This is a genomic window from Pontivivens insulae (assembly GCF_900302495.1).
Classification (GTDB): domain Bacteria; phylum Pseudomonadota; class Alphaproteobacteria; order Rhodobacterales; family Rhodobacteraceae; genus Pontivivens; species Pontivivens insulae.
On the sequence record NZ_OMKW01000005.1, the window covers coordinates 1 to 83,756 of the forward strand.

Annotated in this window: 79 protein-coding genes and 5 pseudogenes; 42 read left to right on the forward strand and 42 right to left on the reverse strand. The window is 57.0% G+C overall.

Going from position 1 to position 83,756, the window contains the following annotated elements; genetic code table 11:
- Positions 1-427: 427 nt before the first annotated feature.
- From POI8812_RS16875 to POI8812_RS16895, 4 genes are all read left to right on the forward strand, one after another.
- On the forward strand, positions 428-1,492 hold the full coding sequence (locus POI8812_RS16875; RefSeq protein ID WP_108783806.1) for an IS110 family RNA-guided transposase: 1,065 nt from the start codon (positions 428-430) through the stop codon (positions 1,490-1,492).
- A gap of 1,266 nt (positions 1,493-2,758) precedes the next feature.
- Positions 2,759-3,997 (forward strand): beta-barrel domain-containing protein, encoded by a 1,239-nt coding sequence (locus tag POI8812_RS16885; protein ID WP_108783808.1) that lies wholly within the window; start codon positions 2,759-2,761, stop codon positions 3,995-3,997.
- The gene (locus tag POI8812_RS16890; RefSeq protein WP_108783809.1) at positions 3,997-6,123 is read left to right on the forward strand and encodes a peptidase domain-containing ABC transporter; all 2,127 of its coding nucleotides are present in this window, start codon (positions 3,997-3,999) and stop codon (positions 6,121-6,123) included. The genes POI8812_RS16885 and POI8812_RS16890 overlap by 1 nt, the downstream gene beginning before the upstream one ends.
- Before the next feature lie 4 nt (positions 6,124-6,127).
- Positions 6,128-7,042 carry a LysR family transcriptional regulator gene (locus tag POI8812_RS16895; protein ID WP_108783810.1) on the forward strand — a complete coding sequence of 305 codons (915 nt, stop codon included), beginning with the start codon at positions 6,128-6,130 and terminating at the stop codon, positions 7,040-7,042.
- On the opposite strand, the gene POI8812_RS17940 is transcribed toward POI8812_RS16895, so the two are convergent.
- On the reverse strand, positions 6,923-7,414 hold the full coding sequence (locus tag POI8812_RS17940) for an integrase core domain-containing protein (protein ID WP_108783811.1): 492 nt from the start codon (positions 7,412-7,414) through the stop codon (positions 6,923-6,925). The two genes, POI8812_RS16895 and POI8812_RS17940, sit on opposite strands and share 120 nt — an antisense overlap.
- Positions 7,386-8,628 (reverse strand): annotated as a pseudogene (locus POI8812_RS17850) (IS3 family transposase). The gene POI8812_RS17940 and the pseudogene POI8812_RS17850 overlap by 29 nt, the downstream one beginning before the upstream one ends.
- Before the next feature lie 108 nt (positions 8,629-8,736).
- Here POI8812_RS17850 and POI8812_RS16915 point away from each other — a divergent pair.
- Together POI8812_RS16915 and POI8812_RS16920 are read left to right on the forward strand one after the other, a co-directional pair.
- Positions 8,737-9,174: a transposase gene (locus POI8812_RS16915; protein ID WP_370739591.1), complete on the forward strand. Its 438-nt coding sequence runs from the start codon at positions 8,737-8,739 to the stop codon at positions 9,172-9,174.
- Positions 9,171-9,992 carry an IS3 family transposase gene (locus tag POI8812_RS16920; RefSeq protein ID WP_108783814.1) on the forward strand — a complete coding sequence of 274 codons (822 nt, stop codon included), beginning with the start codon at positions 9,171-9,173 and terminating at the stop codon, positions 9,990-9,992. Before POI8812_RS16915 ends, POI8812_RS16920 begins: the two co-directional genes overlap by 4 nt.
- A gap of 8 nt (positions 9,993-10,000) precedes the next feature.
- Here the strand turns inward: POI8812_RS16920 and POI8812_RS16925 are convergent.
- The 8 genes and pseudogenes from POI8812_RS16925 to POI8812_RS17745 form a co-directional block, all read right to left on the reverse strand.
- Positions 10,001-10,498, reverse strand: a pseudogene (locus tag POI8812_RS16925) (transposase); the annotation flags it as partial.
- A gap of 389 nt (positions 10,499-10,887) precedes the next feature.
- Positions 10,888-11,088: a hypothetical protein gene (locus POI8812_RS17570; protein WP_146186190.1), complete on the reverse strand. Its 201-nt coding sequence runs from the start codon at positions 11,086-11,088 to the stop codon at positions 10,888-10,890.
- 296 nt (positions 11,089-11,384) lie between these two features.
- A pseudogene (locus POI8812_RS16935) lies at positions 11,385-12,484 on the reverse strand (IS3 family transposase).
- Between the two features lie 63 nt (positions 12,485-12,547).
- Positions 12,548-13,291: a hypothetical protein gene (locus tag POI8812_RS16940; protein WP_108783816.1), complete on the reverse strand. Its 744-nt coding sequence runs from the start codon at positions 13,289-13,291 to the stop codon at positions 12,548-12,550.
- Positions 13,292-13,296: 5 nt separating this feature from the next.
- Positions 13,297-14,031, reverse strand: a complete 735-nt coding sequence (locus tag POI8812_RS16945; protein WP_108783817.1) for a hypothetical protein — start codon at positions 14,029-14,031, stop codon at positions 13,297-13,299.
- A gap of 473 nt (positions 14,032-14,504) precedes the next feature.
- Positions 14,505-15,020, reverse strand: coding sequence for a hypothetical protein (locus POI8812_RS16950; protein WP_108783818.1), 516 nt, complete (start codon positions 15,018-15,020; stop codon positions 14,505-14,507).
- 184 nt (positions 15,021-15,204) lie between these two features.
- Positions 15,205-15,477, reverse strand: a complete 273-nt coding sequence (locus POI8812_RS16955) for a hypothetical protein (protein WP_108783819.1) — start codon at positions 15,475-15,477, stop codon at positions 15,205-15,207.
- A gap of 647 nt (positions 15,478-16,124) precedes the next feature.
- Positions 16,125-16,283, reverse strand: coding sequence for a hypothetical protein (locus tag POI8812_RS17745; protein WP_162845017.1), 159 nt, complete (start codon positions 16,281-16,283; stop codon positions 16,125-16,127).
- A 435-nt stretch (positions 16,284-16,718) separates the two neighbouring features.
- On the opposite strand from POI8812_RS17745, the gene POI8812_RS16960 reads away from it, so the two are divergent.
- A complete protein-coding gene (locus tag POI8812_RS16960) occupies positions 16,719-17,582 on the forward strand; it encodes a hypothetical protein (protein ID WP_146186191.1) in 864 nt (287 codons plus the stop codon).
- A 104-nt stretch (positions 17,583-17,686) separates the two neighbouring features.
- On the opposite strand, the gene POI8812_RS17750 is transcribed toward POI8812_RS16960, so the two are convergent.
- Positions 17,687-17,851 (reverse strand): hypothetical protein, encoded by a 165-nt coding sequence (locus POI8812_RS17750; RefSeq protein WP_162845016.1) that lies wholly within the window; start codon positions 17,849-17,851, stop codon positions 17,687-17,689.
- Positions 17,852-18,362: 511 nt separating this feature from the next.
- A pseudogene (locus POI8812_RS16970) lies at positions 18,363-19,412 on the reverse strand (IS3 family transposase).
- Between POI8812_RS16970 and POI8812_RS16975 the strand changes: the two are divergent.
- Positions 19,403-20,269, forward strand: a complete 867-nt coding sequence (locus POI8812_RS16975) for an AraC family transcriptional regulator (protein WP_281258583.1) — start codon at positions 19,403-19,405, stop codon at positions 20,267-20,269. The pseudogene POI8812_RS16970 and the gene POI8812_RS16975 sit on opposite strands and share 10 nt — an antisense overlap.
- Positions 20,270-20,393: 124 nt before the next feature.
- Here POI8812_RS16975 and POI8812_RS16980 read toward each other — a convergent pair whose 3' ends face one another.
- The 7 genes from POI8812_RS16980 to POI8812_RS17010 all read right to left on the reverse strand — a co-directional run bounded on the left by POI8812_RS16980 (position 20,394) and on the right by POI8812_RS17010 (position 27,741).
- The gene (locus POI8812_RS16980) at positions 20,394-21,383 is read right to left on the reverse strand and encodes an alpha/beta fold hydrolase (protein WP_108783823.1); all 990 of its coding nucleotides are present in this window, start codon (positions 21,381-21,383) and stop codon (positions 20,394-20,396) included.
- Positions 21,380-22,420 (reverse strand): serine hydrolase domain-containing protein, encoded by a 1,041-nt coding sequence (locus POI8812_RS16985; RefSeq protein ID WP_108783824.1) that lies wholly within the window; start codon positions 22,418-22,420, stop codon positions 21,380-21,382. Before POI8812_RS16985 ends, POI8812_RS16980 begins: the two co-directional genes overlap by 4 nt.
- A complete protein-coding gene (locus POI8812_RS16990) occupies positions 22,417-23,085 on the reverse strand; it encodes a hypothetical protein (protein WP_108783825.1) in 669 nt (222 codons plus the stop codon). The genes POI8812_RS16985 and POI8812_RS16990 overlap by 4 nt, the downstream gene beginning before the upstream one ends.
- The gene (locus tag POI8812_RS16995; RefSeq protein WP_108783826.1) at positions 23,082-23,975 is read right to left on the reverse strand and encodes an SDR family oxidoreductase; all 894 of its coding nucleotides are present in this window, start codon (positions 23,973-23,975) and stop codon (positions 23,082-23,084) included. The genes POI8812_RS16990 and POI8812_RS16995 overlap by 4 nt, the downstream gene beginning before the upstream one ends.
- Before the next feature lie 110 nt (positions 23,976-24,085).
- Positions 24,086-25,129 carry a GlxA family transcriptional regulator gene (locus POI8812_RS17000; RefSeq protein WP_245895454.1) on the reverse strand — a complete coding sequence of 348 codons (1,044 nt, stop codon included), beginning with the start codon at positions 25,127-25,129 and terminating at the stop codon, positions 24,086-24,088.
- Positions 25,130-25,633: 504 nt separating this feature from the next.
- A complete protein-coding gene (locus tag POI8812_RS17005; RefSeq protein WP_108783828.1) occupies positions 25,634-26,701 on the reverse strand; it encodes an ABC transporter ATP-binding protein in 1,068 nt (355 codons plus the stop codon).
- Entirely contained in the window at positions 26,692-27,741 is a 1,050-nt protein-coding gene (locus POI8812_RS17010) for a LacI family DNA-binding transcriptional regulator (RefSeq protein WP_108783829.1), read from the reverse strand. The genes POI8812_RS17005 and POI8812_RS17010 overlap by 10 nt, the downstream gene beginning before the upstream one ends.
- 152 nt (positions 27,742-27,893) lie before the next feature.
- Between POI8812_RS17010 and POI8812_RS17015 the strand changes: the two genes are divergently transcribed.
- The 9 genes from POI8812_RS17015 to repC all read left to right on the forward strand — a co-directional run bounded on the left by POI8812_RS17015 (position 27,894) and on the right by repC (position 38,582).
- Positions 27,894-29,534, forward strand: coding sequence for an alpha-amylase family glycosyl hydrolase (locus POI8812_RS17015; RefSeq protein WP_108783830.1), 1,641 nt, complete (start codon positions 27,894-27,896; stop codon positions 29,532-29,534).
- 19 nt (positions 29,535-29,553) lie between these two features.
- Positions 29,554-30,711 carry a maltose/maltodextrin ABC transporter substrate-binding protein MalE gene (malE, locus tag POI8812_RS17020; RefSeq protein WP_108783831.1) on the forward strand — a complete coding sequence of 386 codons (1,158 nt, stop codon included), beginning with the start codon at positions 29,554-29,556 and terminating at the stop codon, positions 30,709-30,711.
- 72 nt (positions 30,712-30,783) lie between these two features.
- The gene (malF, locus tag POI8812_RS17025) at positions 30,784-32,310 is read left to right on the forward strand and encodes a maltose ABC transporter permease MalF (RefSeq protein ID WP_108783832.1); all 1,527 of its coding nucleotides are present in this window, start codon (positions 30,784-30,786) and stop codon (positions 32,308-32,310) included.
- Entirely contained in the window at positions 32,310-33,200 is an 891-nt protein-coding gene (gene malG, locus POI8812_RS17030) for a maltose ABC transporter permease MalG (RefSeq protein WP_108783833.1), read from the forward strand. The genes malF and malG overlap by 1 nt, the downstream gene beginning before the upstream one ends.
- Positions 33,201-33,390: 190 nt before the next feature.
- A complete protein-coding gene (locus tag POI8812_RS17035) occupies positions 33,391-33,612 on the forward strand; it encodes a helix-turn-helix transcriptional regulator (RefSeq protein WP_108783834.1) in 222 nt (73 codons plus the stop codon).
- Complete coding sequence (locus POI8812_RS17040; protein ID WP_108783835.1) at positions 33,609-34,955, forward strand: HipA domain-containing protein; 1,347 nt, start codon at positions 33,609-33,611, stop codon at positions 34,953-34,955. The genes POI8812_RS17035 and POI8812_RS17040 overlap by 4 nt, the downstream gene beginning before the upstream one ends.
- A gap of 286 nt (positions 34,956-35,241) precedes the next feature.
- Complete coding sequence (gene repA / locus POI8812_RS17045) at positions 35,242-36,420, forward strand: plasmid partitioning protein RepA (RefSeq protein ID WP_108783836.1); 1,179 nt, start codon at positions 35,242-35,244, stop codon at positions 36,418-36,420.
- Positions 36,420-37,367, forward strand: a complete 948-nt coding sequence (gene repB / locus POI8812_RS17050; protein ID WP_108783881.1) for a plasmid partitioning protein RepB — start codon at positions 36,420-36,422, stop codon at positions 37,365-37,367. Before repA ends, repB begins: the two co-directional genes overlap by 1 nt.
- Before the next feature lie 183 nt (positions 37,368-37,550).
- Complete coding sequence (repC, locus tag POI8812_RS17055; RefSeq protein WP_108783837.1) at positions 37,551-38,582, forward strand: plasmid replication protein RepC; 1,032 nt, start codon at positions 37,551-37,553, stop codon at positions 38,580-38,582.
- 1,244 nt (positions 38,583-39,826) lie between these two features.
- On the opposite strand, the gene POI8812_RS17065 is transcribed toward repC, so the two are convergent.
- The gene (locus POI8812_RS17065) at positions 39,827-41,050 is read right to left on the reverse strand and encodes a helix-turn-helix domain-containing protein (RefSeq protein ID WP_108783839.1); all 1,224 of its coding nucleotides are present in this window, start codon (positions 41,048-41,050) and stop codon (positions 39,827-39,829) included.
- Positions 41,051-41,199: 149 nt separating this feature from the next.
- Positions 41,200-42,156: an alpha/beta fold hydrolase gene (locus POI8812_RS17070; protein WP_162845015.1), complete on the reverse strand. Its 957-nt coding sequence runs from the start codon at positions 42,154-42,156 to the stop codon at positions 41,200-41,202.
- Positions 42,157-42,343: 187 nt separating this feature from the next.
- Between POI8812_RS17070 and POI8812_RS17075 the strand changes: the two genes are divergently transcribed.
- Positions 42,344-43,036, forward strand: a complete 693-nt coding sequence (locus POI8812_RS17075; protein ID WP_108783841.1) for a helix-turn-helix domain-containing protein — start codon at positions 42,344-42,346, stop codon at positions 43,034-43,036.
- Between the two features lie 70 nt (positions 43,037-43,106).
- On the opposite strand, the gene POI8812_RS17080 is transcribed toward POI8812_RS17075, so the two are convergent.
- Entirely contained in the window at positions 43,107-43,427 is a 321-nt protein-coding gene (locus tag POI8812_RS17080) for a hypothetical protein (protein ID WP_146186192.1), read from the reverse strand.
- A gap of 271 nt (positions 43,428-43,698) precedes the next feature.
- Here POI8812_RS17080 and POI8812_RS17085 point away from each other — a divergent pair, with 271 nt between their 5' ends.
- From POI8812_RS17085 to POI8812_RS17100, 4 genes and pseudogenes are all read left to right on the forward strand, one after another.
- Positions 43,699-44,373: an NUDIX hydrolase gene (locus tag POI8812_RS17085; protein WP_108783843.1), complete on the forward strand. Its 675-nt coding sequence runs from the start codon at positions 43,699-43,701 to the stop codon at positions 44,371-44,373.
- A 5-nt stretch (positions 44,374-44,378) separates the two neighbouring features.
- Positions 44,379-45,398 carry an SPFH domain-containing protein gene (locus POI8812_RS17090; RefSeq protein ID WP_108783844.1) on the forward strand — a complete coding sequence of 340 codons (1,020 nt, stop codon included), beginning with the start codon at positions 44,379-44,381 and terminating at the stop codon, positions 45,396-45,398.
- 1 nt (position 45,399) lies between these two features.
- Positions 45,400-46,293: an NAD(+)/NADH kinase gene (locus POI8812_RS17095; RefSeq protein ID WP_108783845.1), complete on the forward strand. Its 894-nt coding sequence runs from the start codon at positions 45,400-45,402 to the stop codon at positions 46,291-46,293.
- 73 nt (positions 46,294-46,366) lie between these two features.
- Positions 46,367-46,606, forward strand: a pseudogene (locus tag POI8812_RS17100) (site-specific integrase); the annotation flags it as partial.
- A 146-nt stretch (positions 46,607-46,752) separates the two neighbouring features.
- Here the strand turns inward: POI8812_RS17100 and POI8812_RS17105 are convergent.
- The 3 genes from POI8812_RS17105 to POI8812_RS17115 are packed head-to-tail and all read right to left on the reverse strand — an operon-like array spanning position 46,753 to position 48,886.
- Positions 46,753-47,298: an amino acid synthesis family protein gene (locus POI8812_RS17105; RefSeq protein ID WP_108783846.1), complete on the reverse strand. Its 546-nt coding sequence runs from the start codon at positions 47,296-47,298 to the stop codon at positions 46,753-46,755.
- Positions 47,295-48,473, reverse strand: coding sequence for an MFS transporter (locus POI8812_RS17110; RefSeq protein ID WP_108783847.1), 1,179 nt, complete (start codon positions 48,471-48,473; stop codon positions 47,295-47,297). The genes POI8812_RS17105 and POI8812_RS17110 overlap by 4 nt, the downstream gene beginning before the upstream one ends.
- Entirely contained in the window at positions 48,473-48,886 is a 414-nt protein-coding gene (locus POI8812_RS17115) for a nuclear transport factor 2 family protein (protein ID WP_181377214.1), read from the reverse strand. Before POI8812_RS17115 ends, POI8812_RS17110 begins: the two co-directional genes overlap by 1 nt.
- Positions 48,887-49,068: 182 nt before the next feature.
- Here POI8812_RS17115 and POI8812_RS17120 point away from each other — a divergent pair, with 182 nt between their 5' ends.
- From POI8812_RS17120 to POI8812_RS17130, 3 genes are read left to right on the forward strand one after another with little or no spacing between them, the layout of a single operon-like run.
- Entirely contained in the window at positions 49,069-49,866 is a 798-nt protein-coding gene (locus tag POI8812_RS17120) for a LuxR C-terminal-related transcriptional regulator (protein WP_108783849.1), read from the forward strand.
- Positions 49,863-50,216, forward strand: a complete 354-nt coding sequence (locus tag POI8812_RS17125; RefSeq protein WP_108783850.1) for a helix-turn-helix domain-containing protein — start codon at positions 49,863-49,865, stop codon at positions 50,214-50,216. Before POI8812_RS17120 ends, POI8812_RS17125 begins: the two co-directional genes overlap by 4 nt.
- A 38-nt stretch (positions 50,217-50,254) precedes the next feature.
- Positions 50,255-51,292, forward strand: a complete 1,038-nt coding sequence (locus tag POI8812_RS17130) for a tetratricopeptide repeat protein (RefSeq protein ID WP_146186193.1) — start codon at positions 50,255-50,257, stop codon at positions 51,290-51,292.
- 146 nt (positions 51,293-51,438) lie between these two features.
- On the opposite strand, the gene POI8812_RS17135 is transcribed toward POI8812_RS17130, so the two are convergent.
- The 4 genes from POI8812_RS17135 to POI8812_RS17150 all read right to left on the reverse strand — a co-directional run bounded on the left by POI8812_RS17135 (position 51,439) and on the right by POI8812_RS17150 (position 54,151).
- Positions 51,439-51,933: a DoxX family protein gene (locus POI8812_RS17135; protein ID WP_108783852.1), complete on the reverse strand. Its 495-nt coding sequence runs from the start codon at positions 51,931-51,933 to the stop codon at positions 51,439-51,441.
- 56 nt (positions 51,934-51,989) lie between these two features.
- The gene (locus POI8812_RS17140; protein ID WP_108783853.1) at positions 51,990-52,379 is read right to left on the reverse strand and encodes a YybH family protein; all 390 of its coding nucleotides are present in this window, start codon (positions 52,377-52,379) and stop codon (positions 51,990-51,992) included.
- Positions 52,380-52,477: 98 nt separating this feature from the next.
- The gene (locus tag POI8812_RS17145) at positions 52,478-53,158 is read right to left on the reverse strand and encodes a DUF4386 domain-containing protein (RefSeq protein WP_108783854.1); all 681 of its coding nucleotides are present in this window, start codon (positions 53,156-53,158) and stop codon (positions 52,478-52,480) included.
- Between the two features lie 12 nt (positions 53,159-53,170).
- On the reverse strand, positions 53,171-54,151 hold the full coding sequence (locus POI8812_RS17150; protein WP_108783855.1) for an NAD(P)-dependent alcohol dehydrogenase: 981 nt from the start codon (positions 54,149-54,151) through the stop codon (positions 53,171-53,173).
- Positions 54,152-54,251: 100 nt separating this feature from the next.
- Between POI8812_RS17150 and POI8812_RS17155 the strand changes: the two genes are divergently transcribed.
- From POI8812_RS17155 to POI8812_RS17180, 6 genes are all read left to right on the forward strand, one after another.
- Entirely contained in the window at positions 54,252-55,133 is an 882-nt protein-coding gene (locus POI8812_RS17155) for a LysR family transcriptional regulator (RefSeq protein ID WP_108783856.1), read from the forward strand.
- A gap of 386 nt (positions 55,134-55,519) precedes the next feature.
- Positions 55,520-56,083 carry a hypothetical protein gene (locus POI8812_RS17160; RefSeq protein ID WP_146186194.1) on the forward strand — a complete coding sequence of 188 codons (564 nt, stop codon included), beginning with the start codon at positions 55,520-55,522 and terminating at the stop codon, positions 56,081-56,083.
- Positions 56,084-56,130: 47 nt separating this feature from the next.
- Positions 56,131-57,540 (forward strand): class III lanthionine synthetase LanKC N-terminal domain-containing protein, encoded by a 1,410-nt coding sequence (locus POI8812_RS17165; protein ID WP_108783858.1) that lies wholly within the window; start codon positions 56,131-56,133, stop codon positions 57,538-57,540.
- Entirely contained in the window at positions 57,537-58,712 is a 1,176-nt protein-coding gene (locus POI8812_RS17170) for a lanthionine synthetase LanC family protein (RefSeq protein ID WP_108783859.1), read from the forward strand. The genes POI8812_RS17165 and POI8812_RS17170 overlap by 4 nt, the downstream gene beginning before the upstream one ends.
- Before the next feature lie 718 nt (positions 58,713-59,430).
- Complete coding sequence (locus POI8812_RS17175) at positions 59,431-60,756, forward strand: bifunctional helix-turn-helix transcriptional regulator/alpha/beta hydrolase (RefSeq protein WP_162845014.1); 1,326 nt, start codon at positions 59,431-59,433, stop codon at positions 60,754-60,756.
- Positions 60,757-60,779: 23 nt separating this feature from the next.
- On the forward strand, positions 60,780-62,537 hold the full coding sequence (locus POI8812_RS17180; protein ID WP_108783861.1) for a bifunctional helix-turn-helix transcriptional regulator/alpha/beta hydrolase: 1,758 nt from the start codon (positions 60,780-60,782) through the stop codon (positions 62,535-62,537).
- Between the two features lie 156 nt (positions 62,538-62,693).
- Here the strand turns inward: POI8812_RS17180 and POI8812_RS17185 are convergent, their stop codons facing one another.
- Entirely contained in the window at positions 62,694-63,656 is a 963-nt protein-coding gene (locus POI8812_RS17185; protein WP_108783862.1) for a DUF2608 domain-containing protein, read from the reverse strand.
- 193 nt (positions 63,657-63,849) lie between these two features.
- Between POI8812_RS17185 and POI8812_RS17190 the strand changes: the two genes are divergently transcribed.
- Positions 63,850-68,457: a molybdopterin cofactor-binding domain-containing protein gene (locus tag POI8812_RS17190; RefSeq protein WP_108783863.1), complete on the forward strand. Its 4,608-nt coding sequence runs from the start codon at positions 63,850-63,852 to the stop codon at positions 68,455-68,457.
- 365 nt (positions 68,458-68,822) lie between these two features.
- Here the strand turns inward: POI8812_RS17190 and POI8812_RS17195 are convergent, their stop codons facing one another.
- Positions 68,823-69,677 carry an NmrA/HSCARG family protein gene (locus tag POI8812_RS17195; protein ID WP_108783864.1) on the reverse strand — a complete coding sequence of 285 codons (855 nt, stop codon included), beginning with the start codon at positions 69,675-69,677 and terminating at the stop codon, positions 68,823-68,825.
- Positions 69,674-70,519: an alpha/beta fold hydrolase gene (locus tag POI8812_RS17200; protein ID WP_108783865.1), complete on the reverse strand. Its 846-nt coding sequence runs from the start codon at positions 70,517-70,519 to the stop codon at positions 69,674-69,676. The genes POI8812_RS17195 and POI8812_RS17200 overlap by 4 nt, the downstream gene beginning before the upstream one ends.
- Before the next feature lie 75 nt (positions 70,520-70,594).
- On the opposite strand from POI8812_RS17200, the gene POI8812_RS17205 reads away from it, so the two are divergent.
- Entirely contained in the window at positions 70,595-71,206 is a 612-nt protein-coding gene (locus tag POI8812_RS17205) for a TetR/AcrR family transcriptional regulator (RefSeq protein WP_162845013.1), read from the forward strand.
- A 91-nt stretch (positions 71,207-71,297) separates the two neighbouring features.
- Here POI8812_RS17205 and POI8812_RS17900 read toward each other — a convergent pair whose 3' ends face one another.
- From POI8812_RS17900 to POI8812_RS17235, 7 genes are all read right to left on the reverse strand, one after another.
- Complete coding sequence (locus POI8812_RS17900; RefSeq protein WP_306438851.1) at positions 71,298-71,798, reverse strand: hypothetical protein; 501 nt, start codon at positions 71,796-71,798, stop codon at positions 71,298-71,300.
- Positions 71,799-72,026 (reverse strand): hypothetical protein, encoded by a 228-nt coding sequence (locus POI8812_RS17790; protein ID WP_245895455.1) that lies wholly within the window; start codon positions 72,024-72,026, stop codon positions 71,799-71,801.
- Positions 72,027-72,365: 339 nt separating this feature from the next.
- A complete protein-coding gene (locus POI8812_RS17855) occupies positions 72,366-72,590 on the reverse strand; it encodes a GDCCVxC domain-containing (seleno)protein (RefSeq protein WP_108783867.1) in 225 nt (74 codons plus the stop codon).
- Positions 72,566-72,775, reverse strand: coding sequence for a mercury resistance system transport protein MerF (gene merF, locus POI8812_RS17220; RefSeq protein WP_108783868.1), 210 nt, complete (start codon positions 72,773-72,775; stop codon positions 72,566-72,568). The genes POI8812_RS17855 and merF overlap by 25 nt, the downstream gene beginning before the upstream one ends.
- A gap of 129 nt (positions 72,776-72,904) precedes the next feature.
- Complete coding sequence (locus tag POI8812_RS17225) at positions 72,905-73,453, reverse strand: methyltransferase family protein (RefSeq protein WP_108783869.1); 549 nt, start codon at positions 73,451-73,453, stop codon at positions 72,905-72,907.
- Positions 73,453-74,088 (reverse strand): cation efflux transmembrane domain-containing protein, encoded by a 636-nt coding sequence (locus POI8812_RS17230; protein WP_108783870.1) that lies wholly within the window; start codon positions 74,086-74,088, stop codon positions 73,453-73,455. The genes POI8812_RS17225 and POI8812_RS17230 overlap by 1 nt, the downstream gene beginning before the upstream one ends.
- A complete protein-coding gene (locus tag POI8812_RS17235; protein WP_108783871.1) occupies positions 74,088-74,858 on the reverse strand; it encodes a transglutaminase-like domain-containing protein in 771 nt (256 codons plus the stop codon). Before POI8812_RS17235 ends, POI8812_RS17230 begins: the two co-directional genes overlap by 1 nt.
- Positions 74,859-74,929: 71 nt before the next feature.
- Here POI8812_RS17235 and POI8812_RS17240 point away from each other — a divergent pair, with 71 nt between their 5' ends.
- From POI8812_RS17240 to POI8812_RS17275, 8 genes are all read left to right on the forward strand, one after another.
- Positions 74,930-75,346: a MerR family transcriptional regulator gene (locus tag POI8812_RS17240; protein ID WP_108783872.1), complete on the forward strand. Its 417-nt coding sequence runs from the start codon at positions 74,930-74,932 to the stop codon at positions 75,344-75,346.
- Between the two features lie 110 nt (positions 75,347-75,456).
- On the forward strand, positions 75,457-75,771 hold the full coding sequence (locus tag POI8812_RS17245; protein ID WP_108783873.1) for a hypothetical protein: 315 nt from the start codon (positions 75,457-75,459) through the stop codon (positions 75,769-75,771).
- Positions 75,772-75,859: 88 nt separating this feature from the next.
- A complete protein-coding gene (locus POI8812_RS17250; protein WP_108783874.1) occupies positions 75,860-76,354 on the forward strand; it encodes a DUF411 domain-containing protein in 495 nt (164 codons plus the stop codon).
- Complete coding sequence (locus POI8812_RS17255; protein WP_245895456.1) at positions 76,351-76,815, forward strand: c-type cytochrome; 465 nt, start codon at positions 76,351-76,353, stop codon at positions 76,813-76,815. Before POI8812_RS17250 ends, POI8812_RS17255 begins: the two co-directional genes overlap by 4 nt.
- Positions 76,812-77,162, forward strand: a complete 351-nt coding sequence (locus POI8812_RS17260) for a copper resistance CopC family protein (protein WP_108783875.1) — start codon at positions 76,812-76,814, stop codon at positions 77,160-77,162. The genes POI8812_RS17255 and POI8812_RS17260 overlap by 4 nt, the downstream gene beginning before the upstream one ends.
- Positions 77,163-77,165: 3 nt before the next feature.
- Positions 77,166-78,044, forward strand: a complete 879-nt coding sequence (locus POI8812_RS17265; protein ID WP_108783876.1) for a CopD family protein — start codon at positions 77,166-77,168, stop codon at positions 78,042-78,044.
- A 12-nt stretch (positions 78,045-78,056) separates the two neighbouring features.
- Positions 78,057-79,478, forward strand: a complete 1,422-nt coding sequence (locus tag POI8812_RS17270) for a multicopper oxidase family protein (RefSeq protein WP_108783877.1) — start codon at positions 78,057-78,059, stop codon at positions 79,476-79,478.
- A 36-nt stretch (positions 79,479-79,514) separates the two neighbouring features.
- Positions 79,515-80,243, forward strand: coding sequence for a DsbA family protein (locus POI8812_RS17275; RefSeq protein ID WP_108783878.1), 729 nt, complete (start codon positions 79,515-79,517; stop codon positions 80,241-80,243).
- Between the two features lie 15 nt (positions 80,244-80,258).
- On the opposite strand, the gene POI8812_RS17280 is transcribed toward POI8812_RS17275, so the two are convergent.
- Positions 80,259-80,531 (reverse strand): metal-sensitive transcriptional regulator, encoded by a 273-nt coding sequence (locus tag POI8812_RS17280; protein WP_108783879.1) that lies wholly within the window; start codon positions 80,529-80,531, stop codon positions 80,259-80,261.
- Positions 80,532-80,651: 120 nt separating this feature from the next.
- Between POI8812_RS17280 and POI8812_RS17285 the strand changes: the two genes are divergently transcribed.
- Positions 80,652-81,437, forward strand: a complete 786-nt coding sequence (locus POI8812_RS17285) for a glutaredoxin family protein (protein WP_108783883.1) — start codon at positions 80,652-80,654, stop codon at positions 81,435-81,437.
- Positions 81,438-81,490: 53 nt separating this feature from the next.
- Here the strand turns inward: POI8812_RS17285 and POI8812_RS17290 are convergent, their stop codons facing one another.
- Both POI8812_RS17290 and POI8812_RS17945 read right to left on the reverse strand, forming a co-directional pair.
- Positions 81,491-82,873, reverse strand: coding sequence for an ISNCY family transposase (locus POI8812_RS17290; RefSeq protein WP_108783880.1), 1,383 nt, complete (start codon positions 82,871-82,873; stop codon positions 81,491-81,493).
- 746 nt (positions 82,874-83,619) lie between these two features.
- A partial coding sequence (locus tag POI8812_RS17945; protein WP_181377187.1) for a pyruvate kinase alpha/beta domain-containing protein occupies positions 83,620-83,756 on the reverse strand: 137 nt, incomplete at its 5' end.

An 83,756-nucleotide genomic window follows, 5' to 3' on the forward strand; every position in this document is an offset into this window, starting at 1 on the left:
GCCCAAAGGGCTGGCGCCTCCCTCGCGCCCTGTTTCGAAGGCTGGTGCCAGAATTTGCTGAGCAACTGGCCTGGCACAACAGGGTGAATTTCGCATTCGGGAGTGAAGAGCTGCGAAAGATCAAACCAGACGCGCTCGGCTTAGCGGAGTTTCTACGAAAGCACCCAGTTGCATCAATGTAGGTGTCGCCAACTGGACAAGCGGTATCGCGAAGCGGACGTTCCACGGAAGAAATCAAACGGCAGCTCCGTCCCGCTTTGTGTAACTTCGATTGATCAAATGCGCGGCACCGCAGCGTATGGCGGGTACAGGGAACCGCGGCGCAACATGAAGCCCCCTCCCCCAATGTCCGCTAATGAGATGTGCCGGCTGCTTCCCCACCATGGGTTAGCCTCTGTAGGCGAAACCCAATTTAGGAGAAGCTACCATGCCCAAGAAACGACCCTCAGAGCTCACCGATCTGTCTGTGATCGGCGTCGATATCGGCAAAGACACGTTCCATTTGATCGGTTTCAATCCATCAGGTGAACGCGTTCTTCGCCTGAAGATTAAGCGGTTGGCTCTCCCTCAAGTCTTTGAGGACCTCCCTCGCTGCGTTGTCGGAATGGAAGCCTGCCTGAGCGCCCACTTTGTCAGTCGGACGCTGCGCCGGATGGGCTTCGAGCCACGGACAGTCCCGGCCATCTATGTGAAGCCGTTTAACAAAGGCCAGAAGAACGACTACAACGATGCGGAGGCGATCGCCGAGGCAGCGCTGCGCCCCGATCTAAAAACGGTCGCGGAGAAAAGCCAGGATCAGCTAGACCTGCAGGCACTTCACCGGGTGCGATCGCGGTTGGTCTCTTGGCGAACAGCCACGATCAACCAGATCCGTGCCTTCCTGATAGAGCAAGGCATAGCCGTCCGATCAGGCCTTCGGGCATTGAAGACCTCGTTCCTGACGATCCTGGATGAACGCGAGGGCGAAATCTCACCGAGGATGCAGACGATCCTGATGGGCCTCTACGAAGACTGGCTCTGGCTGGATGAGCGGATCGAAACGGTCTCAAAGAAGATCTCAGAGATCGCCGTGGGCGAACCGAACTGCAGGAACATTATGTCCATCCCCGGGATCGGCCCGATGATTTCGACGGCGATGGTCGCTGCAATTGGCATAGGGAACGGCTTCGATCGCGGGCGCGACTTTGCGGCGTGGGTCGGCCTCGTACCCCGACAATACAGCACTGGCGGCCGCACCGTTCTTGGACGGATCTCTAAACGTGGAAGTCGATATCTGCGCATGCTCTTCGTTCAGGCCGCGAAGGTGATCATGATGCGACCGCACCGATGGCCCGACTTCAGCTTCGGCCAATGGTTGGCGAATGCGGCAGAACGAATGCACAGAAACAAGCTCGGGGTGGCGCTGGCCAACAAGCTCGCGCGGATGCCCTGGAGCGTCCTGCGGCACGAGACGCGGTTCGATGAAAGAGGAGATGCGGCGATAGCGATCTGACCGTCGCGCCCAAAGGAGTTCGCTGAGACGATGACGTTTGGAACGGAGAGAAACGCCCCCAGAGTCTGACGGCCCTTTCGGCCAGAAAATGGCCTTTCCGGTAATGAGACCACGGAGCGAGCGTAACCCCAAAATGGCCACGGCCCGCGAGCCGATAGACAGGCCGGATACATATGCGCGACTTCCAAAATCCAGAAGACAACTGTCTTGCGAACAGCAGCCGGCACATACATAGGGCCGAAAGCGGACGGCCGTGATCTTGTGTTGATGCTCTGCCAACATTGGTGCTTATCACCGCTCGATGCATCCAATGTTAACTCTGTGCAGTCTTCCGTACATGTCGCGATCCGAAGAACGAGAATTTGGTGAACAGGCCCCTCGCTTGCAATAAAAATGCACTGCCGGGCGGTGGGTCGATCTCATTAATCACTCCAAGCGTGTCTGTGCCGATCCCGATCGGCGTGAGGTGGAGTCCGACCGCAAGAACTGCACCAGTTTGCGATGCAGCTTGATACTTAGTTCTAGGTCATCCTATTTTAACATGGCGGGTTTCTTTGTCGGGTTCATCGCTTCAACCTTCGCACAAAATAACATTTTCGGCAGCCAACCCACCGACCTTGGCATACAACTCTTTCACGTCGGCTTCGGTCGGGTCACTCTGTCTGCCACCGGAACACATATCGGTCATGTCTTCGATGGCTTGACGCTCAGAAGTGCTCCCCCAGTTCGCCGCTCGGTGTTTGAGTGCAAATATCTGTCGGTCATCGATGCAGCAGATGCTTCTCGGCGATTGCCTACACGGTCTTATCACCGCGTTGCGCTTCCAGCGTGGCCTCCGCCCTAAACTGGTTAGTGCAGTTCCGGCGCATCGCCATTCTCGAATTCATTCAAAGGTCTCGGATCTTCCAGAGACGACTGTCCAGTTTTTCATGACCACTTCACGGTACAGATCCTTCGCACCCCCTACCGCTTGATATTGCTGCAGAATGTCAAGGACCTGCCCCCAACCCCACCGGCGCATCTTCAACTGTCCTTCTCAAGCAGTTGAGCACCGCTATCCGCATGTCACGGACGTTGACAAAAAATATAAAATGAGACTATTATTCTCATAAATTGCATATAATTTGATGCTATGCAGCTACAGCAGAATCATGCCGCTCGGAAAAATTTTGGGAAATCAGTCTTTGCTCCATTCAGACATCAATCAAAGACTCCTGCACTTCTTAAGGTTGAGAGCCTTCGAAACTGCTAACAAGATTTCTTAACATGCTGTTTCGTAGACAAGTTGTAGAAGGTCAGCGTCAGAGGCTTCTAGGGCAGATACTCATCGCGACCCCGATCCGTTTTTGGATTGTAACTGGGTTTCTTGCCGCCTTCATCGCAGGCCTAATTTTCTTTATCGCGGTTGCCTCGTTTGCTCGAATCGAGACTGTACGCGGTGTGGTCGTTCCATCATCCGGCATAGTTCACGTTCGGGCTGCCGGAAGCGGCGTCGTGAGTGACTTTGCTGTAGAAGAAGGCGACTCTTTGCAACAAGGACAAGTTGTAGGTCGTGTAACAGCATCAAACACCTCAGACGCTGACGGCACTCGGACAAATGCGGAAATCCTCAGTATCGCCCGCAATATTGCTCAGCTGGATCTCCGCAGGGAGCAGCTTGCTACAATTGTTGAGTTAGACTTAACTGCTAAGGCACAAGAACGAAGAGATTTGGCTAGGCGAATTGACTTCGCTGAGCAAAGGCTGGACTTGCAAGTCGAGATGCTGCGTGTCCTCGAGCGGAATACCGCTCGGATCAGTGAACTCGCTGAACAGAACCTTATCAATGCTCAAAGCCAGTCTGCCCAGTTGGTTGAGCTGATACGTGCGCGCCAAGCAGAACAACAGCTAAGAACAGAGATCCTTGAACTCAACCTTCGTCAACGGGGGATCGCGCACCTAGAGCATCAGTTGATTGCACAGGCGCGTTTCGACGAATTAGAACTCGAAGCAGAGCGGGCTCGACTCGAAAACGAACTGAACATTATAAGCGGTGCAACGGCCTTCGATATCATCGCTCCTGCAGATGGCACGGTCACAGCCATTCTTGCCTCCGATGGTTTTACGTTAAGCGGCGGCACGCAAATTTTCTCTATATTGCCCAAAAACAGCACCCTTGAGGTCGAGCTTTATGTCCCTAGCCGTGCGATCGGCTTTATCGAAACCGGGCAAGATGTCCGACTATTGTTCGATGCCTTTCCTTTCCAACGCTACGGTGCGCAGCACGGGCGCATCTTGCAGGTGACGAGCACCGTCATCACACCAACTGACACTAATCTCCTTGTCGATATCAGTGAGCCAGTCTACCGCGTTACTGTAAGTCTGGCGTCGGATACTATCGCAGCGGAAGGAAGAAATCTTCCGGTCCAGCCTGGAATGCTACTAAATGCCAATATCGTTCTTGAAGAGCGTACTATTCTGGCGTGGTTACTGGAACCATTATTCTCCATCGCACGGAGGACATGATGACCAAAGCCTCACTGGAACAACTGTATTTTGTTGGTCGCCGAACCCTACCTCTGATTCGCCAAGCTGAAACTACAGAATGCGGCAATGCCTGCCTTGCGATGATCGCGAGCTTCCACGGCCATCGAACTGACATAGCAAGCCTTCGTCGCCGCTTTCCGACTAGCGCGCGCGGTGTCACATTGCGTCTCTTGGCAGAAAATGCGGGTCGGATTGGCTTCGCAAGCCGCGCCTTGAGGTTAGAGTTAAAGCAGCTCAACCGCGTGCAGTTGCCCGCCATCCTTCACTGGGACCTGAATCATTTTGTTGTCCTAAAGTCGATTGGGCGTGGCAAAGCCGTAATCCACGATCCGGCAAAAGGCGCATTGACGATGAGCCTGGAAGAGCTGTCAGAGCACTTCACAGGTATTGTTCTTGAACTGACGCCAACCTCACAATTTGAGCAACAAGACGAGCGTATTCGCCTCAAAATGTCGAGCCTCTGGTCGCGCCTTCGCGGTCTTGGCGGTGCAATTGCGCAAACGCTTCTATTGTCGGTCGTCATCCAAGTCTACGTGATTGGCGCCCCACAGTACCTGCAGATTGTCGTGGACACGGTTCTTCCGAGTTTCGATCTTAACCTTTTGCTAACGCTAGCAATTGGCTTCGCGCTTTTCCTTCTCGTCAACGTTGTGGCGGTTGTGATCCGTCATCTCGTTATTCTATTCGCTGGTAGTGCGATGTCTTATCAGATCTCAATCAATCTTTTCAGCCAACTAATTCGTCTTCCCTTACCTTTCTTTGAGCGAAGACAGGTCGGCGATCTAGTTTCACGCTTTGAGTCCATTGAGCCTATCAAGCAGTTTCTTACCGGCGGGCTTGTACTCGGAATCGTTGATGGTCTTATGGCCATTGTGACACTGGCATTGATGTTCGCCTACAGCCCAACGCTTGCTGTAATCTCTCTCTCGGCCCTTATATTATATTTGATCCTGCGTCTCATGATGTTCCGCAGTCTTCGGCGTGCTTCAGAAGAATTGATCATTACTGGTGCAATTGAAAACACCAACTTCATAGAGACTGTGCGCGGCATCTTGGCTATCAAATCCTTCTCACAGGAGGAAAGTCGCAAGCAGCGCTGGCAAAATTACTTAGCTGACTCTGTGAACCAATCCGTCCGTGTGAAGCGCTTAGACATAGTTTTTGATGCTGCGAGTCAGCTGATTAGCGGGATCGAGAATGTCATTGTCATCTATCTTGCGGCCATGATGGTCATGGATGCCGAGTTCACCATCGGAATGATCTTCGCGTTCATGGCTTATCGCGGACAATTCGTGAATAAAGCCGTAGGCCTAGTCGAATTGCTCATCCAGTTCAGAATGCTCGAACTTCATCTTGATCGTATTTCTGACATCGCCATGGCAACACCGGAACCAGCCGATGGCGAACTTCTAACAATCTATCAGGGCCGGATCGAAGTGCGCAACTTGCGTTTTGCTTATGAGCCAGAACTGCCCTCCGTTTTCAAAGATGCAAACTTTATAATTGAACCTGGTGAAAGCGTCGCACTCGTAGGCCCATCAGGGGGGGGCAAAACAACCCTACTCAAACTGATGATGGGGCTCATGCAACCAAACAAGGGTGAGATTTTGATCGATGGCGCCCCTCTTGCTCGGGCCAATCCTGCTTACTATCGCTCACAGATCGCATCTGTGATGCAGGACGACTTGCTCTTCGCTGGCAGTCTCACCGAGAATATAACGTTCTTTGATCTCGACCCTGATCTCGAATGGGCACGCCGCTGCGCAGAGATGGCGGACATCCATGAAGAAATTACTCAGATGGCTATGGGCTATGAAACGCCAGTTGGCGATATGGGCTCCACGCTATCCGGCGGGCAAGTGCAGCGGGTGCTGCTGGCCCGTGCGCTTTACCGCAGACCGCGAATACTTTTCGTTGATGAGGCGACTTCAAACCTCGATGTGAAAACAGAACGTAAAGTCAATGAAGCAATCAGTGCCTTAGGTATCACGCGAGTCATGTCAGCTCATAGGCCCGAGACCATCAGAAGTGCTGATCGCATAATCGTTGTGGCCAGCGGTTCTGTCACCGAAGCACCTTCCGACGACAATCTGACATCGGATTAACCCCATGCTGAATCTCAAATTCGAACAAGTACGCGCGTTCTTACATGTTGCGCGTGGCGATGGTAACCGGCGCGCAGCTAACGCACTGCATCTTACCCAACCTGCAATCACGGCACGCCTACGGAATCTCGAAGAGTTGCTCGGAACAAAACTCTTCGAACGTACAGAGAGTGGGCGAAAGCTCTCGGAGCAAGGCATAGTTCTGTTTCGATATGCTGAACAACTTGAACATATCGTCTTTCAGATTGAGAGGGATGTTGTAGGCCCTTTAGGTATCAATGGTATTGTGCGTCTAGGCGTAGCAGAAACCATTGCGCAAAGCTGGATGCCGAAGGTTCTGCGCGAGCTTCAAGCAGACTATCCTAACCTTCAGATTGAGATACAAGTCGATACGTCGGCTCGCCTGCTGAATATTCTAAACATGCGTGAGATTGATATGGCTTTTGCGAACGGCATTCCAGCTAATCAAAGATACAAGCGTTTCGAATTGCCGTCCATCAGACTCGATTGGTACACATCAGCTAGTGATCCGATCGATGACAACTTTGCCATGTCCCAACTATTTGGAAAACCAGTTATCACCTATCCGAAAGATACATTGCCCTATCGAAACATGCGGGACTCTGTCTGGCAGAGGATTGGCCACGATGTTCCGATCATCCCATCCTCTTCCCTAAGTTCGACCGTACGGTTGGTGATCGAGGGTGTCGGCGTAGCGGCTATTCCCCACTTTCTAGCAGAGAACCCGGTGCGGGAGGGACTTATTCGTCGCTTTTTCCCTGGGTGGCGTCCACCACCGCTAGATTTTGCAATTCATTGCCTCGGTGATCCACTTGATCCTATCTGCGAACGAATTGTCGTTAGTTCGCTCCGTATTGCACGTCATCAGCAAAACATGGGAATGAGAGGTGGCCAGTGACCTGTGACCTGACTTCCCTCCAGCCTTTGGGAGAATCCGTCGGTGGTTTGCGCTGCTCCCTAACTTTGGACCGCCGAAAGCTGGTGCTTCCCGGCTCTTTCCCGATGACGGTGTGTTGACGCCATCGGGATAATGCATGGCGATCGGGACATTACATCCGATCGCGCTGCGGGATCGGTCCTCGTTGTAGAGCTTACGCAAACCCTCCAGCTTTTCGCGGACATCCGCAAGGCTCATGAACAAGTGCGCGTTCAGACTTTCCACCCTGAGCTTGCTGTTGAACGCTTCGATGAACCCGTTGCCGGTGGGTTTCCCCAGCCGTGTGAATGACCTTCCCTCGTCACTAAGGCCGGTTTGATCTGGAATCTTCAGGTTGGGTTACAGTGTTGAGCGGCAGCGTGGAGACCGCAAGAGCCTCAAGCGCTGGCGCGGTGGTTTTCATCAGGAACTCCGTTGGGGACAGGTATACGAGCGCCGAATGAGGGCGCTCGGTGTTGTAGTGATTTCGCCATCGGCTGATCTCCTCGCGAGCGTGGCGAAGTGATCTGAACCAGTGGAGGTTGAGGCATTCGTCCCGGAACTTGCCGTTGAAACTCTCCACGAAGGCGTTCTGCACGGGCTTGCCCGGCTCGATGAACGACAGGCGCACACCGGTTCGCTCGGACCAATCGAATATGGCTTTGCCGGTGCCTTCGGGCCCGTTGTCGAGGATGATCTCCTCCGGGAGTCCCATGCGAAGGGCCAGATCATCCAGGAACCGCGCCACGCGAGCGCCCGAGATCGACACATCGACGATTTGGCCGGGACAGAACCGGCTTTGATCGTCCACGATGTTCAACACGCGGAACCTGCGACAATCAGCAAGTTGGTCGCTGACGAAGTCCAAAGACCATCTTTGCATTGGCCTTTCTGGCACCTGCGGTGCGACGCGATCCCGCCTGGGCAGCTTGCGGCGCTTCTTGGTCCGAACCTGCAGCCATGCTCGATGTAGAGCCGATATGTGCGCTTGTGGTTCACAACGAGACCTTCTCGACGCAGCATCGCGTGTAGGCGCACCCTCTCGGGCCATTGCTGCGCAATGCCCTGCCGGGCAGTGGATAGCCATAGCGTCGGTTCTCCGACGCCAGCTCCTTCATGCGTTTGATTGCGGCCGTCGCCTTTCGACAGCGGTCGGTATTGCTGGACCGACCGCGCCAGGCCAACGATCCGGCAGGCGCGGCGCTCGCTGAACCCACGTTCGGTCATCAGAAAGCCCACAGCTCGTCGCTCGCCATGGGCTTACCAATGTTTTTGCAACAGATCCTACATCGCAGACATATCCAGCATTTGGTCTGCAACGATCCGCTTCAGCTTGGCGTTCTCGGCTTCCAACGCCCTCAGACGGTTGGCATCGCCAGCCTCCACTCTCGGGACATCGCTGCGCGATACCGTGCCGTGCAATGCATACCGCCGTACTTCTTACGCCAGCTGTAAAACGTGGCTGAGCTGATGCCGTGACGCCGACAGATGTCGTCCGTCTTGGCGCCAGCCTCGCTCTCCTTCAGCACACCGATGATCTGCTCTTCTGTGAAAAGCTTCCGCTTCATGGGTCTTTCTCCTTCATCCATTCAAAGGGGGAAAATTCCAGTTCGCAATGGCCCGGGAATCGGGGGGAAAATTAAGAAATCTAGCATAACGTCGTTGGCATAAGCCCAGTGATCGAGTTCGCGAGAGACGAACTTGCTGCCGTTGACGACCCTGATCGTTCCCGGATAGCCCATCTGTGTATCGACCCAGTGAAATCCTGCTCATGCTACAAGGAGGAAAACGTAGCGATGAGTGGACCATTGGAAGACGGCATTAAACGATGGACAGCAAAGCGCAAATCGGCCCTCGTTATTGAGATCATTCAGGGCAGAACGACCGTGGCCGAGGCAAGCCGGTCGTATGATTTATCGCCATCTGAGATTGAGAACTGGGTGGATGATGCGCGCAAGGGCATGGAGAACGCGCTGAAGGCTAATCCGCTTGATGTGCGCCAGCAATATGAGAAGCAGCTCCGCGATCTGCAAGAAGCTTATCGCGAAGCGATGCTGGAGCTGCGCGCTAGAAAAAAGCTCCAGGCCTTGCTGGACGCGGAGGACGACAAATGATCCGCAGCGTTCAGCAAGGCCTTCTCGACGATGGGATTGTCGTGCCGGTGACGAAGCTCTGTGCCTGGTTCGATGTCCCGCGCCGCACGGTCTACTACAAGCCCACAAAAGCGGCGCCCAAACTGGATCACAAGTTCGTCGCGCCGATCAAAGCGCTGATCGAAGAAGAACCCTCCTTTGGCTATCGCACCGTCGCTTGGCTTTTAGGGTTCAACAAGAACACCGTGCAGCGCATCTTCCAAATCAAGGGATGGCAGGTCCGAAAGCGATCCATTGGTGCTCGGCCTCGCATTGAGGCTCTGCCATCCGTCGCCCAAAAGCCAAATGAGAGATGGTCAACTGACCTGTGCCGCATCTGGGCAGGAAAGGACGGCTGGGCCACGCTGGCGCTTGTCATGGATTGCCACACGCGAGAGCTCCTGGGTTGGCACCTATCGAGATCCAGCCAAGCAACAACGGCAGTGTCAGCGCTTGAACATGCCCTGATCGCCCGCTTCGGCACCCTGGGTAAAGTCGATGATCCATTCCTTCTCCGCAGTGATAACGGATTGGTCTTCACGTCTCGGGCTTACACCAAGCTTGTCCGTAGCTATGGCCTGAAGCAGGAGTTCATCACTCCCCATTGCCCGCAGCAGAACGGCATGATGGAACGCCTGATCCGTTCCGTGAAAGAGCAGTGCGTCCATCGTCATCGCTTCGAAAGCCTCGCGCACGCTAGCCGCACGATCGGCGATTGGATCCAGTTCTACAACAACAGGCGTCCGCATCAGCCGCTTGCCATGCGCACGCCAAACGAGACATTTAAATTAGCAGCTTAACGTGAGCAGATTCCGCTGGGTCGATACATCTGCCCGCAGACCCGTTCGAGCGTCTGCACGACATCTTCGCCCCGACAATGGAACCGAGGATCAGCTGTCGAATAAAGGCGGGAATGCGTGTCAACAATGGTCAGGATACGCAGCTTCTTGCCTAGGGCGAGCTGGTCGTGCACGACGTCCATTGCCCAGACATCGTTCGGTTCGACTGCTTCCTGGCGATCTTGCCGCAGCTTTGTCTTCACCCGTCGTTTCGGATGCTTGTTCCTCAGCTGCAGCCCCAACTCATTGTAAATCCTGCGGATCTTCTTCAACCGGGTGTTCTCATCCTCAAGCGCCCTCAGCCGACGCATCTCATCTGGCAACAAGCCGCCATACTTCTTCTTATAATTGAAGTAGGTGGCCTGACTGATCCATGCCTAGCGGCAGATCTCAGCGACAGGCGTGTCTTGCTCGGCCTGCTTCAAGATGAACGCATTCTGCGCTTTCGTGAACTTCGATGCCTTCATGCAATTCCGCTCCTTCCCCGGCGAGGAAAACTTAGCGGAACACTCCAGCTTCAAACGATGCAGCTTCCAGGGGGCAGAGCAAATGCACAGTTTGTTCGTGGCATGTTTCAAAGGCCATTCAATGGATGAGTGCCTAAAAATTAGCCTGTTCAACATACTGCGCAATGCTCGCCAATTGATTACGCCACGGTGCGATGACTACAATCGCCACCGCGCAAAACCGGACAACGACGAGCTCAGACCGATTGAATATCATAAATATTTAATAAATAAATAGACTGCAAAAACTCTTACTCTGCACTAAATAATATTGACATCAAAAATATAAATAACAAATAAATGAACCTCGGAATCTAATATATAAATTCCGAGATCCAAAATAGATAATATTAGAATGAAATATAGTTGCCTGTATTGCTTCTAGCCAGCCAAACTGCTATTTTAACGGGGGCAGGCAGAACAGGCTTCACTACATGATTGTAAAGATCCGCAGGGTCATCACTCGAACTTGCGTTTGGCACAACATAAGGCCAAATCCCCCCCGATACCATGTCCATTTCTTCGATGCTTAATTCGTTTATATTTTCCATAATATTCTCCATATACTAGCGCAGCGACGGTTCGCTACTGGTATTGAGAATAGGCGTCTCATTGGGGGTGTGTCCAGTCGGGCATTCGGAAAAAAGGTAGATTTTCGCTTGAAATGGCCACAAATGATTTGACTCCTTAAAGTCAAAAATTTTTATCCGAAATTGCTCTATGCTGAATCACGCGGTCGAAAATTTGCTACGATAACCGGAGCGACATGCAATTGCTTGGACACATCTTGACCTAAGACCCGACTTCCGTCCGGTTTTTGGGAGAATCCGTCGATTGTTTTCTGACCTCATGCGGCCTTGGTTTCCAGTCTCGATTTCATTGCAAATTCCTGCGGCGTGAGATTGCCCAGGGATGAGTGGGGTCTGTTGCGGTTGTTGTCGTCCTGCGATGCTGTGATCTTTTCGCGAGCCTCGCTCAGCGAAGAGAACAGGGTTTCGCTCAAAAGCTCGTACCGGAAGCTGCCGTTGAATGCCTCGACGAATGCGTTCTGCATCGGCCTGCCGGGCGCGATGTAATGCCAGTAGATCCGCGTCTCTTGGTACCATCTTAGCACCGCCATACTGGTCAGTTCCGTCCCGTTGTCGCTGACAATGGTTCTAGGCCGTCCACGCCTGGCCATAACCGCCGTCAGTTCCCGCGTGACGCGCAGCCCGGAAAGCGAGGTGTCCGCGACTAGTGCAAGACATTCCCGGCTGAAGTCATCGACGATGGCCAGAACACGGAACCTGCGCCCGTCCGTGAAGGCGTTTGAGACAAAATCCAGGCTCCAGCGTTCATTGGGGCGTTCCGGCATCAGCAGTGGGCTTCGCGTTCAGAGAGCACGCTTTCGACCACAACGCTTGCGGACTTGCAGCTTCTCTTCACGATATAGCCGCCTCAGCTTCTTTTGGTTCACCTGCCACCCTTGACGCTTGAGCATCACATGCACGCGGCGATATCCAAACCGACGACGCTCAGCCGCAGCAGCCTTCTTCCCCGTGCGCAGATCAGCGTCGCCTGGACGCACGCTGCGATACCGAACGCTCGACCGATCAACGCCAAGAACAGAACACGCCCGCCGCTGGCTCACCTCGTGCTCATTGCACAGATGCGCCACTGCTTGTCGCCTGGCCGCGGGCGTCACCACTTTCGCAAGGCGACATCCTTCAACATCGCATAGTCTAGCATCTGCTCAGCCAGCAGCTTCTTCAGATTCGCATTCTCGTCCTCTAGGGCCTTCAGCTTCCCGGCGTCCAACACTTCAAGCCCGCCGAACTTTGCCTTCCACTTGTAGAATGTCGCCGAGCTGATCCCATGTTCGCGGCACACATCCGCTGTCGCAACACCGCTCTCCTGCTGCTTCAAGATCGCTATGATCTGCTCTTCGCTGAACCGTGATCTCTTCATTCTGTTCGTCTCCTCCGTTGGGACGAACTCTACCTCAATTTGGAGGAGGAAACGGGTCTCAGGTCACGCCATTGCGAGTGGCCTCAGCCAGATATTTGTAATATTGGCGCGGTCTTCCGTAATCTTCGGACTTTTTGGATCAAGACCAACCTCAGCAAGCTTATCATATGCTTCGGCGAGCCATGCCTTTCGCCCAGGATCTCCCTCTGCGACATAGCGCTGATCAACTGGTTTATCCGCAAGCTGGGAGCGTACCGCATCGGCCTGATCCAGCATCGCCCGCGAAGGAGCTCGACTGGTGCTTGAAACGCCGTGATTGCTGAGGTGTGCGTCATATACCCTTTGGAATGTCTCTCTATCGGCCTCCATGCTGGGTGGGTTACCATCCAAAGCAGCATGTTTTGCGAACTCGAACAGATCAATCACGCGGGCCCGCTTTTTGACATCTGTTAGCTTTGTGCGACCAGTCTCTCCTGGCTTTGGGTCCCTTAGGATGTCCCTAGCATTTGATAGAATAAAATCCCCGTACCCTACGTGGCTTCCACCAATGTGACTTGCCTGACCTATGCCAAGCGCATTTAGGGTTTTAGCTGCATCGCCCAGTGACTGCAGCGCCGTCCAAAATTCGTTAGAGGACGGCAGCATAACTTTCATCATTAGAAGGTCACGATGCAGCGGATTTCTATCCGAGTCTCCAAACAAGAGGTCCAAATCATCAACTAGATTGTTGAATTCATCATTTCTCATCATGTGATGGAATTGGATTGTAAGTTTTGTATCCGGCTTGCTCGTATTTGTTTCGGTCATCGAAGTCAGCCCTCGCCCGCGTTGGGTTCATGCAACGGAGCTTCCTTCAGCCACTTCATCATCGGCACCCGCAGCCCCGCATCTAGGATCGCTCGGCGCAGGCGTTCTGAGATGAAATGAACGTCGTCAAGGCGCGTATCTAGCCAAATATCGGGACCAGAAAGTGAAACTTTCGAATTCAGACCAATAACAGTTTCTGGACTTCTTGATGGTACATACAGCGGTTGATAATCGAGCGACGGTGCATCGAGACCTTTCCCTACTCCGACAGAACACTCTTCGAGGATTGCGTCCTTCCGTTCCAGTACATGCAACAGCCCCCAACGTCCGGGCACAGGGTGCGACAGGTCTGGCTCCTTTAGACTGCCTGAAGGTCCAAGCTGTTTTCCGAGGCCTTCATACATCGGGAGCTCTAAGACCTGACTGTCACCAAGATCGAAATCCCTAAGCAGATCAATCATACTGCCTGACACCAAAATACCGGTCATCGACATAGGACCCAGGTCATCAAAATCTCGATCAGCCCGGGTTGAGGGGCGCGAGACGAATAAGCAATAGAGTCCGTGTTCCTTGGTAAACTTGATCTCGCGCTCGCGGAGCTCCTGGCTCAAAGTGCCTTGATTGTAGACCGGTTTGCCGCCGTAATCTGCCCCAGCAGAGATCGGCGCTTGACACTTTGCCTCGTTCCAGAACCCCTCGAACCACCACACACGATTTTCTGCTTGTTGTTCGCTGCTCATTGCAAACACCCCTGAGTACTTACTTGTGCTGATTGACAGGCATATGATGCGGCCATGCACCCTCCATTGCCTGCATTCATATTTGCGGAATTGTTGAAGATCAGTTCCGTGAGACCTGCCCGTATACCGACTACTTCGCGCATTTTACCCTTGCATCACACCTAACGATTGTCTGGGCCTCACCCGTTGGCAGAAAGGCCTATCGCCTTCTCTAAGAACATATCCGGATCAAACTGTGGCAAGCGATAGCAAAGATATGCTGAATCCTATGTATCAAATCGCACATTTTCGCAGTTACACACAAAAAGTTAACGGTTCGAATAGGACCCAATTGCGTCACGCTAAGCGGTAAAACTGGGATCCCTTCAGCGTCTCATTACAGCCATTGTGCTGCTCCGATATTCGGCTGGTCAGACTGACTGCATGAATTGATTGACCGCCCGCCCCATCCAGCAGCTCCGCAAAGATAGGCTTCACCTGGTGTCCTCCCCTGCCCCGATGTCCAGGACCAGCCGCTCGACGCCGTAGATCACGTCCAGCTCTGCCATGAGAGCTTCTGCGTTATCCCAGTGGGATGGATCCTCAGGCAGGTGCCAGACGGCCGCGACAGGATCATATAGCCATCCCGCCTGCTTGATGCGCTGACGGACCGCTCCGGGGGGCTTCAACTGGAACCGGACGCCATCCGGGGGTCTGTTGCTGCCTGCTTGCTGACGACGGACCTGCGCGCGCTTCTGGACGAGCATAGCGCGCCGGGTGCGCACTTCCATCTGCCGGGCAATCTTCTTCTCCAGAACAGGCCGGAGTTCAGCCTCAATCTCACCTGCCACCTTGTCCCGCATCGCGGCAATGGCGTGAGGTTGGCGAGCAATATCCTTGAGCATCGGAATATCTTCGGGCCGCGCCCAGAGGATGACGCGCTTGAGGCCCTGTTGCTTCTTTGCTTCAACAAATCGGCGGTGGTTTTCGGCTTGGTTTGGGGAGGTCATGGGCTCCTATCCGCAGCCAGGAATTGTCTCAATTTCTGGAAAGGCACGTTTACACACTTCTCTCACGAGTAGTGTTCTTGGACGCGCTGTCCCGCAATCGGAAAGCCATTCAAATTGGAGAGGTTTCCGATTGCAGTTTTGTCAGCGGCAACACAGGCTGGCGCCATAGTGCAACAGTGCCGGATCAATCATCGCCACCGGTCTGGGTCAGTTCGAACAAGCCTTGCTCCAGGAGCTCTCCAAGCCATTCGGGCAGTTCATCCGTCGATAAGGCCTGCTGGTGCGGGTGAATCCGGCTGAACAACTGATGTTCGATCACCACGAATGCGATCCGGCCATTCTGGCGCAAGTAAGTCGGACCTTGCCAGACCTGGTAGGCGAGAGCCGGCCAATCCACGCAGAGATCCTCGATCTCAAAGCGTCGCGCGCGGGTCGGTGGTACAGTTGGTCTTGTCATGGGATGTCCTTTCATCAGGCACGGCTCAGCAAACGCGGAGACGAGCTCCACGGGCGGCGGCACAATGAAAGAAGCGGTCAGATCATGGTTCTTAAGGTGGCACAGTCGAGTGTGAGATGCACCCCACTCTTCTGGAAGACACCAGTCCGTCGGGGGCGCATCACTGCCAAGAACAAAACATGCGAATGTTTTGTATAGTCGTGCCTTCCTGAAAATTGAGACAATTTGCAGCTGCGGATGGGATGCACATGAATGCGGAAGGTCCGCTATCTGCTCCCCCGCAAGGCCCTTTCTGAACCCGTGTGAGGTGCCATTCACGCGGTTCACAAGAACCGCGTATAAGCGTGCCTTTCCCGTTCTTGGCTTTGCAGCCCCAAACAGGACGGATGAAGCGCTCCGGTAAGGTGAGCCGAGACGTGCGAGAGAAGCCTTGAAGGCAACTGATCGCGGGTCAGGGGGTTAGTGGACCCTCCCGCCCCGCCCAAAGACGCTCACATCGCCTCACAGGCGCTCTGGAAGCCCAAGGCAGGTCAAGCCCCCTCCCCGCCGCCTGCCTCAAACAACGTGAAGGCGCTCTACGGCCAAAAAACGGGACCCCCTGCTGCGCGCGTCTCACAACAAACCGCTTCGTGCCTGCGTCAGCCGGATCAGATCAGTAGCAGCGCGCTTATCGCTCCGCCCAGGATCATTCCGAAAAGCGCCATGACCCCGCCGATCGGCCAGACTGGTCGTGCGGCCTGATCCAGTGCACGTGCCGTCTCCCGTTGCAGATCGGCAAGTGTATCCTGTGCTGAAGGTTTCGACATGATCGTACTCCTCGCAAATATCTTTGATCTAACCCGGCAACCGGCAATCACCTAGGCGATTGGTCAATCAGCACCCTGTAAGTTCAATTGCCTGTATTAGGCAAAAGGCTGACAGCACACAAAGACGCGGCTACCGTGCCACTCATGGTCAACGCATCTCTTCGCATTCGGAAGATCTCCAACCGTGCCGAACTCCGGCAGGCGTCCTGGCACTCACCCCTGCAGAATGAGAGAACCACCCGGAAAAGCACTGCCTCCATCGAAGATCCCGCATGGTCCAAGGGCGGAAGCGCCGGCGATTTGCAGGCCGCCCTGGACGCTCATAAAGCGGAGTTCGGAGCATATGAACGCCGCAACGCGCCGCTGGCCCTTCGGATCTTCTGCAGGGTTTCCCCCGAATGGGTGGAAGACGCTACCACTCCACAAGACACCGCCTTGCCACGCGCACTCATCGAGCGCGCAACCGCCTGGGCCGAAAGCTGGGGCGGTACAAGCTCGGTGATCGCTGCACGGCTACACCCCGGCAAAGCGTCCATGGTCGAGCTCGTCGTTTCTCCGGTTCGGGAAAGCCGCGGCAAGCCCGTCATCTCCACCCATAAGGCTCTGCGCGATCTGAAGGAAAGAATGGGCAACCGGAACGAATACGCGGCTCTGCAGGCCTCCTGGGCGGACTGGTGCGCCGCGCACCTCGCTCCCGCCCTCACACGGGGTATCCGCAGCAGCCCAGCACCGGCGAGCGACAGGTTATCGGGGCAGACCGCCCCAGCTGCCCTTGGTCAACCTGTGGAAGCGTTATGGACCGCCTTAACCACATCATACCTGTCCCCGGAGAGCGTCGAAACCCTCAACGGCTTTCTCATGCTCAAAGCTGAAATCCTCCGGCACAAGGCCGAGGGCGCAGACTACATACCGCCGAAAGGCGTGCTGTCGCTTGAAAACCTCGCTGCATTTGGTCGCGCAACAGGCCCCGATCCCTGGCCCTATATCGAAGCTATCCGATCAGCTGCCTATCAAGTGACTGAAGTCGCCTGTGGGTTCGGGATGGGCCTCGATGACAGCGCCAACGACCGCTACGAGGCCGGCCACGCATGGTTCCCTGATCGCGCAGATCGGATACACCTCGCAGCCGTTGTCGCGAAGTGCGGTGCATACTGCGCGCAGGTCGAAGCGGAGGTGAAGAACGTCGTCTTCGCCAGTGATCGAAAAATCGACCCATGCACTCGCTGGCCACAGGGAGCCACGCAGGAGATCCTCCGCCACGAGACAAATCTTGGGCTACTTGCTCAGGAAGCGGGTTAGGCTTGTGATCTGGGAGCAACCCCAAGGATCGGTTGTGCCTGAAAGGCATCCTACACATGGGCTGAAACAGCACTCGCAAACGGCTGCGCGTTTCCATTCAGAGCTTAGGAATAATAGAGCACCAGCGTGGCAAGCGCAGCGGTGTACGTGATCCCACAGACCAACTCGGGCATGTTGCTTCGTTCAGATATCCGCACAGTCTCATCTCTCAGGCGCGCGATCTCGTCCCGCATCTTTTGGTCTGCTGCCGTTTGTTCCTCAGGGGTCATGCGCATCCTCCTGAGGCAATGGTAGCGCACCCCACCATTGAGAGCGAATTGATACGCAGTTGGCGTCAACCAGATCTCACCAGACTTGAGCAAACGCATAGACCTCTATGGCGCTGACATCTTCATTGAAAATGCCGGGTGCAACATGTCTTCAGAATAAATGATTTTGAGCGATAAGAACCCGCTCAGCTGCTTTCGTCGCTCAAAAGCAGACGGATCCGGAACACTCCGGTGAGATTGTCGGCGCGATCATCGATGGCAAGATAGCGATAGCTTCGACCACGTCGGTGAAACGGCTGGTTATTTGCTCTGAGCGTGCAGCTAGACTCAGCAAAGCGTAAGATGCCAAGGCAGAAATCATGCGCCAGCTTTGGGAACCAAAACTGAAGCTGGATTGCTTCCAAGGGGATTGTTGCATCTACCAAGGATGTCAGTGAGATCTTTTCTTAAGGTGCGTCATGCCACGAAATTCCCCGTTCAAACATCATCACTTTGAGGTGCCCCTGGTTTCCTAGACACCTGCCTGGTTCAGTTTCTGCTGTCTGCTCTCGAAGTAGCCGAGCGACAGCATGCCGTTGTTCGTGTGCTTGCGTTTCGAGTTGTAGAACAACTCGATGTGTTCGAACACGTCTCGCCGCGCGTCTTCGCGGGACGGATATGTCCGCCGTCTGATCCGCTCCCGCTTCAGAAGCTGGAAGTAGCTCTCCGCGACAGGATTGTCACGGCAGTTGCCGCGGCGGCTAATGCTGGATTGAAGGTTGTGCTGAGGTAGAAACGTCTGCCACTCCCGGCTGGTGAATTGCGAGCCCTAGCCCGAATGCACCGTGACTTTGCCGTTTGGCTTTCGTGGCCAGACGGTCATTAGAAGAGCCTGGCGCGCCAATTCCGTGGTCATGCCGGACTGGGCGGACCAGCCGACCACGCGACGGGAGAACAGGTCGATTATGACGCAGAGGTACAGCCAGCCTTCGTGGGTCTTGATGTAGGTGATGTCGGTCAGGACGGCGCCTGTAGCCGATCTGCGCAGCGATCCCAGCCGCGCAACCCGGTTCTCTGAGATGCGCTCGCCCTGATCGCGCAAATCTTCCGTCATCTTGCGATACCCATAGACCTTGCCGCTGTCGGCCCAAGCCGGCCGGATTAGCTCGGTCTAGCGCGCAGCCTCCTGCGAACGGTGGCTTAACGGTTCCTTAAACCATACATAGAACCCGGAGAAATGGACCCGCAGCACCCAGCACATCGCCCGGACGCCGAACTCTTCGCGATGCGCCCGGATGAAGGCGTACTTCATCGGGACCCGCGCGCGAAATACACCGTTGCCTCTTTTTTTAAATGTCGCGCTCCTCTGTCACCCCGGCCAGCTCACGCTTCAACCGCCGGTTCTCGGCTTCATGGTCAACGCCCGGCTTAGGAACCGGCTCCCCGAACAGCTTCAACCATTTGTAGAGAGGATACTTGCTGGCCCCCAGCGCCGCGACACCTCCCGAACCGGGTACCCGCGTACCATGATCTGATGCACCGCGTCCCGCTTGCACTCGTCGATGTAGTTGCTTGTCCCCATGTCGGCCTACTCGCCTCACATTTAGGCGGCGAAGCGTCTATAAATCTAGGGGCACCTCACCCGTCATTTGTCTGATGCTACAGGGACGGAAAGAAATGCGCGTTGGACAGCAGTTCGTTGAGTTGCACGAGGGCGACATGCTGCTGGTTAGTCATGATTTGCCAGTTGCCTCAAAGATCACACAAGCCAGCTCGGAGCGCCCCTATCAGGCGCTCATCTTCTCACTGGATTTAAGCATCCTACGCCGGTTGTACGAACAGGTGGGTGAGGCCGCGACAAACAGAGATCGCGCGACATCCGTGTCTTCCAGAAAGGCCGATCCAGCGTGGACTGCGCCCATGGTACGCTATCTCGAGCTGATGAAAGCGCCCATGGACGCGGAAGTCCTCGGTCCGATGATCCTGAAGGAAATCCATTATCGCCTTCTGTTGTCACCTATCGGTGGCATGCTGCGGAACCTGTTGTCCGTGGACAGCCATGCCAGCCGCGTCGCCAAGTCGATCCAATGGATCAGATCGAAGTTTCGGGAACCGCTCGTCGTTGACGAATTGGCGCAAATTGCCGGAATGAGCCAGTCATCATTTCACGAGCACTTCAAATCGGTGACGGGCACGACACCACTTCAGTACCAAAAGGATCTGCGGATGATTGAAGCGCGCACTTTGTTGGAGCGCGGCGTTCCTTCCGTATCCTTCGCAGGGTTCGAAGTAGGCTACGAAAGCCCGACCCAGTTTAGCCGGGACTACTCCCGTAAATTCGGATGTTCTCCTAAGCATCATTTGGCGCGGGCATCTTGGGCGAAGAATCCAACCGGACTATTGCTACCGTGCTGTCAGAGGCTCAGCCGAGCCAAATGAAGTCATTGCGGTGCAATCTCTTATTGACAGTAGATGGCCCAAAACTGCAGTGGGATCTTACAGACCCTGTGCGCGCTGCTGGTCAATTGCCTTACACAGACATTGCCTGAATGCCGTGCCGGGTTTACCGGGCTGCGAGGAATTGCCGAATGGCTTCAAGCGTCGCATCGGCATTATCCCAGATGACATCGTGTCCGGCATTCGGGATGATCACCAACTGGGCATCGGAGAAGCGCGCTGCGTGTTCGGCCTGCAGCTCTGGCCCGATCCAAGTGTTACAGGCGCCGGCCAGGAACAGAACCGGGCCCTGAAAGCTTGTAATGCGCGCGATCTGATTCACTTCCGAAGCGGGTGCGTTCGCCCAGCGATTGCTGGCTGCGGCCCCGAAACGCCACGATGGCGCAGTGTAACCCTCGCCACAATGGTAAGGGTTTTCTGGGTGATTGACGAATTGACCGACCATGTGTCCGATCAGGAAATCGTCGGCAGCATCGTCATCAGTAGCAATCACGTGCTGCGCACGAAAGCCGATGAGCAATGCTTCGCGCCAATAGTTAAAGCCCGACATGTAGTTCTCGGACACCGCAGCCCACGCATCCTTTCCCGCTAAATCAAGATAACCCGGTTCAATGAGGACAACGCGCTCCACACGCCTCGGGTGAACGTCCAGATAGGCGGCCGCGAGCATCGCGCCCCAGGAATGACCGATCAGGATTATCGGGCGGTCGGACGAAAAGTGATCAGCAATGGCACTGAGTTCTGTTAGGTGGTGATCGAGCGTCAGTTGGCTAACCGGCACTCGTTCCGACAGTCCTGCGCCACGTTGATCGTAGAAGATGATGGTGTGGCTGGCGGAGAGCGGTTCCAATCCAAGCAGCGATCGAAAATCGGCGCCCGGTCCGCCATGAAGCACGACGATTGTTGGCGCATCTGTCGGGCCTTCGACCACCTTCAAGTGCAGGCTCACGTCATTGATCTCAACGGATGGCAGTGCGGCATTCTCCGTCACCAGTGAATGTACGGTATAGTCGCCGCGCGTCCCCGCAAAGAGTACCACGACGAGAACAAGAAGGCCGAGGAATGAGATACCCAGCCATTTAAGCAGGGTTCTCATGCTCGACGCTCCAACATCTTGAGCACTTGCATCATAAAGCCGAACGGGCGTTTGGGCAGATCGGTCTGGTTGTAGGTGCCCACGAGAAAGATGTCCCGTTGCGGTGCGTGATAGGCAAAGGACGCACTCGCACCCGAGTGGCCGATCAGTTCCGGTGAGCCTTGCCACAGTGTCATCCAGCTCGGCAATTGGAAGCGCATCAACCCACCGCCATACTGCAACGGGAAAGTCATCTTGCGCCAGTCATGCAAGTGTTTGGTTCGATCCGGCGAGAAGAGTCGACCTTCAAGATGCGCACGCAGGAATACCATCAAGTCGTTGAGATTGGACACGATCCCGCCATCGGGTCCCATGCTTGCGAGGGTTTGCGGAACGTCCAGCCGCTGCGCCTTATGGTAGAGGGGAAGGATCGCGTCACCCGCATCGCGCTTCGGTTCGAATGCGAACGTGTTTGCGAGGCCCAGAGGCGTGCAGATACGGTCCCGAACGGCATTGGCAAATGTGTCCCCCGTGACCTCCTCAATTATCCCTCCGAGCAATTGGAAGTTGGTGTCCGAGTAATGGGCGCGTCCGTTGTCGGGCGCAGCCATCGGGCGTCGGGCCCTGGCCCAGTGCAACACAGCTGCAAGGTCATAAGCCTGATCGCGGTTCGCTTTGATATCGTCCGCAACGCCACCTTCGTAGTAGTCGGCGAGGCCCGACGTCTGGAACAAAAGGTGCCGGATTGTCAGCTTCGGCCCATATGCCAAGCCTTTGACAAAATGGAGGTCCGACAAATCGACGTCCGTCAGAACGCCTTGCGCTGTCTGGTCGAGCGTGATCCTGCCCTCATCGGCCAACTGAAGAATCAGCGCACCCGTGAACATTTTCGAGATGCTGGCGATGGGGAACCGGAGTTCAGGGGTGGAAACACCTGCGCCGCCCCTGAAATCTACGCCTCCGTCGCCGGATTGAACACACAGCAGCAGAGCCTGCCCGCCGCTCTTTGCCTGCTCCGTTTCAACGAGGCTTTGAAGGGCGTCATTTAGTGCAGTCATGGCTTCACCTCATCCTGGTTGCGCAGCAGCACCCAACCGATCGCGAAGAACCACCCGATCGCGCCCAGCCCGAATACGGCGCCCGCAACGTCGCCGAGTGCCGGGATCAGGGTCAGCAGTCCCGACACCCCGGTCACCACGCCGAGCCCGACCGCAATACGTCCAAGGTTGCGGCCCAGAAAACCCGCCACACTCACGAAGCCAATCCATGCGGCCCCAGCAATCTCATTGCCGCCGCCCAGACCAAGTTCGACGGCGTGCAGAACCTGCCAGAGCGCCACCGCCTGATCGAAATCGTTCGCAGCAAGGTGTAAAGCGCGCTCCACCGCGACATTGGCGATCATGCCGGCCGCGAGCACAAGCGTGACCCAAACTGTACCGAGGACGAGCGACACCTTCACAAGATCCGGTGTCTTCGACCGCAATTGTGCCTGCAGCGCTGTGACCAGAACGGCCAGCGCCAGCGCGTTTACTATGTATATCGTCGTGTTGAATGCGATGAGCGTGCTCGTATCCGACTGAACAAACCGCACCACTTCAACCGCGTCTATCGCATTCGTGCCGAATCCCATTGGTGCAAGGATCGTTACCAAAACGAAGAAGCCGTAGATGTAGGTCGCAGCGCAGATCAAGGCCGCGACACCGCCAAAGCGTTGCATTGTCATGGCGTCACTTGCTCCGCGGCGCTGTCACCGCCAGCTAGTCGATTTGGCTTGCGCACGACCTCTTTCAGATGGTCGGCAAGACGATGCTTTCCTTTCGGTAGGCCGACCATATCCATGCCAAACGCAGTCAGGAAAAACTGCGCCGGTCCGGCGACTGCTTGAGGAACGAGGTACGGCAGAACGCGAAGTACCAACCGGCGTAATACATCCGGCAGGTGGATGATCTTTTCCTGCCTGCCGAGCACCTCGAAGCACAGCGCCGCCAGGTCGCTCTGGGTGAGGGTGTCAGGCCCACCTACGTCGAGCCAAAGGTCGCCGCGCAAAACCGCGTCGTGGATTGCAGCAGCAAGGTCCGCCCCGTGGATCGGATTGATCAGTTGTTGTCCGTCGCCAAAGAGCCAGATGCGCCCTCTGCGCGCCATCGCGAGAAAGTCCGCGACGTCTGAGAAATACCCAGAGGGCGCGATGATCGTGTGGTGGATACCGGCCGCCTGCAAGTCTGCAACAAACGCCTGTTTGGCGTCGATGAGGGGCACGCCGGTCATCTTGTCGGCGTTGAGGACATGCACATAGGCGAAATGTTGAACGCCTGCACGCAGCGCCTCATTGAGCAGATTCTTGTTTGCCTGATAATCGACATCCCAATAACTCAGGCCATCGGCCTGTCGCGTAATGCCGAGCGCTGATACAACCAAGTCGATGTCATCCAGCACACCTGTAAGCGTTTCAGGTTGGGTTGCTTCCGCAACCACCGATATGTCCACTGCGAGTGATTGACCCGCGCTGGCACGGCGCACCAAGGCCGTCACATGCCAACCTTGGCGCTGATATTCGGCGCACAGATGACGACCTAGGTAGCCGGTTGCTCCGGCAATGAATACGCGTTTCATGAGCGGCTTTCCTTTCGTGAAAGCGAAGGAGGGCGCCCTTCGCACACTGCGAGTGCACGGAGGCCTCAATTCAAGTGAATTCTCGAAGTCGATGGTTCGGCGGAGCGCCGCTATTCAGGGCCAGCGCGCGCTGGATGACCGGGTTCCCTGCTCATGCGAAAGCGCTCGCGATAATCGCCTGCGGATATCCCGACATGGCGATGAAACGCGCGCCGCATCCGCTCAGCATTTTGAAAGCCGGTCGAAACTGCAATGCGATCAATCGATTGTTCAGTGGTTTCTAAGGCAACCCGCGCCGTCTGCACCCGTGCTGTCTCAACATAGGCCGCAGGCGTCACGCCGGTCTGCTCCTTGAAACGCCGCGCAAACGTGCGCTCGGACATCGTGGCGCGTGCGGCGAGGCTCGTCACCGTCAGCAGATCGCCGGGATGGTCGAGGATGAAGGCGAGCGCCTCGTTGATCGCAGGGTCTTCGGCCTTCTGCGCCAACAGATGCGCGCTGAACTGCGCCTGACCACCAGGGCGCATCATGTACATCACGCTAAACCGCGCAACCTGAAGTGCCACCTCATGACCCCAATCCATCTCAACCAAGGCCAGGGCCAAGTCCATGCCAGAGGTGACGCCGGCGGAGGTCCAGATATTGCCATCGCAAGTGAAGATCGCGTCATGATCGACCGTCACGTTCGGATATTTTTGCGCCATTACCGGGCACCAGAACCAGTGCGTGCTGGCGCGCTTCCCGTCGAGCAGACCAATTTCTGCAAGGATCAGCGCGCCGGTACATATGGACACGACGCGTTTTGCCCGCGGCGCCATCGTCCGCATGAAGTCCAGAAGTTCGGGGTTGGTGAGTTGTTCCGACGAACCATGCCCCCCAGCAACGATCAGCGTATCAATGACGCCTTCAGCTTCAAGGATCGAAGAGAAAGACTTGTCTGCCGTGATCGTCAGGCCGGAGCTGGCCTTGATCGGTCCGGCTTTTGCTGCAACGACGGACAAATCATAGGGTAACTCAGCGCCCTCAACAAAAAACTGCGTGGTCGCCAAGATTTCCAAGGGGCCAACCACATCCAGATGATGGACACCTGGATAGGCGACCATCAGCACCTGTCGCTTATCGTGCGATATCGGAATGTCGGGTCTCTTGCTCATGGGCAGACATTACCCAAGTTTCGCGATGCCGGTTAGGACAAAGACCCCACTTTTTCTGCCAAGGTAAAGTGGAGCACGCGAAAGAAGCATCTCCCAGCCAAAGGTGCAGCAACATGGGTGCTCGCAGGAAAACAACGCAGATCAGAAGCAGTCCGTACTTTTCCAGCCCTCTTTTGGGCAAATCTATGCCGCGCGAAGAAGGTCCGGTTTTGCGTTCAATCGAGACAGTGGTGACTCAATCCAATCCCGTCGCTTTGTTCGCCCAGCTTCACTTTGGTCGATCAAACACGCTGCCGCTAATGGCGGGTATAGAAAAACTGCAGTGCGAAACCCTGCCCAGATGTTCTGGTATCGACCGCAGAGTGTCTGCACCGGCCCACCGCAACGTCTGGGAATTTGGGCTCCAAAGGGATAACAGCTCACTTTTCCTCGCCCGGGGGTCACACTGTGTGTTGCCAGATCGGTGACAAGCCAGGATGCGCCCGACGCAGCTTCTGATGGCGCCTAGATGCGGATCGCCTCCTTCGTCTCAGGGTCGAAGAACGATAATTTTGCCCGCTCAAGACTAAGGCCGATGGGTTCGAGCGCAAGTTCATCAAGACGGCCGGGCAGTTTTGCGGTCAGGGTCGCGTTGCCGAGCGGAAACTGCACATAGCATTCTGAGCCTGTGTTCTCGATCATCGTGGGGGTGACGGTGAGGTCGGGGCGCTCGGTGCGGATCAGATGTTCGGGCCGAATCCCAACGATCACGCGCCGTGGCAGGTCGATCCCGATCGCAATCTGCTGGTCGCCGAGCGTCAGTACGCCCCCCTCCACAGTGCCTTGGCACAGGTTCATCGGCGGGCTGCCCATGAAATCGGCGACGAAGGTATTCGCGGGCTGCTCGTAGATCTCCTGCGGCGTGCCGATCTGCTGCACGAAACCGTCCTTGAGCACCACGATGCGGCTGGCCAGCGTCATCGCCTCGATCTGGTCGTGGGTGACGTAGACGATGGACGCGCCGGTCGTGCGGTGCAGCCGCTTGATCTCCGCCCGCATTTCCACCCGCAGCTTGGCATCAAGGTTCGAGAGCGGCTCATCGAAAAGGAAGAGCTTCGGATCCCGCACCAACGCCCGCCCCATCGCCACGCGCTGGCGCTGCCCGCCGGAGAGCTGGCTGGGCTTGCGGTCGAGCAGGTGGTCGATCTGAAGGAGCTTGGCCACCTCCTCGATCTTCTCCCGTGCCTGCGCTTTCGGCACGCGGCGGATCTTCATTCCGAAGCCGATATTCTCCCCCACGCTCATCGTGGGGTAGAGCGCATAGCTCTGGAACACCATCGCAATGTCGCGGTCCTTGGGCGGCTCATGCGTCACGTCCCGCCCGCCGATCGTCAGCGTGCCTCTCGTGATCTCCTCCAGCCCCGCGATGCAGTTGAGCAGTGTGGACTTGCCGCATCCCGACGGGCCGACGAGGACGAGGAACTCTCCCTTCGCCATCTCCAGGTCGATGTCGTGCAGGACCTGAAGCGTGCCGTAGCTTTTGGTGAGGCTCTTGGCGCTCAGCGCGGCGGGGGCGGCGGCATCTAGGGCCATGGGGTGTCTCCGTTCCGGGGGGCCGGGCCAGTGGAGTCGCGGACGACGAGCTCGGCCCGGGTCAAGGTTTGCAGCTCAGCGGGGTCTGTGCCGCCGATGAGGTCCATCAGGGCGGTCGCGACCGGAATACACGCTTCGCGCAGCGGGGCGCGGGTCACGGTCAAGGCGGGTGTAAAGCTGATCGCACGCAAAAGCGGCAGATCGTCGTCATGGGCCATGACGGAGACGTCCTCCGGCACGGAGAGCCTGCGATCCTTTGCGGCGCGCATGACCCCTTCGGCCAGCAGTGTCGAACTGCAGATGAAAGCAGTCGGCGGCGCACCCCGCTGTCCGGCGAGAAGGGAGACCGCCTGACGGTAACCGGCCGCCTCAGACGGTTCGTCATGCGTCAGCGCGCCCTCGGCCACCGGCAGTCCGAACCGGGCCATTGCATCGAGATACCCTGCACGCCGCCGCACCGCGTGGCTGTAGAGGACCGGCCCGTTGAGAAAGGCGATCCGCTTGTGTCCGAGTGCCGCCAGAAGCTGCACGGATTCTGCGGCGACAGCGTAGTTGTCGATGGTGAAGAAGGGATAATCCGCATCCAGCCGGTCGCGGCCGTGCAGGACGAAGGGCACGCCCGCCTCGCGCAGGAAATTGATGCGCGGATCGTCCATCACGGGCGCGTTCAGGATGAAGCCGTCCACCATGTCGCGTTCGAGCATCCGGCGATAGGCCGCGACCGGATCGCGGCCCTGATCGACGGCAAGCACGAGGTCCGTGTCGCGATCCGCAAGCGCGGCAGACAGGCCCATCAGGATTTCCATGAAGGTCTGGTCCGCACGCAGGTCGGCCCGCGTTTTCACGATCATGCCGACCATGCCCGACCGCCCGGAGACAAGCCGCTGCGCGTTGCGGTTCGCGCGATAGCCGAGCCGTTCGGCGGCTTCTCGCACCCGGTCGCGGGTCTTGGCAGACACTTCGGGAAAACCGTTCAGCGCACGGCTGACGGTGGCTGGCGACAGGCCGAGCTCCAGTCCGATTTCCTTGAGTGTCGCCAAGCCGAACCCTCTGCAATCGCTTGCGGTGCCCTGTCGGGCGTTGCGCAAAGCCTACCCTGCCGCACTCTCCAAATCAAACTTAAAACGTTTTGAAAAAGATTTGAAACCTGCTACGGTCCCGCCCGAACGAGCTTGGGAAGGGGGACGACCCTATGGCGGAGTGGTGGCGCGACGCGATCATCTACCAGATCTATCCGCGGTCCTTCATGGACACCGCCGGCAACGGTGTCGGGGATCTGCGCGGCATTACAGAGCGTTTGCCGCATGTCGCCTCACTGGGGGTGGACTGCATCTGGCTGTCACCCATCTTCGTCTCGCCGCAACGGGACATGGGATATGACGTGTCGGATTATTGCGACGTCGATCCGCTCTTCGGCACGCTTGAAGATTTCGACGCGCTGATCGCGCGGGCGCATGAGCTGGGGCTGAAGGTCATCACCGATCAGGTTCTCAGCCACACCTCCGACCAGCACATCTGGTTTAAGGAGAGCCGGACGAGCCGCGATAATCCGAAAGCCGATTGGTATGTCTGGGCCGATCCCCTGCCTGATGGCTCCCCGCCGACCAACTGGCACAGCCATTTTGGCGGCCCGGCGTGGGAGTTCGATGCAACGCGCGGGCAGTATTACCTGCACAACTTCCTCGCCTCGCAGCCCGACCTCAACTATCACAACGCGGATGTGCGCGCGGCAATCCTTGAGACCTGCGCCTTCTGGCTGGAGCGCGGGCTGGACGGCTTCCGTCTCGACACGGTGAACTACTTCTTCCACGACCAGAGGCTGCGCTCGAACCCGCCCGCGGAAGCGACCCGGCAGGTCATGGCGACCGACCTCTACGGGATGCAGCGCAATATCTACAACAAGACCCGGCCGGAGAATCTGGGCTTTCTCGAAGATCTGCGCCGCCTGACGGACCGCTATGGCGACACGATGATGGTGGGTGAGGTCGGGGAGTCCGGCGATCGCTCCATCGAGATCATGGCCGAATATACCGCTGGCACCCATCGCCTTCACATGTGCTACTCATTCGCGATGCTGTCGGAGGAATTCACCGCCGGCCATTTCCGCCGCTGCATCGAAGGGTTCCAGCGCGGCGCGCCGGACGGGCATCCTTACTGGTCCTTCTCCAATCATGACGTCGCGCGCCATCCCTCCCGCTGGGCAGAACATGCGGTGGATCACGACACGATCGCGCGGCTCACGGGCGCAATGCTGATGTCCTTCGAGGGGACGATCGGCATCTATCAGGGGGAGGAGCTGGGACAGGAAGAGACCGTGATGAAATTTCACGAGCTCACCGATCCACCTGCCCTGCGCTTCTGGCCCGCGGTCAAGGGCCGGGACGGCTGCCGCACGCCGATGGTCTGGGAACAGGACGCAGCCAATGCAGGCTTCTCGGAGGGGCAGCCCTGGCTTCCGGTCAAGGCACCACAGCGCGCCCGTGCGGTCGATGCGCAGGAGGCGGCGAATGACAGCCTGCTGCATTTCTACCAGGACATCATCGCCTGGCGGAAGGCGTCGCCCGCGCTTACGCGTGGAGCCACCACCTTCCTCGACCTGCCCGAGCCGTTTTTGGCCTTCCGACGTGTGGCCAAGGAACAGACGCTCACCTGCATCTTCAACCTGTCGCCCGAACCCGCCGCGTTCCGCCTCGACGGGGAGGCGCGGCTCACCGGCCCGGCACATGGCACGATCGACGGCACGACCCTTGTCCTGCCCGGCAATGGCTTTGCCTATCTGCATCATCAAGGGGCGCTGACCCTGACACCCGCGACGCTGGTCGCGGCACAATAATCTTCGGAGGAGACCCACAATGAAAAAGACACTGACCCTTGCGGCCCTGCTCGTCACCACGGCCATGCCCGCCGCAGCACTCGAAGACGGCACGCTGCTGATCTGGACCGGCGCGAACCGCGACAAGGAGGCTCTGGAGGCCGCCGTGGCACCCTTCGTCGAGGAATACGGCATCGACGTCACGGTCGAGGTCGTGGACCCCGATCTTCCGCAGAAATTCCAGCAGGCCGCGTCCACCGGCGACGGCCCGGATATCGTAATGTGGGCGCATGACCGCTTTGGCGAGTGGGCCTCGGGTGGTCTGATCTCCCCCGTACAGCCCTCCGCGGCATGGAGCGAGGGCGTCCTGGGCTCGGCGCTCGACGCCGTCTCCTTTGACGGGGCGGTCTGGGGCTACCCGGTCAGCGTCGAAGCCGTGCACCTGATCTACAACACCGACCTGATTGAGACGCCGCCCGCCTCCTTCGAAGAGCTGATCGCGATGGAGTTCGACGGGCAGAAGATCCTGTGGGACTACAACAACACCTATTTCACCATGCCGCTGCTGATGGCCAATGGCGGCTTCGCCTTCCAGAAGGTCGACGGCTACTATGACGGCAGCGCAACGGGCGTGAACACTGACGGCGCGATCCAGGGGGCCGCGATGCTGGAGCGGCTGATCGAAGAGGGCATAATGCCCGCAGGCGTCGATTACGGTGTGATGGACGGCGCGATGAACCGTGGCGAGGTCGGCATGGTGCTCAACGGTCCATGGGCCTGGGGCGGCCTGCGCGATTCCGGCATCAACTTCGCCGTGGCCCCGATCCCGACCGTGGACGGCGCGGAATCCACGCCCTTCCTCGGCGTGCAGGCCTTCGCGGTGAACGCGGCAACGCCGAATGCTGACCTAGCCGTCGAGCTTTTGGAGAACTTCCTGCTCACGGATGAGGGGCTGGCGACCTGGAACGCAAATGGGGAGCTTGGCGCCCTGGCCGACGCCTCTGCTGCCGAAGCGCAGGACGATGCAAACATCACCAAGATGCTCAACGTCGCGACCAATGGTGTGCCGATGCCGTCCAACCCGGAGATGGGCGCGTTCTGGGCCGCGATGGGCCCGGCGCTGACCAACATCACCACAGACGCGCAGGACCCCGAGGCCGCGCTCAACGACGCCGCCGCGCGTATCCTGGGCGAGTAAGCCCGGAACGTTTGTCGAAACGGCCATGTCCCGTATCGTGCGGGGCATGGTCCTTGCAACGGACAGACCGATATGAGCGCGACCGACATCCAGAACATGCCGGCTGAGACGCCGTGGCTGCGCTATGGCCTCGTCGGGCTGATCGCGGTCGCGCTCCTCTGGTCGGCCTTTTCGCTGTATATGATCGGGCAGGCGCTCTTCGGGGCGATCCTGCTAGGGCTGGCGGCCTGTTTCGTCGTGATTTTCGGGTCCGAGCGGTTCTATGGCAGCCGCTTCATATTCCCCGGCATCGCAGCCGTCGTCATCTTCATCGCCTTTCCCGTGATCTACACGATCTGGATCGGCTTCACGAATTACAGCTCGTTCAACCTGCTGACCTATGAACGCGCGGTGGAGGTGCTGACCTCCCGCGGCACGGTGGACCAGTCGACCGAGCAGCCCTTCGCCGTTGCCCTCGACGGGGAAGGCTACCGCATCTGGCTGCCCGAAAGCGGCCTCCTGTCCGAGCCCGTCTCGCTGGCCGAGGAAGCTACGGCAGCCCTCGTCCCGGCCGCCGCACCTGACACGCTGCTGGAACGCCGCGATGCGATCCGCCTGCGGGAGGGGCTGGGCCTCCTGACCCTGCAAACCCCGGATGGGGCGGAGATCCGTAACGCAGGCCTGCGCACCTTCGCCTCGGTCGTGCCCGACTACGTCCAGACTGGCCCGGATGAGCTGACCCGCCGCGACGGCACGGTCCTCACCGCCAACCATGCCACCGGCTTCTTCGAGAGCGCGGCGGCCGAGCAAGTGCCGCCCGGCTGGCGCGTTGCCATCGGCTTCGACAATTTCGAGCGGATCTTTACGTCCGAGGGCATCCGCGGCCCCACGCTCTCGATCTTCGCGTGGACCTTCGCCTTTGCGGGCCTGTCGGTGCTGTTCTGCTTCTCGGTCGGGCTCTTGCTCGCCGTGATCCTCCAATGGGAGCATCTGCGCTTCAAACCGGTCTACCGCGTCTTGCTGATCCTGCCTTATGCAGTGCCGTCCTTCATCTCGATCCTGGTCTTCAAGGGGCTGTTCAACCAGAATTTCGGGGAGATCAACCTGATCCTGGGCACACTATTCGGCATTCAGCCCAACTGGTTCACGGATGCGACGCTGGCGCGCGTGATGGTCGTGATCGTCAATGTCTGGCTCGGCTATCCCTATATGATGCTTCTTGCGATGGGCTTCCTTCAAGCCGTGCCCGAAGATCACAAGAAGGCCGCAGCACTTGAGGGCGCCTCGGCGCTGCGCGTCTTCTTCACGATCACCCTACCCCAGATCATCCCGCCGTTCCTGCCGCTGCTGATCGCGGCCTTCGCGTTCAACTTCAACAATCTGGTGCTTATCTTCCTGCTAACGCGCGGCTTGCCCGACATTCCCGGTACGGTCATTCCGGCAGGTCAGACGGACATCTTAGCCTCCTTCACCTACCGCCTCGCCTTCGACAATGCGGGCCAGCAATTCGGGCTGGCAGGGGCGATTACCCTATTGATCTTCCTCGTAGTGGCCGCGATCAGCTACGCCAATTTCGTCGCCATGCGCCGCGCTGCGGCGCGCCGGTCGGGAGTGTCCTGATGATCGTCGAACGACCGCGCGACCTTATGGTCAAGAAGATCCTCGCTCACGGCTTCCTGCTCTGCTTCCTCGCGCTGATCCTGTTTCCGTTCCTGATGGTGCTCTCGATCAGCTTTCGGGAGGGGAACTTCGCCGTCGGCTCACTTATCCCCGAGAAACCGACGCTCGAGCACTGGGTCCTTGCCTTCGGGTTCGACTATACCCGCGCGGACGGGGAGGTGATCTCACCCCCCTACCCGGTGCTCACCTGGATGTGGAACTCGATCAAGGTTGGGGTCATCGCGGGTCTCGGCGTGCTGGCCATTGCCACCATATCTGCCTATTCGTTCAGCCGCATCCGCATCCGGGGCAAGGCTGCAATGCTCGACGCGCTGTTCTTGATCCAGATGTTCCCGACGACGCTGGCCCTCGTCGCGATCTTCGCAATCTTTGACACACTGGGCGAGGTCTCACCCTTCCTCGGCCTCGATAGCCATGTCGCACTGATCCTGATCTACCTTTCCGGCGTGACGCTGCACATCTGGACCATCAAGGGTTATTTCGACTCCATCGACCGGGCGCTCGACAATGCAGCGGCTATCGACGGGGCGACGCCGTGGCAGACTTTCCGCTATGTGTTCCTGCCGCTCGCGGTGCCGATCATGTCCGTGGTCTTCGTCCTTGCCTTTATCGGCTTCATCAACGACTACCCCATCGCTTCGGTCTTGATCCGGTCCGAAAGCCAGATGACCTTGGCGGTTGGGGCTCGCCTTTACCTCAACGAGTTCCGCTATCTGTGGGGCGATTTCGCGGCGGCGGCGATCCTGTCCGGCCTGCCCATCACAATCGTTTTCCTCATCGCGCAACGATATCTCGTGAGGGGGTTAAGCGACGGAGCAGTGAAGGGATAAGGACAGCAGCCCATGCACGCTATCGCTTATCGACTGAGATTTCCGCCATTTGAAGTTTAAGATCTGCAGCTGCGGTGAGCATCCCATCCAAGCTACCGACCCAACGCAAATGCAAACGATCGTTGTCATTTTGCGCAGACTTTTCTAATTTGGCTGAAATGCAAACGATCGTGTTCATTCTGGAGGGATCATGACCCGAATCCACGACCCTCTTTCCCTCGGCCAGGCGCTGCGGACCGCTCGGAAGGCGCGTGCGATCACGCAGGAGGAACTTGCGCTACAGACCGGTATCTCCCGCACCACGATCCGCGCCATCGAAACAGGCAAGGAAACGGCACAGATCGGTCTCGTTCTCCAGCTTTGCCGCGATCTGGGCCTGACCCTCACAATAAATGAGGGTGAGGAACGGTGACGCGGCTCGACGTCTATCTCGAAAGCGTGCCTGCGCCAATTGGCACGCTTAAAACGGACGCGGATGGCAGCCTGTCCTTTTCCTACCGGACTGACACCCTGCCCCACCCTCTCTCAGTCAGCCTACCAGTGCGTGAGGAACCCTATGGCGACGTGGCCACGCGGGGCTTTTTTGCGAACCTGCTCTTCGAGAACGAATTGCGCGATCAAGTCATGCAGCGTTACGGGCTGGAAGAGCGGGACGTCGCGGGCCTCCTCTATCATCTTGGCGCAGATTGTCCCGGCGCTGTGAGCTGCGTTCCCGAAGGCGCTGGCCCGGCCAAGCGTCCGGGCGATCTTGCCACCAACTACGACCCGCTCGACGGCAGTCCAATCGTCCCCGATACGCTAGACAATGCTGGCCCCCTGCCCGTCGCCGGCGAGCTGGCCCGCATCATGGCCTCGCTACGTGACCGACGCCGCCTGCCCGCAGAGACCTCCGACCCGTCGCCACTTGCCGGCGTTCAGGGGAAAATCGCGGTCGCACGGCTCCCGGACGGACGCCTCGCCCTGCCCCGCCCCGGCACTGGTGCGCCAACCACTCACATCCTGAAGGTGCCGACCGCGCGCGAGATGACCCATGTACCGCGTGAGCACCTGGCCACCGGCATCATGGCGCAAGCACAAAACCATCCGGTTCAGCGCACCGCCATCATTGGCGACGGCGACCTGCAAGGCTTACTTATCGAGCGCTTCGACCGCCGGGTTGAGGCGGGCGCGGTCCACCGTCTGCACCAAGAAGATTTTTGTCAGGCTCTCGGCCTCGGTCAGTTCCTGAAATACGAGCGCAACGGCAGCCCTTCCCTTGCTTTTTCGGCGCAGGCCATCGGCACGCTGCTCAGCCAGACCCGTCTGCCCGGCGCGGCGCGCCTCGCCTTCTTTGAAGTTACCCTGATCAACATGCTGCTCGGAAATTCCGACAACCACGCCAAGAACCACGCGCTGTTGTACAGCGGCCCCCGGCCGGAATTTGCGCCGATCTACGATGTGGACCCGGTGCTCTTGGACGATGTGAACCACGAAATGTCGTTCCGCATAGGCTCGGCCCGTATGGCCGATGAGGTGCGTGGCCCTGATCTTGACGCTTTCCTTCGCGCCATCGGCGCGCGCGGGTTCGGCCAGCCCCAACGGCGGCGGGTCGCCGAACTGATCGAAATGACGCTCCGCGCAGCGGACGCCCTCCCCCGCCCAACGGGGAAGGGCCTGTTCGATGTAATCGGCCAGCAGGCCCACCATTTGTCTGCGAATCTGGGGATGGAGATCACGATTCCTGATTTCGACAATGTCCCGGTGAATCGCCCCTGAACCAGGCTGAACGCCCCAGAGCCTGCCAGCGCTTATCTCTTTGCCTTGGAATATCGGCAAATTGAAGATGCGTTATAGCATCAACAAACCCTCACAAGCTACTGATAAAAAACAATTTATCTAAGAAAAGATATTGTGATCGTCCGTACGGGCTGAAGCGTCAGCATCTCGGCATGCTGAAAACCTTGCAACGAATCTTCTTGTCTTGCAGTAATTTACGGTAAATATGAGTTTAGACGACGAGAGCCGTAACAAACGGCCAGTGAGCAGATAGACGAGGCGTATCATGCAAAAGCGGGAAAACCGCATCGATTTGCTCGTGGGCGATCATGCCGCGAAGCTGTCCGATCGTCTACAGGCGCATCGTGAGCAACTCTTTCCACCCAATGCCCGCAAGGAAATGCGGCGCTTCACCTCTGGCGAAGCGGCGGAACTTTTGGGTGTGAAGGATGCCTATCTGCGAAAGCTCCATCTTGATGGCAAAGGCCCTGAGCCAGAGATCCGCGGCGCGGGCCGCCGCTATTACTCCCCTGCCGACCTGCAAGCCTTGCGTGAACTGCTCGAACAAGGGGCGAAAAGCCCCGGAACGTACCTGCCAGGACGACGGGACGGCGACCACCTTCAGGTTATCACGGTGATCAATTTCAAGGGTGGATCGGGGAAGACAACAACCTCTGCCCATCTGGCTCAGAAATGCGCACTCGACGGCTACCGCGTGTTGGCCATCGACCTCGATCCGCAGGCCAGCCTTTCGGCATTGCACGGCTATCAGCCCGAATTCGATCTGCTGGATGGCGGTACGCTCTACGACGCGATCCGCTACGAAGATCCTGTGCCGCTCAGCGACGTGATCCAGCCAACTTATATGACCAATCTCGACCTCATCCCGGGCAATCTGGACCTGATGGAGTTCGAGCATGAGACGCCCCGGGCGCTGGCGAACCGCGACGGTAACCTTTTCTTTACCCGTGTTGGTGACAAGCTGGCAGAGGTGGAGCAGGACTACGACATCGTCGTGATCGATTGCCCACCGCAACTTGGCTACATCACGATGTCCGCCCTTTCGGCGGCAACTGCGGTGCTCGTGACGGTGCATCCGCAAATGCTCGACGTGATGTCCATGTGCCAGTTCCTCCTGATGACATCAAACTTGCTCGGCGTCGTGGCCGAGGCGGGAGGGGACATGACCTATGACTGGATGCGTTACGTTGTGACGCGATACGAACCGGGCGACGGACCGCAGAACCAGATGGTCAGCTTCATGCGTTCCATGTTTGGGGAGCATGTACTGAACCACCCGGTGCTGAAATCCACCGCCATCTCGGATGCCGGGATCACCAAACAGACACTTTACGAAGTCGAGAAGAGCCAGTTCACCCGCGCCACCTACGAGCGCGCGCGGGAAAGTCTGGACAACGTGAATGGCGAGATTGAGGGCCTGATCCAGGCCGCATGGGGGCGCTGATGGCAAGGAAAGACCTGCTCAAGGGACTGATGGACGGCGGCGATGACGCCCCCTCCCCTGCCCCGTCCTCTGACGCCGCGCGCCCGCGCTATCAAAAGGGCGCAATCGGGGCCGTCTCCCGCTCGATTGCGGAGCTCAAGAGCCGCTCGCTCACCGAAATCGACGCCGACCTGATCGATCCCGGTGGGCTGGAGGATCGGCTCGACTTGAACCAAGAGGATCACCTGGCCCTCGTGGAGAGCATCCGCGAGCATGGCCAACAGGTGCCGATCCTTGTCCGGCCCAACCCGGACGGCTCAGGCCGGTTCGAAATCGTCTATGGCCGCAGGCGCGTCGCCGCTCTGCGCACCTTGGGACGTCCCGTCAAGGCGATGGTGCGCGATCTTGACGACCGCGACCTGATCATCGCCCAAGGGCAGGAGAATACGGCCCGGCGCGACCTGACCTTCATCGAAAAAGCCAATTTCGCCCGTCAGATGCGCGATGGTGGCTATGATCGGAAAACAATCTGCGATGCGCTCCACCTCGACAAAACGGTGATCTCGCGCATGCTTCAGGTCGCCGACGCGATCCCAGCAGAGGTGATCCGTGCGATCGGAGCCGCTCCGGGAGCGGGCCGTCCGCGATGGCTCAAACTTGCTGAGCTTCTGAAAGGCGCACAACTCTCCATAGAAGAAGCCGTCGATGTGGCAGAGGGCACAGGGCCGCAGGCCAGCTCCGACGACCGCTTTGCCGCCCTGATCACAGCATTGACGAAGCCCCGCCCTGCCCCAGCAAGCGAGGCACCGCAGCAAATCGTTACAGAAGACGGCACCAAAGTCGGTGCGCTGCGCCGGTCGCGGGGTCGCGTCTCACTCGACTTCGAGGATGCCCGATTTGCCGATTGGCTGACCCGCCTATTGCCCGAATTCCATTCTACTTGGCGCGAAAGCGAAGATCGGGACTGAATTCACCCTACCCCGAAACCAGCACAGGAGACACGAGACTGCCCGCATGAAAAAGCCCCCCGGAATGATCCGGGAGGCTCCTACGATTTCTCGTATGTGACAATCCGAACGTAGGAGTCCTGTTGACAGCTGTCAACTCTCGCCAACTCGGCGAACGGCTTTTTGCGCGCATCGTGAACGCATATGAAACATCTTTCCGCCACCCAAATGAGTCGGCGCGCCTTGAGCCTTGCGCACCAATCGCGTGAAACTGCAGACGCGCGCCCGCAACTCAATTCCTGCGACAAGTGGGAACTGCTCAGCCGCTTTGAAATCGCCGCGCCCGCCTTCGGCTTAAGCCACCGCGAGATGGGTGTTCTGCGCGCCCTGCTCAGCTTACATAGCCCACGTGTCCTCGACAGCGCGGAGCAATTGATCGTCTTTGCCTCCAATCGCACCATTGCCGAACGAGCGCAAAACATGCCCGAAAGTACGATGCGTCGTCACATCGCAAGATTGATCGAAACTGGCTTTCTTGGTCGGCGGGACAGCGCGAACTGCAAGCGTTTCCGCATAAAGTCCAAATTCGGAGCAGTCGCCTTCGGGCTCGACCTTACCCCCCTGCTCAGCCGCGCACCCGAAATCCATGCAACGGCTGACGCTGTAATTGCTGAGCAAGCGGAGCGTAAGGCAGTGACCGCGGACATCCGAGCAGTACTCGCCGATGTTGAAACACTCGATCCAGCACATTGCACGCGTGAAGAGCGATTGACCCTGCGCCGCAAAACAGGCCTCAACATCTTAAAAGGCCTTCTAAGCGCACTGTGTGACATACGCGCTCGCCTTCTTCGGCATGTCGAAAAACAGTCTGCTACAGAAAAAACAAGCACCTCAATCAGTCAAAATGAGCAGCACCAACAGAACCCAAAAACAGATATAATTACACCGGCACATGTTCTCGCCGCCTGCCCGGATATGCTCAACTACGCTGATCGAAGGATCACGTCCTGGAACGATCTTGCGGAAATTACCCTGAGAATAGCCCCAATGATGGGTCTCGACCCACGAGTCCTGATATCTTTGGTAAAGAAAGGAGGCACAAAACGGATAGCGATGGCTCTGTGTCTTTTGCTTCAAAGATTTGAAAGCGTGAGAAACCCTACAGGATATCTCACTTCACTCATCAGCCGTGAAAGTCTTGATCAGGAGTTTATGAAGTTGACAGCTGTCAACTAGGCAATCCGGGCAATCCATGGGATAAAGCTACGCATTCAGAACGATTTAAGGTCTAATGGCGCAGCAGGCACGACCACCACACATCGCCGCTAAAATTTGGGCAATAAAGGTAGGTCATGCGTCTCGCTGAGTTCCTCGCCTAGCTATCCAAGAGAGTCCCACCCGACGACAGAAGCAAGAGAGCGATCATGCGCAGATGTAAAAACGGGAACAGACAGGCAAGTCTTTCGAGGATAAACATCAAAGGCGCTGAGTCAGATTGCGGGGCAGACGGGCAGGGGCGTGAAATGCGGTACCCTGAGATGTCAGTTTTGCTCGGAGAGTGTCTTCACGCTATTCTGACGGTAGAGGGTAGGTCAGCTCATTCACGAACTGGGTCGCGATGTGTAACAAGATGGCAGGTGAGATTGAGGCTGAATTCCGGCCTGTTCTGGAGAAGAAAATCGCCCGTCTGGCACCTGCCTCATATGCCGGCCGCTCTAGGCCGCACAGAAGCTCTCATGACGCGCCTGGACGTGATCTACGGCATCGAGCGGCGTGTCTTTAGGGGTAGGGCAGGGGAAGGCGCCAAGTGAAGCCTGCAGATCAACTCCCGGTTTCTGCGATAGGTGATCTAGTACGGACAGCTTGCACTCGTCTTGTGTTCACGGATCCCTCGGCCTTGGGGCCATCCGAGTTGAATCGTTTCAAGCGCGGGCTCGTCATCGGTTAACCTCTATTCCTTCGAGCCGCCTGTTGCAGCAGACCGAACGCACATCCCCCGGCGCAAGCCGCGCTTCCCAATGAGGCGAAGATGGTCTCAAAAGCGCCTAACCCGATGATCCCTCCTAGAGCTGCTGCTGAAACGATTATAGAGATCTGTTGCATGTCGCGTTGTCCAATCAGTTCATAGGGGTCGTGCCGGCGCCGCGGCCCACCCGTGGGGGGTAGATCCACAGCGCCGTAACCTAAAGCTGCCAAGCGTCGTACGCTTGGCCGCTTCAGGTTTCTCAATTAAAATCCTGCGGCGGTGATAGCGAGGGTTTGGTTTTCGGCTGCAACGCGTTGCTGAACCGCAGTGCAGGCGTCTAGATTGCCCTGTATGCAGGCAGCATCCAATTGCTCGCGCGCTGCAATCTCAGCAGGCGACTCGCATGCTGGAAGCGCGAGGAGGAGCAGGATCAGGCTTCGTTTCATCTACTAAATCTCTCTTGTCTTTATCGAGTGGAACGCTCCGGCGTGTGATCCGGAACGACTGTCATCTGTCAGTTCGACGCAATTGCGTCGTCCATCCCGGACGGATCGGACAGAGAGTGCCGGTATTGTGTGGGCGTGACGCCAGTTCTGCGTTTGAACGAATTGTAGAATGAGGAGCGCGCGTTGAAACCAACTTCATATGCAATCTGAAGAACAGTCTGGTCGGTGCGTTCAAGCAGGTCCTTCGCGTCTGAGATGCGATAGCCGTTGACGAAGTCGAAGAAGGTTTCTTTGATCTCTTCGTTCAGTGTCTGGGAAATGTAGTTGGGGGACGCCCCGATGTGGCGTGACAATGTCCAGAGCGAAAGATTGGGATCTCGGTGCAGGTGATCGACCTCCATCGATTTGCGCAATTTTCGACTGAGGCGCGCGGTGGTCTCGTTGCTCAAAGCCGACTTCTCGTATTTGGGGCTGACTGCATTGGTGGGTTTTACCCTTGTAACGGGGCCCATATCCCCCGAGGACTGATCGCTCATCAACGGTGGCTGCTGACGCAGTCCCCACAGGGTCGTTGCTGTTGCCAGGCCGAGGCCAGTAAGACCGGACAAAGTCGTGAAGGCAAATGATGCGTCGGAAGGTGACGGGGATGCGCTTACAAATACGATCGCGGCGTTGGCAAACCAGAAAACGCCGCCCAATACCGCTATGGAGTACATCCAGCGCAGTTCGTGCCGTTCAGTGCTGGCATAAAGATCACGCAGCATTTTCCGATAGTTATGCATGCGCTTGACGATCAGGATGAGGTAAATCGCCATCTGCGGATAGATCGCCAAATGCAGCAACACCAGCAGAATGATCAGGGTCGAATGATAGGGTGATGCGGGCAGCATTCCTTCTGCGAACAGCACATCACGAACACTGCGTGGGGCGATAAGCACCAAGAACCCCGCCATGGCCGCAAGACCCGGCAACGCAAAGTGCAAAAGACGCGTAGTCATCCCGTGGTCGGTCGAAGACGTCACCGCGACAACGTAGATCCAGAACAACGGGGCGAGGCACAGCGAAGTCGCCAACCCGAGCACAAGATCGACTTCCACGACATGCAGCGTGCCGAGCGCTTCCAACAGGGGGGTCAATCCTGTCGATAGATTGTTGGCTGCGACTGCGGCCAGGAAGGCAGCAAAGCTGAGCCGGACGCGGGGGAAGGGCGTTTGAGTAAGACTCAAGAGGATTCCGAAGGCTACAATCGCAATCGTCGCTAGGCTGGTCATTTCAATGATGATTTTTTCCATACCCAACGATGTCCCAATCAGGTGTTGATCTCCACCGCTGGAGCAACGGGATGTGTCCGTCCCTAGCGAGACGGACACCCTCACGACACTGGGCTACTGCGCCAAGCCTGTATGGAACAGCGTGCATCCGGTGGCTTTGGGCGTGATGTTCAGCTGCCCTCAGTCGCGCCAATAGACTGAAGGAATTCGAGATAGATGTCGGCCGTCGCCCTAGGTTGATCCAACATGGGAAGGTGTCCGCAATTATCCATCGTCCGCAGTTCAGCGTCCCGCAAGGCCGCAACTAAGGGTTCGGCGCCGCTGATATGGAATATCCGATCAGGGTTGCACCACAAGACGAGCGCAGGCACTGCCAATGTGGGGGCAAGTTCCAAGACCGTCGGAGGTTGCGACTGGTGGTGAACAACGTCCCATATCTCCAAATTGTGGTCCGCTGCTGCGACCTCTGCTTGCATCCAAAGCGTCAATATAGGTCCAGGCACATAGGGGATTTGCGGCGAGAGCCATTCGTTGCGTTCAAGAAAATCCTGTTCCGTTTGCACCACAAGGGGCAAGTCGCCTGCGGCACGCGCTGTGTCCATGTCGCTCTGGATAGATGTAGGGACGCCCAGTGGACTGCCAATGAAAGCCAGACTCGTGACACGATCCGGCGCTTCGGCTGCAAAGAGGCTGGCGACGTAGGCCCCCATAGAGTTTGCCCCGATATGTACGGCACCGAGGTCAAGAGCATCCATTACGGCAGTCAAATGGGTCATCTGGGTCTCAAGCGCGTAGGCCTCAGCCGGCAATTTGGCGTTATCCCCGAACCCTGGCAGATCAAGAAGGACCACGTGATAGTCTTCAACGAACGGGCGGGCCATCTCGATCCAGTGTTCCTTGCGGGCGTAAATGCCATGCAAAAGCAGAACTGTCTCACCTGTGCCGCCTTCGAGGTAATGAATGTCCCCAAGCGGGGTAGAGACTGTTTTTGCCTCTAGACCCGCAGAGGTATTGTTCACTTGGATCAGTAACCTTGCGACTGGATGTGGCACGAAATTCCAAGCGAGTACCAAGGCAATAGCCAGCCCGACGACACCCGTTGCAGCTATTTTTATAAGTCTTTTCATGATCTTGCGTCCCAATATGACAGGTCTACTACCTTCACCTGCGGGGTGCGTGCTTGCCATGGATCGGCGGTGGGGCCTTGAAGAAACGTGCAACTTTCTCAAACGCTTTCCCGGCTTCCAGAGACGCAGCGGCTGTTGACTGCTAGCATGTTCGTCGAGCCATACCGTCCGCCGCGAAGTCCACATCATGCAGAATATCCAGTTCCGCAATCATCTCTTCGCCTTTCATCCAGGCGATCTTTCAACGCATGAGAACTTGATGCCATGCATCATCCTTGGGCGTCGTGCGCCAGTGCGTGTCAGCGGCAAACGTATGGAAATTGAGGCTGATGCAGTGTGTATCCGGCCAGGCGTTCCGCATTGCGTCAGCGTTTATGATGGTGGTGCGGATATCGTCTATTTCGATGGGCTGCGGCTGAACGATCGTGGCGACTTTGCGTCTCTAGATGCGGATTGGCATGGCTTGCCCGGTGCATTTGCAACAGCTGATGCCGGGCGTATCGCGTCCTTTCGCAAGAGGCTGGAGCAGGACACAGGCCCGCGCGACCAAAGCGTGATGCGGCTGATCCCTCAGATCTACGATGATCCGCTGCGCCGTCTGTCACAGATCGATTTGGCCCACGCTATTGGAATAGAGCGCACGCTCGCTCTGCGACATTTCAAGGAATGCACCGGTCAGACCTTTCGCAAATTCAAGATTTGGGCAGCTATCATTGGTGCGACGCAGCTCGCGCTGCGGGGGGAGGGCATCGGGAATGCCGCAGTCGCCGCGGGCTTTTCTGATGCATCGCACCTCACACGAACTGCAGCCACCGTTTTTGGGGTGACACCAACGCAGGGCCTATTTGGACTAGCAGATCTGACGAGCGTTGAAGCCTGACGGTTCGGGGGCATACGCTGTCGATGGGTTGTGCGTTTCCAGAAGGATCCGTTCCCAAATTGCAATGTCATCAAAGACAGTGAAATCGTTGCCTGTTCTTCTTGGATCGAATTCGACGTGGCTCACACCCATAACATGGACGACGGCACTGATCGGCGCACCTGATCGCGCCGATGCGCGCGAGCATCGCGTCAGTATGCTTGAGCTGATGGTATATCGTGAACATTGCAAAGGGCAGGGCGCCACCCAATGCCAGCCAGAACGCCGTCGCGGCTCTTTCGATATAGATCGCCTTCACCGCACGGGGGGCCGATGGATTGCCCGCTTCGTTGTAGCGCCCAGTCTTGACCGAAACGTCTGCCGCCATGTTGCCCGCTGAAAGCGTAAGCACGGGTCACGTGTCGTCAATCGGCGATTCCTCGTCCAAGATCGGGTTCCAAAATGTTCGGTTCTGGCCCCTTGCCGACCTTCGCCTGCAAGGCCGATGTAGCGACGCTGCATGGGATGGAAGTCGTTGGCATTCAACACTGAAATTGCAGCTAGGCCTATGTTGGCTGGCGCGCACAGATGCGAATCTTGGGCAGAAACCGCCTAATTTCAGATTAGGGTTGACGCCATTCTTATTAATATCCATATAGGTAATAACCAAAACGGATATTAATATGCTCGATCTCGATAAATACGAAAAACCCAGCGTGGCCATTGATCTCGCGATTATGACGGTCGTTGAAGGTCGGCTAAAAGCTTTGCTGATTGATCGGGCGGGTGACGATGTTCCTGGTTGGGCGTTACCCGGTGGTTTCGTTCGAATTGATCAGTCACTTGATCAGACTGTTCAAAGAGTGCTGGCTGAGAAAATCGGACTGCAGAACATCCATTTCGAGCAGCTCGCGAGCTATGGCGCGATAGACAGGGATCCGCGTGGTCGGGTGATCAGTATCGTCTATCTGGCGCTTTGCCCGTCGGACGTCCTTGCTGGCCAACCACTAGCTACAATTCGAGTGGATTGGGCGGGCGAAACCGGCGGGCCTGCTAGAGCAATTCTCGATGGCACTGATTTGAAACTTGCATTTGACCACGCGCAAATCCTTGGCGATGTGGTCAAAAGGCTCAGAGGTAAGCTTGATTACTCACGTGTTGGGTATGCCCTTCTGCCGGCCAAATTCACTTTGCGTGAGGTGCAGGAGGTGCATCAGGCAATCTTGGGCAGAGAGCTTAAGAAACCCCCGTTTCGGCGCAAATTACTCGACCGTGGAATGATTGTCCCGACAGGTGAATTTGAAACCGGGGGCGCATATCGCCCTGCCGAATTATATGCAGTGAAGCCAGAGGAGTAAGATCAATGGCTCAAATCAGAAGCTACGTTATTGCCAATCTCTTGCGTGCTGAAGCCTCGCAACACATTCAGTACTTCCGCAAGGGCGTTCTCCAGAAGTCCGGACGCGGCTTGTCCATCTGGTTTGACCCCAATGGCGCGTCCCTGACGGAAGTTCCGATGAACGACCGTGAGCTGATCTTCATGATCAAGGGGCAATCGTCTGACTACCAGGATCTGGCCGTTCAAGGGTCTGTCATCTGGCGTGTTGTTGACGCAGACAAGGTAGCCTCGCGCATTGATTTCGGGATCGATATCAATAGGGGTGTTCGCCTCAGCAAACCCGAGGAGCAAATCAAATCTGTGCTGACAGGGTTGGTCCGGCAATTCTCCGATGCTTACCTCAAAGACAAAGGTGTACGAGACCTGCTGGAGGCTGGGTTGTCGCCGGTTCAGGCCGCAATCACCGACGGATTTCAGGCTGATCCGACTTTGGATGGGATGGGCTTGGAGGTTGTCAGCATACGCGTGTCAGCGCTGTCGCCGAGTCCTGAAGTGTATCGGGCCCTGCAGGCACCCACCTTCGAGAGTTTGCAACAGAAAGCGGATGAGGCGACCTTCTCCAGGCGGGCGTTGGCCGTCGACAAGGAACGCGCGATTGCTGAAAACGAGTTGAGCAACCAGATCGCGTTGGCCGCACGCAGGAAGGAGTTGATCGCGCGCGAAGACGCCAACGCCCGGTCTGAAGCTGAGGCGAAAGCCGCAGCAAAGCAGATCACCATCGAAGCAGACAGCGAAGCAAAGATCGTCGGAGCCGAAGCTGAAGCGAAGCGGATCAGATTGGTGGAACAGGCAGCCGCTGACATGGAGAAGGCTCGGATGGCTGCCATCGCAGAGGTTCCACCTGCCGTAATGTTTGCGCTGGCCGCCCAGGAGTTCGCGGGTAAGCTGGAGAAAATCGACAGCCTGAATGTCACTCCCGACATGTTGGCTGGTATCGCCCAGCAGGCCAAATTGTTGTTTGGTTCACAAGCACCCGAGACGTGAGATGAGCAGTTTGAAGCCGCGCATTGTGCTGGTCAGCAGGGAGACCGAGTACGCCGCTTTGTTGGCCAAGCATGGCACACGGGGACAGGCTGAATTCTTCCTTTCGACCCGAGGCCAGCGTATCGACGAATTGGAAGTGCGGGATGCGTTGCAATCCCGCACGCTAGCCGCAGCGAAGGAGGCCATTCCCGCGGAGTGGTCCTTCGTTCAAGTCCTGCGGGAAGACTTGAGCAGGTTTCTGTTCAGCGAAAATGATATCGTGGTGCCAATCGGTCAGGATGGCCTGGTTGCGAATTTGGCCAAGTATCTGGATGGTCAACCTGTTGTTGGAATTACACCTGATCCGGCCTCATCCGAGGGAATTCTGACCCGGCATGGGGTGGACACGCTGCCTGGTCTGCTAAAGCGCACAGTGCACGCGAACGTCGATATTCAGGCTCGTACAATGGTGGAAGTTAAAGCGGGCGAAGGGTTGTCGTTGTTTGCGCTAAACGAGCTGTTTATCGGGCACCGATCACACCAGTCCGCCCGCTACGTTGTGCAAGCTGGCGGCGCTGAGGAGTTTCAATCCTCTTCCGGGATGATTGTGGCAACAGGCACTGGCCTCACGGGCTGGGCTAAATCAATCATGACAGCGACGAACCGCAATTTCGATATTTCACCTGAAGATAACCGCGCCGCATTTTTCGCGCGGGAGCCTTGGCCCAGTCGAACGTCGGGATGTGAAATTGCGGCGGGAGAGATAGAGCAACAAGCGAGCCTAACGGTTTTGTCGAGGATCAATGAAGGCGGCGTTATATTTGCCGACGGCATCGAACAGGATTTCCTTCCATTCGACTGGGGCGTTGAAGCGCAAATCCAAATATCCAGAAAGAAATTGGCGTTGGTTATCTAATCCAGCCGTGGATTGCGTTTGCTAACGGCCATTGCCAGGCATTGGATCGCCGGGAGGACAGGGGGGGGGGATCGCGAAGGCCGTCCGGGATTGGGAAAGCTCTGCCGGGCTTAAGCCGAGCGCCTACGGAACACATTCGATGCGGCGAACGAAGGTTGCCGCGATCTATCGCAAGACGGGCAACCTGCGCGCAGTGCAGCTACCGCTTGGCAATAATAAGATGGACAGTACGGTTCGGTATCTCGGCGTTGAACTCGAGGATGCTATTTTCCTTTGGCTGGAACGGCTTGTATCCCGCAGACTACTTACTTGAGATCGCTGGGAGCGTATCCAGTTTATTCAAACGTTACATGCGAGGTCTGAGAGTTGCATTCACGGTATTAACAAGATGGTCCGAGTGAAAATTTGCAGCCGACTTAACTCGAGTGCAAAGTCGTTGGTGCACGCCGTTCAACATTTTCACTTGCCCGGCGGTCTTGAGCCAACTCTTGGGTTTGCCCGCGCACCGTCAGACAGTGCGATACACAAGATCAATTCGTCTGCGCGAGGCGCGTCTGCGATGGAGAGTGTCATGGTGTCGATAAAATCGAACGCCCATGGATCGTCTTTGTGACCAAGCGGCAGATCTATCAGGTCGCCTATGGCACCGACCTTGTGGTTCGAGGGCATCAAGGCTTGCCCGCCTCCGACTGCGGCACGGACAGGCGCGCCAAGCTTGGGGTGAAGGACCGCAGCGCCGTGCTCCATCGCGCCAGCTGTCCCTACAAGTGCCGCCTTGCCGTAACTCACCGCGGGACCCGGCAACATCGAGACCAGTTCCGTCGACATCTTTGGGCCTAGCTCACCCGCAATCTCGAAGAGCTCTGAGAGATCGTCTTGATCCTGACCCGCAAATTGGTTCCGAACCACGACCATCGCAGCAACGCGCGTAATTGGTGAACAGGCTCTGCCTAGCTCGTCGGCGGTTATGATTTCCTTGGTGAACAGCGTTTTCCGAACAATCATGCGGTTTGCTCCGTCTGGCGCACCGATTTAATACGGCGCTTGGTGAATGTGAAACTCAGTGCGAGCGGCACAACACTTGCGAACAGGATCATAGCCAGCAAGATGGGGCCGTCCGTTTGTTCTGTGGCATCATAGATCGCTCCCGCGATCGGTGGTGTGGCCAACATGATCGCGTAGTAAGTTGTGAAAAAGATGCCCATGCCAAAGGCGCGGACCTCGGGCCTTAGCGCCAAACCGGCCAGTGACATGATCACGCCCGCGGGGGCCATACCGATTAAGCCGAATAGCAAGCTGGCTGCCACCCCACCGCCAGGGAAGCTCAGGATCCAGAGCGCAAAGACAGCGCCTGTCATGCAAGTCGCAAGAACCAAGTCACGGCGGCCAAATCGGTCAACGATATATCCGCAAACCGCGCCTGATGCGATCATCAACCAACTGCCGATGCTGATGATCCCGGCCGCTGCAACTGCTGATACGCCCCCCGTTTCCAGGACCTTAGGTCCGAAAGTCAGGTAGATGACATAGGCCGCATTGAACGCACCCCAGGCTAAAGATGCATGGATCACAAGGTGCCATTCCTGTCTGTTCAACCGGCCTGACGTTGTCGCACGCGCATGGCTTGAGGCCTTTGGGGGCCGGTACAAGGCGAAGACTGCCGCAGCCGCTAAGAGGCAGTATGCAGAGGCGACCTGAAATGGTGCGCGCCAGCCAAAAACGAGCTCCAGCCAGGCATGCCCAAGTTGTCCCATGGCAATACCAAAAGGCCAGGACATGACCAAGATGCTCATCGCTGTTGCGATCTCTCGCCCTTCGAACCAATCGGCGACCATCTTGGTGAAATAGAGTGTTGTAAACAGAAACCCTGCGCCCGCGATGAGGCGGCCCAGCCCAATGCCGCTGCTGCTCATGGCCAATGAAGAAACCCATCCTCCGATGCCCAAGGTCACCAGGCCTAGAACCACCATTTGGCGGTCTGCAACGAGCCGGCCGAGATAGCCCGCTGGTAGTGCCAGAAAGAGCCCGGGCGCCATGAACAGCCCAACCAATAGCCCTACAGAGGCGTAGTCGATGTCAAAGGCCAGCACCAAGCCATCCCCGACCGAGGCCAGGGTTTGAAATTGAAACCCCAGCCCGATCCGGGCGAAAAACAGCAGCGCAAGGATCCGCCAGCGCATCACGCCCAACCCAATCCGCGCAACGCCTGAACGTCGTTCCAGATTTTGGTCATGTGCGCGATCTTGCGCCCCTCAAATCGCATGACATAGGCGTAATCTGACACCACCGTCTTCCCGGTTGGTCGCACGGGACCCCCATCACCGGTTTGTGTGCCATGGAACTCCGCCGTTGCTACAGCGGTTTGGCGCTCTTCGTCCAAGGCGAACGCGGTCAGGACATAGCGCCCATCGGGCACTGGCGTCAGAAGGCCCCGCATCCAATCACAGTAGGCAGCGAGGGTCTTGGTTTCAGCCAGCGCATAAGCTTGGCAAGAAAACGTCGCCGCCTCGTCGCACCATTTTTTGCAGATCTCCCAGCCTTTTCCTGTCTCGCAAGCCTCAAAGAAGGCTTGGGCTATGTCCCGGTGTGCCATGACGATTTCCTCTCACTGTCATCTACAGTTCTGAAATTATCCATTGGGCACAAAGCATCGTATCGGGCAGATGCTGTAATTCTGGAAATGGTGATGCAGTATTTGACTACTGCATCTGCAGGATTGTCCGGCTTCCAACGTTTTGATTAGCCTAGGGACAGGCAGCGAATGGAACTGAACGGATGCTCGACAGCAACAACCTCAGCCCACGGGAAAACCAGATCGCCGAGAGCTATGCCGCAGGGTGTAGCTATCAGGAGATCGCGTCTGACCTTCACATTGCACCATCGACCGTGCGGACCCATCTGGCTACGATCTATCGTAAGCTCGAGGTCTCCTCCAAAGTTGAGTTGGCCAGTCGGCTTTCGGGCTCCATTCCCGCTCCCCGCGACGAGGTGGATTACCTGGCCATCATCTCAGAACTCGCTTTGAGCCTTGAGGAGGCACTGAGCCGTGAAAAAGCGCTCACCGAGGTGTTGCGCATCATCGGTGCGTCCCATGGTGACTTGAGCTTAGTCATGCCCGCGATTTTGAGTTATGCGCTCGACCTTTGTGATGCGGAGTTTGGCATCCTGTTCGAGTATCTGGGCAAGAAGACCTACTCCGCCAGCTTTACTCTGGGCATACCGCAGGCCTTTCAGACTTGGCTGAATGACAGCGGCACATTTTCTGTGAGTGATCAAACTGGCCTTGGGCGTATGACCACACAGCGTGAGGTGATCAACATCATCGACGTAAAGTCCGAGGCCATTTACCGAACCGATGATCCACTGCGCTATGCCACCGCTGATCTTGGAGGCGCTCGATCGTTTGTGGCGATCCCAATGCTGGCGGCGGATCAATTGGTTGGTGCCTTCACAATTTACCGGCAATCCGTGCGTCCGTTTTCCGACGATACATTGCGGCTGGCTCAGATCTTCGCGGCGCAAAGTGTCATCGCGCTGGAGAACGCGCGGCTTGTCGGAGAGTCAAAGCAATGACACAGCATTTGACGGACCGGGAAGCGCAAATTGCGGCCCAGTATTCTGACGGGCGCAACTATCAGCAAATTGCTGATGCGCTTTGCCTCGCTCCGTCTACAGTCCGCACGCACTTGGCGACCATTTATCGAAAGCTCGAAGTGTCCTCGAAGCTTGAGCTCCGCGACGCGCTGGATCAACGAAGTGAGCCAATTCTTGTGGAGGCGCCTGCGCCGCATCTGCCTGAGCAACCATCGATTGCTGTCTTGGCGTTTGAAAACATGTCACGTGACCCCGATCAGGATTATTGTCCGATGGCATTGCGGACGACATCATCACTGCGCTTTCTCGATCTCCCTGGCTCTTCGTAATCGCAAGGAACACCACGTTTACCTATCGAGGCAAGAACGTGGATCTCAGAGAAGTCGCAGGGCAGTTGAACGTCAGATTTGTCCTGGAGGGCAGCGTTCAGCGATCTGGAAACCGTGTCCGCGTTTCCGCACAGCTCATAGATGGGTCAACGGGCGGCCACGTATGGTCCGAACGCTACGACGGGCAGATCGAAGATGTATTTGATCTTCAGGACGAGATTACGCGGAACGTCGTTGCTTCGATCCAAACCGTTGTCCAGCTCAATACCATATCAGAGCGTGTTGAACGCACGGCGCGGCCTGAACTTACAGTTTGGGAACTGACTATGCGGTCTTGGCGTCTTCTATACGAGTTCACGCCTGAGGCTTACGCCCATGCAAAATCTCTTCTCGAGCGTGCTTTGGCGTTGGATCCACAAAGTGCCGAGGCAAATATGGTACTTTCCCTGATCAACCATCATATCGCACTTCTGGGGTTCTCAGAGGATCCAAGCCCTCCGATGCAAGCTGCCTATGCATTGGCCCGGCGCTCTGTGGCGCTGGATGGCAAGAATGAATACGCTCACTGGGCGCTTGGCATCAGTTGCTGGGCCCTGGAAAGATTTGACGAGTCCCGTGCGGCCTTGGATCGGGCTGTGATGCTCAATCCAAACTGCTCTCTGGCATATGGCAGCCGAGGCACGCTCTTGGCAATACTTGGAGAGGCAGACGCGGCTATCGACAATCAAGAGATCGCGATTAGGTCCAATCCACTGGATCCAAGCATTTTCTTCCGATTTTCTGGGCTCGCAATGGCCCACTATGTAGTGGGTCGATTCGATCTGTGCGTCGAATGGGCTGACAAGGCGCTTCATCGCAACGATGAATGGTACCTTGCCCATTTCCTAAAAATAGCGTCGCATGTCGCGTCAGGGGATGCATCAAAAGCAAGAGAAGCCCGGCTTGCCTGCCAAAGAGCGATCCCCACGGTCGGCCTTGAACTCTTGGACAGAATGCCTTTGCAGAACAAAGCCGATATGAGTGATTTTCGAAGCAGATTGAGCCAAGCGGGTTTATCTTCTGCTGGGGCGAGATGAGATCGGAAATTGCGAAGGCTCCGCTTCGTGAGGCGGCCCAACCCGGACCTGCGGGCTACCTTAACGATGCTGTATTGCGGCCCTTTATACCGCACAGCAGGTGCGCGGTCCGACGGGATGTTTTCATCGGAATTTTTTTGCTTTTTTCAGTGCGCCGAAAGGTTTGGCCGCACCTTAGAGAATCCACGGCCACGCAACACAAACCAATATCCCCAGAAGATCAAAAGGGCCTGTAATGGCGCGCGGACGAGCAAATAGACTGGGCCCCACTGGTGTCCCCCTGGGCCGACACCGTTGATTGCAGCATAAATGTTGCCCGGAAAGAACAGGATTAATACTGCGATACAGCCAAGACCGGCATATGCCCGTGTACGCATCGGCAACAGGGCGAGGGCCAGTCCGGCCTCCAGCAAACCGGTTGCATATACAAGCGGCCCGCGTGCCGGCAGAAAGTCTGGCAACATAGCCACCATTTCGTCAGTGATGACGAAATGCCCCACAGAGAAAAATGCAAAGGCAGCGGCATAGCCTAATACGCCGCCCAAGTTGATGAGGCCATATGCGGCGGTTCTGTGGGCAAGGATTGCAGCGACAAGTGTCGGACCAAAGAGGATTACGAGAACGATAAGTGGCGTGATCATGTCTGATCTCCGTCTTCCAATAGTTGCGAAGAAACCGGCATGGATGCGGCGGAGCCCTATGCAGGATTGAGTAGATCCGTGCCGTAAGAATTATCGACCGTGCAAAGCCAACCGTGCACTTGGTCCCGCCGGAAAACGTAAGTGGCCCGGCGAGTCATCGGCGTGGCGGCATTGGCAATGTGCAAATGGGTCTCCATGATCACTAAGGCGGTCTGCGCACCTTCGACGACATGCGCTGCTCCTTGGGTCACGGTCAGCGTGTTCTTGAAGTGCTTTGCGATTGCAACAAAGGCTTCTCTGATTTGCGGCTTGCCCTTGGCGATCTGGCCGGGTTGCACCACGAGGGCCGCATCATCGGCGTAGAATTCCATGAGCGTGTCAAAGTCTTCGGCGCTGATCGCTTTGTCGGCTTGCTTTATGAGTGTGAGAACGGCGTGTTCTGACATGTCAGTGTCCTTTTGCAGGATGAGGTGTGTCGGATTGGCGGATGGGCAGGGCAGTCTGGTATCGACTGCCGTGCGAAGGGCTGGTCACGTTTGGGAGGCTAGGATGTCGCCGTCGACCCGCTTCTGCGCGTGAACAGGAGCCACAGGCAAAAGGCCGTTTCTGCGACCAGTGGCACACCATACGCGGGGACGATGATCCCGTGCAGGTCAGGTGCAACGAAGCGCAGGACGCTGCCTGACAGGTATACCACCCCGGACAGAGCAATTCCGATCCCAAGCACACGCGGGACAAATCCGGACTGGACAATCAAGGCGCCGGTCAAAAGGCAGTTAATGCCAAAGAAGATCAGGCCCAGGTCATACCCATAGGCATGCATTGCTATGAAAGTGAGTACGAGGTCCGAGCGGTCGTCTATAGTCCCTGATTGAAGCAGCAAAACCGCCGCTTGCAGGTTCAGAAGCCCCGCGGCGATCAAACCCGCCTGCAGCAGCCGGAAGATCATCGCTGTCAGTGCTAGTCCCGCTGAGACCGGGCGAAACATCCAGAACAGCAAGATGGCCAGCGTGACATCAGCAAGCGCCATCAAGACATCCACCATGATCGACATCCGAAACCGCATCATCTGGGCCAGTATTGCCTGCGCGGTGCCATCGGCAGATGAAAGATCAATCAGCGGCCCGCGCAGCGCGACCTCTGAACCGACCCCGCAGAGGATGATGATGAGATAGCAAAGACCAGCGAAACGGACTTGCCCGGGTGAAAGCAGCAACGTTTTCATATCTCTTGCCCCCTAAACCACGACGACATTGCCGCGCTTGCGGCCTGTTTCGACATAGCGGTGGGCCTCTACCAGATCGGCCAACGGATAGGTCCTGTCCATGACAGGCGAAAACTTGTTGCTGGCCATCAGCGCAATAACCTCGGAAAGCTCTGCACGGTGCACCTCAGGCTTTGACATACCCGCCGCCGCGAACTTCGCCTTCTTGCGCCCAAATGCCGCTGTCAGCAGCATGTCACTCAGCAGCGTCAACCCGAGCACCGGGGACAGATACCGTCCCCCTCTGTTGAGTGCTGGTTTTGCCGACCGGAATGAGGATACCCCAAGTGTGTCAAAGACGACGTCATAAGCAGAACTGGCTTTAAGGGGGTCGTGCGACACGTAGTCGACGACTTGATCCGCCCCAAGTGACTTGACCAATTCAAAGTTGCGTGCACTGGCGCTGGCCGTGACATTCGCCCCCAAAGCCTTGGCGAACTGTACGGCTGCCGTTCCGAGGCTGCCGGACCCACCAAGGATCAGTACGGTCTCGCCCGGTTGAACCTGTGCGACGCGGGTCAGGAAATGCCAGGACGTCATCGCGCCATCAAAAAGCGTTGCTGCTTCTTCGTAGCTGATTGTTTCTGGTTTTTTCAGAAGGCTTCCAGTTTCATCGACACAGATCTGTGTCGCGTTTGCACCAAACTGAAGGCCTGCCTCCCCAAAGACAGCATCGCCGACATGAAAGGAGGTTACCTCGTCACCCACAGCGACAACATCACCGGAAAAGCAAGTCCCGACCAACCCATTCCGTGGGCGTGACAGACCAAGAAACAGCCTGGCAAATTTTGGTTGCCCTGCGCGCATCATGCTATCTGCACGAGACACAGCAGAAGCGCGGATGCGCACAAGCACCTCTCGTGCGGCCGGCGAGTGTACTGGGCACGAAACAGATCTTAGGACTTCTGGCCCACCGTAGCGGCTGACATTCCATGCGTTGAATGTGGTTCCCATGATGATCTCTCCATTTGTCTGGTCAGAGAGATGCAGTATTTAAATTGATCCAATAATTGCCTAAAATGAACCACATTGGTTCAAAAACGGTACACTTGCCATGGATTGGAAATCGCTGCCGGCATTTCTTGCTGTCGCGCGATCTGGGTCGTTGCGCGCCGGCGCCGAACAGATAGAGGGCACCCACGCGACGGTAAGACGCCAGATCGAGGGGTTGGAAGCACAGTTAGGAACGACGCTCTTTCGCAGAAATGCAGCAGGCCTCACACTGTCAGCCGCCGGACGACGATTGCTCCCACAAGCGTTGGAGGCTGAGGCTGCGCTCCTGAAGGGCTTTAGCGCCGTGAAGGGACTGGATCGCGAAGCCTCAGGCCGTATTCGTCTCTCTGCTGATCCATTGACTGCGCACTATCTGCTCGCGCCTGTCTTGGCGGATTTCGCCAGCCTCTATCCGGAGATCGAGATTGACCTGAGATTGTCCTACTTCATCGACTCGATCGAAAAGGATGAAACAGATGTCTCGATCCGTCATGTCGTCGACGTCGAGGAAGACGCGGTTGGCCGGAAGCTGTTTCCATTGTCCATTGGTGTCTTCGCGTCGCGCAAGTATGTCGACACGGTGCTCCCTAACGCTGGCCCGAAAGGTGCTGGACTGACCTGGATCGGATATGGCGATGTACCCGAATTGCAGACCATGATTGATGCGTCGCCATTTCCCAATGCACGCGTCCGCCACGCTGTCCAAGATCCACAAATGCATCTTCATCTTGCGCGCAACGGTGCTGGCATGACGTTTATTGCGAATTGGGTGCAATCCGTCTTTCCCGATATGCAACGGGTACCCGGCACGACCTTGGATCAAAGACGGTCGACATGGATACTGCTTCATGGCGATTTGCGACGGATACGCAGGGCGCGATTGCTGGTCGACTACCTCTATGGCGCTTTGCAGGAACGGCGCGCAGACTTTATCGGACAATAGCGCGGCCTTAAGGACATCGCGAATGCGTTGCCGCTTATTCCAAATGCAAGAGTGTGGCTGAGCGAGGCATCGCGGCTTTGACACAGCAGCAGTTCTGCTCTCTTTCGGATCGGGCTCTTCAACCTACGCATATCTTTCATCAAGCTGAAGAAGACGCTTCCTTAAGCTGTTGAAGAGCTCGATCCTGCTGGGCGTTCAAATTTGCAGGTTTCACGGTGCCGATTTCCGATGCTGGACCAGATAATGGCGACATTTTTAGGAAAATTCTGCGGCAATTGCTTAACCTTACCATGGGCTTCGGTGCATAATCGCACAGACCTTCCCTTACGTCAGGCTGATACTTGGCTCTGCTCGGGCGCTGATCCGGGTGAACGTCAACAGGGAGGGTGGTTCGCCACCTGCAAGGTGAAATGGACATCAAAAAAGCTGAGCGCATCATCAAGGAGATTGTTGCGAACTCGGATCTTCTGGAGCAGTTCGCCGACGGGGCTACGAAAGCCGTCGACAAACTCAAGGAGATTGAGAGGGAAGACGTTGATGCTCTGCGTGAACTCAACTCAATCCAGCATTTCAGTGGCTTTCGGCTGACGTTGCAGGACGCCGCAACATTCGGTCAAGACACCAAGAACTGTGGTTCAGGCGCTTGCGGTACAGACACGACCTGCAAACAGGGTGCCTGTATCACCAACACGTCTGACTGCGGCGGCACTGGATGCGGAACAGATACCACATGCAATCAGGGGTCCTGTGTCACTGATACGTCTGATTGCGGGAAATCTGCTTGCGGAACGAACGGATCGTCGGAGAGCGACATGCTCCTCATGACCCGGGCAGGTCCGTGCGTGGAGCGCGGAATTGAGGCGTCGGTCAACGTTCGGTTTGATTTCGACGTGCGCTTCCCTGCAGCCAGCGTGCCGGGAAAGCCGCGCTTAACGGTGCGTGAAAAGTGATTGCGCAATCGAGAAGCCGAACTCCGGCGCAGGATCGGGACGCTGTTATGCGCCCCGATCTCTACAAGGACATTTTGCACAATCACGGCTTCCAATTGGCCGCCGAAGGACCGTGGCTTGAGGCGCGGGGTGTTAGGGCTCTTCCCCAAGAAGGCTGGAAATTTCATATCAGCGCGATCCTGGTACATGCCGAGAGAGTGCTGAATGCGGTGCTTCCAATTCTCAAAGAGCATGGCATCTCGTTCAAGGTCGCGCGTACCCCTTCTATTTTAAACGAGCTCAATTCGGGTTTGTTGGGGGAGACCCAGTCTGGCAAATTCATGACAGTCTATCCGGCGGATGAGCATGAGGCTGGCGCACTCGCTCCAGCGCTGATTTCGGCTACCCAGGGATTTCGAGGCCCCAGGGTGATGACTGACCTGCGGCTTGGGGATGTCGTACATTCCCGTTTTGGCGGCATCTTGCCGCTGATCGAGCGGACAGACCGGGGCAAAATACGGCGCATGATCGCTGATCAGATCACCGGCGAATTGGTCGAAGACACCTATGACGTACCTTACGCGCCCGCAGTGCATCCGTTCGGATCAGACGCGCGGCCAGCCTATGGACATGAAGAATCTCGGGAATTGGCGGAGCAACTTCAGGGTCGCTACATCCTGGTGTCCCGATTGAAGAACGACGTGAAAGGCTCTGTCTTCTTGGGTCTTGCACTAGAAACCAAGCAGAGCGTGATCATCAAGACAGGTCGACGTGACTATCTCGACGATCCACAGGGACGGGACATGTACGAACGTGTCCACCATGAAGCCGATATCCTGCGAATGCTGAACAACGTGGAGGGCGTGCCAAGCGTTGAGGGGGTTATCGAGACGTCTGACATTGCTGCACTCATTAAGACATTCGTACCTGGAACGCCTTTGAGAGACGCGCTCAGCTGGCCTCTGGCCTTTCGCCCCCGCCACGAACGGTACGGGATGCTGACGATCGGGCGCAGTATTGTCGCTCTCGTAGAAAGACTACATGAGGCCGGTGTCCTGCATCGGGATCTGTCAGATGGAAATGTTGTGCTTGATGACGCATTGCGGCCCTCGCTGATTGATTTTGAGTTGGCTTGGAAAGCGGGCTCCGAGGAAGTTCCATATACGCTTGGCACGGATGGTTTCATGTCACCGCAGCAGGCTGCGATGGAGACTCCCACGACCGCAGACGATATCTACGCGCTTGGGACGCTCATCTTGTCAGCGCTTTGTGGGACGTCGGTTCGCCAGATCCATCATGTGAAATTCACGCCCCAGCACGGCCTGATCCGACGGCTGAGGCGGATGACGGGTTTAGAGCCCGAATTACTGGATACATTGGCGGCAACGGTCGCCTATGCCCCGAGTGACCGACCGACACTCAATGAGATTGGCGTTGCGTTGGATGCCGCACGTTCGCGCGAAGGATTGCCTCAATGATTTCCAAGAAAGCCTATCACGAAGCACTCCTGCAAGGGCTGCTCGATGGATCAGCCGTGACCAAGGATGGCTCACTGTGGCTCGCTCAGTTCGATGATGATGAATTGAAATTGTTGCGCAATCCTTACAAGGGGCTTGGCGGTCTGTTGTACCTTTGGTCGCAATTTCTGAGGTGCGGCATTGGCGAAGACACGCGGGACCGAGCGCGGGAACTGGCGCTGTGGTTGCTCGAACAGCATCCGACAGAGGATATGCAAATGCCCGGCCTGTATGCGGGTGAGGCCGGGGTCGCCATTGCTATCTTGGAGGCCGTCAAAGCTGGAATACTTGAGGGCGGATCGTGGCTCGACGACTATTTTGCGGCGGTATCTGCCGCAGTGGCGCCCAGCCTCGACATCACCCATGGCGAAGCGGGGCAGGGGCTGGCATTTCTCAAGCTGGCCAAAGATTACGATGTGTCCTTCTTCGAGCCGGCCGGTTTACGCGCTGAGCAGATTATGGCCGCTCAAAGGTCGGATGGCGGTTGGGATACGGCATGGGGTCAATTGGCAGGGCAGGAACCACCCCAAGCCGGTTTTGCGCACGGGGTTGCTGGGATTACCTATTTTCTGACTTGTTATGCCGACGCTGTTGAAGACAACGGGGACGTTCTTGATGCCGCCTCCAAGGGCGCCGACTGGATGTGGGCTCACCGTTTGGCACCAACAGAGGCGCGGTCGACAGTGCAGTGGGGTCACACCATTGAAGATGAGGGCATTCGCAATTTTTGGTGCCACGGCGCACTCGGCATTGGCCTCACATTTCTAGAGCTCTGGAAAGTCACGGGCGACGCAAAGCACTTGGATCGTGCGATGGCCGCGCTTGATCAAGATCATGATTATTTCAGGATTGATGATCTTGGGATTTGTCATGGTGTTGCTGGCCACGGTGAAATCCAACTGACTGCTTACTTCGCAACCGGAGAACAACGGTTTCGCGAGAGAGCAGTGAAGGCAATGCGGTGGCTACACACGGTCTCCCAAGCTCGCTCCGACACAGGGCTGACATGGCTGACAGCCCAACATGCGACACCCGTTCCTACGATGTCTCTGATGACCGGGGGAGGTGGCATTGCGCATTTCCTATTTCGGTTAAGCGCAAACATGAAAAGCATGCGCTTTCCGCTATTGTAGTGACCAAATTCTGCCATACGCAGAAAAGGAATCCCCTGAATGTGTTTGGGGAAATTAGCCTTTTCTGGTCCGGCATACTCCATCGCGATCACAGTGAAGTTGGGACTAAAATCAGATCAACAATCTCTATTTTTTTGGACCACAAGGTAGATTGAAACGCGACAGGATTTATCAGACGATTGAAGACGAGTTCAGCAGTCTTCATTGTTTGAGAGCGTCGCAGGGCACGCTGAGTTGTGACGGAGATGCCGCAAGTTTTTGATACGCATCTGTTTTCTTCATGGAAAATCTACTGCTGAGTGAACATAAAATTACAGAACAACGACATCGATTTAGCCAGCGTTTTCTCGTTTTTCTCGATCAAGCTTATGAAATTGCAGAAAGTTCGCAATCCATTGACGGTCTGATGGCTGCGGCGGACAGCCTGTTTTTTCCATTGTCCGGGGGGGCAGCGCTGGCAACCGACCTTGCAGATGCATACCGCTCAAATGATTCACTGGACCGCCATATTGTGCGTCTGGAAGCGCTGGTTTCTGGAGCGGATCCGGACAGCGAGCAATTGAATTCTGATCCATATTTGGCGAGTCTTGTTCTCACAGACAACGGACGGCGAGCGATTGGAAATGCCGCAGCAGCCGCGCTCTTGGGATGTCGATTTCCCTGCTCACTTTATTCCGTCGAGATGAGCGAGACTTCGAGAAAGGATGTTTTGAGGTGTTTGCGCGACGCTGAAAGCGGATGCCTGGAAGGCAGTCGGGTCATTAAGATCGAACTTCTTGAACACCAGCGGCTCTACTTCGCGCGATGCACGAAATTGCAGTTTCGTGGTCCGGATGGCAACGACCGCACCGGCCTCGGGGTGCTGATCAATCACGTGGATTGGCAGAAAAATGCGATTCTGAAAGCTGCAAAGATGTTTGGGCTGACACGGGCTGAGGCGCATTTGCTGGGGTATTTGCTTCGCGGATGCTCTCAAACAGCGGCTGCGCGTGCCATGTCAAAGAGCCGCGAAACCGTACGTGCGCAGGCGAAATCAATTCTTCGGAAAACCAAAACCACACAGATGTCGGACGTTATCCAATTGATGACCGGCTATATGTTCATGACCGAAGATCAGCCGGCACCCGCGCACGCTGCTCCGGCTACAGCCGATTTTCCCGATCAGGGTGAAGTCCTCAGATTGCCAAATGGCAGGCGTGTTCAGATCAACCGGCTTGGGCAGAAGGGTGGGCGTCCGCTCATGTTTTTCCATGGGCTGTACCCAGGGCCATTCATCACGCCGACATTGAACGACCAATTCCGGGCCGCCGGGTTTGACGTACTTGCTGCATCACGACCTGGTTTCAACGGCACAGATGCACCGGGTGAGTGGGCGCATTTCGAACAGCAGGTTACCGAAGATGTTGTCGCCATCTGCGACGTTCTTGGCTGGACGAAACTGGATTTTCTGGTCCATCAAACCGGGACGAGTTTCGCGTGCCGCGCCGCACAGGCGCTGGAGGGGCGTGTGGGGTCTGCGGTGATGGTGGGCGCAAGCGTGCCGATCAAGGACGACATGCTGAAGACGATGACCCGCGACGCGCGTGTGGCCGCTGCAGCGGTCAAATATGCTCCGAAAGTTCTGGAGCTGATCTTTCGCGTCAGTGTTGCGCAATTGCGCCAGCAAGGCTCGTATACATTTCTCGCGAACAAGATGGCGCATTCTGCGGTGGAATTTGAAACGCTCGATCATCCTGAGACAGGACCGGTGATCGAACGCAGCCTTCATCATCTCGCGAGCGGCGGGCCAGAGGCGATCATGCAAGACGGGGCTTGCGCGATGAGCGACTGGGAGACGGCCTATCACTATTTGCCAAAGCGGCAATTGTGGCTTCATGGGGCGCGTGATCCGGTCATAAACGTGCAGTTCGTGCGAGAGTTTCTGGAGCGCCAGGGCCAGGCGGCACCTGTGATCTACGCGGATCGGGGCGGTGATGTGCTGCTGGCTGAAGCGAAGGATGTTGTCGCAAGACTATCGACATTCCTCGATGAGGGTGCGGCCTGAGATATGTTTTGGAATGAGCTGTTTTGAGTAATTTTGAAACGAGGACTGAGCAGGACCACCCGGCGGACCGTCTGCTTAACCTGCTTGATCAAGCCTATGATGTGGCCGGAAGCTCTGCCTCCATCGCTTGGCTGGTCACCGCAACTGATGCGTTGTTCTTTCCGAACTCAGCTCAGGAAGGTGTGGCGTCCGACATCGTTGAGATTGAGGGGATTGAGCAGTCGCTTGAACGCCACATGACCAGATTGGATGCGCTCCTGTCGGGTAGCGAAGCGCATGTGTCCGGACAGGAGCGCGTGGGTGGCCCTTCAAGCATGGCTACTCTCGTCATTTCTGACGATGGGCGGCGCGCCTTTGGGAATGCTGTCGCGGCGAAGTTGTTTGGTTGCCAATTCCCATGCACATTTTCACAGATCAATCTGAGTGAAAGCTCAAAAAAACGCCTGATCGAATGTGCCTTGCTTGCGCCAAAAGGGGATCCACAGGGAAGTTCCGTGATCTCGCTTGAGCGAGATGACAACCCGTTCCCGTTGATTGCCCGCTGCACGCCGCTTCACTCACGGGGCGCAGATGGGGGCGAACGCAGCGGTCTGGCTGTGTTGATCAACTATGTCGATTGGCACCAAACAGGCATCGTGCAATCGATGGACCTGTTTGGGTTCACAAAAGCTGAGGCTCATCTGCTCAGTTGTTTTCTATCGGGTCATTCTCAAGGCGATGCGGCGGAGGTCCTGTGCAAGAGCCGTGAGACGATCCGATCCCAAGCGAAGTCCATCCTCAAGAAAACAAACGCAAAGCAGATGTCAGAGGTCGTTCAGATGATGACAAGTTTTGCGTTTGTCTCAGAAGATCGGATCGACCGCGTGTCGTCCGGCTCTCCTGCCGAGGCCCTTCGCGCCACGGATGAAGTTATGAAGCTGCCAAATGGCCGGCGTCTGCAAGTCAACCGCTATGGCCTGCGCGGTGGGCGTCCGCTGCTGTTTTGGCATGGTCTCTATCAGGGGCCGTTTTTCTCAGAAGCATTGAGCGCTTATTTCAAGCGAAGCGGTTTCGACGTCGTGGCGCCTTCCCGACCCGGTATGAACAAATCGGACCCGCCTGCAAAATGGTCAGACTATGATCAACAGGTCACACAGGACGTGCTGGATCTGTGTGATCAACTGAATTGGCCTTCGATGGACTTTCTGGTTCATCAATCTGGCATCAGCTTTGCCTGTCGTGCGGCAAGAGCATTGAAGGGACGCGTCGGCGCTGCTGTCATGGTGAGCGCGGGGGTGCCGATTACCTCCGATGTCTTGAAGGGCATGCACATCGAAGCGCGGATTGGCGCAGCCGGTATAAAATACGCCCCAAAGGTTCTCGAAATGGTGCTGCGCATCGGTATCGCCAAGTGGAGACGCAAAGGTGCACATGCCTACCTCTCCACCGTCGGGGCTGAGTGCGAAAGTGACCTCAACGCGCTAAGCGATCCAGATACCGGTCCTGTGATGGAGCGTGGGATCCAACATATGGTGAGTGGCGGGCCGAAAGTGATGATGTCTCATCAGGCCTCGATCGTCAGCGACTGGGGCATCTATTACGATGATTTGCCAGCTAAACAGCTTTGGCTGCATGGCGCTCAGGACCCGGTGCTGAGCCCTCAATTTCTATGCCGATTTCTTAAGGCAAAGGGCCAGCGACCGCCGATACTCTATTCTGGTGCTGGAGGCTACGCATTGCTCTCTGAAGCAGAGGACGTGGCCGCTAGAGTATCAGAGTTTCTGGAACAGGATTGCGGCTGATAGGCAGTTGATTGTCAGTCGGGACATTGCCGGCCGCTCAGCATGGGACGTACTGCTCGCGCAAGTCTCAGTGCGGGCGGTCGCGATCGGACATTGGGGCAGGGGGCTGAACACTGCAACGCAGTTACCGAAAGTCGCCTTTCGTTGTAGTGCTTCTCAATCTAGCCCGGCCGGAGAGAGTAAGGTAAGCGCGAGGGCGCTACTGATATGTTGCCACCTCAGTGTCGCAGCAATCTGATACTCGGTCAGTTCTGACGTACCTGTCGTCGGGCCGAATGCTTGTTTGTGAGCGGCTAGCTGTGTCAAGTGGACTGCAGCCACATCGTAGTCGGGGCTGTCAAGGAAACTGTTATAGACATCTTGTACGTTTGCCATCGTGTCGTCGATGAAGATGATCTGATCGATACTGGTAACTTCTGCCTTGCCGAGAAAGCAATTGAGCACTTCCCCCTTGTTCTGGCCTGTGGCGTAGACGATGCCGTCCTGGTAGGCGACTGGCGTGGTGATATCGCAAAAACCTGCACCCTCAGTTCCGGCCATTGACGGAACACCGCTAGCTTGCCAAACAGGTGCATTTCCCGAAATCATCTCCAACAGGCTGCCCTCGTTCGGTATTGAAAGGTGGTCGAATTGCCCCTGAGTAGCTGACACGACATCAGTGTCACGGGCGGTTATGACGAGTAGTTTAGCACCCATCCGAGTGAGCTGTCTCAATGCATCAGGAATGCTAGGGTCGGCATAGTCCATGTTGTTGAGCGTCAACAGCAGGTCGCTGATTGGATAAAGCTGAGCGTCAGTCGCTGCGATCTGACCAGGCAGCAAAGCACCTCCATTTGACATTTCGTTGAGATCTGACTGCCAGCTGAACCATGCGGGACCTCCGAGATACTGACACTGGGAGGGGGATGTCGGAACCGGGCAGGGCATCATTGTCAACGTGTCGTCATCATCCATAACAACCAGTAGGTTCGAGAGATCCGCTCCGGGGTCGTCTGCTGTCAGTTCTTCTACGATCTCCTCAAAACTGTGCGCAGTAGAGAAAGATGCTTCGCCTAAAGCAGGTTGAGCGGATGCGCATATAACGGTCAGGGAGATATTGCGTAACAGGTCAACGGTCATCGGGTGAAATCCTCATTTGGAAGCCACCAATAAGCTGAACGATATTAGGTATGAAGGACTAGAATATTTCCTATCAATACCTAATAAAATTTTACCTTATTTGTGCTGCGCAATGGGAATTATTTCAGTGTTTAGTGATGTTAACCAAAATCAAGCGAAGAGTTCTGATCTTTCCGCTTCATAGGAATTTACTATGCCTGACACTGCAACACCCTCACCAACCAACTCGCAAAACACTATCAGCTTCTATCTGAATGGTGTGCCGGTCATGCTTGATAACCCTTCGCCAGATATGATGCTGATTGACTACCTCAAAGCACCTGAGCAAGGGCTTGCTGGCCCCAAAAAGCCCTGCGGGCAGGGAGGCTGTGGCGGCTGTACAGTGATCATGTCGTCCTGGGATGACGATAATGGAGCGCCGCAACATACCGCGATCAATGCCTGCCTGCGTCCGATTGCGGCTGTTCAGGGTCAGGTGATCACGACTATCGAGGGGACGGGGACGCTCAACCCTGATCATCCACCTTACCTGCAGCACACTATGACGGGATCACGGATTGCTGCGCCGTTGACTGCGCCAACGCCGCCAGCGCTGAAACGAGCGCAAGAACAAGCAAAGGAGAAGCGTGAACGCGTTGCTGCGACGTTAGACTCCGACGTCGCTCCCGATGGTGCAGGGCCGCTACCGGGCACGGTTTCTCCAAGTGGCGACGTGGCAGAAGGCGTCAACCCTGTCGCATGGCGACTGGCGGTGAACAATGGCACTCAATGCGGCTATTGCACGGTGGGCTTCGTCATGACGATGTCTGAATTCCTCACCAACAATCCTAGTGCAACCAAGCGGGAGATCGAGGGCGCGCTCGATGGCAATATTTGCCGATGCACGGGATATCGGGCGATCCTGACGGGGATGAAATCCTTTGCATCTGACTGGAGCGCAGAAGACGAAGCGGCGCGGATGCTGTGCGATGTCGATCCCGACACCCGGCAGAAAGAGCCGAAAGGGCCGCTAGTTCTGCCATTCCCTGATGCAGCTCGGAAGACGACGAAGATCGCTAGCATTGCTAGTGATGGGCGGGTCTGGATGTCGCCGCAATCGCTGGCAGAACTGGCCCAGCTAAAGGCTGACTTCGCGGGACGGCCGACCCGAATGGTCGCCGGAAACACCGGCTATGGCATCTACAAAGAAGCATATGACCGTGACGCGGTCATGCTGAACCTTGCGGGGATTGCAGAGATCCATGGTGAGGTCACGCAGGATGGAACCACTGCTACTGTGCCGGCAGCTACAACCTACACTGAATTCATTGCTGCATTGGAAGCTGTGATGATCGCGCGGGGCGAACCGGTTCCATCCTCCGAGGAGGGAGCTATTGAACATGCGCTGACACGGCTGGGGGCGCTATACTTCCTTTCGAAACGAACTGCGGGCCATATTGTACGCAACGCTGCGACCGTAGCTGGCAACACCATGCTGATGTTGCACAACATTGCCGGACAGGACGAACCTTTCCCTTCAGATCTGGGCACGGGTTTGCTCGGCATCGGTGCGGCGGTAACGTATATCGACCTGAGCGATCCGAGCTTAACGCCTGTACAGGTCCCCTATGGTGACCTCATCGCGAGCTGCGCTGAGGAGACGATCTCGGCGGATAATCTGCTGCTGATCAATTTTGAGATCCCGCTTGGCAGCGAAGCGGATATGGTGTTGCCGCAGAAGGTGGCCCTCCGCGAGGTCAATGCGCATTCAATCGTAAACGCTGTGAGTTGTCTGACGGCTGATGCTGCAGGCGTTGTGTCGGAGGCCGTTCTCTCATTCGGTGCGCTGGCCCCCTTCGCATGGCGCGCAAGACAGACTGAGGCAGCGATGATCGGAGAGCCTCTCTCTCTGGATGCGCTGCCTGGTCTGCTAGACATCTTGCGTGTCGAGGTAAGTGCGGTGTTAGAGCAATCGCGCCCTCGTTCGCAGGCTTTGCCGTGGTCGGGCTTCACCGACACCTATAAGTGTGATCTGGCCCTGACCTATTTTTACAAGACCTACATCAATGCAATGATGAGCCGCGAGCCGGCTAGCGTCCCTGCTGAGTTGCGCTCCGCGGGGGAGATCACTTGGGGTCAGTGGCCAGTTAGCCATGGGCGGCAGGACTATAGCCGTAAGCAGGATTGGAAGGCGCCGGTCGCCAAACCCTATATCAAAACCATGGCGTTAGAGCAGGCATCTGGCCAAGTGCATTATGCTCATGAGCTGCCGGTGCCGAGCCGGACGGTCTTTGCTGCGCCCGTACAGAGCCGGCGAGCCTTGGCAACATGGGGGTTCCAGGTTCCCGGTGGGCAAAACTGTGATGCCGAAGATCTGCTGATCGAACTGCACGAGCGCTTCGAGGGTTTTATTGACATCGTGACAGAAGACGACATCCCAGCTCACGGTATCAATCTGCAAGGCATGGGCTCTGACCAACCTGTGGTGTGTCCACTTGGCGGGCAGGTGAACTATGTGGGGCAGACATTGTTCCTCATCTGCGCAAGAACAGAGACCGATGCGCAGACCATTGCCGACTATGTTACGCAGAGCTGCATCGCCTACGCTGACATCATCACCGAGGAAGGCGATCCGGAGTGGTGGTCGGAGCCCGTGCTCTCGATCGAGCAAGCGATTGCCCAAGGCAGCATTTATCCTGACTATCCTAACACTGCGCCCTTCAATTCCCATATCTGGAAGGTCACGCGCCCGGGCACAGATCTCAGCTGGGCCGATATTGACCGCGATCCACTTGAACGTTCTACGGCCTTGGCGGATGTTTCGGTCGATGGGGTGCCCTGCGCTCTTGTTCAGGGCGCGCAGGAGACCGGCGGTCAAATTCACTTCTACATGGAGCCCCAGGCCGCGCTGGCTGAGCCAACCGACAAGAACGTCATGGTTATGCACCCTTCGACACAGAGTCCGATGGAGATGCATCAAAGCACCGCGATGATCCTTGGTTCGCACTATAACCGGGTTGAGGTGCGCGTGCCCCAGGTTGGTGGTGGCTTTGGCGGTAAGACAGAGCAAACGCGGTTCGTCGCTGCGGCAACCGCGCTCGCAGCCAGCAAGCTAAAGCGTCCGGTGCGCATGGCGCTCACACGAGAGCAAGACACTGGTATGATCGGCAAGCGCCACGCCTACTATGGGCAATACCAGATCGCAGTGGACAAGGGAGAAATGAACCCCGCCGATAAAGGACGGATCCGCGGGTTCCTCAATCGAATGTGGGGTGATGGTGGGGCCTTCTATGATTGCAGCTTCATTGTTTCGAACTGCATCCAGACCAGAGCGGATGCTGCCTATCGGATTACAAATTTCCAGAACCAGATCGACGTTTGCCGGACCAACCACGCACCGAGCACCGCGATGCGCGCTTTTGGCGATGTGCAGTGCAAGGTGATTGTCGAAAGCGCCGTGGCTGATGCGGCTCATGCAGTCGGAATGCGCCCGGAGGATGTCCGAGAGAAGAACCTCTACCAACGCGGTGACAGCACGCCTTTCGGGCAGGCGCTGACCTACTGCTATATGGACACTGTTTGGGATTATCTCAAAGAAAAGGCTGATTTCGAGGCGAAATCTGCATCCGTACAGGCGTTCAACGCGCGCAATAAATGGCGAAAGCGCGGGATCGCTATGATGCCCGTGAAATACGGCTCGGGCTACAATCTGGCCATGCTTGAACAGGCGACGGCGATGATCTCTATCTATCAGGCTGATGGCACCGTCGTGATCCATCAGGGTGGGGTCGAGATGGGCCAGGGCCTGATCACCCAGATGCGGCAGATCGCGGCCTATGTGCTAAATATCCCGCTCGATATGGTCTTGATCAAAGCACCAATCACATCGGTCATTCCCAACCCGACCTCTACCGGCGGTTCGACTGGGACAGCCTACAATGGTGAGGCGGTCAAGCAGCTATGTGCCCGGATGCGCTCACGGCTGACAGATTTCGCCAACGGATTGCGTGATCAGATGGGACCGGAGTGGTGTGCCGAGCAGGGTATCGACTACTGGAACCACCCCGAGAAAGGCTGGCAAGCTGAGGTACCCTCAGGCGAAGCGACAGTTATGATTTGGCAAAAGCTAACAGCGCTTGCTTACCAGTACCGTATCGGACTGACGGATACTTTCACGGCCCCAGTGAAAGGCGGCGACGTGCAGTCTCCCGCGCTCAGCTACAAGCCCTTCGCAGATCAGCCCACCATTCCTGACTATACTGCAACTGATGGCGTGCCCGGCGAATTCGACAACTTTGTTGGCTTCACATATTCGGGTGCCTGCGCCGTCGTGGAGGTTGATATCCTGACCGGAGAGACCAAGATCCTGTCCTCCGATCTAGTCTATGATATGGGCTGGAGCCTCAATCCGGCGGTTGATATCGGCCAGGTAGAGGGCGCTTTTGTGCAAGGCGTTGGTTATCTGCTGACTGAGAAGTTGGTCTTCCAGCCTGACGGCGATCAGAAAGGTGCGCTAAATACACTCAACACTTGGACCTACAAGCCGCCAGCGGTAACAACGATTCCCATCGAGTTGAATACGCATCTCTTTCCTCGCGATCTAGCGAGTGATGTACCTGAGAGCCCGTATGAGGGTGTCCTGTCCTCGAAAGAAGTGGGTGAGCCGCCGCTTGTCCTCGCGACATCAGTCTTCCTGGCCGTGCGGGAGGCCATTCGTGCGTCACGCATTGAGCGTGGACTGGACCCATTCTTCCGCCTTGACGCCCCTGCAACCGTACAGGACGTGCGCACGGCTTGCGCCGTACAGCTGGGAGAGATTTGAGTCAAACACCTTAGCCAGGCAGGGCACATGTCGACGGTGACCATGATCGCCAGGGACCAGGGCCCTTAGCGTCGGCTTAAGCATGGCGCTGCATTTGCAATTGTGAGTTTGGGCTCGTTGCAGGACATCGGCGCAAAGGGTTGCATCTTCCGCCACGGTTGTCAGAAGCAGTGATGCGCCGCGCTTCCCAAGGGCAGGGTGCTAGGCGCAGATACATGGTCCTGTGTGAGTCCTGAGCGGAGGGCATCGCTGCTGCGCGGGCTCAAAGCGAAACACCTATCCCGGCTATGCGGGACTTTTCTGCCGTTTGATTTCTTCCTGTGGAACGCCCGCTTTCGGGGCACTGCCTGTTCAGGTGGCGACACCTACATTGAAGCAACCGGGTGCTTTCGTAGAAACTCTGCCAATCCTTGCGCGTCCGGTTTGATCTTTCGCAGTTCGTCGTTTCCGAATGCGAAATTCACCCTGTTGTGCCAGGCCAGTTGTTCCGCAAATTCTGGCACTAATTTCCGAAAGAGGGCGCGCGGGAGGCACCAGCCCTTCGGGCGTTTGCCGGTGACTTTGCGGTAGGTGTCTTTCATTTGCGCGACTGTCATGGCGTCGCCTGCCAGATTGATCTTGCGCCCCGCCCACTTATCGGGGCCGACCAATGCCTCGGCCGCCATCCAGCCAAGATCTTCAATGGCCAGCATCTGGAATTCCGTCTGTGGATCAAGCGAACCAGCCAGAACCGGGAACATCAGTGCGGGCTTCATCTCAGGGTTCAAAAGATTGTCCATGAACCAGACAGTCCCTAAGAACGTCCAATCGATCCCGCTCAGTTTGATCTCGCGTTCTAGGATCGCCTTCGAGATGAAGTGCTCGGGTCCGCCAGGCGAACGGCCTTCGCCCATGCCGGACTGCACGATATGGCGCACCCCAGCGGCTTTCGCAGCGGCCAAGACGGCACGGCCTTGTTCGACTTCGCCTACCAGACCGACGCCGGGCGCGTAGAAGTCCTGGACCGAGAAGATGCCGGTCACCGCTTCAAAAGCTGGCACCAAGGTTTCGGGCTTGGACAAGTCGCCTTCGGCCACTTCTGCACCCATTTTTGCAAGCGCTTCAGCCTTTGAAGATGACGCCTGACGGGTCAGGATGCGGATGGATTGTCCGCGCTTGAGCATTTCGCGCGCAACGGCGCCGCCTTGTAGGCCTGTGGCTCCCAAGATCAGAAAAGTCATTCTGCAACCTCCGAAGCAATGAATCGCGTCAGGGCGTCAGCGACCCGCTTGGGGCGTTCAACAACCGAGATGTGTTTGCCTTCTATGGGTTCAAAATGGCCGTTCGGGGCCAGTAGTGCCGCTTCGGCCTGCACAGCAATCGGATACATCGCATCTTCTTTTCCCGCGATGACGAGGGTCGGAACGGTGAGCTCCGCCATTCGTGGCATCAGAGGCGAGCTGCGTAGAATGACCGACTGGATCGCCGCTGCCAAAGATGCTGGCTGTGCCGTTTTCAGCATGGTGTGGAAGGCATTCGCATAGCTTGCGTTCGCAGCCAGAACATCATCCGAGAAAAAGCTGTTTGCAACGCCATTGCGGAACATTGCCGTTTTCAGCGCCCAGCGTGCGCCGCACGCGATGAAGCGCGCCTTGAGGCCGGGTTGGGCAGCATTGATCTGCATGGGCGTGTTCATGAGCACCAATGCTTTAATGCGGGCGGGTGACATCAACGCGAGGTGCGCAGCTGTGATCCCGCCCCAAGAGGTTCCGCCGACGATTGCCGCCACCAGATCGAAGCGATCCATGACCTCGCCCATGGCCTTGGCGCAGTCCTCCATGGTGAATTCATCCGTTCCCCCCTCGCTTTGCCCATGGGCCGGGCCGTCGATGAGCAGAAAGCGGTGGGAGGCGCCCATGGTTGCGACCAAATCGTCGTAAATGTGGTGATCCGTGAAGATCGACGGCCAGAGGACAATCGTTTCAGGCCCATGGCCATATTCGACGACATGAAGCCGCCCCAAAGAGGTTGGCACGGCATATGAAACAGGCACGGCTGTAGGGAATTCGGGTATGGCGTTCATTGATCAGCTCCCAAAGTAATCAATGGTTACTTAAGCTGCCTTGCATGCAATGTAAACACTGATTACAACATGGGAATGATACAGACAAAGCCGAGCAACACGCATCATCATGGCAACCTCAAAGAGGCTCTCGTTGATTATACCTTAAGTGCCGCCGACAAAGGTTTGCTGGCAGACCTTTCAGTACGCAGGGCGGCACGTGATCTAGGCGTGTCACCTGGGGCAGCCTATCGTCACTTCCCTGATAAGAACGCCCTGCTTGGTAGTGTTGCTGAGCGAGGATTCGATGCGTTGGCAGCCGTCTTCGAGGAGGTTGTGCCATTCGAAAGCAGCGCGCGAAGTGCAGCGGATGCACGCCAACGGTTCATCGCACTTGCCACGGCCTATGTCTCTTTTGCGAACGCACGAACCGAATTATGGCGTCTGATGTTCGGCCCGTTCGGCATAGCACCCGGTACAACATCCGGCCGTCCGTCAACCTATGATTGGTTGGGTAAGTCTCTAGCCGAACTCGCCCACTACAAGCTCATCAAACCGCCTGAATCTGGCGCCCAGTTCTTTGCCTGGTCCTCCATTCACGGCATGTCTGACCTTCAAAGCTCTCCTGCGTTACCTACACAATCAATAGCTGCATCGATTGAGCGGCAATGTGAAATGATCCTGCGCGCGCTCGCCGCCGGCGGCTAAAGCGACTTCCGAAAACCGACTTTTGCCATCTTGCAGCACCACAATTGGTGTGGACTCAAACCGGCCTTTTGCTTCGGCATCTGGGCGATAGTTAGCCCCGCAATTCCTCACAGAACACTTCAGCCGGAGTGTGGAAGCCCACGCACTTGCGTGGTGTTGAATTGAGCTGGTCAGAGGCGGACTGAATGGCACCGCGGGGCAGGGGCGCCATCGCGTTGATCAACTTCTTCATCAGTGATTTTGATCGCCGATCACAGTTTTGAAGTAAGGCGGTGTATCGGGTCTTTCCTTCACCGATCGTCGCGACGTTGGCCGCTCCATGCTCTCGTTGGAAAATCACTAGATCGCCTTCCCAATGGCCGAAGCTCTGCCGAATTACGATGGCATCCGGCTGGTTCTTGATCGCTATACTCTTCGGAAAGATCGACCCGCAAGCCTTCCGAGCAAAGCGCGGCCTGCGCTTCCATCGCCGCTCAAGAAGATACCGCCCCAGTTCATCCGACTTGCCGCTCTCACAATAAACGTAAGCGTAGATCGTCTCATGACAGATCCGGTCTGGTTGGTCTGGCTCGATCCCTAAACGTCCGACGATCTACTTGGGCGACTGGCCAGCCCTAAATTGATTGGTAACAGCAGCAAACAGTGCGGCCTTGCCGATCAACTTTTGTTGGCATGCGCGACGATCAGAGCTGAGGCTTTCCGCCGTCAGAGGCCAATATCTATCGGCCTGCGGAACCTCCTTGTCGTGCCACCAGTTCTGACGAACCTCTCGATAAATTGTGGATCTGTAGCGGCTCATGATCCAGATGATGTTCGCCATCGAGGGCTTGGCCTGAAGAAGGTGATCTAGCGTCCGGCGCTCCTCAAGGCAGAAATGAACAAACGATCTCTTTATGGCCGGCACCTCCCAATGCCTCGATATCTATCATTTGTCGCACTTCGAAATAGAATGCACCCCGCTTCATTTTCTGTTGCAACCATCCTGAAATGTCACAGTCCTAGCAAAGCAGAAACGTCACTCACACGTGGGACGGAGCAAGGCTTTGGAGCCCGGAGACCCCAAATATCGGAGGGTGGAAAAGCCTTGCGGGGAGGAGGGTTTGGACGAGCCGTTTTTGAGTCCAGACCTATCGACTTGATGAGATGCTTTGACAGTCCGCTATGCGCAGCGCGACTTACCTTCTTGGATAGGAGGACACGGCACTGTTGCGTATGAACAGTACACACAGCAGTCACCTTGAAGAGGCTTCAAGACCGTTTGGCAGGATTTGCATTCATAGAACCACTGGCAGGCGTTGGTGGGCATGGTTTCCCTCTCGACATGCCCGCATGACGGACAGGTCAGCGTGGAATCCAAGACTACTCTTGCTGCTTCTGTCGCCATAGCGCGTACCCCGTCAATATTAGAAAACCTGCCAAGATCGGCAGCAAAACAGCATCGTTGTAGAGAAGGCCAAGCAGGCCAGTCAGGCCAACTGCGGTCAGAACGATTGGCAAAAGTGGGGTAAAGCAGCACAAAGCAGATACAATTGCTCCCAAAAGCCCCAAAGAAAGAAGTCGGTTCTTCATCGTGTTGATCTCCCAATGATTGCTATAATCTGTCGTTAAAGACTCTGCCAACGCACAGAGGCGTTGCGGTGATGCGTCCACTGCTGATTTTAACCAGTGCGATCATAGCGTGGTTAACGGGCAAGTCGGCTAAAAGAAGCGCCTCACCCGTGCCGCATAGTCTTTGTAGTCTCGTCCATATCGCGAGCGCAGCCACGGCTCTTCCGAAAACGGCGCGGCAATCAGGACGGTGATTGACGCAAGACCTACGAGAATGACGGATGGTGTTGCGGCTAGGATCATCCAGCCGAGGATCATTACGATATCTGCCACATATTGCGGGTTGCGCGAGACGCGATAGAGACCATCCGTTTGCAAACCAGCGGCGGCACCGCCTGTCTTGTGAACGCCAAATCCAGCCACAACGCTCCAGACAACTATGTTGCCGAGCACGATGAGTGGAAGTCCGAGCCCGTAACGCAGCCACCGTGGAAACGGCAATTCTCCCCAGCCGAGTACGCCAAGCGCGATGAGGATGCCAAACAGGGTAAATGTCGGCGCCCAGACGAAGAGGGGTGTGAATGCCGTGTACCGTATGGGTGGCCAAATGCTCTGTGCGGGCCTTGCGATGGACCAGAGGATCGCGGCAAGCGTCGCTGCCGCGATCCCAAGTCCAGCAATGGTGAGGAAGACCTCCATCAAACTTCTACATGTCCATGCGAGGCCGCTTCGCGCCGTTCCGCAAGCGCCTGACGAACGATCTGGAAGGCGGAGGACAGGAACAGCCCTGCCATGATCCCGGCAACGATGAGATCGGGCCAACCGCTCGCCGTGCCCCAGACACCGAAGGCCGCAAACATCACGGCGACATTGCCGATAGCGTCATTGCGCGAGCAAAGCCAGACCGAACGGACATTCGCGTCGCCGTCCTTGTAACGCACGAGCAGCAGCACGCTGGCCAGGTTGGTCAGCAACGCGAAGAAGCCGACGATCCCCATGATCTCTGCCTCGGGCACACCGACATAGAAGACTCGGTAGACGGTTGATCCGAAGACCCATAGCCCCATCAGCAAAAGGCTTATGCCCTTGGCCAGAGCAGCATTGGTGCGCGCCCGGATGGAAGCGCCGATCACCGCGAGAGAGATGCCGTAGGTCAGCGCATCGCCCAGAAAGTCGAGCGCATCGGCCTGAAGGGCCTGCGACTTCGCATAGTGACCCGCTGTCATCTCGACCACGAACATGGTCGCGTTCAAAGCGATGACGATCCACAAACGGCGCTTGTAATCATCCGAGACGCCATCGAACTTGGCGTCGCGTCCACAACATCCGGCCATCACACGGCCTCCCTTATCTCGATCGTATTTGCAGCAGGGCGCAGGTTGCGTTCTCCGCCGGGGATGGCGGGCACATGCCCGGCGCGCATCCGGGCAACCCGCCGGTTCATCCAGTGTCGGATGACGGCCCGGTAGAGCAAGCCCTTCAGACCTCCGAGCTGGCGATGATCGGCATAGAAGGCGTCGGGCGCATCGAAGACGCCGAAATCATAGTTGATCCCGGTGCGCTGGATATAGGTGCTCTCCCCCTGCCACGAGACGCAGGGGCGCTGAAGCGCATCGGTTCCGGCCCCATAGGCGCAAAGCGATTGCCGCTTGGGGAACGCAGTTTGGAGCGCACCCAGCATGGCAGCATCGAGAATGAAGCCTTCGAGGTTGATCCATCGATCCTCGAAATATACCTCGACCCAGGAGTGGATGATGTTGCGCGGTGCGATGGGATAGATCAGTTCCGGCACGACGCCGCGCTGCAACCCCTTGTCGATGGTGAACCCGTGGAACCGACAGGGCACATCCAGCGCCCGCAGCAGAGCCATAAGCAGTGTGCCCTTGGTGTTGCACTGGCCATAACCGTCGGCGAGCACGCGGGACGCAGGCAAGGCATCGTCGTAATTGTAGCCGAACAGGATCTCGTTGCGCACGAACTCATAGGCGGCCCCGATCCTGTCGCGGGCGCTCAGCGTGCGCCAGCCACGCTCTTCTACGAGAGCCACAATGGACGGCTCGTTGAAATCAAGCAGGGGCGTCGGAGTAAGGTAAGTGTTGGTCATGGGACTCTCTAACTTGACTGTCCCACCTCACATACGATCTCTAGTGGCTAGAGGTTCAAGAGGTAATTTGCATGTTTTCCATCGGAGAGCTGTCGAAGCGCACAAAGGTAAAGATACCGACCATTCGCTATTATGAGGGCATGGGTCTGCTGGCGGCTCCGGAACGGACGACTGGTAACCAACGTCGATATGATGCAGCCGGACTAGAACGGCTGAGCTTTATAAAGCACGCACGTGATCTTGGCTTCTCGATTGATGCGATCTCGGCCCTCATCGAACTCCAAGATCATCCCGATCGTTCATGTCAGGCGGCCACCGCAATCGCAGCTGGTCAGCTGCTGGATGTCAGGGCCAAAATCAAACGGCTGCGGACATTGGAAAAAGAGCTGGTTCGGATGTCGAAAGGCTGTGACGGCGACGGTGTCTCGCAAGATTGCTATGTGCTCGCATCGCTTGCCGATCATGATCTTTGTGCTCACGAACATTGATGCAGGCTTTGCTACATCGCTTGAAGAAAATGAACTCGTGTATCAGTTTTTCCAGCCGGTTCTCAAGAAAGTGCTTTGCAAAGCGCGTATACCCCATCTAGGTATGTGGCATGAGGATTTTGTTTGCCATACTCGTGTTTGTTCTAGGCTTGTCCGGTGGGCTTCATGCCGGACAGCCGGAGCTTGGCGTGACCGCTCTTGATCCTATGCAACATCATGAAGTTGCTGAGACGGCCCATGACAGTGACTGTTGCGTGGAGGAGCCGAACGGATTGTTGCACTGTTTTTCCCTTGTCGCGGTTGTCCAGCAACAGGAGTTTGGTGAAGTCACGTCCGAACTCGCAGCTATCGATCGTTCTTTTGACGAATACCGTCTGACCAGCGCGGACAGTGACACACTCTTGGATCCTCCCAGATCAGTCTGAGCAGTCGCGCGCACGCCGCGCTGAATTTACCTCGATCTGAAATGAATGTGCCTGCCTCGACAGCGCACATATGTCTGAGAGAAAACACATGAACACCTACCGTTTTGCTCTGGCGCTTGCGCCAGCACTTACCTTTGCTGTCGGCACAGCCTTCTTGGGTTACGCCAGCGCAGCGCATGCCGATACGCAGCATGAAGCCGCGGCGCACGGCACTATGCACGTGACCAAGAGCCCGACCTGCGGCTGTTGTGGGGCATGGGTCGCACTCGCCCGGGAAGCTGGATACGAAGTTGAAGTCACTGACACGCGCGATGTCACCTCCGTCAAGTTGGAGAACGAGGTGCCCGGATCGATGTGGGGCTGCCATACCGCGATGATTGATGGCTATGTCGTCGAAGGGCATGTTCCCTTCGAGGCGCTTGAGTTGCTTCTGAACGACCGGCCGGATGTGGCCGGGATCGCTGTTGCCGGGATGCCAGCCGGTTCGCCGGGGATGGGATATGATCCACAGGCCCAGTATGAGGTCATGGCCTTTGGCGGCAGCGCCGGAGAAGGTGCGATCTACTATCGCGCAGGCCTGTGACCAGATCTGTTGTTCTGGCAGCAACCGCGGTGGCCGCGCTGATGGCCATCGCGTGGGTGCTGTGGCCTGCGGCAACTTCTGCCCAGGGAACTGGCCTCCGTCCTGGTGATGAAAGCGTCGTATCACTGGGCCGAGAGGTCTACGCCGCGGAATGTGCCGCGTGCCATGGTGCGGGCCTAGAAGGTCAGGAGAACTGGCGACAGCGCGATGCAGAGGGGCGAATGCCTGCGCCCCCGCATGATGCGACAGGCCACACGTGGCATCACGATGGTGAGACGTCGTTCGCCCTGACGAAATACGGTGTCGCGGCCCTGATCGGCGATCCGACCTATCAGAGCAACATGCCAGCCTATGAAGGTGTCCTGAGTGACGCAGAGATCTGGGCGGTGCTCAGCTACATCAAATCAACCTGGCCTGCGGATATCCGTGAGCGCCATGACCTCATGGAGGAAAACCGATGAAACGTCTGCAAGTCGTATTGGCCGTTGCTCTGACGCTTGGCGGAGTGAACGGGGCCTTTGCCCATTCCGACACGGAGACCACGACGCCTGCCAACGGCGCGACCGTCGCGGCTGTCGAGGAAATCGAACTGCGCTTTGATGATCCGATGCGGGTCACGCAGCTGATCCTGACCGGTCCTGATGGCGAGATTGAATTGGAGCGCGAAACCGGATTGGAGCCGGTGACGGTGATGCGGGCGGTGCCGATCATCGACCTTGCATCCGGCGACTTCTTGGTCGAATGGCGGGGCCTCTCATCGGACGGGCATCCCATGCAGGGTGGCTTCGAATTCTCTGTGGCGGACTAGGCGATGGAAGGCCTCGCACCGATTGAGACCTGGGCGATCCTCGCCATTCTGGCCAAGGCGGCGGGCTATATCGCGGCTCTGCTCGCGATGGGCGGCGTTGTCTTCGTGGCCCTGTTCCGAGATGTCCCGGCAGATGTCATACGGCTTGCGCGCCGCATTGCGGCTCTGGCGGCGGTTGTCGGCTTGCTGATCCTTGCCGCCCGCTTTGGCATTCGCGCGGCGCGACTGTCTGGCATGGGTCTCGAAGGTGCGGTGGATCCGCTCATGCTGGGCCTGATCTGGGACAGTCCACTTGGGGCGGCGGCGGTGTGGCGCGCGGGCGGGGAGGCCCTGATCCTGACTGTGCTGTTCGCACGCGGGTTCTGGCTCATCCCGGCTTTGATTGGTGCGATCATGGTCGCCTATTCCTTCACGCTGGTCGGCCATTCGCTGGGTGAGCCCCGGATGTTGTTGGGCAGCCTGCTCGCAGTGCATGTCGTGATGGTGGCCTTTTGGGTCGGCGCCCTTGGGCCGCTGCATCGCGCCGCCAGAACACAGTCAGGCGCGGCGCTTCTGCACCGGTTCGGCATGTTGGCCAGCATCGGTATCCCTGTCCTGATCGTGGCTGGCGGTATATTTGCCTGGCTGATGATCGGATCATTTACCGGATTGTTCGGCACGGCTTACGGCTGGGCGATGCTTGGCAAGATCGTAGTGGTCGCGGGCCTGCTTGCTTTGGCAGCGGCCAATAAGCTGAAGCTGGTTCCCGCGCTTGCCAGAGGCGACGCGGGCGCGGCGCGAAGACTTCGAACCTCCATCCGGCTGGAATGCGCGGCTGTCGTGGGCATCGCGCTACTGACGGCGACCATGACATCTGTAACCGTTCCACCCGCAAATCTCTGACTGGTGACGACTATGCACACTCTTTCCAGACGACGCTTTCTTTCCGGTACTGCCAGCCTCTCAGCGGGCTTGCTTGGGCTCCCCGCGTTCGCGTCCTCGCCACCGGTCCTGCGCGCAGCGGCGTCGCGGGCTCAGCTCGCGCCGGAGGGCTACGCAACGACACCCGTCTGGGCCTATTCGGTCGAAGGGGCGGGGAGTGTGCCCGGCCCGGAGATCCGGGTCCGCGCCGGAGAGGCGGTCCGCTATCGCTTCGCCAACGACCTGCCAGAGCCGACGGCGGTGCACTGGCATGGTATACGTATCCGCAACGACATGGACGGGGCAGCGCCTCTCGTTCAGGCCCCGGTCATGCCGGGCGGCACGTTCGATTACGACTACATTGCACCCGATCCGGGAACGTATTGGTATCACGCGCACAATCGCAGCTGGGAGCAGGTGGCGCGCGGTCTGTCAGGCCCGCTGATTGTTGAGGATACCTCCCCCTGGGCGGGGCTTGACGGTGCTGCCACCCATGAGGAAACACTCGTTCTCGACGACTGGCTGCTCGAACAGGACGCCTCCATCGTCGAGGGGCGCTGGGATGATTTGCATGCAGCGTCACATGGCGGTCGGATGGGCAACCTCATTACGGTCAATGGGCGTGCGCAGCCCGTTCTGCCCTTGGAGCGTGGCACGCGCGTCCGCCTGCGGATCATCAACGCGGCAACCGCTCGGATTATGCCGCTCGCTTTATCTGGGCTCGCTGCCAGGCTGATCGCTCTCGACGGGTATCCAGTCTCGCCACGCGATGCCGAACAGATCGTCATTGCACCCGCGCAGCGTGCTGATCTCGTGATTGATGTGCCCAACGAACTGACTGACGAGGCCGGGATTTACGTGGACGCGGGCCGTCAAAGGTTCGTAAGGCTGCTCGACATCGCGCTTACGGGGGGCATTGCGGACTTGCATGTAAGGGATGTTCGCCCCCTGCCGGAGTGGGCCTCTCCCGTCACTTTCGATCTTTCCGACCCGCAACGCGAAACCATCGTCATGGAAGGGGGCGCGATGCGCGGCCTTGGCGAGACCTACTTTGAGGGTGAATTGTTGGGCGGGCGCGCTCTTGCCCGTCGCGGGATGGTTTGGGCCTTCAACGAGGCGGCCAACCGGATGGATCGTCCGATCTTCGAATTGCCGACAGGGCGGACGTTGCACCTCACAATGCAGAACCGAACCGCCTTTCCCCATGCGATGCATCTTCATGGCTACCACTTTGCGGTCATTGCGCGGAACGGGCAGTCAGACCCTGACCGGGACGTGCGCGATACCGTTCTGGTGAACGTGAACGAAACGGTCGAAATCGCGCTGATGGGGCAAAACCCCGGCGACTGGATGCTCCATTGCCACATGCTATCGCATCAAGCGGCAGGCATGATGGCCTGGTTCCGGGTCGTCTGACATTCGTCATAACCTCAATACACCGGACTTACGCTAATGAAGAATGTATTAAGCCTGCTGGCCCTGACCGTTGCCATAGCTGCGTTGGCTTTGACCTTGTTTGCCCCCGCGCCGAATGCAGTGGGGACGCGGGACGATGCGGCAATCAAGGCGCTTTCGCTTGAGGCTATCATCGAGAACCCAGACATCATTGCAGAAGCGATTGCCATTCTGAGAGAACGCCAAGCGGCTGAGCAGGAGCAGTTCTTGGCGGCAAGTCTGGAGAGTGATCCCAACGCCCCTGTGCTGGGCAATACCGGCGGCGATATCACGGTTGTTGAGTTCTTTGACTACAACTGCACTTACTGCAAAGCGGCAATGCCCATCGTGCAGGAATTGCTTGAGAGCGATGATGACGTGCGCCTGGTGTATCGGGAGTGGCCAATCCTGGGTGAGGGCTCCATCTTCGCCGCGCGGGCGGCGCTCGCGTCACGCGCTCAGGGGCGTTATGAAGAGATGCACTGGGCCCTTATGGCCCTGCCGCGTGCAGATGAAGCCAGCGTTATGAGCGTTGCAAGAGAGCTGAACCTCGATATCGGAAAGTTGCTAGCCGATATGAATGATCCGGCGATCGACGCCCATATCAACCTCTCGCATCAGCTTGCCGAGCGATTGGAGTTCTCGGGAACACCTTCATTTGTGGTCGGCGATACCCGCATTCCCGGCCTTGTTCCGTTGCGCCAGCTGGAATTGATCATCGACGATGAGCGCAATAACGACGGATAGCGGTGGCGGATATGGTCAGCGGGACGCTTTTTGCAGGAGGCCGATGAGCTCGTCGAACTTCTCCCGCTGCTCTTCGGCATCGCCGCTGGAAATTGCGCTCTCGACACAGTGTTTGGCGTGATGCTCCAGCACCATTCTTTCGACGCCGAGTACGGCAGAGCGGATCGCTGCTGTCTGTGCGAGCACATCCATGCAGTAGCGGTCGGCCTCGACCATTTTGGCAACACCGCGCACTTGCCCTTCGAGCCGGGCGAGGCGGTCGAGCGTTTTGGTTTTATCATCCTTCATACAGTAGAGCCCTATGCGCAAAAGTGGGTTGATCAAAGCTATATATACCCCATATGGGTATATTGATAATAGGCCTTCGTCGTTTGACGACGGGTGGTTCAGCGCATGAAGGAAATGAAAATGACGACGAGAACGCGTGATTTTGCTGATGCGACAAGTGCGCCAACCACTGCTTCAACGTACAAAACCGCCGTGCTTTATCGCATGGCGCTGCCGAACCATCTTTGCCCATCCGGTCAGAAGGCGCGTTGGCTGTTGGAGCGCAAGGGCTACGATGTCGATGACCGGCTGTTCCGCACGCGGGCGGAGGTCGATGCCTTCAAGAAAGAGCATGACGTTCCGACAACTCCGCAGATCTGGATCGAGGGGGAGCGGGTCGGCGGCTATAGTGACTTGCGCGAAAAGCTGACCGACTACGATCCGAAGGCGACCACCTACCGCCCTGTGATCTATCTCTTCGCTGTCGCGGCGGCGACGGCGGTGGCGATGTCGATCGGCTTTTTGGGAGGACTGAGCTGGCAGACCCTAGGCTGGTTCATCTCCATCTCTATGATCCTGCTCGGTATGCAGAAGCTGAGGGACATCGAGGGGTTCACCACAATGTTCCTCAACTATGACCTGCTCGCCCGGCGCTGGGTGCCCTACGCCTATATCTACCCGTGGGTAGAGGCGGCGGCCGGCGTTCTGATGACAGGTATGCTGGTGACATGGCTCGCCGCACCGGCGGCGCTGATCATCTCCACTATCGGCGCGGTGAGCGTCTACAAGGCGGTCTACATCGACAAGCGCGAACTGAAATGCGCCTGTGTCGGCGGCAATTCCAACGTGCCGCTCGGCTTCGTCAGCCTGACAGAGAACCTGATGATGATGGGCATGTCGATCGTGATGCTGGTGCTAATGGTGTGATACGGAACGCAGTGTTGAACATGTCAAACACCAAATGTGAGAGAAGCCTCAGGCTAAGGCTGCTCAACTGAGCGCACATTTGATTTGCCGGTTCTTCCCTTCCGGGCCTCTCTCCTCTCAAGGAACGAGGGCCTCCCCGGCGGTCGCCGACCGGTCTTCTTGTATCCCGTCTTCGCACTTGAAGGCTTTACCTCGACCGTCGGATTGTCGTCGCGCTCCTGCTGTTCCTTGACGTAGGTGAGCACCGCACTCAGGCGCTTGTTCTCGGTGATCGAGGCGTGTGTCACGCGCTGCTGGCTCGGATCGAAGACGGAATGTGGCAGGGCGACGCCCTTGTGGATGACTAGGACCTGGCCGGAGCGCCGCTCGTAGACATCAACATATTGGCCCACGAGACCGCGGGTCAGCTCGTTTACTTCTATGCGGATCCGCTTGCGCTCATATGTCAGTGTGAGATCTTTCCCGACATAGCGCTTGTCGCGCAGGCACAGAACATCTTCGAGCCGACCTGGCTCGACATTCATGGCGCGATGCAGGTTGTCCGAGCGCGCCGGCGCCTTGGCGAACTTGGCGTTGAAGCGCGCCATAAACGCCGGCAAAAACGCGTTGGCGGCCTCGATATCTGAGATGCCTGCCAGCCGCAGCTCCTTGACCAGCCGATCCTGAAGCGTGCGGTTCGCGCGCTCCACACGGCCCTTCGCCTGGCTGGAATTGGCGCACAGGATCTCGATGTTCAGCTCCGCCATCGCCCGGCCGAACTGTGTCATGCCGGTCGTGTGTTGGTTGGGGTTTGGAATGCGGAATACGGTATGTTTATCGCTGTAGAAAGCGACCGGCCGACCGTGATTGCCAAGGTAGCTTTCCACCGCCTCGAAATAGCTCCACGTGCTCTCGGACGGCACAAACCTCAACTCCATCAACGTGCTCGTCGCGTCATCAATGAAGACCAGAAGGGTGCAGGGATCGCCACGATCCTCAAACCAGCGGTGCTCAGACCCATCGATTTGTATGAGTTCACCGTAGCACTCGCGCCGCAACCGCGGCTGATGGAAGGTTCTTCGCTGCTTCCGCGACAGCCAGACACCATCCTCGATCAACCACTTGCGCAGCGTCTCGCGAGACACCTTCAGCCCATGATGTTCCTCCAGCATCTCGGCCGCCAGTGTCGGTCCGAAGTCTGCATAGCTCTCACGCACCGTTGCTACCGCATACTCGCGCTTGGCTGGATGAATGAGGTTGTTCGGCGCCTTGCCGCGCGCCCGATGGCCGATCGACGCAGCACCTTCGACCCGATACCGCCGCAGTAATCTGTAGATCTGCCTGACGGTCAGATCGAGCAGGTTGGCCGCATTCTTCACCGCCAGTCGTCCGTCTTCGATCTGGGCCAAAACCTCGATGCGATTGAGATCGCGTTCACTCATCAAAACCACTCCCATCGGGAAACCTCACACCTGCCTCATTGGGACCCAGAGTGACATTCCTGTTTTGCAAAATGGTGACATTCTAGCTTTGCCGCTACACGTCTTTATCGGCCCTAATTTACCTTATGTTAAAAAATGAATTATGGATATGGTTCGAACGTCATCGAGCTTAGAATTCAGCTTCAATCTAGTGGGCGCTAATACGGACGATTGATCGAGCGGAGAAGGTTGCGGGCTTTGAGCTAGCGAATGCATCAGAGGCTTCAAAGAGTTCGGACCTCTGAATAGGTCAGAGGAGCCAATCTGCTTCAAGTGTTATCCGCCCCGCATCCATATCCGATTAGCAAGCTATGAGGTGTCAACGGCCGAAGTTTTCTTTGCAGTCGGGACCGCAACGAGCGCCATTGAGCCGTTCAAGCTAGATGGGTCATCTTCGCATTGAACTCCGGCGAATGTTTCTCCCGTTTCGGCATCTCTGATCTCCTTCGCGTCGAAGATCAGCAGACACCAATTAGTAACCTACGTCAGTGTCCGAATTTCGGGGAATAGCTCGCTGTAAGCGCGTTGTTTGCTTTCGCACTTTTGGGTCAACCTTTCGTAAGCAGCTAGGAACAACAAAACGTGGGTTGGACGTTTCGACATCATGACCACCAACGGTTGATGAACCGTTCGATCAAGCACTTCTCCGGCTCTCTCTTGTAGGTCAGTCAAACTGTAGGTGATCAGTGCGACACTCCTGGCCGAGCGCGGCCCGCTTTCCGTCACCCTTGCTCGCCTTCGTAGATGAGTTTTTCCTGGCAGGGGGCGACGCGGAGGATGTTGGTGGTGCCTGGTGTGTTGAAGGGGACGCCTGCGGTGACGATGATTTTGTCGTCCTCGGTGGCAAAGCCCTCGCCCA

Bases quoted from the DNA above. Each gene is read 5' to 3' on its own strand.
- POI8812_RS17265 (WP_108783876.1), top strand. From the start codon at position 77,166: ATGGAAGGCCTCGCACCGATTGAGACCTGGGCGATCCTCGCCATTCTG.
- POI8812_RS17280 (WP_108783879.1), bottom strand. From the start codon at position 80,531: ATGAAGGATGATAAAACCAAAACGCTCGACCGCCTCGCCCGGCTCGAA.
- POI8812_RS16945 (WP_108783817.1), bottom strand. From the start codon at position 14,031: ATGAGCAGCGAACAACAAGCAGAAAATCGTGTGTGGTGGTTCGAGGGG.
- POI8812_RS17260 (WP_108783875.1), top strand. From the start codon at position 76,812: ATGAAACGTCTGCAAGTCGTATTGGCCGTTGCTCTGACGCTTGGCGGA.
- POI8812_RS17290 (WP_108783880.1), bottom strand. From the start codon at position 82,873: ATGGGAGTGGTTTTGATGAGTGAACGCGATCTCAATCGCATCGAGGTT.
- POI8812_RS17240 (WP_108783872.1), top strand. From the start codon at position 74,930: ATGTTTTCCATCGGAGAGCTGTCGAAGCGCACAAAGGTAAAGATACCG.
- POI8812_RS17125 (WP_108783850.1), top strand. From the start codon at position 49,863: ATGACACAGCATTTGACGGACCGGGAAGCGCAAATTGCGGCCCAGTAT.
- POI8812_RS17205 (WP_162845013.1), top strand. From the start codon at position 70,595: ATGATACAGACAAAGCCGAGCAACACGCATCATCATGGCAACCTCAAA.
- POI8812_RS17190 (WP_108783863.1), top strand. From the start codon at position 63,850: ATGCCTGACACTGCAACACCCTCACCAACCAACTCGCAAAACACTATC.
- POI8812_RS17200 (WP_108783865.1), bottom strand. From the start codon at position 70,519: ATGAACGCCATACCCGAATTCCCTACAGCCGTGCCTGTTTCATATGCC.
- POI8812_RS17070 (WP_162845015.1), bottom strand. From the start codon at position 42,156: ATGAAAAGACTTATAAAAATAGCTGCAACGGGTGTCGTCGGGCTGGCT.
- POI8812_RS17245 (WP_108783873.1), top strand. From the start codon at position 75,457: ATGAGGATTTTGTTTGCCATACTCGTGTTTGTTCTAGGCTTGTCCGGT.
- POI8812_RS16895 (WP_108783810.1), top strand. From the start codon at position 6,128: ATGCTGAATCTCAAATTCGAACAAGTACGCGCGTTCTTACATGTTGCG.
- POI8812_RS16875 (WP_108783806.1), top strand. From the start codon at position 428: ATGCCCAAGAAACGACCCTCAGAGCTCACCGATCTGTCTGTGATCGGC.
- POI8812_RS17155 (WP_108783856.1), top strand. From the start codon at position 54,252: ATGGATTGGAAATCGCTGCCGGCATTTCTTGCTGTCGCGCGATCTGGG.
- POI8812_RS17085 (WP_108783843.1), top strand. From the start codon at position 43,699: ATGCTCGATCTCGATAAATACGAAAAACCCAGCGTGGCCATTGATCTC.
- malE (WP_108783831.1), top strand. From the start codon at position 29,554: ATGAAAAAGACACTGACCCTTGCGGCCCTGCTCGTCACCACGGCCATG.
- POI8812_RS17750 (WP_162845016.1), bottom strand. From the start codon at position 17,851: ATGACCCCTGAGGAACAAACGGCAGCAGACCAAAAGATGCGGGACGAG.
- repA (WP_108783836.1), top strand. From the start codon at position 35,242: ATGCAAAAGCGGGAAAACCGCATCGATTTGCTCGTGGGCGATCATGCC.
- POI8812_RS16990 (WP_108783825.1), bottom strand. From the start codon at position 23,085: ATGACAATGCAACGCTTTGGCGGTGTCGCGGCCTTGATCTGCGCTGCG.
- POI8812_RS17165 (WP_108783858.1), top strand. From the start codon at position 56,131: ATGCGCCCCGATCTCTACAAGGACATTTTGCACAATCACGGCTTCCAA.
- POI8812_RS17195 (WP_108783864.1), bottom strand. From the start codon at position 69,677: ATGACTTTTCTGATCTTGGGAGCCACAGGCCTACAAGGCGGCGCCGTT.
- POI8812_RS17250 (WP_108783874.1), top strand. From the start codon at position 75,860: ATGAACACCTACCGTTTTGCTCTGGCGCTTGCGCCAGCACTTACCTTT.
- POI8812_RS16940 (WP_108783816.1), bottom strand. From the start codon at position 13,291: ATGACCGAAACAAATACGAGCAAGCCGGATACAAAACTTACAATCCAA.
- POI8812_RS16920 (WP_108783814.1), top strand. From the start codon at position 9,171: ATGATCCGCAGCGTTCAGCAAGGCCTTCTCGACGATGGGATTGTCGTG.
- POI8812_RS17105 (WP_108783846.1), bottom strand. From the start codon at position 47,298: ATGATTGTTCGGAAAACGCTGTTCACCAAGGAAATCATAACCGCCGAC.
- POI8812_RS17005 (WP_108783828.1), bottom strand. From the start codon at position 26,701: ATGGCCCTAGATGCCGCCGCCCCCGCCGCGCTGAGCGCCAAGAGCCTC.
- POI8812_RS17065 (WP_108783839.1), bottom strand. From the start codon at position 41,050: ATGGAAAAAATCATCATTGAAATGACCAGCCTAGCGACGATTGCGATT.
- merF (WP_108783868.1), bottom strand. From the start codon at position 72,775: ATGAAGAACCGACTTCTTTCTTTGGGGCTTTTGGGAGCAATTGTATCT.
- POI8812_RS16890 (WP_108783809.1), top strand. From the start codon at position 3,997: ATGACCAAAGCCTCACTGGAACAACTGTATTTTGTTGGTCGCCGAACC.
- POI8812_RS17110 (WP_108783847.1), bottom strand. From the start codon at position 48,473: ATGCGCTGGCGGATCCTTGCGCTGCTGTTTTTCGCCCGGATCGGGCTG.
- POI8812_RS17230 (WP_108783870.1), bottom strand. From the start codon at position 74,088: ATGGCCGGATGTTGTGGACGCGACGCCAAGTTCGATGGCGTCTCGGAT.
- POI8812_RS17135 (WP_108783852.1), bottom strand. From the start codon at position 51,933: ATGATCACGCCACTTATCGTTCTCGTAATCCTCTTTGGTCCGACACTT.
- POI8812_RS16985 (WP_108783824.1), bottom strand. From the start codon at position 22,420: ATGACTGCACTAAATGACGCCCTTCAAAGCCTCGTTGAAACGGAGCAG.
- POI8812_RS17090 (WP_108783844.1), top strand. From the start codon at position 44,379: ATGGCTCAAATCAGAAGCTACGTTATTGCCAATCTCTTGCGTGCTGAA.
- POI8812_RS17145 (WP_108783854.1), bottom strand. From the start codon at position 53,158: ATGAAAACGTTGCTGCTTTCACCCGGGCAAGTCCGTTTCGCTGGTCTT.
- POI8812_RS17170 (WP_108783859.1), top strand. From the start codon at position 57,537: ATGATTTCCAAGAAAGCCTATCACGAAGCACTCCTGCAAGGGCTGCTC.
- POI8812_RS17745 (WP_162845017.1), bottom strand. From the start codon at position 16,283: ATGTCGAAACCTTCAGCACAGGATACACTTGCCGATCTGCAACGGGAG.
- POI8812_RS16885 (WP_108783808.1), top strand. From the start codon at position 2,759: ATGCTGTTTCGTAGACAAGTTGTAGAAGGTCAGCGTCAGAGGCTTCTA.
- POI8812_RS17000 (WP_245895454.1), bottom strand. From the start codon at position 25,129: ATGAGCAAGAGACCCGACATTCCGATATCGCACGATAAGCGACAGGTG.
- POI8812_RS17185 (WP_108783862.1), bottom strand. From the start codon at position 63,656: ATGACCGTTGACCTGTTACGCAATATCTCCCTGACCGTTATATGCGCA.
- POI8812_RS17570 (WP_146186190.1), bottom strand. From the start codon at position 11,088: ATGGAAAATATAAACGAATTAAGCATCGAAGAAATGGACATGGTATCG.
- POI8812_RS17095 (WP_108783845.1), top strand. From the start codon at position 45,400: ATGAGCAGTTTGAAGCCGCGCATTGTGCTGGTCAGCAGGGAGACCGAG.
- malG (WP_108783833.1), top strand. From the start codon at position 32,310: ATGATCGTCGAACGACCGCGCGACCTTATGGTCAAGAAGATCCTCGCT.
- POI8812_RS17140 (WP_108783853.1), bottom strand. From the start codon at position 52,379: ATGTCAGAACACGCCGTTCTCACACTCATAAAGCAAGCCGACAAAGCG.
- POI8812_RS17150 (WP_108783855.1), bottom strand. From the start codon at position 54,151: ATGGGAACCACATTCAACGCATGGAATGTCAGCCGCTACGGTGGGCCA.
- repC (WP_108783837.1), top strand. From the start codon at position 37,551: ATGAAACATCTTTCCGCCACCCAAATGAGTCGGCGCGCCTTGAGCCTT.
- POI8812_RS17855 (WP_108783867.1), bottom strand. From the start codon at position 72,590: ATGGCGACAGAAGCAGCAAGAGTAGTCTTGGATTCCACGCTGACCTGT.
- POI8812_RS17035 (WP_108783834.1), top strand. From the start codon at position 33,391: ATGACCCGAATCCACGACCCTCTTTCCCTCGGCCAGGCGCTGCGGACC.
- POI8812_RS16950 (WP_108783818.1), bottom strand. From the start codon at position 15,020: ATGACCTCCCCAAACCAAGCCGAAAACCACCGCCGATTTGTTGAAGCA.
- POI8812_RS17275 (WP_108783878.1), top strand. From the start codon at position 79,515: ATGAAGAATGTATTAAGCCTGCTGGCCCTGACCGTTGCCATAGCTGCG.
- POI8812_RS17790 (WP_245895455.1), bottom strand. From the start codon at position 72,026: ATGGCGAACATCATCTGGATCATGAGCCGCTACAGATCCACAATTTAT.
- POI8812_RS17270 (WP_108783877.1), top strand. From the start codon at position 78,057: ATGCACACTCTTTCCAGACGACGCTTTCTTTCCGGTACTGCCAGCCTC.
- POI8812_RS17075 (WP_108783841.1), top strand. From the start codon at position 42,344: ATGCAGAATATCCAGTTCCGCAATCATCTCTTCGCCTTTCATCCAGGC.
- malF (WP_108783832.1), top strand. From the start codon at position 30,784: ATGAGCGCGACCGACATCCAGAACATGCCGGCTGAGACGCCGTGGCTG.
- POI8812_RS17285 (WP_108783883.1), top strand. From the start codon at position 80,652: ATGACGACGAGAACGCGTGATTTTGCTGATGCGACAAGTGCGCCAACC.
- repB (WP_108783881.1), top strand. From the start codon at position 36,420: ATGGCAAGGAAAGACCTGCTCAAGGGACTGATGGACGGCGGCGATGAC.
- POI8812_RS17120 (WP_108783849.1), top strand. From the start codon at position 49,069: ATGCTCGACAGCAACAACCTCAGCCCACGGGAAAACCAGATCGCCGAG.
- POI8812_RS16955 (WP_108783819.1), bottom strand. From the start codon at position 15,477: ATGACAAGACCAACTGTACCACCGACCCGCGCGCGACGCTTTGAGATC.
- POI8812_RS17015 (WP_108783830.1), top strand. From the start codon at position 27,894: ATGGCGGAGTGGTGGCGCGACGCGATCATCTACCAGATCTATCCGCGG.
- POI8812_RS16980 (WP_108783823.1), bottom strand. From the start codon at position 21,383: ATGAGAACCCTGCTTAAATGGCTGGGTATCTCATTCCTCGGCCTTCTT.
- POI8812_RS17115 (WP_181377214.1), bottom strand. From the start codon at position 48,886: ATGGCACACCGGGACATAGCCCAAGCCTTCTTTGAGGCTTGCGAGACA.
- POI8812_RS17225 (WP_108783869.1), bottom strand. From the start codon at position 73,453: ATGGAGGTCTTCCTCACCATTGCTGGACTTGGGATCGCGGCAGCGACG.
- POI8812_RS16995 (WP_108783826.1), bottom strand. From the start codon at position 23,975: ATGAAACGCGTATTCATTGCCGGAGCAACCGGCTACCTAGGTCGTCAT.
- POI8812_RS17235 (WP_108783871.1), bottom strand. From the start codon at position 74,858: ATGACCAACACTTACCTTACTCCGACGCCCCTGCTTGATTTCAACGAG.